The organism is Actinokineospora alba (assembly GCF_004362515.1).
GTDB lineage: Bacteria > Actinomycetota > Actinomycetes > Mycobacteriales > Pseudonocardiaceae > Actinokineospora > Actinokineospora alba.
Map to the genome: position 1 here is coordinate 2,967,028 of NZ_SNXU01000001.1, position 114,277 is coordinate 3,081,304.

109 protein-coding genes and 2 pseudogenes (2 of these 111 running past the window's edge) are annotated in these 114,277 nt (G+C 68.3%); 71 read left to right on the forward strand and 40 right to left on the reverse strand.

Annotation, left to right across the window (positions count from 1 at the left end; all coding sequences use genetic code 11):
• From istA to C8E96_RS13750, 3 genes and pseudogenes are all read left to right on the forward strand, one after another.
• Window positions 1-429: pseudogene (gene istA / locus C8E96_RS13740) on the forward strand (IS21 family transposase) (it extends 812 nt beyond the left edge of the window).
• Complete coding sequence (gene istB / locus C8E96_RS13745) at window positions 429-1,223, forward strand: IS21-like element helper ATPase IstB (protein ID WP_091373137.1); 795 nt, start codon at window positions 429-431, stop codon at window positions 1,221-1,223. The pseudogene istA and the gene istB overlap by 1 nt, the downstream one beginning before the upstream one ends.
• Before the next feature lie 371 nt (window positions 1,224-1,594).
• Window positions 1,595-2,110 carry an NUDIX domain-containing protein gene (locus tag C8E96_RS13750; RefSeq protein ID WP_324187089.1) on the forward strand — a complete coding sequence of 172 codons (516 nt, stop codon included), beginning with the start codon at window positions 1,595-1,597 and terminating at the stop codon, window positions 2,108-2,110.
• 140 nt (window positions 2,111-2,250) lie between these two features.
• Here the strand turns inward: C8E96_RS13750 and C8E96_RS34635 are convergent, their stop codons facing one another.
• The 8 genes from C8E96_RS34635 to C8E96_RS13795 form a co-directional block, all read right to left on the reverse strand.
• Entirely contained in the window at window positions 2,251-2,685 is a 435-nt protein-coding gene (locus tag C8E96_RS34635) for an NUDIX hydrolase (RefSeq protein ID WP_407642622.1), read from the reverse strand.
• Window positions 2,682-3,521: a class I SAM-dependent methyltransferase gene (locus tag C8E96_RS13760; RefSeq protein ID WP_091373140.1), complete on the reverse strand. Its 840-nt coding sequence runs from the start codon at window positions 3,519-3,521 to the stop codon at window positions 2,682-2,684. Before C8E96_RS13760 ends, C8E96_RS34635 begins: the two co-directional genes overlap by 4 nt.
• A 70-nt stretch (window positions 3,522-3,591) precedes the next feature.
• Entirely contained in the window at window positions 3,592-5,238 is a 1,647-nt protein-coding gene (locus tag C8E96_RS34040) for a DUF2797 domain-containing protein (RefSeq protein ID WP_228769796.1), read from the reverse strand.
• Between the two features lie 20 nt (window positions 5,239-5,258).
• Window positions 5,259-6,326, reverse strand: coding sequence for a hypothetical protein (locus C8E96_RS13775; RefSeq protein WP_166657987.1), 1,068 nt, complete (start codon window positions 6,324-6,326; stop codon window positions 5,259-5,261).
• Complete coding sequence (locus tag C8E96_RS13780; protein WP_091374138.1) at window positions 6,326-7,141, reverse strand: hypothetical protein; 816 nt, start codon at window positions 7,139-7,141, stop codon at window positions 6,326-6,328. The genes C8E96_RS13775 and C8E96_RS13780 overlap by 1 nt, the downstream gene beginning before the upstream one ends.
• Window positions 7,141-7,767, reverse strand: coding sequence for a GTP cyclohydrolase I (gene folE / locus C8E96_RS13785; RefSeq protein WP_091373149.1), 627 nt, complete (start codon window positions 7,765-7,767; stop codon window positions 7,141-7,143). Before folE ends, C8E96_RS13780 begins: the two co-directional genes overlap by 1 nt.
• A gap of 231 nt (window positions 7,768-7,998) precedes the next feature.
• Window positions 7,999-8,703 (reverse strand): 7-carboxy-7-deazaguanine synthase QueE, encoded by a 705-nt coding sequence (locus C8E96_RS13790; protein ID WP_228769797.1) that lies wholly within the window; start codon window positions 8,701-8,703, stop codon window positions 7,999-8,001.
• Window positions 8,700-9,389 (reverse strand): 6-pyruvoyl trahydropterin synthase family protein, encoded by a 690-nt coding sequence (locus C8E96_RS13795; RefSeq protein WP_091373152.1) that lies wholly within the window; start codon window positions 9,387-9,389, stop codon window positions 8,700-8,702. Before C8E96_RS13795 ends, C8E96_RS13790 begins: the two co-directional genes overlap by 4 nt.
• A gap of 478 nt (window positions 9,390-9,867) precedes the next feature.
• Between C8E96_RS13795 and C8E96_RS13800 the strand changes: the two genes are divergently transcribed.
• The 20 genes from C8E96_RS13800 (at window position 9,868) to C8E96_RS33260 (ending at window position 28,500) form a co-directional block, all read left to right on the forward strand.
• A complete protein-coding gene (locus C8E96_RS13800) occupies window positions 9,868-11,307 on the forward strand; it encodes a helix-turn-helix domain-containing protein (RefSeq protein ID WP_228769798.1) in 1,440 nt (479 codons plus the stop codon).
• Between the two features lie 14 nt (window positions 11,308-11,321).
• On the forward strand, window positions 11,322-11,681 hold the full coding sequence (locus tag C8E96_RS13805) for a hypothetical protein (RefSeq protein ID WP_091374147.1): 360 nt from the start codon (window positions 11,322-11,324) through the stop codon (window positions 11,679-11,681).
• Between the two features lie 79 nt (window positions 11,682-11,760).
• Entirely contained in the window at window positions 11,761-13,065 is a 1,305-nt protein-coding gene (locus tag C8E96_RS13810; protein ID WP_091373154.1) for a helix-turn-helix domain-containing protein, read from the forward strand.
• Complete coding sequence (locus tag C8E96_RS13815) at window positions 13,058-13,969, forward strand: phosphotransferase enzyme family protein (RefSeq protein WP_228769799.1); 912 nt, start codon at window positions 13,058-13,060, stop codon at window positions 13,967-13,969. The genes C8E96_RS13810 and C8E96_RS13815 overlap by 8 nt, the downstream gene beginning before the upstream one ends.
• Before the next feature lie 252 nt (window positions 13,970-14,221).
• Window positions 14,222-15,325 (forward strand): helix-turn-helix transcriptional regulator, encoded by a 1,104-nt coding sequence (locus tag C8E96_RS13820; RefSeq protein ID WP_228769800.1) that lies wholly within the window; start codon window positions 14,222-14,224, stop codon window positions 15,323-15,325.
• Window positions 15,325-15,567, forward strand: coding sequence for a hypothetical protein (locus tag C8E96_RS34045; protein WP_228769801.1), 243 nt, complete (start codon window positions 15,325-15,327; stop codon window positions 15,565-15,567). Before C8E96_RS13820 ends, C8E96_RS34045 begins: the two co-directional genes overlap by 1 nt.
• A 1,352-nt stretch (window positions 15,568-16,919) precedes the next feature.
• Window positions 16,920-17,138, forward strand: coding sequence for a hypothetical protein (locus C8E96_RS13830; RefSeq protein ID WP_091373162.1), 219 nt, complete (start codon window positions 16,920-16,922; stop codon window positions 17,136-17,138).
• Between the two features lie 226 nt (window positions 17,139-17,364).
• Entirely contained in the window at window positions 17,365-17,850 is a 486-nt protein-coding gene (locus C8E96_RS13835) for a hypothetical protein (protein ID WP_228769802.1), read from the forward strand.
• A gap of 6 nt (window positions 17,851-17,856) precedes the next feature.
• The gene (gene queC / locus C8E96_RS13840; RefSeq protein ID WP_091373168.1) at window positions 17,857-18,705 is read left to right on the forward strand and encodes a 7-cyano-7-deazaguanine synthase QueC; all 849 of its coding nucleotides are present in this window, start codon (window positions 17,857-17,859) and stop codon (window positions 18,703-18,705) included.
• Window positions 18,706-18,713: 8 nt separating this feature from the next.
• Window positions 18,714-19,766 (forward strand): glycosyltransferase family 2 protein, encoded by a 1,053-nt coding sequence (locus C8E96_RS13845; RefSeq protein ID WP_228769803.1) that lies wholly within the window; start codon window positions 18,714-18,716, stop codon window positions 19,764-19,766.
• Window positions 19,763-20,740: a radical SAM protein gene (locus C8E96_RS13850; RefSeq protein ID WP_091373174.1), complete on the forward strand. Its 978-nt coding sequence runs from the start codon at window positions 19,763-19,765 to the stop codon at window positions 20,738-20,740. Before C8E96_RS13845 ends, C8E96_RS13850 begins: the two co-directional genes overlap by 4 nt.
• Window positions 20,737-21,303, forward strand: coding sequence for a phosphoribosyltransferase (locus C8E96_RS13855; protein ID WP_091373178.1), 567 nt, complete (start codon window positions 20,737-20,739; stop codon window positions 21,301-21,303). The genes C8E96_RS13850 and C8E96_RS13855 overlap by 4 nt, the downstream gene beginning before the upstream one ends.
• 16 nt (window positions 21,304-21,319) lie before the next feature.
• On the forward strand, window positions 21,320-22,429 hold the full coding sequence (locus tag C8E96_RS13860; RefSeq protein WP_228769804.1) for a glycosyltransferase family 4 protein: 1,110 nt from the start codon (window positions 21,320-21,322) through the stop codon (window positions 22,427-22,429).
• Between the two features lie 24 nt (window positions 22,430-22,453).
• Window positions 22,454-22,717 (forward strand): hypothetical protein, encoded by a 264-nt coding sequence (locus C8E96_RS13865; RefSeq protein ID WP_133794435.1) that lies wholly within the window; start codon window positions 22,454-22,456, stop codon window positions 22,715-22,717.
• A 20-nt stretch (window positions 22,718-22,737) separates the two neighbouring features.
• Window positions 22,738-22,956 (forward strand): hypothetical protein, encoded by a 219-nt coding sequence (locus tag C8E96_RS13870; RefSeq protein WP_133794437.1) that lies wholly within the window; start codon window positions 22,738-22,740, stop codon window positions 22,954-22,956.
• Window positions 22,949-23,509, forward strand: coding sequence for a helix-turn-helix domain-containing protein (locus tag C8E96_RS13875; protein ID WP_133794439.1), 561 nt, complete (start codon window positions 22,949-22,951; stop codon window positions 23,507-23,509). The genes C8E96_RS13870 and C8E96_RS13875 overlap by 8 nt, the downstream gene beginning before the upstream one ends.
• A gap of 347 nt (window positions 23,510-23,856) precedes the next feature.
• Window positions 23,857-25,110 (forward strand): tyrosine-type recombinase/integrase, encoded by a 1,254-nt coding sequence (locus C8E96_RS13880; RefSeq protein WP_091373195.1) that lies wholly within the window; start codon window positions 23,857-23,859, stop codon window positions 25,108-25,110.
• Window positions 25,107-27,542, forward strand: coding sequence for a tyrosine-type recombinase/integrase (locus C8E96_RS13885; protein ID WP_228769805.1), 2,436 nt, complete (start codon window positions 25,107-25,109; stop codon window positions 27,540-27,542). Before C8E96_RS13880 ends, C8E96_RS13885 begins: the two co-directional genes overlap by 4 nt.
• Before the next feature lie 17 nt (window positions 27,543-27,559).
• Complete coding sequence (locus C8E96_RS13890) at window positions 27,560-28,291, forward strand: DUF5677 domain-containing protein (RefSeq protein WP_091373199.1); 732 nt, start codon at window positions 27,560-27,562, stop codon at window positions 28,289-28,291.
• Window positions 28,292-28,344: 53 nt separating this feature from the next.
• Window positions 28,345-28,500 (forward strand): hypothetical protein, encoded by a 156-nt coding sequence (locus C8E96_RS33260; RefSeq protein ID WP_166657988.1) that lies wholly within the window; start codon window positions 28,345-28,347, stop codon window positions 28,498-28,500.
• A 402-nt stretch (window positions 28,501-28,902) separates the two neighbouring features.
• On the opposite strand, the gene C8E96_RS13895 is transcribed toward C8E96_RS33260, so the two are convergent.
• Window positions 28,903-29,352 carry a winged helix-turn-helix transcriptional regulator gene (locus C8E96_RS13895; protein WP_091373202.1) on the reverse strand — a complete coding sequence of 150 codons (450 nt, stop codon included), beginning with the start codon at window positions 29,350-29,352 and terminating at the stop codon, window positions 28,903-28,905.
• A gap of 220 nt (window positions 29,353-29,572) precedes the next feature.
• Here C8E96_RS13895 and C8E96_RS13900 point away from each other — a divergent pair, with 220 nt between their 5' ends.
• Window positions 29,573-30,538, forward strand: a complete 966-nt coding sequence (locus C8E96_RS13900; protein WP_228769806.1) for a nucleoside hydrolase — start codon at window positions 29,573-29,575, stop codon at window positions 30,536-30,538.
• A 10-nt stretch (window positions 30,539-30,548) separates the two neighbouring features.
• Here C8E96_RS13900 and C8E96_RS13905 read toward each other — a convergent pair whose 3' ends face one another.
• Window positions 30,549-32,849 carry an ATP-binding protein gene (locus C8E96_RS13905; RefSeq protein ID WP_091373211.1) on the reverse strand — a complete coding sequence of 767 codons (2,301 nt, stop codon included), beginning with the start codon at window positions 32,847-32,849 and terminating at the stop codon, window positions 30,549-30,551.
• A 515-nt stretch (window positions 32,850-33,364) separates the two neighbouring features.
• Between C8E96_RS13905 and C8E96_RS13910 the strand changes: the two genes are divergently transcribed.
• The 12 genes from C8E96_RS13910 to C8E96_RS13965 all read left to right on the forward strand — a co-directional run bounded on the left by C8E96_RS13910 (window position 33,365) and on the right by C8E96_RS13965 (window position 42,917).
• Window positions 33,365-33,757, forward strand: a complete 393-nt coding sequence (locus C8E96_RS13910; RefSeq protein WP_133794441.1) for a DUF6355 family natural product biosynthesis protein — start codon at window positions 33,365-33,367, stop codon at window positions 33,755-33,757.
• Between the two features lie 187 nt (window positions 33,758-33,944).
• Entirely contained in the window at window positions 33,945-34,799 is an 855-nt protein-coding gene (locus C8E96_RS13915) for a hypothetical protein (RefSeq protein WP_091373218.1), read from the forward strand.
• Window positions 34,800-35,162: 363 nt separating this feature from the next.
• Window positions 35,163-35,579 carry a hypothetical protein gene (locus C8E96_RS13920; protein WP_228769861.1) on the forward strand — a complete coding sequence of 139 codons (417 nt, stop codon included), beginning with the start codon at window positions 35,163-35,165 and terminating at the stop codon, window positions 35,577-35,579.
• Window positions 35,580-35,686: 107 nt separating this feature from the next.
• The gene (locus C8E96_RS13925) at window positions 35,687-36,616 is read left to right on the forward strand and encodes a hypothetical protein (protein WP_228769807.1); all 930 of its coding nucleotides are present in this window, start codon (window positions 35,687-35,689) and stop codon (window positions 36,614-36,616) included.
• 121 nt (window positions 36,617-36,737) lie between these two features.
• A complete protein-coding gene (locus C8E96_RS13930; RefSeq protein WP_091373223.1) occupies window positions 36,738-37,445 on the forward strand; it encodes an SAF domain-containing protein in 708 nt (235 codons plus the stop codon).
• The gene (locus C8E96_RS13935) at window positions 37,445-38,374 is read left to right on the forward strand and encodes a chromosome partitioning protein (protein WP_091373226.1); all 930 of its coding nucleotides are present in this window, start codon (window positions 37,445-37,447) and stop codon (window positions 38,372-38,374) included. The genes C8E96_RS13930 and C8E96_RS13935 overlap by 1 nt, the downstream gene beginning before the upstream one ends.
• The gene (locus C8E96_RS13940; RefSeq protein ID WP_228769808.1) at window positions 38,371-39,798 is read left to right on the forward strand and encodes a CpaF family protein; all 1,428 of its coding nucleotides are present in this window, start codon (window positions 38,371-38,373) and stop codon (window positions 39,796-39,798) included. The genes C8E96_RS13935 and C8E96_RS13940 overlap by 4 nt, the downstream gene beginning before the upstream one ends.
• Window positions 39,795-40,727 carry a type II secretion system F family protein gene (locus tag C8E96_RS13945; RefSeq protein ID WP_091373229.1) on the forward strand — a complete coding sequence of 311 codons (933 nt, stop codon included), beginning with the start codon at window positions 39,795-39,797 and terminating at the stop codon, window positions 40,725-40,727. The genes C8E96_RS13940 and C8E96_RS13945 overlap by 4 nt, the downstream gene beginning before the upstream one ends.
• Window positions 40,728-40,739: 12 nt before the next feature.
• Entirely contained in the window at window positions 40,740-41,633 is an 894-nt protein-coding gene (locus C8E96_RS13950) for a type II secretion system F family protein (protein ID WP_091374163.1), read from the forward strand.
• Window positions 41,634-41,692: 59 nt separating this feature from the next.
• Window positions 41,693-41,884: a hypothetical protein gene (locus C8E96_RS13955; protein WP_091373232.1), complete on the forward strand. Its 192-nt coding sequence runs from the start codon at window positions 41,693-41,695 to the stop codon at window positions 41,882-41,884.
• Between the two features lie 2 nt (window positions 41,885-41,886).
• The gene (locus tag C8E96_RS13960) at window positions 41,887-42,342 is read left to right on the forward strand and encodes a TadE/TadG family type IV pilus assembly protein (protein WP_228769809.1); all 456 of its coding nucleotides are present in this window, start codon (window positions 41,887-41,889) and stop codon (window positions 42,340-42,342) included.
• Between the two features lie 5 nt (window positions 42,343-42,347).
• Window positions 42,348-42,917: a TadE/TadG family type IV pilus assembly protein gene (locus tag C8E96_RS13965; protein ID WP_228769810.1), complete on the forward strand. Its 570-nt coding sequence runs from the start codon at window positions 42,348-42,350 to the stop codon at window positions 42,915-42,917.
• 5 nt (window positions 42,918-42,922) lie between these two features.
• Here C8E96_RS13965 and C8E96_RS13970 read toward each other — a convergent pair whose 3' ends face one another.
• Window positions 42,923-43,447, reverse strand: coding sequence for an FtsH/Yme1/Tma family ATP-dependent metallopeptidase (locus C8E96_RS13970; protein ID WP_166657989.1), 525 nt, complete (start codon window positions 43,445-43,447; stop codon window positions 42,923-42,925).
• Between the two features lie 116 nt (window positions 43,448-43,563).
• On the opposite strand from C8E96_RS13970, the gene C8E96_RS13975 reads away from it, so the two are divergent.
• The 3 genes from C8E96_RS13975 to C8E96_RS13985 all read left to right on the forward strand — a co-directional run bounded on the left by C8E96_RS13975 (window position 43,564) and on the right by C8E96_RS13985 (window position 47,808).
• Window positions 43,564-44,046, forward strand: a complete 483-nt coding sequence (locus C8E96_RS13975) for a pilus assembly protein TadG-related protein (protein ID WP_228769811.1) — start codon at window positions 43,564-43,566, stop codon at window positions 44,044-44,046.
• 40 nt (window positions 44,047-44,086) lie between these two features.
• Window positions 44,087-44,515 (forward strand): hypothetical protein, encoded by a 429-nt coding sequence (locus tag C8E96_RS13980; RefSeq protein ID WP_091373242.1) that lies wholly within the window; start codon window positions 44,087-44,089, stop codon window positions 44,513-44,515.
• Window positions 44,516-44,613: 98 nt separating this feature from the next.
• Window positions 44,614-47,808, forward strand: coding sequence for a BTAD domain-containing putative transcriptional regulator (locus C8E96_RS13985; protein ID WP_091373246.1), 3,195 nt, complete (start codon window positions 44,614-44,616; stop codon window positions 47,806-47,808).
• A gap of 1 nt (window position 47,809) precedes the next feature.
• On the opposite strand, the gene C8E96_RS13990 is transcribed toward C8E96_RS13985, so the two are convergent.
• Window positions 47,810-48,346, reverse strand: coding sequence for a winged helix-turn-helix transcriptional regulator (locus C8E96_RS13990; RefSeq protein ID WP_091374173.1), 537 nt, complete (start codon window positions 48,344-48,346; stop codon window positions 47,810-47,812).
• Window positions 48,347-49,257: 911 nt separating this feature from the next.
• Between C8E96_RS13990 and C8E96_RS13995 the strand changes: the two genes are divergently transcribed.
• The 8 genes from C8E96_RS13995 (at window position 49,258) to C8E96_RS14030 (ending at window position 55,732) form a co-directional block, all read left to right on the forward strand.
• The gene (locus C8E96_RS13995) at window positions 49,258-50,499 is read left to right on the forward strand and encodes an AAA family ATPase (protein ID WP_091373249.1); all 1,242 of its coding nucleotides are present in this window, start codon (window positions 49,258-49,260) and stop codon (window positions 50,497-50,499) included.
• A gap of 34 nt (window positions 50,500-50,533) precedes the next feature.
• Window positions 50,534-52,351, forward strand: coding sequence for a vWA domain-containing protein (locus C8E96_RS14000; protein ID WP_091373252.1), 1,818 nt, complete (start codon window positions 50,534-50,536; stop codon window positions 52,349-52,351).
• 78 nt (window positions 52,352-52,429) lie between these two features.
• Window positions 52,430-52,786, forward strand: coding sequence for a hypothetical protein (locus C8E96_RS14005; protein WP_228769812.1), 357 nt, complete (start codon window positions 52,430-52,432; stop codon window positions 52,784-52,786).
• 112 nt (window positions 52,787-52,898) lie between these two features.
• Window positions 52,899-53,471, forward strand: a complete 573-nt coding sequence (locus C8E96_RS14010) for a hypothetical protein (protein WP_091373256.1) — start codon at window positions 52,899-52,901, stop codon at window positions 53,469-53,471.
• A gap of 77 nt (window positions 53,472-53,548) precedes the next feature.
• Complete coding sequence (locus C8E96_RS14015) at window positions 53,549-54,403, forward strand: restriction system modified-DNA reader domain-containing protein (RefSeq protein ID WP_091373260.1); 855 nt, start codon at window positions 53,549-53,551, stop codon at window positions 54,401-54,403.
• Between the two features lie 44 nt (window positions 54,404-54,447).
• Window positions 54,448-55,032: a hypothetical protein gene (locus tag C8E96_RS14020; RefSeq protein WP_176926747.1), complete on the forward strand. Its 585-nt coding sequence runs from the start codon at window positions 54,448-54,450 to the stop codon at window positions 55,030-55,032.
• Complete coding sequence (locus C8E96_RS14025; RefSeq protein ID WP_091373266.1) at window positions 55,029-55,394, forward strand: hypothetical protein; 366 nt, start codon at window positions 55,029-55,031, stop codon at window positions 55,392-55,394. The genes C8E96_RS14020 and C8E96_RS14025 overlap by 4 nt, the downstream gene beginning before the upstream one ends.
• Window positions 55,391-55,732 (forward strand): hypothetical protein, encoded by a 342-nt coding sequence (locus tag C8E96_RS14030; RefSeq protein ID WP_091373269.1) that lies wholly within the window; start codon window positions 55,391-55,393, stop codon window positions 55,730-55,732. Before C8E96_RS14025 ends, C8E96_RS14030 begins: the two co-directional genes overlap by 4 nt.
• A 735-nt stretch (window positions 55,733-56,467) precedes the next feature.
• Here C8E96_RS14030 and C8E96_RS33265 read toward each other — a convergent pair.
• Window positions 56,468-56,638, reverse strand: a complete 171-nt coding sequence (locus C8E96_RS33265) for a hypothetical protein (protein WP_166657990.1) — start codon at window positions 56,636-56,638, stop codon at window positions 56,468-56,470.
• A gap of 93 nt (window positions 56,639-56,731) precedes the next feature.
• Window positions 56,732-57,583 (reverse strand): MarR family transcriptional regulator, encoded by an 852-nt coding sequence (locus tag C8E96_RS33270; RefSeq protein ID WP_091373272.1) that lies wholly within the window; start codon window positions 57,581-57,583, stop codon window positions 56,732-56,734.
• Window positions 57,584-57,858: 275 nt separating this feature from the next.
• On the opposite strand from C8E96_RS33270, the gene C8E96_RS14040 reads away from it, so the two are divergent.
• On the forward strand, window positions 57,859-58,359 hold the full coding sequence (locus C8E96_RS14040; RefSeq protein WP_091373275.1) for a hypothetical protein: 501 nt from the start codon (window positions 57,859-57,861) through the stop codon (window positions 58,357-58,359).
• 474 nt (window positions 58,360-58,833) lie between these two features.
• Window positions 58,834-59,592: a restriction system modified-DNA reader domain-containing protein gene (locus C8E96_RS14045; protein WP_091373278.1), complete on the forward strand. Its 759-nt coding sequence runs from the start codon at window positions 58,834-58,836 to the stop codon at window positions 59,590-59,592.
• A gap of 179 nt (window positions 59,593-59,771) precedes the next feature.
• Here C8E96_RS14045 and C8E96_RS14050 read toward each other — a convergent pair whose 3' ends face one another.
• Window positions 59,772-61,082, reverse strand: a complete 1,311-nt coding sequence (locus C8E96_RS14050) for a hypothetical protein (protein ID WP_133794443.1) — start codon at window positions 61,080-61,082, stop codon at window positions 59,772-59,774.
• Between the two features lie 264 nt (window positions 61,083-61,346).
• On the opposite strand from C8E96_RS14050, the pseudogene C8E96_RS14055 reads away from it, so the two are divergent.
• The 3 genes and pseudogenes from C8E96_RS14055 to C8E96_RS14065 form a co-directional block, all read left to right on the forward strand.
• Window positions 61,347-61,445 (forward strand): annotated as a pseudogene (locus C8E96_RS14055) (IS5/IS1182 family transposase); the annotation flags it as partial.
• 187 nt (window positions 61,446-61,632) lie between these two features.
• Window positions 61,633-62,628 carry a G1 family glutamic endopeptidase gene (locus C8E96_RS14060; protein ID WP_091373288.1) on the forward strand — a complete coding sequence of 332 codons (996 nt, stop codon included), beginning with the start codon at window positions 61,633-61,635 and terminating at the stop codon, window positions 62,626-62,628.
• Between the two features lie 829 nt (window positions 62,629-63,457).
• Window positions 63,458-64,792 (forward strand): AlbA family DNA-binding domain-containing protein, encoded by a 1,335-nt coding sequence (locus tag C8E96_RS14065; protein ID WP_091373291.1) that lies wholly within the window; start codon window positions 63,458-63,460, stop codon window positions 64,790-64,792.
• A gap of 398 nt (window positions 64,793-65,190) precedes the next feature.
• On the opposite strand, the gene C8E96_RS14070 is transcribed toward C8E96_RS14065, so the two are convergent.
• The 14 genes from C8E96_RS14070 to C8E96_RS14135 form a co-directional block, all read right to left on the reverse strand.
• Window positions 65,191-65,484 (reverse strand): DUF4760 domain-containing protein, encoded by a 294-nt coding sequence (locus C8E96_RS14070; RefSeq protein ID WP_133794445.1) that lies wholly within the window; start codon window positions 65,482-65,484, stop codon window positions 65,191-65,193.
• A gap of 14 nt (window positions 65,485-65,498) precedes the next feature.
• Window positions 65,499-65,690: a hypothetical protein gene (locus C8E96_RS14075; RefSeq protein ID WP_133794447.1), complete on the reverse strand. Its 192-nt coding sequence runs from the start codon at window positions 65,688-65,690 to the stop codon at window positions 65,499-65,501.
• Window positions 65,691-66,204: 514 nt separating this feature from the next.
• Entirely contained in the window at window positions 66,205-66,990 is a 786-nt protein-coding gene (locus tag C8E96_RS14080; protein WP_133794449.1) for a hypothetical protein, read from the reverse strand.
• A gap of 60 nt (window positions 66,991-67,050) precedes the next feature.
• Window positions 67,051-69,378 (reverse strand): hypothetical protein, encoded by a 2,328-nt coding sequence (locus tag C8E96_RS34050; RefSeq protein WP_176926748.1) that lies wholly within the window; start codon window positions 69,376-69,378, stop codon window positions 67,051-67,053.
• 112 nt (window positions 69,379-69,490) lie between these two features.
• Entirely contained in the window at window positions 69,491-69,808 is a 318-nt protein-coding gene (locus C8E96_RS14090; protein WP_228769813.1) for a helix-turn-helix domain-containing protein, read from the reverse strand.
• A gap of 8 nt (window positions 69,809-69,816) precedes the next feature.
• Window positions 69,817-70,896, reverse strand: a complete 1,080-nt coding sequence (locus tag C8E96_RS14095; RefSeq protein ID WP_228769862.1) for a tyrosine-type recombinase/integrase — start codon at window positions 70,894-70,896, stop codon at window positions 69,817-69,819.
• 174 nt (window positions 70,897-71,070) lie between these two features.
• Window positions 71,071-72,066: a C40 family peptidase gene (locus tag C8E96_RS14100; RefSeq protein WP_091373301.1), complete on the reverse strand. Its 996-nt coding sequence runs from the start codon at window positions 72,064-72,066 to the stop codon at window positions 71,071-71,073.
• Window positions 72,066-73,148 carry a replication-relaxation family protein gene (locus C8E96_RS14105; RefSeq protein WP_091373304.1) on the reverse strand — a complete coding sequence of 361 codons (1,083 nt, stop codon included), beginning with the start codon at window positions 73,146-73,148 and terminating at the stop codon, window positions 72,066-72,068. Before C8E96_RS14105 ends, C8E96_RS14100 begins: the two co-directional genes overlap by 1 nt.
• Window positions 73,149-73,201: 53 nt before the next feature.
• A complete protein-coding gene (locus C8E96_RS14110) occupies window positions 73,202-75,811 on the reverse strand; it encodes a type IV secretory system conjugative DNA transfer family protein (RefSeq protein ID WP_091373307.1) in 2,610 nt (869 codons plus the stop codon).
• Between the two features lie 67 nt (window positions 75,812-75,878).
• Complete coding sequence (locus tag C8E96_RS14115; RefSeq protein WP_091373310.1) at window positions 75,879-77,870, reverse strand: VirB4 family type IV secretion system protein; 1,992 nt, start codon at window positions 77,868-77,870, stop codon at window positions 75,879-75,881.
• On the reverse strand, window positions 77,870-79,117 hold the full coding sequence (locus C8E96_RS14120; RefSeq protein WP_228769814.1) for a PrgI family protein: 1,248 nt from the start codon (window positions 79,115-79,117) through the stop codon (window positions 77,870-77,872). Before C8E96_RS14120 ends, C8E96_RS14115 begins: the two co-directional genes overlap by 1 nt.
• 32 nt (window positions 79,118-79,149) lie before the next feature.
• Complete coding sequence (locus tag C8E96_RS14125; RefSeq protein WP_228769815.1) at window positions 79,150-81,438, reverse strand: hypothetical protein; 2,289 nt, start codon at window positions 81,436-81,438, stop codon at window positions 79,150-79,152.
• Window positions 81,438-81,782 carry a pilin gene (locus C8E96_RS14130; protein WP_091373317.1) on the reverse strand — a complete coding sequence of 115 codons (345 nt, stop codon included), beginning with the start codon at window positions 81,780-81,782 and terminating at the stop codon, window positions 81,438-81,440. Before C8E96_RS14130 ends, C8E96_RS14125 begins: the two co-directional genes overlap by 1 nt.
• A 245-nt stretch (window positions 81,783-82,027) precedes the next feature.
• The gene (locus C8E96_RS14135) at window positions 82,028-83,086 is read right to left on the reverse strand and encodes a hypothetical protein (RefSeq protein ID WP_091373321.1); all 1,059 of its coding nucleotides are present in this window, start codon (window positions 83,084-83,086) and stop codon (window positions 82,028-82,030) included.
• Window positions 83,087-83,646: 560 nt separating this feature from the next.
• Here C8E96_RS14135 and C8E96_RS14140 point away from each other — a divergent pair.
• From C8E96_RS14140 to C8E96_RS14175, 8 genes are all read left to right on the forward strand, one after another.
• Entirely contained in the window at window positions 83,647-84,729 is a 1,083-nt protein-coding gene (locus C8E96_RS14140; RefSeq protein ID WP_091373324.1) for a hypothetical protein, read from the forward strand.
• The gene (locus C8E96_RS14145) at window positions 84,726-85,982 is read left to right on the forward strand and encodes a TRM11 family SAM-dependent methyltransferase (RefSeq protein ID WP_176926749.1); all 1,257 of its coding nucleotides are present in this window, start codon (window positions 84,726-84,728) and stop codon (window positions 85,980-85,982) included. Before C8E96_RS14140 ends, C8E96_RS14145 begins: the two co-directional genes overlap by 4 nt.
• Window positions 85,979-87,484: a DNA cytosine methyltransferase gene (locus C8E96_RS14150; protein WP_091373328.1), complete on the forward strand. Its 1,506-nt coding sequence runs from the start codon at window positions 85,979-85,981 to the stop codon at window positions 87,482-87,484. Before C8E96_RS14145 ends, C8E96_RS14150 begins: the two co-directional genes overlap by 4 nt.
• Complete coding sequence (locus C8E96_RS14155) at window positions 87,481-88,410, forward strand: hypothetical protein (RefSeq protein WP_091373332.1); 930 nt, start codon at window positions 87,481-87,483, stop codon at window positions 88,408-88,410. The genes C8E96_RS14150 and C8E96_RS14155 overlap by 4 nt, the downstream gene beginning before the upstream one ends.
• Before the next feature lie 64 nt (window positions 88,411-88,474).
• Window positions 88,475-89,221, forward strand: coding sequence for a recombinase family protein (locus tag C8E96_RS14160; protein ID WP_091373334.1), 747 nt, complete (start codon window positions 88,475-88,477; stop codon window positions 89,219-89,221).
• A gap of 26 nt (window positions 89,222-89,247) precedes the next feature.
• Window positions 89,248-89,484 carry a hypothetical protein gene (locus C8E96_RS14165; RefSeq protein ID WP_133794451.1) on the forward strand — a complete coding sequence of 79 codons (237 nt, stop codon included), beginning with the start codon at window positions 89,248-89,250 and terminating at the stop codon, window positions 89,482-89,484.
• A 344-nt stretch (window positions 89,485-89,828) separates the two neighbouring features.
• On the forward strand, window positions 89,829-90,017 hold the full coding sequence (locus C8E96_RS14170) for a helix-turn-helix domain-containing protein (RefSeq protein WP_091373341.1): 189 nt from the start codon (window positions 89,829-89,831) through the stop codon (window positions 90,015-90,017).
• Window positions 90,018-90,030: 13 nt separating this feature from the next.
• Window positions 90,031-91,254 (forward strand): tyrosine-type recombinase/integrase, encoded by a 1,224-nt coding sequence (locus C8E96_RS14175; RefSeq protein ID WP_091374190.1) that lies wholly within the window; start codon window positions 90,031-90,033, stop codon window positions 91,252-91,254.
• A gap of 140 nt (window positions 91,255-91,394) precedes the next feature.
• Here C8E96_RS14175 and C8E96_RS14180 read toward each other — a convergent pair whose 3' ends face one another.
• From C8E96_RS14180 to glnA, 3 genes are all read right to left on the reverse strand, one after another.
• Window positions 91,395-92,681, reverse strand: coding sequence for a PD-(D/E)XK nuclease domain-containing protein (locus C8E96_RS14180; protein WP_091373345.1), 1,287 nt, complete (start codon window positions 92,679-92,681; stop codon window positions 91,395-91,397).
• On the reverse strand, window positions 92,678-94,933 hold the full coding sequence (locus C8E96_RS14185; RefSeq protein ID WP_166657992.1) for an argonaute/piwi family protein: 2,256 nt from the start codon (window positions 94,931-94,933) through the stop codon (window positions 92,678-92,680). Before C8E96_RS14185 ends, C8E96_RS14180 begins: the two co-directional genes overlap by 4 nt.
• A 411-nt stretch (window positions 94,934-95,344) precedes the next feature.
• On the reverse strand, window positions 95,345-96,769 hold the full coding sequence (glnA, locus tag C8E96_RS14190) for a type I glutamate--ammonia ligase (protein WP_091373348.1): 1,425 nt from the start codon (window positions 96,767-96,769) through the stop codon (window positions 95,345-95,347).
• Window positions 96,770-97,004: 235 nt separating this feature from the next.
• Between glnA and C8E96_RS14195 the strand changes: the two genes are divergently transcribed.
• Window positions 97,005-97,487 (forward strand): RDD family protein, encoded by a 483-nt coding sequence (locus C8E96_RS14195; protein WP_091373351.1) that lies wholly within the window; start codon window positions 97,005-97,007, stop codon window positions 97,485-97,487.
• A 181-nt stretch (window positions 97,488-97,668) separates the two neighbouring features.
• Here the strand turns inward: C8E96_RS14195 and C8E96_RS14200 are convergent, their stop codons facing one another.
• Window positions 97,669-98,430, reverse strand: a complete 762-nt coding sequence (locus tag C8E96_RS14200) for a GNAT family N-acetyltransferase (protein WP_091373354.1) — start codon at window positions 98,428-98,430, stop codon at window positions 97,669-97,671.
• A 69-nt stretch (window positions 98,431-98,499) separates the two neighbouring features.
• On the reverse strand, window positions 98,500-99,228 hold the full coding sequence (locus C8E96_RS14205; RefSeq protein WP_091373358.1) for a DUF4191 domain-containing protein: 729 nt from the start codon (window positions 99,226-99,228) through the stop codon (window positions 98,500-98,502).
• A gap of 65 nt (window positions 99,229-99,293) precedes the next feature.
• On the opposite strand from C8E96_RS14205, the gene C8E96_RS14210 reads away from it, so the two are divergent.
• From C8E96_RS14210 to C8E96_RS14225, 4 genes are all read left to right on the forward strand, one after another.
• The gene (locus C8E96_RS14210) at window positions 99,294-101,381 is read left to right on the forward strand and encodes an ATP-dependent DNA helicase UvrD2 (RefSeq protein ID WP_091374195.1); all 2,088 of its coding nucleotides are present in this window, start codon (window positions 99,294-99,296) and stop codon (window positions 101,379-101,381) included.
• A 124-nt stretch (window positions 101,382-101,505) separates the two neighbouring features.
• Complete coding sequence (locus tag C8E96_RS14215; RefSeq protein ID WP_133794453.1) at window positions 101,506-101,724, forward strand: hypothetical protein; 219 nt, start codon at window positions 101,506-101,508, stop codon at window positions 101,722-101,724.
• Between the two features lie 123 nt (window positions 101,725-101,847).
• Window positions 101,848-102,237, forward strand: coding sequence for a WhiB family transcriptional regulator (locus tag C8E96_RS14220; RefSeq protein ID WP_091373364.1), 390 nt, complete (start codon window positions 101,848-101,850; stop codon window positions 102,235-102,237).
• The gene (locus C8E96_RS14225; protein WP_133794454.1) at window positions 102,234-102,449 is read left to right on the forward strand and encodes a hypothetical protein; all 216 of its coding nucleotides are present in this window, start codon (window positions 102,234-102,236) and stop codon (window positions 102,447-102,449) included. The genes C8E96_RS14220 and C8E96_RS14225 overlap by 4 nt, the downstream gene beginning before the upstream one ends.
• A 55-nt stretch (window positions 102,450-102,504) precedes the next feature.
• Here C8E96_RS14225 and C8E96_RS14230 read toward each other — a convergent pair whose 3' ends face one another.
• A complete protein-coding gene (locus C8E96_RS14230) occupies window positions 102,505-103,380 on the reverse strand; it encodes a sigma-70 family RNA polymerase sigma factor (protein ID WP_091373367.1) in 876 nt (291 codons plus the stop codon).
• Between the two features lie 130 nt (window positions 103,381-103,510).
• Between C8E96_RS14230 and C8E96_RS14235 the strand changes: the two genes are divergently transcribed.
• From C8E96_RS14235 to C8E96_RS14245, 3 genes are read left to right on the forward strand one after another with little or no spacing between them, the layout of a single operon-like run.
• Entirely contained in the window at window positions 103,511-104,146 is a 636-nt protein-coding gene (locus tag C8E96_RS14235; protein WP_166657993.1) for a DUF742 domain-containing protein, read from the forward strand.
• Between the two features lie 9 nt (window positions 104,147-104,155).
• On the forward strand, window positions 104,156-105,025 hold the full coding sequence (locus C8E96_RS14240) for a class I SAM-dependent methyltransferase (protein ID WP_091373372.1): 870 nt from the start codon (window positions 104,156-104,158) through the stop codon (window positions 105,023-105,025).
• 11 nt (window positions 105,026-105,036) lie between these two features.
• Window positions 105,037-105,219: a hypothetical protein gene (locus tag C8E96_RS14245; protein ID WP_091373375.1), complete on the forward strand. Its 183-nt coding sequence runs from the start codon at window positions 105,037-105,039 to the stop codon at window positions 105,217-105,219.
• On the opposite strand, the gene C8E96_RS14250 is transcribed toward C8E96_RS14245, so the two are convergent.
• Together C8E96_RS14250 and C8E96_RS14255 are read right to left on the reverse strand one after the other, a co-directional pair.
• Window positions 105,220-106,527 (reverse strand): ABC1 kinase family protein, encoded by a 1,308-nt coding sequence (locus C8E96_RS14250; protein ID WP_091374198.1) that lies wholly within the window; start codon window positions 106,525-106,527, stop codon window positions 105,220-105,222. It lies immediately after the preceding gene.
• Between the two features lie 76 nt (window positions 106,528-106,603).
• Entirely contained in the window at window positions 106,604-107,683 is a 1,080-nt protein-coding gene (locus C8E96_RS14255) for a hypothetical protein (protein ID WP_228769817.1), read from the reverse strand.
• A 53-nt stretch (window positions 107,684-107,736) separates the two neighbouring features.
• Here C8E96_RS14255 and C8E96_RS14260 point away from each other — a divergent pair, with 53 nt between their 5' ends.
• The gene (locus C8E96_RS14260) at window positions 107,737-108,267 is read left to right on the forward strand and encodes a M48 metallopeptidase family protein (protein ID WP_407642624.1); all 531 of its coding nucleotides are present in this window, start codon (window positions 107,737-107,739) and stop codon (window positions 108,265-108,267) included.
• A gap of 119 nt (window positions 108,268-108,386) precedes the next feature.
• On the opposite strand, the gene C8E96_RS14265 is transcribed toward C8E96_RS14260, so the two are convergent.
• Window positions 108,387-109,676, reverse strand: a complete 1,290-nt coding sequence (locus C8E96_RS14265) for a zinc-dependent metalloprotease (RefSeq protein WP_091373382.1) — start codon at window positions 109,674-109,676, stop codon at window positions 108,387-108,389.
• Window positions 109,677-109,756: 80 nt separating this feature from the next.
• Here C8E96_RS14265 and C8E96_RS14270 point away from each other — a divergent pair, with 80 nt between their 5' ends.
• Window positions 109,757-110,857: a YlbL family protein gene (locus C8E96_RS14270; RefSeq protein WP_228769818.1), complete on the forward strand. Its 1,101-nt coding sequence runs from the start codon at window positions 109,757-109,759 to the stop codon at window positions 110,855-110,857.
• A 28-nt stretch (window positions 110,858-110,885) separates the two neighbouring features.
• Here C8E96_RS14270 and C8E96_RS14275 read toward each other — a convergent pair whose 3' ends face one another.
• Together C8E96_RS14275 and C8E96_RS14280 are read right to left on the reverse strand one after the other, a co-directional pair.
• On the reverse strand, window positions 110,886-111,530 hold the full coding sequence (locus C8E96_RS14275; RefSeq protein WP_091373385.1) for a class I SAM-dependent DNA methyltransferase: 645 nt from the start codon (window positions 111,528-111,530) through the stop codon (window positions 110,886-110,888).
• Window positions 111,531-111,539: 9 nt separating this feature from the next.
• Window positions 111,540-112,049 carry a PPA1309 family protein gene (locus C8E96_RS14280; protein WP_091374206.1) on the reverse strand — a complete coding sequence of 170 codons (510 nt, stop codon included), beginning with the start codon at window positions 112,047-112,049 and terminating at the stop codon, window positions 111,540-111,542.
• A gap of 193 nt (window positions 112,050-112,242) precedes the next feature.
• On the opposite strand from C8E96_RS14280, the gene C8E96_RS14285 reads away from it, so the two are divergent.
• On the forward strand, window positions 112,243-114,277 hold the 5' portion of the coding sequence (locus tag C8E96_RS14285) for a UPF0182 family protein (protein ID WP_091373388.1). Its footprint extends 944 nt past the window's final position; the window shows 2,035 of its 2,979 coding nt (coding positions 1-2,035); it begins with the start codon at window positions 112,243-112,245; its stop codon lies off the right edge, out of view.

Below are 114,277 nucleotides of genomic sequence, written 5' to 3' on the forward strand. Positions count from 1 at the left end.
CGCAGGCTGGGCTGCCGCCCGGCCGATCGGTGGGACGCCGACCGGGCCGCGATGCTCGAACTGCCGCCGGTCGCCCCAGTCGTGGGTTGGCGGGCGACGACCCGCCTGCCGCGTGATCACTACGTTCGGGTGGACTCCAACGACTACTCGGTGCATCCGGCCGCGGTCGGCCGCCGGGTCGAGATCGTCGCGGGCCTCGATCAGGTCATGGTGACTCTGGAGGGCGCCGAGATCGCCCGCCATCAACGGTGCTGGGCAGATCATCAGAGCATCACCGATCCCGCCCATGCCGCCGCGGCGGCCCAGTTGCGGCAGGCCCGCCGCTTGGTCGCGGTCCCGGCGATCGACACCGATGTCGAGCACCGAGCCCTGACTGATTACGACCGCATGTTCGGCCTGGCCGACAGCGCGAACGAGGAGATCGCCTGATGGCCACCAAGACCAGCACCAATAGCCGCAACGTTTCCAGCGAGATCGCCTATCTCACCCGCGCGTTGAAGGCGCCGTCGCTGGCCGCCGCGGTCGAGCGCTTGGCCGAACGAGCCCGCGCCGAATCATGGTCGCATGAGGAGTTCTTGGCGGCCTGCCTGCAGCGCGAGGTCGCCGCGCGGGAATCACACGGCGGCGAGGGCCGCATCCGCGGCGCACGTTTCCCGTCGCGGAAGTCGTTGGAGGACTTCGACTTCGACCACCAACGCTCCCTCAAACGGGAGTCGATCACCCACCTCGGAACGTTGGACTTCATCGCCGCCAAGGAGAACGTGGTGTTCCTCGGCCCACCCGGCACCGGCAAGACCCACCTGTCCATCGGGCTCGGCATCCGAGCCTGCCAGGCCGGGCACCGGGTCGCGTTCGCCACCGCCGCAGAATGGGTCGCCCGCCTCGCCGAGGCCCACCACGCCGGTCGGCTGCAGGCCGAACTGGTCAAACTCGGCCGGATCCCGCTGATCATCGTCGACGAGGTCGGCTACATCCCGTTCGAGGCCGAGGCCGCGAACCTGTTCTTCCAACTCGTCTCATCCCGCTACGAACGAGCCAGCGTGATCGTCACCTCGAACAAGCCCTTCGGGCGCTGGGGCGAGGTCTTCGGCGACGACGTTGTCGCCGCCGCGATGATCGACCGCCTCGTCCACCACGCCGAGGTCATCTCCATGAAGGGAGACAGCTACCGACTCAAAGACCGCGACCTCGGCCGCGTCCCAGCAGCCAAAACCAACGACTAACTAGATCAACAATCAACCAGGGGGTCAGATTTCAACCGACCACCGGGGGTTCAGATTCGACCGTCGTTGACAGAACTGGACTGTGCTCGCCGGAGCGCGCGTCGAGAAGGCAGCACGGTCCTCTCGGCACAGCCCCGAGGTAGTCAACTGCGAAGGTGCTATGCCAACAAGCACGTCCGGACGATGCCGCTGAGGCATCGCCTGGCCTGACCTGCACGAAAGCGTGCACTCGTCGCTGACGGGTTCCACCATTCGGGGTATGGCAGCCCTCGGATGCTCGCGATGATCATCGTCGAAAGCTGTGACACGAAACCGCGTCGCCCTCTCTGCAATGTCAGGGCTAGCCACGACGTCGGCATAGGCTGGGTCAGGTGATTGACCAGTTGACCGTGGAAGCGGCGGTCGCCGATGCGCACCTTGCTGCGATGGAGTTCGACGACGCCCAGGCGTGGCTGCGCGCCCATCAGACGCTGATGGAGCCGCTCGCGGCCGAGGTCTGGGTCACTGACCCGACGTACAGCTACGTCCTGCTCGTGCGGCACCGCGTTCGTGGATGGGTACCGCCTGGCGGCAAGGTCGAGCCGGGTGAAACGCCGCGGTCCGCCGCGGCCCGTGAACTCGCGGAGGAGGCGGGCGTAGCGGGCGAGCTGCTGCCTGTGCCGGCCGCAGTGGCAGTCCGCTCCTTCCGTGCCGACTGGGCCTCGACGCTGAGCCTGTCTTACGGGGCTGTCGTCGGCCGTGATGTGCCGCTCGGCGGAGAGACTGGGCAGCCGTCGAGGTGGGTTGACCTGGACGAGACGTGGGAGAGCGTGTTCCCCGAGGACCGCGACCGTATCCGCCGGTACGTGCGCCGATTGGCAGCAGGCAACGTAGTGCGAGCGCACTGAGGCCCGTTGCCGGTTCACGGTCAGAGGACCTTGTCGATCAGATTCAGGATGTCGTCGGGCAGCGTCACCAGTTTGGAACTCGTGAAGGAATCGAACCCACACCGGCTCCAAGCCTGGTTTTGCGGTGAACTGCTCCTCGCTCAGCTGCCTTCCGGCATAGGCCGCGGTGCGGTGCGCATATTGCTGGAGCTGATCGTGGTGCAGCCAGCGGGGGCACGCACCTCTTGGGCCGAAGGTCGGATCGGTCCGGACGTCTGGGCCCGATAGATCCACCACTGATGGCCCACGCGGTCGCTGGTCGGCCGACGGCAGTGGTTGGGCCGCCACGCGGTCAGCAGCAGGTGAAGGGAGGTGACGGTCAGGCCGACTTCCTCGGCAACCTCAACGTGGGCGGCTTGCTCGGGCCCTCCGTGTTGGTCGAGGTGACCGGCGACTGGTGCGATCCCCGCCGGGGGCCTCGCCCGTTCAAAGACCAGCAGCCCCTCCGGAGAGGAGATGAGCACACCAACGGCCGCGTGGTCGCAGTACTTTGTCCCGCTGCCGCGGCTACTGGCCGGCGGCGGCGAGGCGGTCAACGTAATTCCATGGGTCGCTGCGCGACCACGACGAGCCAGCTCGTCACGGTGGGGGTGTCGGGCGTGGTCAGCGAGTACGCCTTGTCGAGGATGTCCATTCGCTGAGCGTGCGTGAAGTCCCCGTCGGGGCGAGCGAAGACCGGAATCGACAGCCACGCCTTCTTCTCGGCCATCGTGCTGTGCTGGGCGACGACCTCGGTGTCGAGCACGGTCAGCCCGGCGGCCGACAGGTGCTCGGCGATCGTGTCCAGCGGCAGCTTGGGAACTGCCTCGGCGGCTGGAGGCGGGGCGTAGCCGTAGTCACGGGCGGCGACCTGATGAATCAAGGTGTTCAGCGATGGTCCGGTGCGCTTGCTGGTGTCGTCGGGGTGGCGGACGCCGGCGAAGCCTCCGCCTACGTTGAACACGAACCGGCCGTTGGGTCGTAGGACCTGGCGGACGGCGGCGAACACTTGTGGCACGTCGGTCTTCCAGATCGCGGAGTTGCACACCACGGCATCCGCCGCGCCGGGAACGTGGTCGGCCAGGTCTTCGGCTGGGGCGGTGACCCAGGTCAGGCGCGGGTCGGCCTGGGTGCGTCGGCCAACGCGCTGCATGGCAGCGGCGTTGTCCAGGGAGACGACTTGGGCGTCGATCGGGACGAGTTCGAGGATTGCCTCTGCGGTCGCGCCGGCTCCGCCGCACAGGTCGACCACCAGGCGGCCGTCGGTGAACTCAGCGCGGCGGGCAAGGTCTCGGCTGGTGGCCGCGTACATGGGGAAGTCGCGGGTGAATGCGGCGTACGCCTCGGCGGTGGTGTCCTCGTCCCAGCCGAGAACGGCGTCCAGGGGAGTCATCGTGGGTACCTCGCTTCACTGTTGCCGGGGCCGTCGACGAAACAGACGATCACGCGCCAGGCGGGAACGATCAAAAGAGAGAGCTCTGGACTGCGGCGGTGGGCGATGTGAAGGGGCCGACGGTGATGCGGCGTCCTTTGAGGGCGCCGAGGTCGAGCACGTAGCCCACCTGGTCGTCACCAGGCAGGATGGCCAGCACCTGGGTGCCGACGCACGAGACGATGGTGAAGCCGTGCTCGCCCTCGCGCAGGTCGTGTGGATAGAGCACCCGAACGCCGTCAGTGACGCGCATGCGGTCGCCTTCGGCGGGAGGCGTCCATTTCTCCAGCATCGCCGAGGTGTCCATGACGGCGAGCGCGTCCGCGGCGCGGGTGACGTGGTGGTCGTGGGTCGCACTCGCGGCGGTCAAGTCGGTCAGGTTGGCCAATGCCTTGAGCTTGGTCGTGGCCCGGACGGTCTGGGGCACGTGCAGAGTGCGGGTGAGAGCGTCCTCGAGGTGGCGCACGGCGCGACCGTCCGGGCTCTCGGCCAGGTACGTGGCGAACAGGGCGCCCTGTTCGTCGAGGCGGGACCGCTTGCGCGGCTCAGCCGCGGTGCCGACCTTGGTGGCGCCATCGGCGAAGGTGGCCAGGTACAACAGGTGCGGCTTTTCCATGTACCGGCGCAGGGCCTCGGGGGCGCGGCCGTCCTGGTGGAACTGGTGGGCGAAGCGGAACTCGTCCTGGCGGAAGCACCGGGCGCACTGGCCGCTCTGCCCGGCAGGGGCGCGGTCGAGGCAGGCGACTGCTTCGACGCGCACGGTGTCGACAAACTGGTATCGGCCGGTGCACCACCGGCCGGTACCGATCGCGAACCCGAGCTGCTGGTGCATGATCTCGGTGTAGACCAGCGACCCGTCAGGCAGCGGCGCAAGCAGCAGCCGGGGGTCTCCGGTCGCCCACGTGACGCCGTGGCACACGTACTCGCCGTCGGTCGGTCGGGTCACTGGCATTTGGTGCAGTCCTCGTGGTGAGTCGGGGGGATCAGAGGGTGAGCTGGAGGCGGTCGGCGAGGGCTGCGGCTGCGGTTTGTAGACCGCGTCGCGGTCGATGTGGGTGACGTTCATGGACAGCCATCCGCCGCGCTGCTCATGTTCTTGCAGCTTCGCGAGTACGAGGTCCTGGTAGCGGATGAAGTCCTCGTCGTCGCCGCCGGAGTGACCGGTTTCCAGGGAGCTGAACTCGCCTTTGCGGGCAAGTGCCGCGCGGGCGTCGATGCGGAGGAAGAACACCAGGTCGGGTTCGGTGAGGTGGGCGAAGACCTGCTCGGCGAGGCTGGTGGAGACGTCGGGGTTGATGGCGTAGCGGGCGAGGATCTTGTGGTGGGCGTTGTCGAGGACCACGTGGGTTCCGGCGGCGAGCGCGGGTTGGATCACGATTTTGTCCTGGAGGGTGTACCAGGCGGCCAGTGCCAGCAGCCAGTAGTGGTCGCCGCACGCCTGGGCAACGCGTGCGTCGCGGCGGTAGACCAGTGCGTTGAGCTGATCGACGTAGGCGGACAGCTCCGGGTCCATGGGAACGTCGGTGCTGTGCTTGCCGATCAGGACCGCCTTTTGGCCGGCGTCATTGAGGGCCTGATGCAGGCGAGTGGCGAGGGTGGACTTACCCGCGCCGTCGATGCCGACGACCGTGATTTCACGCCCGCGTGCAGGGTTGAAAAGCGGTGCTGCGTTCGTCATGTGGTTTTCCTTCAAGGGTTTCAGATCGGCCGGGCGGCCAGGCGGTCGGCGATGATGTCGCGGATCTGTCCGATCAGGACTGTGCGCCGTTGGACGACGTCGCGGTGACGCTCGTTGGACAAATCGGCGGGGTAATGGCGGGCGAGATTGTTGGAAATGACGTGCAGGTAGCCGAAACCGATTCCCGCGCGGTGCGCGGCTGCCCCCATGGGGCCGATCTCCGGATCGACGAAGGCGTGGCCGGCGTGCTCGGTCAGCCAGTCCCGGTTCTCCAGCAGGATCGAGGGCGAGGTGACGTGGATGCCGGTGTGCACGCCAGGTTGGGCGGTGGCGAAGTCACCGAAGAAGTCGGGCCACGTGACGAGACGTCCGCCTACGAGGCTGGTGTTTCCGGTGGCGAGTCGCGTGTTGGGTTCGATGTCGGGGTTCAGGGCGCCGACTTTGCCGACGTAGACGACGTCGCGGGCGCCGAGCTCGGCCAGGCGTGTGACGACCCGTCCGGCGACGTCGCCCCAGATGCTGTGCAGGAAACCGAGGTAGACCACCCGGCGTCCGTGGACTTGGGTGCGTTGCCAGGCGTAGCCGTGTCCGTAGGTCCACGTGCCGTCCGGTGGGGCGAGGTGGGCCAGGCCCCAGCCGACGATCACGAGGTCGCCGTCGAGGTCGAGGTCGAGTTGCTTCACTGCCTCACGGGATACCGCGGGGTCAGGCAGGTCGTAGGTGACAGTGTCGGCTGCCTTGCCGGTCATGAATAGGTACGTGGCGATGATCAGCGCGTAGTGGTGGACGTAGTCGGCGCCCGGGAACGCCTTGATGACGAGGTCTCGGCCGTTGACCTGGGCGGTGGGGCGCTCGGAGTTGAACAGCTTGCCGTTCTTCTCGTGGGCGGAGATCACCGCTTGGCGGTCGTAGCCGCCGACGACGTGGACGCTGTCCCAGTCATGGTCCTGGATGAGGTGGTGCACCTTGATCTGGAGGTAGCGCAGAAGGCGGTCCGGGGCCATCGTGTGCCCGTCCACAGAGATGGGCGACGTGCGCGACGCCGTGCCGGGGCCTGTTGTCAGGACCGCGTTGGTAAGGACGTTCATCAGGCGGCCTCCGGGATCCGGACGCTGCTGCCCGCCGCCTCGCGGACGACGGCGATGTTGCGTCGGATCAAGTCGAACCGCTCTTCGGGGATCCGGCCCAGCTCCTCGATTCGAGGGGTCGGAGGCTTCTCGTAGGGGCCATCGGGCAGCATCGCGATGCCCATCGCGCCGAGGATGACCGGCGCGGCGCCGTCGACCGAAGCGATCCATTCGTGCTCGCGCTGTTCGGCGAGTTCCAGGTGCCCGGTGCGGCCGAGGCCGAGCAGCCGATAGACGATGCTGTCCTCGACCATGCCGTGCTCTTCCAGGTACTGGGTGGCCGCCCAGCGGGTGCGGCAGAGCTGGTCTTCGGGCGCGGGACGCCGGGACGCAGGCAGCGCGATCGCTCCGACGTAATCGCTGGAAGCGAAGTAGTCGTAGCAGCGCAACCATTCCTGATCGTCTGCCGCGTGCAGCACCACGCACAGGCGGAACTCGTCGCTCAGTTCGAGGATCTCGCGGGCGGCTTCGTCGCTGGACTTGATGGTGGCGAGCCCGTCGCGCATGACGTCCGGGAGGATGATCTCGCGGGCGTCGACTATGCGGGCTGCCGCGATCAGGTCGGCGGCCGGCAGGGCATGGCCCAGCTCGAAGACTCCGTTGTCGACGATGATCTCCGCGCCCCGCTCGGCCTCGCGGTGGAAGAAGGTGCGGTAGGCGGCGTCGGTCAGCACACGTTGGGCTGCCACGTGGTGGACGCCGGCGGGCTCCTGTGCGACGAAGGCGTCCAGGTAGTCGGGCGGCGCGATCGCGGAGAAGGCGATGCTCTTGGTCATCAGGCGGCCCTCCACCTGTCGGTGGCGAGGGTGAGGAATTGTTGGGAGAGCACAGGATCGCTCTCGAATCGACCACCGGCCAGCACTGTGGTGGTACGAGCTGCCTCCATCCGCACACCTCGCGCACTCATGCACAGGTGCGTGCCGCGGACCGCGACGGCCACGCCGTTGCTGCCGAGCACGACGGCGATCTCGTCCGCTACCTGCCGGGTGAAGCGCTCCTGCACCTGAAGGCGGCCCGCGTACTGCTGTGCGATGCGGCCGAACTTCGACAGGCCCATCACCTCGCCGTCCGGTACGTAGCCGACTGCGACGTCCAGGTTCATGGGCAGCAGGTGATGCTCACACAGTGACCAGACGCTCATGCCACCGATCACGACCAACTGGCCGCTCAGGTGTTGCTCGGTGAAGCAGGTCGGTGTGGCCGATGGCTGTGGGGAGAGGAAACTGCGCCACCATGCGGCGACTCTGGCCGGCGTGTCCGACAGGCCCTCCCGTCCGGGGTCCTCGCCGATCGCGGCCAGAAGTTGGCCGACAAGATCGGCGACGCGCTCGGTGTCGACCAGGCCAGGCGACGCCAGGTCCTGGCTTTCGCTGGGTGCCGGTCTGTCGAGGGTGTCGGTCACGGATTCGCCTCGTTTCCGGGTTTGACAAATGAGTGAAGGACGTCAGTAGCGGCGGCTGGTACAGCCCCGGCGCCCAGGTTCTGGACAACCTGCCAGCGCAGCGACGGCGGCCGCGCGCATCAGGGTGGTCTTGGTCAGGTCCGCGGAACCCGTGCCCCGAAGGGACATCACCGAGGTTGTCGTGCTGGCGCTGGGAAACGCCTGACCCAGTGCTCGGTCTGGGAATTGGTGTCACCGCGCTCCGGTCAGGATGTGCAGGCGGGTGGAGACGTTCCACCCGCGATCAGTGGCCGGGCCGTAGAGCGCGTCCATGCCGGCCAGAACCTTCTCCTGGGTGGTGCCTTCCGGCATCACCCACACCGGAGCCAGCCGGTGCTCCTCGACGAGCTGGGCGATCTCGTCGAGGTCGCGGTCGGGTTCGGTGACCACGAACTTGAACACCGCGCGGTCTGTCGCAACCAACGTCGAGAGGGCATCGGCCTTGATTCGGCTGGAGTAGGTCATGCCGGAGTTCGCGAGTTTCGGACTCACCACCCAGAGGTCGACCAAGGAGGCAAGTTCCGGTGTGGGCGCAATCGTGCCGTTGGTTTCAACCTGCACCCGAACGTTCGTCAGGCCGCTGGCGAGGGCGGTCATGGCGGGCTGCTGCAACATCGGCTCCCCGCCGGTGATCACCATCATGTCCACGCCGCGCTCACGCACCCACGACACCAGCTCGGTGACGGGGACTCTGTCGCTGACCTCGGCCGGGTTGAACCTGTTCCAGTCCCAGCTCTCTGGGGTGTCGCAGTAGCCGCACCGGAGGTTGCACCGGGAGAACCGGACGAACACGCAGCGCTGCCCGGTCCACGGGCCTTCGCCCTGGAACGACTCGAACTTTTCCGTGAGAATCGCGGAACCCTCTACACGTCCGGGAGGCAAAGGCGGGGTGCTCACGAAGCGTCGCCTCGTTCCCACAGGCCGGTGGTGGTACCCGAGTCGACCCGTAAGGACACGAGTCGACCGCGGATCTCCGGCTCGACGTTGTCGATGAACCAGCCAGCCAGGTGAGCGACCAGTGCAGGGCCAGCAGCACGTAACCCCGCGTCGGCGTCAGGCGCCTGAAGGTACGTCCCGAACGGCTTCAGGTCGCCGAAATCGGTGATGAATCCAACCTCGTTGAGTCCGTCCGCCATCAGAACCAGCGTGACGTCGCCGTGGCTGGTCTTGAAGGTCTTCGAGATCGTGACCTCGCTGGTGACGCCGTCACAGCGTGCTGACGTGGCCGCAGTCTCCGACACCAACATCTCGACCAGCGTGATCGGCATTGCCGATTCCATGTTGTCCCGGAACCACTCGGCAAGGTGCGCAGCGAGAAGCTCGCTCGTCGGGTGGAAGGTGACCTGCTCATTGAGCAACCGGTGGTCGAACGTCGCGGCCAGATAGTCCCCGAGAGGCGACAGGTCTCCGGGGGCGTCATCGTGCACGAGCGCCGAGGCGGTCACCGTGTAGTTGTGGCCGTGGTTGCGGTGACACTTGTGACCGGCCGGTAACTGCCTCAGCTCGTGGCTGGCGCTGAAGCCGAACGACTGCGAGATGGTGATCTGGCCGTCCGCCACGCACTTCTCCTCGGTGGCCTTCATGTAGCCCTTCTTCCTCGGTCATGCCGAACGGCACTTGGGCGATGTGCGCTGGCGGCGGAGCTGTCCTTGCCGGGCCGGACGACGCAGCGGCCAGGAAATGGCCGAGCCCTCAATGCGGTGCATCGAGCGTGCTCACCAGCACGTCCGCGTGAAACGGGGACTCCCCATCGACGGGGAGGGTGGTCTGGCCATCGGACATCCACAGCCGCACGTTCTGGTGAAAGCACTACTAGTCACGCGGGCTGCCGTTGGAGATAGAAGCCCGCTCAGACCGCAGCGCCCTCAGTCAACTTCCAATGATCAACGGCTGCCAGAGCGACGACGCGGCGGCAATGAGGCGGCAACGAGGCGTCACTGTCTCTGACCTGCAGAAACGCCTTTTGTGTGGCGGTAGTCCGAACGGGTACTGCTCGACGAGCGGGTGATCAGACTTGACCGGTAGCTGGCTATCGTGGCACTGGGCCGACGGAGCGAGGTGATGTTCATGGGCGACAGGCGAGAGGCGTTCGCAGCGCGGCGTGAGCTGATGGGCTACACCCAAGAAAGCCTCGCCGCAGCCGTCGGTGTGGAGTTTTCCACCGTCGGCCGCTGGGAACGCGGTGATTTGACCCCCCAGCCGTACCGCAGGCCACGTATCGCGAAGGCGCTGGGGATCAGCCTCGAAGAGCTGGGCACGTTGCTCACGTCGGCGCCATCCCGGCAGGCGACTGCTCCGCCCTCGGCCGCCGCACCAGCCCGAGCGGCGAATGCTGGCGCAGGAGGCCCGCTCGACACGCAGCCCACCGCGCACGGTGGTGCTCAAGTCCGTCTCGAAGCCGCAGCGCCACGAACGGGTGGCAGGCTGTTCGGAAGGGAGGCCGTCCCTGTCCAGCCCGACCTCGCGGAGACAGACGACATGAACCGTCGAGACCTACTGCGCCTGTTCACCATGAGTGGTGCCCTGCTGGCGTTGCCTGCGGTCGAACCGGTCCTCGACGACGTGGACAGGCTTGCCGCGGTGGCTCGAACCGGCGCGGTGGATTCTGCGGCGACAGCCGAATTCACCCAGCTCAACAGCCACCTGTGGCGGGTCTACGCACTCGCACCGACCAAGAGCCAGGTACTTCCCCTCGTCCGCGCGCAGCTCGACGTCCTGTCGATGGGCCTGCGTCACCCACAGAACTCGGCCATCCGGCAGCGGCTCTGCGAGTTGTCCGCCGACCTCTTCCAGTTGGCGGGTGAGATCTTCTTCGACGGTGACCGCTACACCGACGCCGCCCACTGCTACACCCTGGCCGCGGCAGCCAGCAAGGAAGCCGATGCCCCGGACCTCTGGTCGTGCGCGCTGACCAGGCACGCTTTCATCGCCGTGTACGAGCGTCAGTTCGATGATGCCGCTCCGCTACTCGCACTGGCCGCCAACCTGGCCCGCCGAGGCGATCCCGCCCTCTCGACCCGGCAATGGATCGCAGCCGTGCAGGCAGAAACCTTCGCCGGTCTTGGCGACTTGGACGCCTGCCAGCGCGCACTCGACATGGCAGCCGAGGTCCAGCACCTTCAGGCGCCGGTCCACAACGGTGGCTGGCTCCGATTCGACGGCTCCCGTCTGGCCGAGGAACGCGGTACCTGCTATGTCAACCTCGGCCGCTACGACCTTGCCGAAGCAGCCCTGACCGACGCGCTGGCTGGCGACCTGACCGCTCGCCGGAAGGCCGGTGTTCTCACCGACCTGGCGATGATCGGAGTGCATCGGCGCGATCCTGACCAAGTCGCGACTTACGCCGACGCCGCCCTGGCCACCGCTCGCCAGACGGGCTCCGGAGTCATCGCGCGCAAACTGCGCGGCCTACAACCACACCTGACCCCTTTGCTCACCGACCAGCAGATCCAGCGACTCGACGCCGAGATCACCGAACTCGTCGGCAACCGCGCCGCGTGATGGAGGACGACAGAATGCAGAACGACCGTGGCCGCGTGTTCCGCGAGGCGTGGATCGCCGGAGTCACCAAGCACTACCCCGGCGAGCCCAAGCCCGGCTACATCACCCCGTGGGACGAGACCCCAGGCTGGGAACGCGATGCGGCGTCCGCCGTGTACGACCAGGTCCTCGCCTTCATCAAGGCCACCGACGGCGCCTCCGCCAAGCTCACCCCGGATCAGAAAGGCCGCTTCGTCGCGCTGTGCTGGATCGGCCAGATCTACAAGCACTTCCCGGACCCGAAGCCGTCCTACGTAGCGGACTGGGAAGCATTGCCGGACTGGCAGAAGGCGACGGATATCGACATTTTCGAGCGCATCGAACAAGACGTCTAAAGGTGCGGGCATAGCAGAACAGCCAGCGAGCTCTAGTTCAGCGGCGCTGGCGCGTGACCAGGCGGAGTGAGGTTACGGCGTGGGCACCAGGCGTGAAGCGTTAGCAACTCGACGTGAGGCGGTGGGCTTCACCCAGGAGGGCCTCGCCGATGCTGTCGGCGTGGAGTTCTCCACCGTCGGACGGTGGGAGCGCGGCGTCTTGACCCCCCAACCCTGGCGCAGGCCCCGAATCGCGAAGGCCCTTGCTGTCTCCCTCGATGAGTTGGACGTGTTGCTCGGGCAGGTCCCGGACGAGGCCCAGCCAAACTTGAGCACCGGACCAGGCGCCCGTGGCCGAGCCATAGAGTCCTCGCTGGCGCTGCGCTCGTCTGCTTCGGTCATGCCCGCATACGACCCGACCGTGCACATCGACATGGGAGCGAATCCCGCCGAGTTTCTCGAGCCGCTGACCTTGCACGTGCAACCTCCACGGCGCATCGGACGGGCCGAGGTCGATCAGATCAAGCTCATGACGGGCACGCTCGCCGCCAGCGAGAACCTCTACGGCGGCGGCATGGCGGGTGAGGCGGGGCTCGCGCACCTGCGATGGGCTGGCCGCCTGCTGAGCGCACAGGCCAGCACAGCCGTTGAAGCGGGCATGTTCGAGGCGGTCGGGAACTTGGCGGGAGTCGTCGCGTTCTCAGCTTTCGATGTCGGTAACCATGACACCGCTGCGCGATGCTTCCGTTTCGGCCTGTGGTGCGCCGAGCAGGGCGCCTCGTGGGAACTGCGTGCGGCGACCCTCGCCGACATGGCACGGCAAGCCATATACCTGGGTAACCTGGATGAGGCTCTGTCGTTGATCGAGTTCGCCCAGGTTCGAGCCGACCGGCTCACCGCCACCGCCAGGGCCATGATCGGTGTTGTCCGTGCTCGGTTGCTGGCGTTGCTGGGCCGCCATGACGAAGCACGAGCCGACATAGACCGAGCCGACATGCACTTCGCCCAGCGGCAAGCGCCGACTGACCCACCCTGGCTGGTCTACTACGATGAGGCCGAACATGCGGGCAGCAGCGCACGAGCCCTTACTCCGCTCGCTGTGGCGAGCAAGCGGCCAGGCGATGCCGCCGAACGCCTCGCAACCGCGATCCGACTGCACAGCGATGACTATCCGCGCTCACGGACATTCTCCAAGACCCGCTTGGCTACTTTGCACATGACGATTGGTGACCCACGAGAAGCCGTCGACATCGGGCTGCAGGCCATCGCTGACGCCGCGACGTTGCACTCTCGGCGGATGGACGAGGAACTCTCGAAGCTGATGCGGGCGTGTGAAGTTCACCGGTCGATCTCAGACGTGGCCGAACTTTCGCACTTCGTAGCATCGGCTATGAGCAATGTCTGAAGTGGACATGGATCCGGTTCTGTGCGGAGATCCGCGTAAGGTGCTCGAGGCCGCTGGCAGGAAAGCAGGTGTGCCGACCGCGGAAGCCACGCTAATCCGTGACGGCGCGAACGTGCTTTACCAGTTGAACGACGAAGTCGTCGCTCGCGTCGGCCCTTCGGGATCAGAACGTGTCGCAGCCCGTCAGGTCCGGGCCTCGCATTGGCTGTTCCAGGCTGGGATCCCCGTCGTGCGTGCTCTCGCCGCCATCGACCAGCCCACGGTGGTCGGGGATCGGCCCGTCACATGGTGGGTACGGCTGCCCGAACATCGCCACGCCACGCCTGCCGAACTAGGCGAAGTTCTGGCACGACTTCACGCCCTGGACGTACCGGAATCGCCCTCTTTCCCCATTGTCGACCCCTTCGGGGGCATACTCGATTCAATTGAGGGTGGAACTGCTCTGGCCGAGAAGGACCGTGTTTGGCTTCGAGATCTCGCCGAACGGCTGAGCAATGAGTACACGGCATTGGCCTCCCTAGGGCTGCCCAAGTGCGTCATTCACGGCGACGCCTGGCAGGGCAACGTTGTAGTGCCGACTGATGGAGGTGCACCCGTGTTGCTGGACCTCGACCACATCGGAGTCGGACCTCGCGAGTGGGACCTAGTCTCCCTGGCTGTTGACTACACCGACTTCGACAGGATCTCCGAGCCGGACTACCAGGCTTTCGTGCGCACATACGGCGGCTATGACATGACCACCTGGCCCGGCTACCGAACATTGGCCACGGCCCGAGAACTGCGTTGGACAGCATTCGTCCTCGGCAAAGCCAACACCGGCCAGAAGGCAGCGGAAGAGGCGCGACATCGAGTTGCCTGCTTGCGAGGCGAGATCAATCGGCCTTGGTCATGGTCGGCATTCTGAACCCGAGCAACAAATCAAGGTCACCATGCCACCGGAACAGGGTCCGGCCAGGCCTAACGGCCTCGGGGACAAGCACCCGGCGATTGTCTTTATCCCGGTCTTCATGGTTGAACCTGTGCGGGTTCAGCCCGTCCGGGTGATGTGATCCGGCTCTGATCTGCATGGATCGTATGCTCACTATGGTGACAATCCGACTTGGGGGTGGCGGAAATGGCAGGCCGGCGAGAGCGGCTGGCGGGGAGGCGTGAAGCGTTGGGCTTCACCCAGGAATCGTTCGCCCGCAAGATCGGCGTCGAACTGTCCACGGTCGGTCGATGGGAACGTGGAACGCAGGATCCTCAGCCGTGGATGCGCCCGAAGATCGCGAAGGCGCTGGAGGTGTCTGCCGATGAGCTCGCCGCACTTCTGTCCGGGGACACGTCGCCGTCCGCAGGTACACGTGAAGCCACGGATGCGTTCGGTCCCGAGATCGCCGAGTATGTACGGCGAAGTCAGGAGGAGTGGCTTCGGGTGCGCCGAGCAGCCGGAGTGCGAGGGCGCGAACTGGCGGAGCTGGCCGCGTGGCTGTACCCGGCCAGCGAACGGGCACCCGGCGGCCATGTGTTGACTGGTCCGGACTGGCTGTTGGACAGGCCCGTGGAGCTGGACTCGGTGCGTCTGAGCTTCTCCGAAGCCAAGCACCCGGTATTGAGGCTTGAGCCGGTGGACCACGTGTTGCCACTAACCGCTCGCGGCGAGCGCTACGCCGGCTACAGCCGGGCCGTGCGCGACCTCGTGCGGCCTCGATTGCTGGAGAACCGACTCAGCTACCGGCTGTTGGAGGTATCCCAGCGCGATGGATTGGCGCTGATGTTCGGGACCACGACGTTCTTCGAAGTTTTCGACATCAAGGAGTGCCTCGCCCACGAGTTCAAGGCAGCCTGGTTGGCGTCAGGTGGGTCAGTGCCGGACTGGGGTGCACTGCCTTTGCGTTCGGCGATCGATGATCCGTTCGATCCCACCCGGCTGTTGATGTCGCCTGGCATCAGCACCTTGACCATCCGCAAGGACCGGCGGGGCGAGCACCGGTTCATGATGCACCAGCGCGATGGCCGCGCGGTGGCCGACGGGGGTGGCATGTGCACCGTCATGCCCTCCGGGGAGTTTCAGCTTTTTCGCTCGCCGCGGTCGACATGCACAATGACTTCTCGTTGTGGCGCAACATCATGCGCGAGTACTCCGAGGAATTTCTCGGTAACCCCGAACACGACGGCGCTGGAGCTGGATCCATCGACTACGCCGAGCAGGAGCCGTTCCGCTCCTTCGAGCGGGCTCGCGCCGACGGCCGGTTTCGGCTTTGGCACTACGGCTTGGTGATGGACGCCCTCACCCTGGGGGCGAGCCAGCGCACCGTCGCCGTGGTCGACGACGAGGTCTTCGACCGGCTGTTCACAGGCTTGGTGGCGACCAACGACGAAGGCCGCGTCGTCGGCGAGGGTGGTCGCACGGACATGCCCTTCACCGGCGAGGCGATTGACCGACTCGAACCCCGCCTATCGGCTAGCTCCTTGACCTTGCTACGACTGGCGTGGCGGGATCGACATCACCTTCTCGGCTGACGAGTTGTGCGACAAAGCCTGCGTTTACCGCCTGGCGAGGGCATCCGCGCGGCGGGGTCGCTTACAGGACGATGGCTGCGGAGACGTCAGACGACGGGCAGTGGTACGAAGTTCTCGGCGTGAACCATGCCGATGCTCGTGCCCGCAACCCTGCGAGCGACTCGGCGATCGACCCAAACTGTTCGGCTCCTAGTTGCGAGGCGCCAAGGCGCCTTGCTCGATGTGTCAAGGTGTCGGCGATGTCGATGACGTGTGCGCAGGCACAGGTCCGTTGAGGGTCAAGCCATTGTAGATATCGTCGGTGTAGACCCGTCACCTGTCACCAGGGTGCGGCCTCAATCCGAGATCAACCGGTGAGGCATGGACCGGCCCACGCAGCGAACGCGGCCATGGCGAGGTGGTCCCGGAATCCAGTGCCCAACCTGCGGCCGTCGAGGACGGCGGACGACCGATCCGGCAACATGCCTGCGGGGGTCGGGGGAACGGGAAGTCGGGCGGCCTACTCTGGCTCGCTCGGAACTGCTGCTCGGTCATGTCCCGTTTTGCGGCCAGCTCCCAGAGTATTGCGTGGTTTCACCCATTTGACACAACGGTCCTCGATCGGGGATTTCGGCAGGTCATCACCCGCGCCGCCCCGTCGACGCCCCATCGCCGCCACCCGCGCGCTCTGGTTTGCGTCGCCTGCCGGACGTTTAGCTGTGTTGGCGGGGTTCGCAGCGGCTTCACCAGCACCGTTGCCGCCGGAACATCCACCCGCCCGGTTCTACCGGCCACAACTAGACGCTCGACGCTATGGGAGTAGCAGAGATTCGGGAAACAGGAAATCGGGACTCGCTGAATATCGGAGTAGATGATGACACTCTCCCAGCGATTCGCGGAACCTCTGGTTTCGCGATGCCCACAATCAAAGCTCGCTGTGCCGTGTTTTCTCGTGCAGCCGGTGTGGGTACGGAGTGGGACCACCGCACGAGGCGGTGACGCACGATGAATGCCCGCGGACCTTGGGCGGTGACGTGCCGCGACGCCGCCGGCCGCCCTCGGTGCCTGACGGTGCTCGTGCGCGGCTCGGAAGTGGTGGTAGTGGCGCCCGCAGGCGAGGCAGCCGCACTCAACGCCGCCGAGGCCGAACAGTTCCGCTCCGTCTTCACCCAGGCCAAGGAGGTGGCCGCCACCCGTGCCCCCGGTGGGTCTGGCACCTCGGAGAAGACCGGCGCAGTGAGCACGGTGAAGCAGTACGGCGACGGCGATCCCCGAGCCGTCGCAGGGCCCCCTGCTTCACCGTCATGTCGCGGCGGAACCACCACCCCCGCAAGTGGTTCCGCCGCGATTCCCGCCCTTCAAGGGGGGCTCGCATGATCTCGCTCGCCCCGGTGATCACCGCGATCGCCGCCGTTGTGTTCGTCAGTTGCCTACTGTGCCGCGCCTTCCGTCAACGGCAACCGTCCAAAGTGGCCTCCGGCGGCAGGCATTGCCGCGAGCCGAAGCAGCGGCCATCGCCGGTGCTGCTGTACGCGCTGACGACCGTCGGAACGCACGGGTTGGGCTTCGTCCGAGAAAACGAACCCGCGTGAAGCCGCTCGCCTGCGCACCGATGCGCGTGCTGCGGGCTCTGTCCTGGCTGCAAGGGTTCGGAGCGGCACCCGACATTCCTCTGACTCGCGAATTATCCCACGCCGGTCTTCGGCAGCGCGCGGTCCGTGCGGCCGTACGTACCGCCTCACGATCCCGGCGGGGCCGGGGTTTGCCTTGAGGCACCTCGGCTCCGCCGCACCACCCTCTGCACGAAGGAGCCTTTCCATGACGACGACAACATCACCCGTTAACCGGCGGCAGCGTGACGACGCCAGTTCGAACGTGCTCTCGCGGGACTACAACCAGCTGCTGCGCTGGCCGACAGCCATCGACCCAGAAACTAGCGAGGTCCGGCTGCGGCTGGGGACCACTATCGACGCGCTGGTTATGCGAGCTGGCTTCGGCGGCGAGGTTAACCACCAGCTCGTCCAAGCAATGCTGCGCGGGCCGATCATTGTCGTGCCGGGCACCAAGGTGGTCGACTGGGTCTTCCTGACACAACCGCGCACGCCGATGCGCCAGTCGACCATCGCCGACCTCGTGGCCGCTCGGGTCGGGTGGTACAACGTGGGCAGCACCATCGCCCTGCCAGCCTTCGGCGCGACCGAAGGCGACCTGTACTGGTTGCAGCGGCCCGAAACCGATGTGGAACTCCCGGCGTGGGGTTCCGTGGTGGGCGCGATTCGGCGAACGTTCAGGTTGACGTGGTAGCCGGTCATGAGGATCGACCGTCCCGAGCACCGCCATCCTGACCACACCGTCGTCATCGCCTCCGGAGGGCTGGACTCCACAGTGCTGGCCTACTGGCTGGCTGCCCGCCAGAGCCGCCTGACGCTGGTGTCGTTCGACTACGGGCAGCGGAACCGCGTCGAACTCGACCACGCCGCCGAGATTGCGCGGTTGCTGGACAGCCCGCATCGGACCATCGACTTGACCAACCTGGGCGCAATGCTGACCGGTTCGGCATTGACCGACGCGTCGGTGGCGGTGCCCGACGGGCACTACACCGTCGAGTCGATGGCCGCCGCGGTAGTGCCCAACCACAACGCGATCATGCTCTACATCGCGGTCGAGGTCGCCATCGCGGTGGGCGCGGACGCGGTCGCCTTCGGTGCGCGTGCCGGGAACTACGCGATCTACCCCGACTGCAGGCCGGAGTTCGGGCAGCGGTTCGCCCGCAGCGTGCAGACGGCCAACGAGGGTTTGCTGGTGCCCGGGTTCCAAGTGCTCGCTCCGTTCCTGACGCTGACCAAGACCGACATCGTGCGCGTCGGCGAAGCGCTGGCGGTGCCGTTCGCCCGAACGTGGTCCTGTCACCTGGGCCATGAGCTGCACTGCGGCACGTGCGAGTGGTGCACCGAACGCCAGGAAGCCTTCCGCGACAACGGGCTCACGGACCCCACGTTGTACCGGGGCCGCGTAGAAGGGGAGTTGACGGTTATGGACAAGAAGCCTGCCGTCTCCGGGCCTGAGCGGGGCGGTCTATCTTCTGGTCACAGCTCACGCGTGTCGAGCGGCGAGCGTGGTGTGGGGACGAGCGTGCTGTCCGGGTGGGTCTGGCTATGACCCCCCGTGTGCCCCTTCCCTCCCCGCTGCCGTTGCGGGAGGAGTTGCTGCGGCACGGCAACAACCACGGCTCTAGCACCCACGCCTGGGAGGCCCTCGCCGATGGAATCGGCTGGCACCAGCCCACCCCGTCGGACTGCTGGCTGGCGTCTTCGCGAGACGTCTCGGTAGTTATTCCCGCCCACCAGGTCGGCTACTGCCTGCCCACCGTGCTCAACGCCTTGGACGCCCAGCACCACCAGTACGTGTTCGAGGTCATCGTCGTTGACGACGCCAGCACCGACGACACCGCCCGAGTGGCCGCCGGGCACCGGGTGGTCGACCGGCTGGTGCGGCTGCCGCAGCGGATGGGCGCCGCCACCGCCCGCAATGTCGGCACCGCACTTGCACAAGGTCAAACGGTGCTCTACCTCGACGGCGACATGGTGATCCCTCCCCACGTGATCACCGACGTCGCCGCCCGCGCCACCGACACCAGTGTGCTGGTCGGGTTCCGCCACAACTTGCGCTACGAGGTGCACGCGCAGGAGCCAGCCATCCTAGGGCGCATCCCGAACCTCGCGGCCGACCACCGGGTCGTGTGGCGACCACCGCCGAACACCACGCTGCCTTACAGCGGGATCACGCTGCCCGAGCCGCTCGACGGCCGACCGCTCGACGACACCCGCGATTTCATCGACCTCGGGTATGGACAGTCCTACTACGACTGGGATCTGCCCCGCATGGTCGTCACCGCCCTGGTCGCCGTACCGCGCGCCGCCGTGCTGGACGTCGGCGGCTTCGACGCCGACTTCGGCCGCCTGGGATGGGGCATGGAGGACACCTACCTCGGAGCGTGCCTGATCGCCGCCGGGCTGCTGGTCATCCCTCTGCGCCAAGCCGTCGGGTTCCACCTTGACCCATCCGATGCCGCGGAGCAGGCGCAGCACAAGCTCGCCGGCTGGCCGCGCACGCTGACCCGCTACCGCGACCTGCTGGAGCTGCCCGCGCCGCGAGGCCGCGCCCACGCCTTCATCGCATCCATGTCCGAGCTGCTCACCAATTGCGAGGGACGCCCATGACCACGACAACCGCAACCACCGGCCGCGCTTCGGCGCGCCGGGTGGTCGGTTGCGGCACGCGCGGCGGGACCGGTGTCGTCTACGACCCGCTCACCGGCCTGACCCACCGAACCGGCCAACCGGTCCTCACTGGGCGCACCGCCCTGGCCCACGAGGGCATCACCGCTCTGCCCGAAGTTCCGCCCGACGAGCTGGGCGACGGGACGCCGGTCAGCGTGTGCTGGTCGCCCATCGTGCGCTGCAACCTGGCCTGCCCGCAGTGCCTGGACGACAAATCCGGCCCGGAACTCGGCCGCGGCGAGCGCGCCGAGGTCGCGGCCAGGATCGCTACTTCCGGTGTACTCGGTGTGGACGTCTCCGGTGGCGAACCGCTGCTCATCCGCGAACTGCCCACCCTGCTCGACGTGCTGGTGGATGGCGGCTGCGCGGTCAGCGTCACCACGAATGGCACCCACCTACCCCGCCGCGCTGAAGCCCTCGGCTCCAGGGTGGACGCGATCCGAGTCAGTCTCGACGGGCCGGACCCGCAACGGCACGACCGCTGGCGCGGCGAGGGGAGCTTCGCCAAGGCCGTCTCCGGCATCCGTGCCGCCCTCGCCTACGGCATCCCCACCCAGATCCAGACCGTGCTCATGCGCTCCACCGCCACCGGACTACCCGCGCTGGTCGAGCTGGCTGACCGGCTCGGCGTCCACGGCGTGACCGTCCTGCAGTACCTACCAATCGGCGCCGGTGCCAAGCTCGACGCCGCCGAACGAGTGCCCGACGACAAGGCCCGCGACCTGATCGCCGCGCTCGTCCCGACCCCGGTCCCGGTGCGGTTGCGCACCCGCGCCGACGCCGCCGGGTTCACCGTCGTGCGGGCCGACGGACAGGTCTGGCCGAACACCGCCACCACCACCGCAATCGCCGCCCTGCATCCCCTGGCCTTCACCGACAGCCTGGCTCCTACCGGACGGGACTACTCGGCATGAACCACCACACCGCACAGCGCGTATTCGAGCACCAACGCATCTGGCGCGTCACCCCCGACGCTCTCAGCGAAGCGTGCCTCCTGTTGTTCGCCGCCATCAACGACGACCACCCGCAGGTCGACCACATCATCGGCGTCGCCAATGGAGGAATCGCCCCCGCTCGCGTGCTGGCCGGTCGCCTCGGCGTGAAAGCCCGCACGCTGCAGGCCCGCCACTACGCCGACGACCGTCTCTACCGGGAAGGCACCGGCAACGTCACCGTCGAATTCGATGCCTTCCGCCGTACCCTTGGTCGTCGCAAGCTCGACGGCACGATCCTGCTCGTCGACGACATCTGCGGCAGCGGCGCCACCTTGCACAAACTCGGCAATGTGCTCGCCCCCGTCCTCGGTCCACACGCCCGGCTGATCACCGCGACGCTGTGCCTCAACACCGGCGCAAAGACTCGACCTGACTACTCGGTGTGGACCGTCTCGGACTGGGTCAGCTTTCCCTGGGAGAAGCGGCCCGACCAACCGATCACCAACTTGCTGATCCCCGAGCAGGTGATCTGCCATGTCTGATCCCAGTCCGCTGACCGTGGCTTTCGTCCTGGCCTCCTACACCCGCGATGCCCCCGAAGGGATGGCACGTGCCACCGCCGCCCTCGCCAACGGACTGCGCCAACTCGGGCACCGGGCCCTGATCATCACCGCTGCGGCCCCATCCAGGGGGACAGCGATCGAGGAGGACCTGATCGTGCTTGGCTCGGTCGGCGTCGACTTCCCCACCGTCGACGACGACCTTCGGGACGCGATCAGCACCCATGGTCAAGACCAGATCATCACCGAGGACCTCCGGCGCCTCTACCACCGCCACCAAGTCGACATCGCCGTGTATGTCGACGCCCTGTGGGGACTCGGCCGGCTCGCCCCCACTTGCGAAGGCGTGCGTTCGGTGCTGGCGATGCACGTGGTCGGCCATGACGAGGATCTGTGCGCTGCGCTGGAGCGTGCGAATGTGGTGATCGCGCCCTCGATCACCGTCCTCGACCAAGCACATGACCGCAGCTTCGACAGCACCTGTTGGAGGTTGGTGCCCAACGCGCTGCTCCACGACCACGCACCGCCGGATTCCCAGCGCCGGGAAAGAATTCGAGAACGCGGTCTCGTGCGCGTGCTGGCCCGCCTCGGGCCAGAGAAGAACATCCATGCTCTGCTGGACGCTGGCCGCGCCGTCGAACATCCCGTCGAGGTCGTTCTCGCTGGCGCCGGGTTCGAGCAGAACCGCGGTGCCCAAGCAGTCGAGTACCGTCGCTGCCTCCATTCCGCCGCACGTCTGCGTATGGGCAGCCTCCAGGGAGATGGCCTGCCGTGGGACCAGGTCCAGCCGTGGCTTGCCGAAGCCGCCGTGGTCATCGTGCCCTCCACGAACGAGACCTTCGGATTCGTCGCGTTGGAGGCGATGAGCGTGGGCACGCCCGTCGTCACCTTCGGCGTGGGCAACCTGCGTGGGCTCGTCGGCACCGACGAGGACGCCGGTGGGGTAGTGGTTCCGGCCTCACTTGGCCCGTTCGGACTCTGGCGTGCCGCCGAACTGCTGCTCGACGATCCGGTGCGCTACGCAGCGCTATCACGGGCTGCGTACTACCGGTCGCGGGACTATCTGCCCACCGCAGTCGCCCGTGACTTCATCAAGGCGGCGCGGTGATGTCCCACGACTTTGGTGGCGATGATGTCCGTACTGCCCCGCCCCTACTTGTCGGCCGCGCCCGACCCGTTTCCGATGTCCGTCGGTTGCCTGCCCACGCGGCATGAGGTGGTGGCCGTGCGCACACCCGACACCCGTCGACACAACCGGCTGGCCCCCGCCACCGTGGGCATCGCCAGTCTCATCGTCGGCGACCAGGACGCCATGGCCTACGCGCGCGGAGGCGGCGGCCACCGAAGTTCGAGAACGAACAACCATCAACCACAGAAAGGTGTCATCACTTGTTGATCTTGTATTGTCTGTACGAGGTGATCGGTCTGGTCTGCGCCGGAATCGTCTTGCGGACCGCACCCGATCTCGACTCGGGCGTGGCCGTCAAACGTATCGTGCTCGCGCTCGCTGTCATTGTGTTGTGGCCCGGTTGGCTCGCGTTGTCGATGGCTCACCGATCCCGGTGGGGTCGGAAGCTGATCGACCGCTGGGTGTTCGGCCGCTGGGCGTTCGGCAAGCGGAGGCGTGATGCTTGATCGTGGCGTCGATCCTTTCGAGCGGGCGACCCGCGGATTGTCTCCGGCCGAGATGGGAGCCGCCCTCGGCATGGAGCTGCGGCTCGCGCGCATTGGGCTGGGATGGAGCCGGCTGGACGTCGTCGATCACCTGACGGACGACGGGATTCACAAGCAGACGTTGGCCTGCTATGAACAGGGCGTCAGGCGTATGACCGTGGAGCGGTGGCTACAACTGTGCCAGGTGCTGACGGTGTCGCCCGTCGCGCTGCTCACTCGGGCCATCCAGCGATCCACCTCCGGGGCGATCGAGGTCGATCTCCACTCGCTGTGCCAGGACGCGCCCCACGTGCCCCACCCGGTACTCAAGTGGGCACGTCGACGCATCAAAGGCAATCCACTCGGCGATGGTCGCGCCCACCTGACTGTGCCGGTGGTGACCGAGCTGGCGATCGCTCTCGGCCTCCGGCAAGCCGACCTGACCGCCCTGCTGCGTCGTTACGTGGCCGAGGCTCATCCCGCCGTCCTTCCGGAATCCCCTGCCGAGAGTATCGAGGATGCAGTATGCAGTTGATCACCGCCCGTGACAGCGGGCATGACGAAGGGGTTCCTAAAATGACCCGCCGCACTTGACAATCCACTCGCGTCGGCCAGCGGGCAGTTCCCGCTCGCACCGCGGAGCTACCCATCAGCACCCGAGGTGCCACCCCGTCAGCCTCAGGCCATGGGGTCGCTCTGACATGGTCGTCGTGCCACCGCCCACCTCCCGCGAAGCTCAGCGTCACCGCGACCATACCGGCCCGGACGAACTGGGGATTGGACTATTGACCGGATTACCGGGCGACACGCCGGGGTGAGTCGCCCGGCCGATAGAGCTTGATCGGTAGACCTCACTCACCTTGATCGAGAGGGTGGTGTGAGTTGTTCGATGAGAAGGGCCGGGATGTCGCCGCCATTCGTCTGCCGCAGTGGGGTCGGGTGACGGCTGCTGAGGGGCCGGTGCCGTGGCTGGTGGTCGACGATTGTGGTGTGCCGGTGGAGCCGATCCGCCGCTACTTGGCGGACTTCGTCGCCGCAGGCAACAGCGCTGGGTCGGTGCGCAGTTACGGCTATGCCCTGTTGCGCTGGTGGCGGTGGCTAATCGCGATCGGCGTGGTGTGGAACAAGGCGACCCCGGCCGAGGCCCGTGACTTGGTGCTGTGGATGAAGCAGGTGACCAAGCCCCGCCGGTCGCCGCGCACGGTGTCGGCGGCCACGGCGGGCACAGTCAACCCCATCACCCGGAAGCGCCATCTCGGTGATCAGTACGAATCGCGCACTATCCGCCACTCGAACGCGGTGGTCCGGGCGTTTTACGCCTTCTGGATCGAGGACGTTTGCGAGGGACCCCTGGTCAATCCGGTCCAGCTTGACCGTCGTCACCGGGCTCAGCGGCCAAACGCGCGACACAACCCGCTGGAGCCGTTTCGACCAGAGGGAAGGATTCGCTACAACCCGAAGCTGCCGAAGCGGCGACCGCGGGAGATACCGGACGAACGCTGGAAAGACGTGTTCGGCGGGATGCGTTCGAACCGGGACCGGGCGCTGCTCTCGATGGGCATTAGCTGCGCCGCCCGCGCCTCCGAGCTTCTCGGCGTCCGTGGGGTGGACCTGGACTGGAGTGACCAACTCGTCAGGGTGATCCGCAAGGGCACCGGTGCTGAGCAGTGGCTACCGGCCAGCCAGGAATCGTTCGTTTGGCTGCGCCTCTACCTCGCTGACCTCGGAGAGCCGCTAGGCCCGAATGAGCCGGTCTGGTGGACGTTGCCCCGCCGCGACCGAGGTGACGGGTTGCGCCGACAACCGATGAACTACGAGGCGCTCCGCGGGGTATTTCGGCGCGTGAACACCCTACTCGGCACCAACTGGACGATGCACGATCTCCGACATACGGCCTCGTTGAGGATGGCTCGTGACGAGAACCTGTCGCTTCGGGACGTGCAGGTCATCCTTGGCCACGCTCACCTGGCCACCACAGCCGATGTCTACATCGTCGAGGACGAAGCCCAGGTCGTTCGTCGAGTCTTGCGGCACCTGGCCGAACGGGAACATCGCGCGAACCAACCACCATCGCCGGTTGCGGTCGGTTACGACGGTGATGATCTGGCGATTCTGTTGGGAGGACGGCCGTCTTGACCACGCACACCAAGCCGCCGCAGGGGCTTGAGGACCGTCGCGGTTCGGGCACCCCGATCTTCAAGCGGAACGACGAGTTGCTGGACATGCCAGTCCCTGGCGGGCCACGCGATCACTGGCCGGTCAACGCCATCCTGGAGATGTTGCCGACGCTGCCTACGTGGCCATCTGGGGCGGAGCACAGCGACTACCGGACGCGCATCGCCAGCGGCGTCCGCGCGATCCTTGAGTGGTTGAAGTCCTGGCCCGGTCAGGGTTGGCAGGAACGTTGGGTCAGCTCGGGCGCAGACATCGGCATGGACTGGATCGACGTTGTCGTCGCCGCCGATTCACGCAGCCTGTCCACGGCCCGCGCCTCCATCGGGTCTGGGCTAACTAGTTTGTTGCTGTGCCAAGTTGTCTTCCCCAGCTACACGTTCCTGGCCGCCTTCCGTCCTACCGGGCTCTACGCCCACGCACGAGCACTGTTCCGGCCCGACTTGTTCGCACAGCTCGAAGCCCGAAGCAAGGAACTCAAGATTCCCCGAGCCGCGCTCTCGCAGGCTTTGTGCTTGATCAGCAAGGTCGTGCTGCACACGGGCCGCGATATCGACGAACTCACCGCCGAGGACATGCTGACCTTCCGAGCCTGGGCACAGCGGCAACGCCGCGGCGCCGGGATTTCCGGCCTGGGCGCGGCCTGGGGATTGCTCCACGGCATCGCGAAACTTGGCGACCACACCTCGATCAGGGATGCGCTGCGCCACGGACAACGGCCGACCGCGGAGCTCGTGTCCGCTTACCGCATCCAGTGCCTACCTGTGAACGATGCGCTCGTCCGCTACCTCGACGAACGTCGCCCGGCGCTCGACTACAGCAGCTTCACCAGTCTGGTCAGGATTCTTGCGGGCACATTCTGGGCCGACATCGAACGTCACCACCCCGGCATCGACACTCTCGACCTTCCCCGGGACGTCGCTGCCGCATGGCGCGACCGGTTGAAGACTATCCAGAGCAAGGACGGCAGCAGCCGACCCCGAAAAGATCACCACCTCATCTTCATCCACGTCCGTGCCTTCTATCGAGACCTACAGGAATGGGCGTTGGAGGACCCCTCTTGGGCGCAGTGGAGCTTTCCCAATCCAGTTCGCAAAGCTGACCTCGCCGGCCAGGCGAAGGCTCAGAAGAGGCGGACCGCAGCTATGCACCAACGAGTCCGCGAGCGCCTCCCACATCTGCCAGTCTTGGTCGAGACGGCTGAGCGGCACAAGGCCGAAATGGCAGCACTCCACGCCGTCGCCGAGCGGGTCGCGCTCGGAGACATGTTTATCCAGAACGGAAGCACATACTGCCGCACGGCACCCAAGTCATATCGGAGTAAGGCCGACTACCGGCACCTTACGCCGCCGCTGCACGTCGAGGACCTGACGACGGGTGACGTTCTTGATCTGGACCGGGCCGAGCATGATGCGTTCTGGGCCTGGGCGGCGATCGAGGTCCTACGGCACACCGGGATCCGCATCGAGGAAATGCTGGAGACCACCCACCTTGGTCTGGTCTCCTACCAACTGCCGGACACCGGTGAGATCGTGCCGATGTTGCAGATCGTCCCGTCGAAGTCGAACGAGGAGCGGCTGCTACTGGTGGGCCCTGAGCTGGCCAGCGTCTTGGCCAGCATCATCTCCCGGCTCCGGCGCGACAACGGTGGCACCGTCCCCCTGACCACGCGCTACGACGGATACGAGCATGTCGTCGGTCCAGCGCTGCCGCACTTGTTCCAACACAAGCTCAAGGGCTGGAAGTGGGAGGTGCCCAGTGTCAGCTTCTTCTACAGACTGCTCGACAAGACTCTTGCTCTGACTGGGGTGACCACCGCCGACGGCGAGCCGTTGCGCTACCGACCACACGACTTTCGGCGGATGTTCGCCACTGAGGCGGTCACGGGCGGGCTCCCGATTCACATCGTCGCCAGGCTGCTTGGGCACGCCAACATCAACACCACACAGGCATACACCGCCGTCTTCGACGACGACCTCGTCCGAACCTACCGGGCCTTCCTCGACAAGCGCCGCGCGCAACGACCCGAAGCGGAGTACCGCGAACCCACTGAAGAAGAATGGAGTGAGTTCCAGCAACATTTCCAACTACGCAAACTGGAGCTGGGCGAATGCGGCCGGCCTTACGGCACGCCCTGCAAACACGAACATGCCTGCATCCGCTGCCCCAGCCTCCGCCTCGAACCCCGCGCCCGGCCGCGACTGATCGAGATCATCGCCAGCCTCCGAGACCGCATCGACGAAGCCAGACTCAACGGCTGGTCCGGCGAGGTCGCCGGACTCACCACAAGCCTCAACGCCGCCTCCAACAAACTCGTCAGCCTGGACCGCATGATTGACCGCGGACCGAGCGGAGGCCCAGTCGGGCTCGGCATCCCAGTGATCGGCCCCAGTTGAGCCGCGACGGAGGAACCATGACCACCGACAACGACCAGTCCAGCGACCCGACGGCCACCATCGGCCCTGATCAGGCCCGTGAGGCGGTCCGTATCCTGATCGAGGCGTTCGACAACCTGACCAACGCGGGCGCGGTCAGAGTTCAAGCAGGCAGCGCGGAGCTGTTCCGATCCGTGTTCGGGTGGTGGGCATGGATCAACAACAGCGCAAAGCTCGTCCTGCTCGCCCACGACAACGGCCGCGGCCATGAAGCAGCCCCGAGCGTTCGATCGATTCTTGAACACGCCGTAGTGATGCAGTGGGTCATCGACGACCCCGACGCCGCGACGGAAGCTGTCGCCGCGAAGGCCGACGAGGACCGTCGGAAGCTGCTCGATGAGATCCAGGCTCTTAAGTGGACCATGCCGGCCGATGTCACCCGACCCGATCGGACCATGCAGACGATGCTTGACTTCGCTTCACTCTGCACTCGCTACGGAGCCAAGGCCTTCTACGCCCCCTATCGGATGCTGTCCGCGCACGTCCATCCCAGCGCCAAGGGCGCCGAGGCCTACCTCGACCCCGACACTCTCCAACTCCGTAACTACGCCGACAGGCCCGCTGGGCCAGACTTGGTGCTCATCACGATCTGCTTGATCCAAAGCGCCCAAGTCATCGACGCCTTCCTCGCCGATCAACCCCTCGCCACCGCCATCGCCGAGACCAACGCACTCTTCGGCCACAGCATCAACCCCATCAAACGCCCATAACCGATCATGGCGAGCGCGGGTTAGTCCAGAAAAGGCTGAAGGCCCGTCAGACGATGCTGGTCGATGCGGTGGTGGTCGGTGTGACGGGCTCGGTCGGAAGTCCGCTGGAACTGGTGCTTGCCCGCTCCGATCAGGGCGGCGAGCTGCGGTGGATCGGGCTGTCCCTGCCGCTGCCTCCAAAGCTGGGGATCTGGCCGGGCAGCTGGTGACATCCGACCGGGGGATCGCCGCGGCGCGTGTCCAGCGGAGGTTTCGGCCTGCCGAGCACCGAGCACCTGCCGGTCAACGCGGACTGGTGGTCAAGGTCCAAACCGAGGCGAGCGTGGAGCAGTTCACCTCCCGGCTCCGCCCGCGCGGCACCGGCTCCACCGACCTGACCGCCGATAATCTCGGCTGAACGGGGCAGGCTCCGAATACAGCCCCAGGCCAAGGTCATCGACCTCGTCATCAAGGTCGTTCTTGGGCTACGCAACTGACAATCTCATCAGTGACCGCTCCCTGATCAGGCCACGGCAAAGGCGAGTAAACGCCCGAGGACTGCCATACCGGCCAGTACGCGAAGCAGGTCCGTCCTGGGTTTGATATCGGAAAGCACGCTTAGCAGAGCTTCCTCAGCATGCCCTCGCCGTGGCCGTCATGTAGCCAGTTGATGTGCCGATGCGGGTCCGGATCTCGGTTGTGCAGTAGACAGCCGGGATGAGCCCTGACAGGAGCATGGTGGCCCAGGTGGTCAACTCGTAGACGGTGGACTTGGGAAACGTCGCGGTCAGTTCGTCCCGGGTGATGAGGCCGTTCTCTTCCATGCGCCGCAGCGTCCGGCCGAGGATGCTGTCATGTAGTCGCCGTTTTGGGTCGGGTTGGCCGGTCCCGGTGCACTGGATCTCGGTGAGGATCTCGGTGAAGTGCCGCGGACCGCGGGCCAACGTGGCAAGGATGGCTGGTATCCATTCCCCGTCAAGGACACGGGTCAGCTCGTGCAGTCCATGCCAGTAACTGGTACTGCCCTCGGCGCTGACCAGGACTTGTTGATCGTTGCGTCGATCGTTCGAGTGTTCGTTCATGGCGTTCCCCCGAGCCGGTCGGGCTGAAGTGCTCAGTAGTCAGCAAGTTAGCCCTCTATTGGCGGCAGTGGCCCCCCGCTTCGTCCGCTACCGTTTGCATGTGTTTCATCATGGGCCCTGAAGACGCGTGATGGGAGGTGCACCTTGTCGACTCTTGAGGGAGACAGTCCGCGGCCGTGCATCTTCCGTTGGTCTTATGCCCGGAATTCCTGGAGGCTGTGTGCGCCTGATTGTTGATACCGACCCAGGCATCGATGACGCTCTGGCGCTGCTGTTCCTTGCCGCGCAACCCGACACGGAAATCGTGGCGGTGGGTAGCGTGCACGGCAATGCGTCGGCTCAGCAGACCGCGGTGAACGCGAGGCAAGTTCTTGACCTCGCTGGGTTGACAGGGGTCCCCGTGGCCGTCGGCGCCTGGCGTCCGCTGGCCCAGCCTCTGCAGACCGCAGAGTTCGTCCATGGAGCTGACGGATTGGCCGGTCGTGGTGGTTTGTTAGGCAAACAGACTTGGGGCGGAGAGTCTGCAGCGGAGCAGTTGGTGCGATTGGCGCGGGCAAACCCCGGGGAACTCACGTTGCTGGCCTTGGGACCGTTGACGAACGTCGCCTTGGCCTTGCTGTTGGAACCTGATCTTCCCCGCCTGCTGCGCAAAGTCGTGGTATTGGTCGGAGCTGTCGGGGTGCCGGGTAACCTGACCCCCTACGCGGACGCGAATGCTTTTCATGATCCGGAGGCCGCGGACCTGGTGCTCGGGGGCGGCTTCACTCTGACAGCGGTGGGGCTCAACGCCACCGAGGCCGCGCGGGCCGACGGCGCGTGGCTGGATGCCTTGAGTGAGTCCTCGGAGCCGCGGGCGCAGTTCGCCGCGGCGGTGCTGGCGCATTATGTGGACTTCTACACGAACATGTTCGGTCTGCGCGTCGCCACGTTGCACGATCCGTTGGCTGCCGCGATCACGGTGGATCCTGGCCTCGCGACCTACGAGCAGATGGTCGTGGGGGTCGAGCTGGGCGGTGTCCATACCCGGGGGCAGACGTTGGCCGATTTGCGGCCACTGTCCAGTGACGCGCATATCGCCAATAGCTTTGCGGCAGGTCGCAGCCCGGTGTCAGTTGTGACCACCGTGAATGCCGACGTGTTTCTCGATCGACTCCTTAACACCCTGATCAATCCCACTCAGGTGTAGGCGCGTCAATCTAGTCGAGCGGTGATCTCAGGCGCGCGTCGGCGACGTGGGCGAGCGCGGACTTCACATCCTGGGCGCGGGGATCGCCGAGCTCGTCGAAAATGTCCGCCGCCTGTTGCCAGGATTGTCTCGCTTCTCCGTGCTGCCCGTTGTCGAACAGCGCGTGCCCCCGCTTGTGCAGCACTTCGGCCTCACCCCAGCGGTCGCCGATGTCGCGGCGGATATCGAGTGCTTCCGCTGAGGCTACGAGGGCGTCCTCGGTCCGGCCTAGCTCGCGGTAGGTGTCGCTGAGTTTGATCAGGGTGTAGCTCTCCCCGTGGCGATCTTGGATCTCCCTCGAGATTTCCAGGGCCCATCGGAGATGGTCGAGTGCGTCGTCGAAGCGGCGCAGTTCGCGGAAGACCACCCCGAGGTTGGCCAACGCGATGCTCTTGAGGTGCAGATTGCCCACACGGGCCGTGAGGTCGTCGCCGTCGGTCTGGGCGATCTCGTCGCGCAGGTCGAGAGTGCCCTGGAACCGTTGAGCCGCCGCGTCGAAGCGGCACAAATCGGTGTCGAGGAACCCCAGGGCGGTCAGAGTCCACGCCTCGCCCACTCGGTCGCCGATGTCCCGGCGCATCGCGAGTGCTTGCTCCAGGTGCACTCGGGCTTCGTCGAAGCGGCGTAGCTCGCGGTAGGCCAAGGCCACGTTGTTCAACAGCCACGCCTCGCCGAGTCGATCACGGCCTTGTCGGGCACCCACCAGCCCGACCTCATGGGACGTAATCCAGGCACTCCACCGTTTACGCAGGAAGAGGAAGTTCCACAACCCCGCGGGCAACTTCCAAGCGGTCTCGTACTCGCCCAGCTCGACGGCCATGCGGGTCGCGGCGACGAGGTTCGGCAGTTCTCGCTCGCACCAATCTAATGCGTCCTCGTAGCGGGGAAACTCCGGCAGCGCCAGAGCGAACCGCGGCTCGGGTAGCGACGGGTTGGGACGCTGCGGTGCGAGAACATGGTTGGCCTCGTATGCGGTACGCAGATACCACTCCAGCACTCGCTGTGCTGCCAATCGGCGTTCGATGCCGGGTTCCTCCGCCGCGGCGCGTTCGGCTGCGTACACACGCAGCAAGTCGTGCATGTAGTACTGATCGCCGGGGGCGCCTTCCAACAGATGCACCGATATCAGCCGATCCAGCACCCGCCGGGCAACGGCAGTGGGAACGTCGGTCAGCGCAGCCGCCGCGCCGGCGCTGATGTGCGGCCCAAGATGGAGGCCCAGGAGGCGGAACAGCCGGGCCGCTTCCCCGCTGAGGTCCCGATAGGACCAGGAAAACACCGTACGAATGGCATATGAGTCTTCCGTGACCAACGCATCTAGACGGTCTTGCTCATCACCGAGCTCTGCGACGAGGTCGCAGACGAGATGGTGTGGGTGGGTCGCCACCCGCTCGGCGGCGATGCGCAGGGCCAAGGGCAAGTGCCCGCACCGTTCCGCAAGCGCCTGGGTCGCAAGGGGTTCTTCGTCCACACGGTCATCGCCGATGACGTTGCGCAGGAGGATGTTCGACTCGTCCTCGGTCATCGGCCCCAGCGTGGTCCGGTGATCCTGGCTCACATCGAGGCCGGTCAACCTGCACCGGCTGGTGAGGATCACACCGCATCCGTCCGAAGCCGGCAGCAGGGATTCGACCTGAGCAGTGTCAAGCGCGTTGTCCAGCACCAACAGCGCGCGCCGCCCGTCCAGCAGCGACCGGTACAGTGCCGCCCTGGCTTCGACCCCGTCTGGCACGCTCCCCGTCCGCACTCCGAGTGCCAGAAGAAACTCCTCCAGCACCGTCGCCGGGCGTGCGGGGTTCCCGTCTGGCGAGTGAGCGTGCAGGTCGACATACAGTTGGCCGTCCGAGAACTTGTCCTTGATCTCGTGTGCCAGTCGCAGTGCCATTGCGGTCTTTCCCGCGCCAGGAGGCCCATCGATCGCGACCAGGCGCGGGGTGCCCGTCATACGAGGACCCGTCAGCGCGTTCTCCAATTTGTCGAGTTGCGCTCGCCGACCGACGAAGGTCGCTGCCGCGGCGGGCAATTGCGCGAACCGTGGTATCCCACCTTCTGGGACCAGTCCGAGGAGGCGACCGCCCGCGTCCAATACGTCGTCACAGCGACGCGCCAGTTCATCGGTCGGCGGCTTGTCCCCGGTCTCGACCTTGCCGATATATCCGCGGGAGTAATGCACCAGGGCTGCGAGACCAGTCAGTGACAACCCTCGTTCTTCACGTCTCCGGCGCAAGGCTCGCCCGAACGGTGAACTCTCTCCCGGCTTCACCCGCCCCATCAGACCCCCTCACTTCGCTCCCTGTCACAGCATCGCAGGCGAGAGCCGTGTCGTTGGTGCCATAGCGGGCACCAATCACCCGAAAGCGTTACGCGTCCGCGTCAGAGGGTCACGTCGGCGCGTAGCCCCGATCGAAACGCGCCAAACACGATCCCCGTCGGCCGTCAACCAGCTCTTTCCCAGCCAACCAGACCTTACGTGCTGCTACGCATCTGCGCGCCCAGATCCCGACAGCGGCAATCCGGCCAGCTGGCGAGATACATGAATCTGCTCCGCTTTCCGTTCCCGCGAACGGGTGAAAACGCGGCTATTCGCCCATACGGACTTTGAGGATCGTCCTTCCCAACATTGCGGTCGGTCGGGGGCTGTCGCGTACACAGAGAAAGTCCTCGAATCGTTGAGCGGTCCCCATAGCCACTCCATCCGGCTTCCACGAACGATTGTCTTCCGGCGTGACGATCCACTGTGTCCGCACGCCTCACCGGATACACAAGGAACCAACTGGGAGGAACGCAATGCACACCAACCGAATCCGACACGCGCTCACAGCTACAGCCACCGCGGCGGGCATTCTTCTGGCGCCCCTGATCAGCGCACCGGTAACCGCGGGCGCGCCGCCTCAGGGTGAGCAAGCAGGCGCCTTGCCTTGTGGTTGGTTCCGAACCAACCACGATCCCGCTGGCACGACCTCGCGCTATCGTCACTGTGCCAACAGTTTCATCATGATCAGAATTCATTGGAGCAACGGCGCGAGCCATCGTCTGTGTGTCGAGCCGTGGGAGAACATCCCCTTCTGGCGCGACGGCAAGCACATCGTCACCAACGCCTACTACATCCCCGACCGGCCCCGGGTAATCATCAGGCCCGACGGCAGCCGTTACTGCGGGGCAAGCCAGCCCACCATCTGATCACTCGATTCGGCCTCTTGGCGCACGTGGTCGCCCGATGTCGACAACACCGGGCGACCACCGATTTCTACAGAGGCCGCCCAAATCCACGACCGCGGCCAGCGGCTGTTGGTCCACCTGTTCTAAAAGAGCGCAACCCTCAAACAAGGTCGAGCGAGATCAACTTGAGGGGATCAAGGGGGTACACATGAACGGGTCACCGGTTACCGAAGGGCAGTTTCGGGCGGGCGCTGCCCTGATGCTCTGGCGACCTGGGCTCGACTACAACATGGTGCGGCGCCGCGCATTGGCGGAATCAGTGTCGTCGTCCTCGTCGATCCATGTCGTGCTCGGAACCGCGGTCGTCGTGATGGGCGTCAGCGTGATCCCGACGGCGATCGGGTGGTTGTGCCTGCTCGGTGGCGCCTTGGCCGTCGGCATCAATGTGCTCAGAATCAGTGTCGACTACCGGTACATGGACACGGACCACCAGCACGCTTCCTGCTTCCTGGAGCAGGTATGCGGGGAGTTCTTCTACCATACCCACGACTTTGTCGGTTTGGAGCCACGGGTCGCGCACTCGGTGCACCGAATCATTGACTCGGTGCACTCGATGCACACCAGCTCCGCCGCAGTATGGCTCAGCGCTCAACAGTTGCATGACATCCATCAGGTCGCGTGGGATGCGGTGGAGACCGTCGCCAAGACCCGCAGGCTGCGCGTCATTGTAGCCGACTCGCCCGCTTGTGCGGCCGGGATTGATCTCACGTTGGCTCGTTCGCAGCTGGCGAAGGTAGACGACACCGTGGGGGAAATTGAAGCCTACATATGCGAAGCGGTGATGCTGATGCAGTCATGGGAATTGAAGCTGATCGAGATCGATCTGCGTGACAGACTTCGCATCGAACTCGAGTCCGGTCCTTACCACACCCTCCACGCTGCCCTTCGTCGCGCGCAATCGTTACCCGAGGCTGTTTTCTCTCACATCACGGCTGCCCGGGATCTCACCGACGCCGGCCGCTTCGACTGGGAGACAAAACATCCATCCCGAACGGAGGACTGACTGCTCGTGACATGCACAGCGAGTGATGGTCGCCCAAAAGGGTGAACTTTCGTCCAACGGATCATTCCTACCTCAAGGTCCGTGCTTGCGAACGTTGAAGTGAGTGAGGGTGCATGGTGTAGACCTGCTGGAGTTAGTGAAGTGTGGCATTCGGCTGATGTTCTCTGTCGTACCAGGGGGTGGCTTGTGACGGAAAAGGTACTAGCCAGCGGGGTTCGCCGGACAACGGTGAACTCCCTGTTGGGCCTCGCGATAGCGGCGGTGGCCGGCTGTGGTCCCGGCGCGGCGAACCCGTCGCCCGGCACAACCCCACCGGCCGGGCAAACACAGACCTCGGCGCCTCCGATCATCATGTTGTCCATTGTGGACAAGGCCAAGCAGGACGCGCTCATCGCCTATCGGGGCATGTGGAAGGACTTCGTCGCGGCCGGGACCACCTCGGACTGGCAGTCGCCGACGCTGGGTCGGTATGCGACGGGGGTCGCGCTGACGAACATGTCACGGTCGTTGTACGCCGATCACGCCAACGGCTTGGTGACCAAGGGCGAACCCACCTACGAGCCTGCAGTGTCCTCTGTCGAGCCTTCCGACAACCCGAACAAGATCGTGATCACGGACTGCTCCGACGATTCGCGCTGGTTGAAGTACAAGGCCGCCACCGGGCAACTCGCCAACGACACTCCGGGCGGCCGACACCTCATCAACGCCATCGTCCTGAAGCAGGCGGACGGATCATGGAAGGTGTCGGAGTACGGCGTCCACGAGGCGGGGACATGCTGAGACTACGAAGCGTCTCGATCGTGACAGGACTGGTGGTAGTCGGCGGCATATGCGGTGTGGCTCCGGCGTTTGCTGACGGCGGCTATGGCAACACCACTTGCAACCAAATGCCAGCCCCAGTCTGTGACCTCGGCGCGGGCAAGGGCGGCGGAGACAGCAAGCCGGGTAATACAGCGGGCAAGGGCAACCAGGTGCCGGACCGTCCGGGCTCGGGCGACTCTGGCAATGGCCAGCGCGGCACCGGGGACGTGATCATCGGCGGCGACTCGAACCTGGCGAGCTGCTCCTACGTCAAGAGCGACTACCAGCCGCCGTCGGACGGGGTGGTCACGATCGCCTTCACCAAGCCGCTGGACACGGGCGGCGGCGTGCAACCGGCTGTCTTCACGCGCCCGGTGGCGGGTGGTGTGGTGGCGGCTCGCGCTGCGGCCCAGCCGGTGCCGGGTCAGCCGGGTGCGTGGTACCTGTGGAAGTGCTCGACAGCGGGTGTCGCTGACGGGTTGTTCCGGCCGCCGGTATGGATCGCCGACGGCCAGCAGCCGGGTGCGGCGCTGTTGCCCTCGCCCGCCGAGTTGGCGGCGATGGCGCGCAAGCAGTTGCGACTGCCGACGCCGACGATCGCGGCGAATCCCGCCGCGGACCAGTTGGTGAATCTGCCGACCTGGATGTGGCTGTCAAGCGGGTGGGGGCTGGTGTCGGCGACCGCTGCGGTGCCGGGCGTGTCGGTCACTGCGGTCGCGAGGCCGACCTCGGTCACGTGGGCGATGGGGGACGGCGGCACGGTCACCTGCAGCGGCGCGGGGACCGCGTTCCGTTCGGGCACGGACCCGAAGTCGCCCTCGCCGGATTGCGGTCACACCTATCGCCACTCGTCGGCCGGCCAGCCCGGCCAGAAGTACCCGGTGGCCGCGAGAGTGCATTGGACGGTTAATTGGTCCGGCGCGGGTCAATCCGGGACCTTCCCGGACCTGACCACGACTGGCAACGCGGCTTTCACGGTCGCGGAGTCCCAAGCCCTGAATAACGGCGGCGGCTGACCCGCTTTCGCGGGCATCACGTTCCCCTTCACAACACAACACGAACACCACCACGATCCACCGCTCGCTGAAACCCTCGGCGACGCGGCGCACTACCCCCATGCCTGGAGGAGGTATCGGCGTGAGCACCACCATCCCGACGGAGACGGACGGGCCCGTGAGGTCGGTGAACGGCTCGTGGGGCACCGATGGCCGCAAGCCCGCCTCGCGGCTGCGCGGAGCGGCACGGCGCCGCAGCCTTCCGCACCTGCTGCTCGGGGCGTTGCTCGTCCTGGCCTGCGCCGCTGCGTTCCTGTTGGTCTCGCTGAACACCGGGGACAAGCGGTCTGTGCTGGCGCTCGCGCGGCCGGTGTCGGTCGGGCAGGTGCTGGGCGTCCAGGACCTCAAGCAGGTCAGCGTCTCCGTCGGCCCCGGTGTGTCCGTTGTGGACGTGGGCCAGGCGGCCACCGTGGTGGGCAAGACATTGTCGACGAGCCTGCCCGCTGGGGCGTTGCTCACGCTGGAGTCGGTGAGCGGGGCCGGTGTCCCGGCGCCGGGGCAGGCGTTGGCGGCGCTGTCGCTGAAGTCCGGTCAGTTCCCGTCGGAGATCTCGCCCGGTGTGCGCGTGTCGGTGGTGTTCGTGCCCGGCCAGCCGGGCACGGGGCTCGCGAGTCCGCCTACCGCGGATGAGGCGACGGTGTGGCCGGCGGTGGTCACCAGCGTGACCAGCCCGCCGAACCAGCAGATCACCGTGGTGTCGGTGCAGGTGAGCGAGGCTGCTGCTCGGCAGGTCGCCGCGGTGCCCGCGGGGCAGCTCTCGATCGTGATGCTCGCGGCAGGGGGTCGATGATGTTGATCGCCGTTGTGAGCGTCAAGGGTTCGCCGGGGGTGACCACCTTCTGCACTGCTCTGGCCGCGCGGTGGCCGGACCCGGTGCGCACCGCGTTGGTGGAGGCCGACCCGTCCGGCGGGGATATCGGGATCCGGTTCTCGATGGAGTCGACGCCCGGTTTGGTGAGTCTGGCGGCTGCTGCCCGCCGCAACGAGGACCCGGATCTGCTGTGGCAGCAAGCGCAAACCCTGCCCGGTGGGCTGGCGGTGGTGTCCGCTCCATCGGATGCTGACCGCGCGCGGGCCGCGTTGTCCGCGCTGGCTGAGGCCGACCCGCCCAGCGGGGCGAGCATCTTGCGCACGGCCGCGAACACGCCGGGCAGCGTGGTGATCGCCGATTGCGGTCGGATCGACGCAGGATCGGCCGCGTTGCCGATCGTGCGCTGCGCCGACGTGTTGATCCTGTTGACCCGAGCCCACGCCGACGACCTCGCCCACCTGGCCCGTCGGCTGCCGGTGATCGGCCGCTGGACCCCGCATCCGGAGATGCTGCTGGTGGGCGAGGGCTACTCACCGACGGACGTGGCCCGCGAACTCGGTGTGCGACCGCTCGGGCGGATACCGGACGACCCGCGCGGCGCGGCCGTGCTGTGCGGACGGACGGCCAGAACCTCGCGGTGGCGCCGCGGCGGACCGACGCACTCCGCGCTCGGCCAGGTCGCGCACAAGGTCGCCGAGGCGATCCTCGCGCGGCAAGCACCTGCACCCGTCGCGCCGGGCCAGGGGCGTGCCGAGGACGAGCCGGTGCCGATCTTGCGGGCCGTGCCCGGCGTGCCCGCCACCGCGGTGGCGGCAGGCGGCCTGCGGCTCGCGCCATCACCGCAGCAACCGCACCCCGATGCGGTTCCTGGCGGCAACGGCAGCTCGAGTGGAGGGCAGGCATCGTGACCGATCAGACCAACGGCTACCCGCCGCCCGTCCCGCTGCTGCCCCACCACCGGCCAGAACCCGCCCCGTCTGGTAGCGGCGAACCCCCGCGGAACTCGGAGGCTGTGGGGCGGTTGCGTCAGCACCTGCGCGACACGCTCGGCGCCGAGCTGCCGCAGCGGGTGGAAGCCCAGGAACGTCGCACGGGGGCGGCGGTCACCAGGGAGGCCCGCCGCGAGTTGGCGCGGGTGATCCTGGACGGGGCGGTCGCCGCGCACAGCGAGGCCGAGCTGATGAACGACCGCCCGTTGGTCGGTCGCGACATCGAGCAGCGGGTGATCACCGAGGTGGTCAACGAGTTGTTCGGCTTGGCGGGCCTGCAGCCGTTGTTGGACGACCTGAGCGTGGAGACGATCAACGCCAATCGCTTCGACCGGGTGTTCGTCCAGTACAACGACGGTCGCCGCGCGCAGGTCGCGCCGATCGCGGCGACGAACGAGGAACTGACCGACCTGGTCCGGCTGCTCGCCGCGCGCGCGTCGAGCCAGGAACGGCGTTTCGACCACGGCAGCCCGGCGGTCAACCTTCAGCTCCCTGGCGGGGAACGGCTGTTCGCGGTGATGGGCCTGACCGCGGGCGGGGTGACGGCGCTGTCGATCCGCCGCCACGGCTACCTCACTGTGACGCTGCCGGAGTTGCGGGCTCGCGGCACGATCGACCCCGGTCTGGAGCAGTTCCTGCGCGCGATGGTCCGCGCGCGGAAGAACATCCTGATCACCGGCGGCACCGGCGCGGGCAAGACCACCCTGCTCCGCGCGCTCGCGTCGGAGATGGACCCGATGGAGCGCATCGTGACCATCGAGGACGCCTTCGAACTCGGCCTGGAACTCGACCCCGAGATCCACGCCGACGTGACCGCCTTCCAAGCACGCGAGGCCAATGTGGAGGGCGAGGGCGCGATCTCCCAGGCCGAGCTGGTCCGCTACGGGCTGCGCATGAGCCCGGACCGGGTGATTGTCGGCGAGGTCCGCGGCCCGGAGCTGGTGCCGATGCTCAACGCGATGAGCCAGGGCAACGACGGCTCGATGGCGACGTTGCACGCCTCGTCGTCACGGATCGCGTTCACGAGGTTGGCCTCCTACGCCGCCCAAGGCCCGGAGAGGCTGACTCTGGAAGCCACGAACCTGATGGTCGCCTCGGCGGTGCACTTCGTCGTGCATCTGGCCCGCGGGCTGGATCGCGCCACCCGCGTGGTGTCCTCGATCCGCGAGGTCGTCGGCGCCGACGGCCCCCAGATCGTCAGCAACGAGGTCTACCGTCCCGGCACCGACCGGCGTGCCCGGCCGGTCGCGGGAGCGCTGCGCACCGACACCCTCGACGATCTCATCGACGTCGGGTTCCACCCCGACGTCCTGGAGGAACCCGACGGCTGGTGGCACCAATGACCGCCGCGGCCACCACGATCGGCGCCACCCCCGCCCTGTCCGCCCTGCTCGGCCTCGGCGTCGGTGTCGGGCTCCTCCTGGTCATCACCGGGTGGCGCGGACGCGACCCGAACCAGCCGGGGTGGCTCAGCCGCACACGAACCCGCCGCACACAGACCGCCCAAGGCGATCAGCGCCGGGCGGTGCGAATCGGGGCGGCGGTCGCGGTCGGCGTGCTGACCGGGGTGACTACGGGCTGGGTCGTCGGCGCGGTGCTGGCCGGGCTCGCGGTCTGGGCGCTGCCCCGCATCCTGGGCCGAGACCCTGAACATGCCCGCCGTATCGCCAGGATCGAGGCGATCGCGACCTGGACCGAAATGCTGCGCGACACCCTGTCCGCGGCGGCCGGACTGGAGCAGGCGATCCTCGCGACCGCACCGCTGGCGCCGACGGCCATCCGCGGCGAGATCACCGACCTCGCCGCCCGGATCGAGCACGGAGACCGCCTTGCGCCCTCGTTGCGCGCGCTGGCCGACCAACTCGCCGACCCCACCGGCGACCTGGTGATCGCCGCCCTCGCGCTCGCCGCCGAACAACAGGCCCGGCAACTGGCCGACCTGCTCGCCTCACTGGCCCAATCCGCCCGCGAACAAGCCTCCATGCGGATGCGCGTCGAAGCCGGACGAACCCGAACCCGCACCAGCGTCCGGGTCATCGTCGGCACCACGCTGTCCTTCGCCCTCGCGGTGGTGGTCCTCAACCGGGCTTACCTCGCCGCCTACGACGGCGTCACCGGACAGCTGGTTCTGCTCGGCATCGGTGTCCTCTTCGGACTCGGGTTCGCCTGGCTCGCGCGCATCGCCACCGTTGCCCAGCCCGACCGTTTCCTGTCCCCGACCAGCAACACCACCACGGCACAGGCCGCGCTGGTCGCCGGAAGGCGGGAGTGAGACGTGACCAGTGTGATCACCGCCCTCATGCTCGGCGCCGGATTCGGCGTCGGCGTGTGGGCGCTGGCGGCGTGGCTGATCCCGCCCCGCCCCGCGCTCGGCGCGGTCCTGGCACGCAGCACCACACCACACCCACCCACGCCGATCCTGGCCGCCGAGGACACCGGCTGGGCCGCCAGGATCGGCCACCCCGCCGTCGCCCCGCTGCGCGCGCTGGGCCTGCCCGGACAACGGCTGACCCGCGACCTGGCCGTCATCGGCCGCCCGGTCGCCACCCACCTCGCCGAGAAAGCGACCCTGGCCATCGGCGGGCTGCTCGCGCCGGTGCTGCTGCAACTGCTGCTCACCCTGGCCGGCCTGCCGCTGGGTGTGGAGTTCCCGATCATCTCCGGGCTCGTCCTCGCGGTCGCCGGGTTCGTGCTGCCCGACCTGCGGGCACGTTCCGAGGCAGCGAAGCTGCGCACCGGGTTCAGGCACGCGTTGTCGGCGTACCTGGACCTGGTGTGGATCACCCTGGCCGGTGGCGCGGGAGTGGACAGCGCGTTGAACGATTCCGCCGCCATCGGCCAAGGATGGGCTGTCGAGCAGATCCGCCGCGCCCTGGACGCCGCCCGCCTCATGCGCACCACGCCGTGGGCCACGCTGCGCCAACTCGGAGAGGAACTCGACGTCACCGAGTTGGCCGAGCTCGCCGCGTCGGTGAGCCTGGCCGGCACGGAAGGCGCGAAGGTCCGGGCCTCGCTCGCCGCGAAAGCCGGCGCGCTGCGGACCCACCAGCTCACCGACGCCGAAGGCGACGCCCAAGCCGCCACGGAGCGCATGTCGCTTCCGGTCATGGTGCTGTTCCTGGGCTTCCTCGTCTTCATCGGCTACCCCGCACTCTCCCAAGTCCTCAATGGACTGTGAGAAGCCCATGGGGTTCACCGATTCCGACGCCACGAGGCGCACACCGAAAGGAGGACACAATGCTCGACCCTCATCTGACGGCATTGTGGGCGGCGCTGAAAGGCCGGTGGGAGAAACTCCACCAGCAGCCCGACGCCGGGTACTCGACCGAGACGGTCCTGGTGACCGCGCTGCTCGTGGTGGCCGCGCTCGCGGTCATCGCGATCATCGTGGCCAAGGTCGTCACAAAAGCCAACGGCATCACCTTCTAGCCGTGACCAGGCCACACGAGGCGCGACCATGCCGACGCGGGCGGGCGCATAGGTGCCGCCGTCTGCGGGAGCTGCTGCGCGGCGAACGCGGCGCGGTCAGCGCCGAGCTGGTCGTCGCCACGCCGCTGTTGTTGTTGATGCTGCTGGCGATCGTGCAGCTCGCCCTGTGGTCGCACGCCACGCATATCGCGCAAGCCGCTGCCTCCCAAGGGCTCGCCGTCGCGCGAGCCCAGAGCGGCACGGCGGCCGCGGGTAGTGCCAGTGCGCAGCAGATGCTCGACCAACTCGCCCGCGGCCCGCTGACCGGCGCCGCCGTGGCCACCGACCGCACCACGACCACCGTGTCGATCCGAATCACCGGGACCGCCACCTCGGTGATCCCGTTCCTGAGCCTGCCCGTCCACGCCGAGGCCGTCGGACCGGTCGAGCGTTGGGTACCGGACCTGGCGGGCGGGTGAGCGCGATGACAACCACCCCATCCGCACCGACCACGACACCGGGCCGCGCCGCCGCGTGCCCGCTGCGTGGCCCGGGACGGCCGCTGCGCGGCGAACGCCGTGCCTGCCGGTGGTGGGTGGCATGGTGGCGGGACGATCGGGGTTCCGTGGCCGCCGAAGTCACCATCGCCGCCCCGTTTCTGATCATGCTGCTGGTGTTCGTCGCCGTGGTCGTCCACCGCGGTGTCGACGCCAGGTTGCGGATCGAGGGCGCCGCGCACCAAGCCGCTCGCGCCGCCAGCATCCAACGCAGCCCCGCCACCGCCACGACGGCGGCCGAGTCCACCGCAAGCAGCTCGTTGTCCTCGGCCGGGGTGAGCTGTGCGTCTCTGACCGTGAACACCGCCGCCGCAGGGATGCGCCCCGGCGGCACGATCAGCGTGACCATCACCTGCACGGTGGACTTCGGCGACGCTCTGATCCTCGGCGTGCCCTCCAAGACCTTGTCCGCCACGGCGATCGAGCCGATCGACACCTGGCGTGCGGCCACCGGCGAGTTCACGAGCTTTGAGAGCCGAGTGGGGAATGGCCGATGAACCGCTCACAGCGTCGGTGCCGCGTCGAGGTAGTGCCGGACCTGCTGCCCGGTCAGTGTCCGGTGCTCCAGCAGTCCCGCCGCGATCTGGGCGACCTGCGGCCAGTATCGGTCGAGCAGGTCCTGCGCCATACCGGCCCACGGATCTGCCTGCCTGGCAGGGAGGCCGTAGGCGCGGCGAGCCTGCGCGATGAGCTGCAGGTCGTCGTGTCCACCGTGCAGGTAGGCGTCGAGCCTGACGTCGTCGGCGGTGATGCCCTCGCGGCGCAGCTCGATGTCACTGGTGGTGTCGAGGACGTGGCGGGCCTGGGCGAGCGGTCCGGCGTGCGCGACCACGGCGACCGTGGACAACTCCACCGCGCGAGGCCGGACCGCGGTGAACCCGGCTCGTCCGGTGCCACGAGGGCGCAGGGTGACGTAGCGCAGCGACCGGCCCTGCAACACGTAGACGACCGCGTGACCAGCCTCGTGCCAGGCCGTCAAAGTGTCCTGGCTTGCCGACGGCGAGGGTCCTGCATCGGGCTTGGTCACGCTGCCCATTCTGGCCACCCCGCCACGGCACCGGTTCCCCAGCCTCACGGCGTATCGGTGTGCGGTCTGACGTGGTGGCGCGCTCAGGATGAGTTCACGGCCCACGGGGGTGGCTCGTGAACCGCGGCAGCCGCTACATGCGGCCGATCCGGTGGGCTCAGCAGTGGCGAGCCCGCCGAGCCGCGTACTGGCGGGCCGACGACGGCCGGGCAACCGTTTTCGTCTTGGTGCTCACCGTCGGGATCCTCGCGCTGGCCGGTCTGACCCTCGACGGTGGGTCGGCCTTGTCGAGCAAGGTCAAGGCCAACGGCCAGGCCGAGGCCGCAGCTCGCGCCGGCGCCCAGGCCATCGACCTGACCTCCTACCGCGAGACCGGCGCCCTGCACCTGGTGCCCACCCAGGCTGTTGCAGCCGCCCACAGCTACCTCGCCACCGTCGGCGCCGATGGGACGGTGACCGTGTCCGGCGACACCGTCACGGTCACCGTCACCGCGACCCACGGCACCCAGTTGCTGGGCCTGGTGGGGATCTCCAGTTTGACGGTGCACGGCACCGGGAGTGCCCACCCGCAACGCGGGGTGCTGACCATCGACCCATGACCACCCGAACCCGAGGCGTGTCAACGACAAGGAGAGCAGGATGGCGACGACCGAGGAGATCGAACGGCGGGTGCAACAGGCCGATGCCGCCCGCAGCGCGAAACGCGCCGCGGCGGCCCGGCAGGTCGGCGAACTCGCCGGGCGCCGGGCCGTGCTCGCCGAGCAGCTCGACGACATCGAGCGTGAACTCGGCGATGTGCTCGCCGCCGTGCACGACGTCATGGACGTCGACGAGCTGGCCGCCTTCACCGACCTGCCAGCTGCCGATCTCACCCGCTGGCGCGATGCCCGCGCCCGCCGCAAGCCCACACGGCCCACCCGCAAGCGGCCCACGAAGGCTGACGACACCGGCGGCGGACGATCAGCGCGCACCACAGCATCGGCGCCGGCGGTGAGCACGGCGGCCGAGTTGCGGACCAGCTCCACCGCCGAGGACAAGGCGGCGCGCGTCCCGGCCGATGTCGCATGACACCACCTACCGCACACAGCGGACGGCCCGGTCCGGCACCGCCCGGTGGGGTGCTGATCGACGCGTAAACCCTGCGCTGCCAAGGAATCGAGCACGCCGTGACCACACCACCGCACTCCCTACGTCGGACACCGGCGCGGCCTCCGAGCACCGACCGCCGCGCACGATCAGCCCTGGTCGGCGTAGCCTGTCTCGGCGGGCGGGTGCTGCGAGGGCTGATCGCCACCGCGGCGCTGCTGGTACTCGTGGCCGGTGTGCCGTGGGCGCTGTCGCACTACATCGGCTGGCCGCTGCCCGACCACGTACCTGACTGGGCCGAAGTCCGGGGTGTGCTGCTCGGCCCGATGAGCACCACGTTCCTGTTGAGCTTCCTGGCCTGCTTGATCTGGATCGTCTGGGCCGCCTTCACCCTCGACGTGTTCCGCTGTGCGATCGACCTGGCTCGTAGCGGTGTCGACACCGTCCGCCTGCCGGACTTCTCGGGCGCTGGTCCCGTGCACGCCTTGGCGGGCTTGCTGGTCGGCGCGGTCCTGCTGTCCGTCCTGGGCAACCGCGCCGCACCCGCGCCGACCAGTCCGTCGTCCTCGGCGCTGGGCAGCGGGGCGCACGTCGTGGCGACCGCCCCGGCCTGGCAGCACCCCGCCGACCCCGGCGAGGTCGTCGTGCGAAACGCCGTCTTCGCCACCAGCGCGGTGAACAACATGGCGGTGAGCTCGCCCGCGCGGCCGGTGTCGGTGGTGGTGCTCGCGCCGCACGACGGGGTCTACGACTCGCTGTGGCGGATCGCGAAACGCACCCTCGGCGACGGCGCACGCTGGCCCGAGATCTTCGAGGCCAACAAAGGCAAGCCCCAGCCCGACGGCCGACCGTTCACCCGGCCCAGCCTCATCTTCCCCGGCCAGGAACTGGCCCTGCCCGCCGACACCACAGCCGCGCCAACCCGGCCTGCACCGCCTCCACACGAACCGCCCGCGCCGACACCGACAACTCCAGCACCAACTCCAGCCCCGACCACGGCACCGCCGACCAACGCGCCGCCGACGGATGCCCCCCTGTCCGCCCCGGCGACCACGCCCGCCGCGCCCAACACCGAGCGGCAGCCGACCGCGACGCGCACGGATGCGCGTCCCGCAGGGGCACGGGAACCAGCCTTCCAATGGGGATCGGAGATATTCGTCGGGTTGGGCCTGGCGGCGGCGGTGAGCACCGCGCTGCTGATCGCCCGCCGCCGCTACCGCGCCCGGTACCGGCCCGGCAGCGGTGACCGCGACGACCTGCCCATGGCGCCGGTGGTCTACCAGCTGCACCTCGCGCACCTCCGCGCCGGCGACGACGAAGTCGACCTCGACTCCTACTGGGACGACGAAGACGGGGACAACGGCGACGGCGACGCCCTCGACGACGCCCCGCGGCCTCGGCGTGTTCCACCGCCTCCCACCGTCGTGATCGGTGCCCCTACGGCTCATTACGAGGCACCGCGTACCGCGGTGGCGCCGGGGCTCGGTGTGCGCGACGGCCGCGAGATCGCCCTGGACCTCGCCGCCTCGCGCGGGCTCGGACTGGTCGGCGCAGGCGCCCCAGCCGCGGTTCGAGCGTTGCTGCTCGCCGCGCTCACCACCGCCGACCGCCCGGCCGGCTCGGGTGCGGCGAGCGTGGTGGTCCCCGCCGAAGACCTGGCTGCCGTACTCGGACGGCCGACGACCGACGTGCCCACCGCCGTGCGCGTAGTCGCCGACCTCGACGCCGCACTGGACGTTCTGGAGGCCGAGACCCTCGTGCGCGCCGCCAGCCGCGACTCGAAGCCCTGGCCGCCGCTGGTGCTGATCGCGCGGCCCCCGCACCAGCACCCGCGGCTGCAAGCCGTCCTCGACAACGGGGCCCCGATCGGCGTCACCGGGCTGCTGCTGGGCCAGTGGCAACCCGGCGTCACCTGCTACGTCCGCGACGACGGCACAATCACGTCCACCAGCCCTGGCCTCGGCGAGGCCCTACGCGGAACCCGGATGTTCCGTCTCGGTGGCGACGACACCGCCGACCTGCTCGCGCTGCTGCGCCACACCGAATCACCAGCCGACGACAGCGACAGCGGTGACGACGAGCCGCTCGTGTCGCCGATGACTCGGCCCTGGAATGGCCGAGTACCCGGCAGATCCACCGATCCGGGTGGGAATGCGGCGGCCGTCGTGTCGATGACCGACACGGAGCTGGAGGTCACCGCGGCGGTCACGACGGCACCCCCAGCCGACACCGAGCTGGAGATCCTCGGCTCGCGCAGCCCGCGCACGCCCCGCGCCAGGCTGCGCCCGCAGGCCGCACCGCGGTTGGCGTCGTCGGAAACGCGCTCACGCGGCGAGGTCGAGGACGCCTCGGCGCCGACCAGCCAGCACGCCTCCCCAGCCGTCAGGGAAGGCACCGAGGATGGGGTGGCCGACGGGCAGCGGGCGCTGATCACGGTCACGGTGCTCGGTGGTCTTCGGGTGCACTGGCACCCCGACGCCGAAACCGACGAGGACGGGCCGGGGCGGGAGATCACCGGGGCGTTGCAGCCCCGCAGCCAGGTGCTGCTGGTGCTGCTGGCGTTGCACCCCGACGGCGCCACCCGCGACACGCTCGTGGACGCGTTGTGGGGCGAGGACCCACCGGCCCGGCCGACCAACTCCTTGCACACCGCGCTGTCGCGGCTTCGGCGCGACCTGTCGCGGGCGACCGACGGCACGGCGGGCGAGGTCGCCGCGGCGGACAACGGCCGCTACCGACTCGACCCCGCTCGTGTGCGGGTGGACTACTGGCGCTTCGCCGCGGCGGTCGCCGCCCGCCGCACCGCCACCACCGACGCCGAACGCGTCGCCGCCTACCGGGAGATCGTCGACAGTTACAGCGGGCGCGTGGCCGACGGTATGTCGAAGATCGACTGGCTCGAACCCATAAGGGAGGCGACCCGCCGCGAAGCGATCGACGCCGTGTCCGCCCTGGCACGCGCCCTCATCGCCGAAGACCCACAGCAAACCCTGGACCTACTGGAGGTCGCGCGAGCATTCGACCCGCACAACGAGCTGCTGTATCGCGACATCATGCGATTGCAGGGCGAACTCGGTCAGCTCGACGCGATCCCACGGACGCTGACCCTGCTCACCACCCGGCTCGCCGAGGTCGGTGACGAGCCCACCGCGAAGTCCCGGCGGCTCGCGGCAAACCTCAGCCGCCAGCACGACACCGACCACACCGAACGCGCTGATCGCTCCGCCGGACCCGTGCCCCCTGCAGTAAGGAGCGGGCATGGCCGAAGCGCGTGAGTCAGCCGAACTCGTCTCGAACCCGCGGATCCTCCGCCGGGCCGGAATCCCCGCCGACCTTGTCGGAGATGTCGAGTGCGGCACGCTCGGCGACATCGATGATCACGCCGATCCCACCGCCATTCCCGTCATCGGCATTCCCGTCGCCATTGCGGCGGGCGTATGCCTGAGCGTGGGCGATGAGTTCTGGATGCGCGTCCACCCACGGGAGCAGCGCCTTCGCGATCTCCAGGTATTCGGAGAGGGCTGGATTCAGGGTGTAGTAAACCAGGTGCGGAAAAGTCATGGTGTCGGACGTGCACGTCACGAGACCCTCTTCGGTCATCGTTTTCAGTGTTCGCGCCAGAATGCTATCGTGCAGGACGTGTTTGTCCGACCATTCCTTGCCAATGGAATACGAGCTGATTGTGGAAAGAATCTCTTTTCGACGCATGGGACCGCCCTGGAGTGTGACCAGGATGACCGGCGCCCATTTGTCGCCGAAAAGGTACTTCAGGTCGCACCAGGCTCGAAGAAGCCTCTCGTCTCCCGCGTTCACCGCGTCTCCCCCCATGCGCCCGTCCGGCTCGCTGACCGCACTCGCCACCCGTTGTCCGCAGTGTGGCCCCTCCGCCGCGCTGGGTGGTCGCACCTGGTCAACGCCAGCGCGGCCACCAGCCTCGAACTCCCCGTGTCGTGACGATGGAGATCCCCCCATTACGTCGACCAGCCAAACCAGCCCACGGCATTTCTCCTCGATACGAACCAGCATCGGACGTCACCCCTGGTAGTCGAATGGGAGATCCTTTACACCAAGAGTGACTGCCGCCGGGGGTGCATACGGGGGATCAGGATGGGGTTCATACGGGGGATCACGTTAGACGACCACCCTGTGCGCTTCGGGAAGCCGCAGCTCATCGGGGGTGCATGGGGATCCACTGGTGTCCCAGACTCGCTTGGCCACAAGCAGGGAGTCACATCGGGCAGGCGGTGTGGCCTGCTCTCGTCACACTCCTTGCTGGTCGGCAGCCATTCGTTCCTCACCTTCATTTCTCCCCACCTTCCCCATTTCTCTATTCTATTTCGTGAAATCATCCGCTCGCTTCGTTATTTCTCCACCCTGCGCGCTCTATTCTATTTGTCTTGCGCTCCCACTCCGCGGTGTCCGACACGACGGCAGGTCGCTGACCTGCGGAAACGAAAGGTGGCGGGAAAGGTGACCTCGCGCGCGCCGCCGAATGGCGAGGTCATATTCACGCGTAAAGAGTCTTGAAAATGGGCGGGGTTTTCGTATTGCGCGCCGCGCGGTGTCGAGTCATAATTGAATTGTCGCCGGGGGGACCGGAAAACTCACCGAATACCACACCCGGCGCGAGCTATGTCCGACGCACGACACCGGCGAAATAGCCGGACACGTTTCCACGGAATGCGCGCCCGCCCGCCGCGCGCCTATCGAAAGGACCACCCGCGATGACCACGCCGACCACGACCGCCCCGGCAGCCATCACTACCCCCGCCGCCGCGCCCACCGCGCCGGCCACGTCGTCGGGTCCGTCGGTGCCCCGGCTGCGCAACGGTGAGTTGCGCGCGATGGTCGCGCGGGTGCTGGCCGATCACACGGGCACGGGACTGACCCCGCGCGCGATCGCGCACACGCTGAACCGGTCGTCGGGGGCGGTGGGCAACGCGTGCAAGGTGTTGGCAGACAAGGGCGACGCGGCGGTCACCTCGACCGCGCCACTGACCTACCAGGCGACCACGAGCACCGCCGCCGTCGCCGCCGCCACGATCACCCCCGCCCCGGCGGGTGCCCCCCGCGCGCGCCGCCCCAAGAAGACCACCCCCGCGCCCGCCACGACCACCGCCACCGCCACCGCGCCCGCCTCGGTGGGGGCGGGGGATTCGGCGGCACCGGTCACCGGTCCGGTGATGCGCCCGAACGGCATGGCCTACCACCCTAGGCAGGTTGCCGGGATGCCGGACGTGACCGCGCTGCGCAAGCTGCGCGAGGCCGGCGTCGCCGCCCTGATGTACGGGCCGCCCGGCACCGGGAAGACCTCGGTGATCGAGGCCGCGTTCCCGGACCTGGTGACCGTGCAGGGCGACGGGGACACCACGGTCGCCGACTTGGTCGGCGAGTACACCCAAACCGGCGACGGTCGCTACGTGTTCGTGCACGGACCTCTGGTCCGGGCGATGCGCGAGGGTCGGACCCTGTTCATCGACGACGCCACCTTGATCCCGCCGACCGTGCTCGCCGTGGTCTACCCCGCGATGGACGGACGCCGCCAGATCATCATCAAGGCCAACGGGGGCGAGACCGTCGACGCCGCCGCCGGCTTCTACGTCGTCGCCGGACACAACCCCGGCGTCCACGGCGCGGTCCTCACCGACGCCCTCTCGTCGCGGTTTTCCGCGCAGGTCCACGTGTCCACCGACTATGACCTCGCCGCACAGCTCAAAGTGGACCGTCGCGCGGTGAAAGCCGCGCGCAACCTGTCCACCCGGCAGGCATCCGGTGAGGTCGGGTGGGCACCGCAACTGCGGGAACTGTTGGCGTTTCAGAAGATCGCTGACGTGTTGGGGGTAGCCGCTGCCGCCGGGAATTTGGTCGGCACCGCCCCGGAAGACGACCGCGAGACCGTGTCCGCCGTGGTGCGTGACGTGTTCGGCAGCGAGGTCGCCCCGCTGTCCCTCGGTCCCCGCATCTGACCCAGCCCGCACCGTCCGGAAGGGACACCGCGCCATGACCACGCACCTCGCCATCGACCCGAGCGCGACCGGTTCGGTCGTGTTTCCCGCCCGCCCCGAATGGCTCACGCTGTCCGCCGCGCTGGCCGAGGAGGTCCCCGTGATCGCCGACCGCGAGGACTTGCTCGTCACGATCGCCCCCGGTGCGGGCGGGGGTGCCCCGGCGTGTTTCTTCCCCGCCCGCGCGCTGATCGAACTCGACGCCGCGCACCTCGGTGTCGACCCCGCCACCGTGGACCCGGCGAACCTGTCCGACCGCCCCCGCTACGCGACCACGTGGGGGCTGCTGACCCACGAATGCGGGCACGCCAAACACACCGCCTGGGACCCACCACCCACCGCGCCGCCCGGTGTTGCCGCCGCCGCCATGCTGCTGGAGGAGCCCCGGATGGAAGCCGCGCAAGTACGCCGCCGACCCGATGACCGGCATTGGTTGCGCGCCAGCGCGTCCGGCATCATCCTCGCCGATCTCAACCCGACCGCCGACCCCGCCGGCGCGCCGCAGATGACCGCCCCGCACGCCGCCCACGCCGCCGCCCTGCTGCTGGCACGGGTCGACGGCGGCATCCTCACCCGCGCCGAGGTCGCCCCCGTCGCCCGTGTCATCGAAGACGTGCTCGGCGCGGACACCCTGGCCAAACTGCGCACCATATGGCGGAAAGCGCTGACTACCGCCGACGACGACGGCGAGACGATGATGGACCTCGGGCGGCAATGGTGCGAGATCATCGGCACCGACCCCAACACCCCCGACCCCACCAGCGGGACACCCGACCCGACCGCCACCCCGTCCCCGAACGGTTCCGGCACCCCGTCCGGTTCGTCATCGGGCGGCACCTCGTCCGGCGCGTCGGGCGGCACCCCGCCACCGTCGCCGTTGGCGGGCGCGATCGCCGCCGCGCTGGACAACCTCGCGGCGAACGTCGCACGGGCAAGGGCACCGGAGGACCCCGCCGCCCGCGCCGCCGACGCACGCGCCGCCGAGTCCGCCGCCGCGAACGACGCCGCCCGCGCCGCGCGGTCGGTGTTCACCGGTTCGGGCGGCACCCGCTACGGGAAGACCGCGGCGGCGGGCACCCGCCCGCCCACCAACGAGGAACGCACCGCCGCGCGGGTGCTGGCGCGCGCGCTGAACACCGCCGGGGTCCGCGACCGGGTACCGGTCAAGACCACCTCGCCCGTGCCACCCGGACGGCTGCGGATGCGCGGCGTGCTCGCCGCCGACGCGCAACGCGCCGCCGGGGCACTCCCAACGGCCGAACCGTTCACCCGCACCACCCGCACCCCGGTACCGACCCCACCGCTACGGCTGGGCATCGCGTGCGACGTGTCCGGGTCGATGAAATGGGCACGCGCCCACGTCGCCTCGGCCGCGTGGATCTTGGCCGACGCCGCCCGCCACACCACAGTTCCCACCCAGACAGCGAGCGTGATCTTCGGGAACAAGGTCCGCCCGATCACCCGCCCCGGCAAAGCCCCCACCGCCGTCACCGAGTTCAACGCCAACGACAACTGGGAGGACGTTCCCACCGCCATCGACGCCCTCGACGGCGCGCTCGGACTGTCCACCCCCGGCGCGGCGCGACTGCTGGTGATCGTGTCCGACGGCGACTTCCGCGCCCTGCCCCGCCGCGACGGGCAACGCAAACTCGACCGGTTGCGCGCCACCGGGTGCGCGGTGTTGTGGCTGACCATCCGCGCCACCGACACCCCCCTCGATGGGACGACCCAGCACCGCCTGACCGACCCCGCCACCGCCGCCCGCGCCATCGGACACGCCGCCACCACCGCCCTACGCGCCGCCACCCGCTGAACCAGCACGTTCCGGGGGCGGGGCACACAACCCGCCCCGGAACACCACCCCGACCGAACACAACGAGAGGTGATCACCATGTCCGACAACAACACCCCGACCACCACCGAGGTCATCGCCCCTGAACGGCGACCCATCATGGCGCACACGATCACGACCGCCGGCGAGTTGGTCGCCGCTGTCAACCGCTACGACCCCGACGCCCCCATCCGGTTCGCCATCGCGCCCGCCTACCCGAACGCACGACACGGCCGCCCGATGCAGGCCAGCCTCGGGCGCGTCGTGTGCGTACCCCAGGACGCGGAAGCCGACGGCACCGAACCGACCGGACCGCCCGTGGTGTGGATCGCTGAAGGCTTCCAAAGCGGCTACCTGCCCGCCCTCGTCGCCGACGCCCTCGGGTGGGGACGAGTCGATCCCGAGGACTACGGCTGAAACGAACCCACCGGACCGGCAACCGTGTGCCTATGGCTGCGCAAGCTCGACCGGTCGCGACCCACCCCACACCGACGACTCGATCAACCGGCACATACCCGAGGAGAACACGATGTCCAGCACGACGACGCTCAACGAGTCTGTTCGCACCACCACGGACGAGCACTACCTCACGCGCACGGTTCACCATGCCGGACAGGTGATCCGCGTCCGCATTCGCCGCGCACGACACGCCTACGACAGCTACGCGATCGGTGAGGTCCTTGCCCGCGACGGTGGCCGATGGACTCGCCTGGTCGAGGAACACGCCCACGACAACCCCGACAACTGGTTCCGCACCGTGGAATCACCCGCCGAATCCGCCGATCCCGCACCGCCGGCACTGCAAGGGCTGTCCGACCAACTCATCCAGCGGGCAGCCGAGATCGTCGCCGCCTGCCCGTCCGCCGCCGAGGGCTGGTCGGACATGAACATCATCCGCGCACTACTCGGACGTGGAGCCGACGAATACCTCGAGCCCGGGGTCATCGCCGAGGCCAACACCGACCCCGACACCGGACCGGTCCACATCATCCGTTGCTCCGACGGAAAAGTCGTGGTCACCACCTCACACCGCAGCGACTGCGCCTACGTCACCAGCTCAGGCCAAGCCCAATGCGACAACGACGCCTGCTACGGCCACTGAGGCCCCCCACCTCACCACCACCTCCGCCGGTGACCCTCACCCGGCGCGACCCGCGTCACGTCCACAGGGAGCCATCCATGACCACGAACACGCCACACGCGACCGAGACCGACCACACCCGCGCCCTGCCACCGGAGGCGGTGATGCTCGCCCCGGCACCGCCGCACACCGTGCCGATGCGCCCGCCCACCGGGGCGTGGGGGCTGGTAGTCGTGGCGGTGCGGACCACCGACGCCGCCGGAGCCCCGGTGCGGTTCGACGGCGACCCGCCCGCGCCCGACCCAGCCGGCACCGACACCGCCGCCCTGTTGGCGGGGGTGTGGCTGCCCGCGCCGCCGCCCGCCGACCCACACGCCGGGGACGTCGTGGTGCGCCTGCACCCACCCGACAACGGGACCGACCCCACCACCGCCGACGTCGAGGTCCTCGCCGCCATGGACGGGCAGTGGCGCACGGTCCGCGCGTGGCGGGCGGTCGGCGCGCGCTGGCCGCACGAGGTCGCCACGACGGTGCTGCTGCACATGCGCTACCTCGCCGACGCCGCCCTCACCGCCGCCCAGTGGGCGACGCTCACCGGTCCGATCGCCGCCGCCCTGCCCGCCGGACTCGTCCCGACCGGGCTCGCGGGCGAGGCCGCGGGCTCACCCTGCCGTCGCGCCGCGCACGACGCGCTCGCCGCGCTGATCACCGCCGGGCTGGTTCAAGTCGGCGAGCAGGTCGTGTTCGGCGCGCACACCGCCACGATCGGAGAGGGCGGTGTCCTGCACGACGACGGACCCCACGAGTACTCCGTCTCGACCGTGACCGCGCTGGCCACCAACCTCGCGGGCTACACCGCCAACGGCTGGCACCTATGGCGACGCGCCCACGACCACCGCCCACTGGCCGACCTACGCGCCGAACTCGCCACCACCACACCGACCGCCAGCTGATGACCACCCCGTCCGACGCACCGAATCGAAGGAGGACAATCGCAATGATCACTAGAGACGAGACCGCCGAGGCCATCGGGAACCGCTACCGCTACACCCGGATCATCGACACAGCCGGACACGTCGTCCGGGTCCGCATCGAACGCCACTTCTACGACTCGTACAGCTTCGCCCACGTCGAGGTCATCAACGACGTGAAGAGCTGGACCCTGCTGCTCGACGAACCCACCCGCGACTGGTGGGACGCCTCCCCGCCCCCGCGCAAGGACATCGACGCCGCCGCCGTGCTCGCCCCGCTGGCCGACCGGCTCCTGCGTCGCGCCGCCGCCATCCTCGCCCCACCCACGACGACCACCGCCGTGTCGCCACGCGTGTTGGACGCCGTAGCGGCACTGCTGAGCACCGTGTACGGCTTCGACGGCGAACGCCGCGTCGACCCCGACGAGATCACTTGGGCGACCGCCCACGGTGGCGGGCTGCGCGTCTTCGAACACGCCGACGGTGCGGTGACGTTCACCAAAGCCCACCGCGACGACTGTCCGTTCGTCACCAGCACGGGCACCCGCGCCTGCGACGACGAGTGCTACTACGTGGTGCCCACACGCCTCGATGGCCCGCTCGGATCATGACCGCCACAGTCGACTTCTACGACGGGCGCGGACGCCACGCCGTGTTGCTCGGATCGCTCCAGGGCGACGCCGAACCCGAGAGGCTGCGCGCCCTCGCGTGTGGACGGCTACTGCTCGACGCCACCGACCCCGTGACCTACGCCGACGCCGTGGCCAACCTGCTCGATGTCTGGACCAACGACCGGCACGGGCACGGCTACCACCCGCGCGACGGCCAGCCGTGGCTGCGGCCGGATAGCCACACCACCTCCTGGGTGTTCGCGTTCGACCACGGCCGGGTGTGGATCACGACCGGCCGCGCGTGGCAACCCGCCGACACAACCGATCGCGGGCTACAAGCGGAACCAGGCTGCACACGATGACCGAGCACACCGAAGGCGGCGGGGACGGTGGCGAGCCCCGGCTCATCGACTTCGAGGAACGCTGCCCGGACTGCGACGTGGCAGTCGGCGAGGCGCACATTCACCATGAGGACGACGGTGGGTGCGACATCGCACGGTGCCTGATGACCGGGTTGCAGCGGCTGATGTGCGACCTCGACCACGACTGCGGCCAAGACCTGTGGACCGGGTGGTGGCCGGGCCAGCTCGACTGCGAACGGCTCGGCTGGATGCTCGGCCCCGGCTTTCCCGACCTGCGCCGCCTCTATGCCGAGGCGACCTGGGACGCGCACCGATGCGCCTGGGTGGCGTCCCCCTGACGCACGCCTCACTCGCAGGATGGGTTCGCTCGACGCGTCGCATAAGTGGGTGATCACGCCGACTTCTACGTCGCAAACGGGCCGCGCGCCCCGCTGGCTGGGCTCCCTGGCCGATGTCGGACATCCCGCCGCGCTGGCCTTGCCCCACCCGACGCGACCGGGGTGCTTGTCCGCCGCCAACCCAAGACGCCTACGAGGCGGACCGTCGGCGCCCTGCTCGACGAGCAACGCACTCGCGACGTCGGGTTCCATCGCGCGGCCCGCCCCGGTGAAACCGGCTTGGCCGTGGATCGCGTCTACCAGCGGCGACCGGCACGCCGACATGTTCTGGTTCGTCCCGGACCCTGACCCTCCCGACGACGACGGCAAGTCGGCGACCGGACCGCACGCCGAACTGCCGGCCGTCCGCGACACCTCGCCCACGACGGCGACCTTCGCCTGGAACGGGTTCGGTATCCCGGGTAATGCCGATCCCGATTTACGACCCCGTTGCCGCCGGTGGTTCGCCGGAACTATTTGGCTCGCCGCGGCGAGGTCGCTCGCCCCGGCGGTGCCGCCGCGGGCGAGCAGCTCCGTGGACCGCCGGTGGCCGCCGGCCGACCTCACCCGCCCGGCGGGTCCGCGAGGCGATGCACACCCTGCTGCGCCCCGGCCCCCGCCGCCGCGGTTCCACGGGTTGCCCAAGGATGCGCCGTTCGCTTGCGAGCGCATCGTGGTGGGCCTTGCGGTTCCTGGTCAAACGCCGACCACTGCGCCGAGGACAACAACCCCATCCACGCCGCCGAGCTGCTCGACGTTCCTGGAGACGTTGCGCGCGGCCAGACCCGCTCCGAAATCGGGCGGTTGATCAACGCAATGGATCGCCGCGCGATGGACCCCGTCGTGCACAATCAAGATCTCGTTCATCGAGGTCGGCGCGGCCAGAACGGTGGATGTCGTTGTGCCCCAACAGTGAGCGAGCACCGTTGGGGCACAACCAGGCTGTGCTGTCCGGGGGGGTCAGGCTGACGCGGCGGCGGTCGCTTCCTTCGGCGCGAGTGCGAACCGCTTCGGCCGTTCTTTGGTCTGTACCGCGATCTTGTCCTTGACCAGTTTGTCCAGCGCGTTGGAGACCGCGCCGCTGGATTTCCCGCCGAGCTTCCTGGCGATATCGACCGGGCTGAACTCCTGATCGGGGTGGTCGCGCAGGTGGTCCTCGACCATCCCGCGCAACGCGCCGGGTGCCAACCGCGCCGCCGTCGCGTCGGATGAGGCACCGTCGACCGTGGGCTCGGCGGTTTCTGCGATGGGTTCGACATCCGTAGGGGCAACCGTTTCAGCAGCGTTGTCGGCCGCAGCGGTGTCCGGCTCGGTGTCGGCCGGTGCGGTGGCGATTGGCGCGCTGTCAGTCGGCTCGGGGTCGGCTCCGCCGGCGGGCGGGGTGTCGGTTGTGTCCGGTGTGGGCTGCGGGGTGCCCTCCGTGGCGGTGTCGTCCACCGTTGCGACGACGCGGTTCTGTTCGGTGTCTGCCGGGGTGGCGGGGGCATCGGGGGTGATCGCCCACCGGTCGGCGGAGCGGCGACCGCCGTCGGGGATTCCGGCGGTGCGGATGACGGTGCCGTCGCCCGCCCATCGGGTGAGGATCTTCTGCGCCGTGGATTTCCCGATCTTCGCCGCCTTCGACAGGTCGGTGGCGGTGCTGTCCGGGTCGGCGTGCAACGCCGCCCACAGCGCGTCTTCGGCGTCCGTGCGGGCCGTCACGGCAGCGGCGTCGGGGTTCCGGTCGGGAACCGGGTGCGGGGTTCGGGCGGTGCCGGTCGCCCCCGTGGTGCGGGTTTTGCTGGTTTTGCGGGTGCGGGTGGTGTCGGACATGACGTTCCCTCGAATCGGTTGGTGATCGGTGGTGGTCATGCCCCGGCCGGAGCGGGTGGCCCCCGGTGCGCTGCCGGTTGTGTTCGGGCCACACGACTATGGACGCTCCGTCGGCCGCTGAAGTCAAGCGTTACCCCGAAATCACATCTGTCTCGTGTGGATGGTCACCCATTTGCGTTGCGGCGCTTGACATCTCGACACGAGCAGAGCGTTCATAGCGATCGCCGGGTCGCCGACCGGCCAACATTTCACCCGACGAATCAGGGGTAGACACAATGACAACGCCACATTTCGCCGCCATCCGTTTCCAACGCTCCGAGGGGCTGACCGTGCACGGCCCATTCACCGACCGCACCGACGCCATCGTGGTCGCCGACCGGTTCGCCGACACCACCGACACCTTCGCGCAGCCGATCGCGCTGGCCCCGCCGGACGCCGATCCGATCACCACCAGCGTCGCCGCCGAATCGACAGGCACCGTGCTCGAACTGAACAACGAGATCGCCGACGCGCTGTTTGCCGACCACCTCGATCCCGTGCCGGATATGGCTACAACCGTGGTGGTGTCAGTGCTGGTCGACCCGCCCGCGCGAAAGATGGTCCTGTGGGTCGGCCCGTTTCCCGGCATGACCGAGGCGCGGTTGTGGCTGGACCAGGCCAGCGGCGATCACCGGGCGACCATGCGCGTGCACCGGCTGCGCGGCCTTGACTTGGTCGAGCCGCCTCCGGGACCGGACCCGACCGCAGACCCGAACGTCGCCGAGGCCGTTGCCTGACCGGAACCTCTGAGATCGTGGCCCGTGAGGACAGTTCGCGGGCCACGGTCTTGGGCCGGACGGAGCGAACGCCTTCCCGCACAACGACCTCGGGAGATCCTCTACGCCCACAGATCATTCCCCCCAACGCAGGGATGACCCGACTCCAATCGTGGGCGTGCGGGGCTTCGACACGATCCGGGTGTCTCTTGTGGACGACCGCAACTGGCCAGACCGCTACGACAAAGCGGGTTCATTCACCGTCCGTTTCCGTACCAGCATTGACACCTCGACGGTTACGAAGCGTCCATACATGTCAAGCAAATCGGTGCACGGACACCGAACCTGAAGGGACACGACGAACCCATGACCGCCGACGCAATTCCGCCGACACCGTCCGAACCCGCACCTGACACCGCCATTGCCGTGCCGAATGGCGGTCCCCGGGCCGATCCACCGGTAGCGGTTCGGGTCGCGGCCCCCGGCGATGACGAGGTGACGATACTGCGGCGCGAGGGACTTCCGCCCGACGGTGTCATCCTCGCGCCCTCGGTCGCCGCCACCCCGATGCGACACCCCGACAATGCCTGGGCGATGCTGGTGCTGGCGGTCGATGTCCTAGACGACACCGACCCCGACCGGCAAGGCGAAGTCGCCCTGTTCGCCGGATGCTGGCTGACCCAACAGCGACCGGCTTCCCTGTCCGAGGGAGATCTCGTCCTCGTCCTGACCGCACCCGAGGGCGAGTCACCGCCCGACGACCTGGCCGATGTGGAAATGCTGCTCGCCCACCGGAGTCGATGGCTCCGGGTCGGCGAGTGGGAAGGTGTGGACCCGCGCTGGCCGTGGGCCGTCGCACCGACCGCTGCGGCGATCATGGGGCTGCACACCGAGGCAACCGACGTCGCCGCAGCGGCGAGGCCACCCGCCGATCGTTCTTTGGGAGGCTGGAGCGGTAATGGCGGTATCTACGATCTGCTCGCCGCCGGACTTGTCCGCGCGGGCGAGAAGTTCACCTGGGACCGTCCCGGTCGCGGTGCGCGGCACACCGCCAAGATCCACCCGGACGGCACCCTCATCCTCGCTGACGGCCGCGCCTACGCCAACCCCTCCGGAGCGCTCACCGCGCTCGGCGGCAAACACCACAACGGTTGGAAAGGATGGAAACGAACCTCGGACGGACGCCCCCTAGGTGATCTCCGCGCCGAACTGCGCACCCTCCGAGGGCTGACAAGCACACCACGACGGGTGTAGCCCTTGCCCCTTGCTGGACCGCCCGCATCCTGTCGTGTGGGAGGTCCGGCTGTGCTGTGTGGAAAGGCCAGTTCGCGCGGGCACGACCGCGGGCTGGACGGATTGAACGGAACGTACTGATGCGGAACCCGTCCGGGCGGCATGTTGGCAACCTTTGTCGATCCCGCGACGTGCGGGCGTCAGAGGCGTTCGACGTCGAGTGGTCGGGAACTTGCGATGATCACCGCTAGGGCGCAGTGCCGGATAAGTTTGACGTCCTCGCTGACGCTCAAGGCAGCAGGTGATCCGGGAACGAGCAGCAGGTTACGCCCGTCCTCGATTTCGCCTTCTGCGTGCACGGTCTGGTTGCGGAGCTTGGACAAGCGTTCAGCCACCCGTTTCACCAACTCGTCGCGCCTGGTCGCCTTGGAGATCACCGGAATACCGGGAAGGATGTCCCTGCGGGCCAGATGGCGCGACAGCGCGACGTCGGAGGCGATGAACTTGGCCAGGTCATGAGGCTCGACACAGATTGCCAAGGTCATAGCCAAGAGTTCTTCCTTCGAGTTCCGCTTCCGACCGTGGTCTTGGACGGCTGCCAGCAATGCCGCCGCGTCATGGTCGTCGCTGAGATCGAGGTGTGGATCCCTTATTTTCCTGCGGAGGAGCCTGATTCCGCTGTCCACCGCGTACCGCTGGAAGTGGTTCTCCAACACCTTGTAGTAGGCGTTGTACGCGTGGATCGGAACACTCTCCAGCTTTCTCGCGTCCCAGTAGTAGCTCACCGCCGTGTCCGCGTACGCGTTGAGTATGAGTGGCAAGGGCTGCCGCGCGACCTCCGGGCGAGGTCGTTGGGGAGAACGCGCGCCACCGCGTTCCCAGAATCCTTTCCAGTCGAACCGGGGTGACAGAACGAAACCTCTGCCGAACCGAGCTTCAAGTCCGATCGAGCACGAGCTGGCCACCGCTTTAAGCACGGCGTGGCCATGGGCCTGGTCGTGGAGCTTGGCGCCCGATATCTTCAGAGTCACAAGGTCCTCGCCGGAGTCGCCGAGCAGGACGAACGGAGGCGAGAGCCGGGACTCCAACGCGGTGAAGAGAGCACTCGGACGCGAGATCTCCACGGTAATCCCCTCCGCGGTCGGGGCGAAGATGATCTGTCCTGGCTCATGTCTGAAGGCGCCGTCTTGCGAGGCGAACACGCGTGAATCGACGCGATAGCTGTACGGACGAAGCGATCCTGCCCCGGAACGGGCGTTGACGTCCTCGATGATCGCCTCGACGTATCCCCTGCCAACCTGGATGATTCCCGCGTGTTCGGGCAGGAGCATGAGATCACTAGAGAGATCGGTAGTCAGCTGGCTCACCACCGAGAGCTCGTCAAGGCGCAGAGGTATCTCAATATCGTCGACACCGTCGCTCAGGTGCAGGGCGCGATCGAGCTTTCGGGCGAGGTTGGACGACGATGAGTTGTGATTTCCCCACGGCGTCAGTTTGAGTCCGAGTTCCACACATCGCGTGTGGAGGGCCGTTCCAAGCACGGAGAACTGAGCAGCCGCTTCCCGTGCCCGCTCCGACTCCCGTGCGCGGCGTGCCTCCGCTTCTATCAGCCTAGCCTTGGTTCTGCTGGTGCTCCGTGGCATCTCGAACTACCCGTGCTCTCGATCAAGTTCCACCTGGTTTACGACTCCACCAGGCTCCCGCACGCGTCAACTCAGATCCTGGTGGTTTACAGGCTGACCGACTCTGGCCGGGAACGGCGTACCTTCCCGGCCGGCTCCAAGCACCACCTGATCACCGACGCCACCGGCATCCCGCCTGCCGTCACGCTGACCGGTGGCAACCGCAACGACGTCACCCAACTGATTCCGCTCACTCTTGTGGCGCTGTTGGTCGTGTTCCCCGTTCCGTACGATTCGTCGCGCGATCACGCGTCTGCGCAAGCGACAGAACCTGGGGGGACCTGTGAAGCGTCGAGCCCGTCTTGCCATGATTCCGATGGTGGCCGCCCTAATTCTCGGATCCACAGCTGCCACCGGTAACGCCGAATCCTCGAAACCGTTGTACGCCCCGACAAAGCTGTGCGCCGAGCTCCTCGCGGTGACCACGGACGCCGACGGGGATCTCCACCATTCCTTCAAAATGCCCAACGGCCTGCTGGTGGACCAGGTTGTGCCGGGCAAGACGTTCGACCCGGCGACCGCGTCTGTCGCTCGGCTCGCGAAGGTCGGTTTGCCGCCCCGGCCTGCGTCCGGCGCCGCAGTGTCGGACGGGCTCAGCCGCGTCGACTGGGAGTCAATAGTACGTGGGCGGACCCGAGCCATCCCGAAGCCGCCCTGCGTCAAACCAGGAGTGCGCGCCGCGATCTACAACAACAACTACAGCGGCTACCGCGCGGCCGCCGCGTCGGGTGAGAAGTACTCGGGTGCGCACAGCTCGATCACCGCGCCCAGCTACTACCTGTCTGCGTGTGCGTACGAAAGCATGACGCAGTGGGTTGGTGTGTCCAACGACAGTGTGCTTGTGCAGGCGGGCGTCTACGTCGACCAGTACACGGGCACGGTCGACTCGGGTGGCTTCATCGAGTTCGTCGGCGGGACCTGGGATACCGGCGGCGTGACCGACGTCGGCGTGCCCTATGTCGCGGGCCACAGGTACTACCTCGATGTGCACTACGCGGACCGCTACAACTGGTCCCTGACCGTGTCGGACCTTGACAACGGCGAGAATTTCTCGGGATTCTGGACCCATCCCAGCGGCGGCGGGACACAGTACCTCCAGCCCTTCGCCTACTTTATCTCCGAACGCCTCACATACAGCGTCAACGGCGGCCCCGGCACCCTGACCCAGTACATGAGCCATTCCGATGTCCGGTTCCGTACGGCTACGGCCAAGATCTACGGCGCGGGCGACGCGCGGCTGTCCATCCAGCGCCCGGAGCAGATGATCATGCTTTCACCGGGAATCGGCAACCAGCGGCTGGGCAACGTGGATCCGCTGGAAGTCAGTGCCAGCAACTTCACCGAGCACTGGGCTCGGTGTGGCGTAGTCGAGTAGCTCTAAACTGACAGAGGTGTTGACAGTCTGGGCTCCTGATCGCGAAGGAGTCGCATGGCTGAGCGTGTATGGAGTGACAAGGGCCTGGTCAGGCGCGCGAACCGGCGCCTGGCCGTCCTTCATCACGCCGAGGATGTCAGTGGCAACGTATCCCGATCATGACCCGGCGGACAGGCCCTAGTTGCGGGAACCGATGGTGGCGGCCTGCTGAGGCAGTCGGCTGATGCGGCTGGCCGCGGAGGCGGACGTCCGCAGGCGGGTGATCTCGTCGTGTTGAGCGGCGAGTTGATATGCAGGTGGCGCTCGGCACGTTCGATTCGATCATGTTGCTTGGCAACAACCTTGGTCTCGTGGGCAGCCCAAACCCACGGAGATCCTCGCCATGCGGCGCGCCGTCGACACCTTCCTGATACGACGGTAGCTGCACAGAAGTACACGTGGCCGAGCGAGACTTGCAGTCGCCCTACCGGCAACGCAATTCTCACCGCCTTGCGCATGCGCAGGACAGGCGCAGAGTCAGCGAGAAGGCGCAATCAAGCGCGAGAACCTGCAGCAACGGAACCAACTGGCGGAGTGCAAGTATTCCAACCATGTCGTATTCCCGGATGATCGACATCTGACCTTGGCTGGGACTGCCCGGCCCGTCGCGACGCGGGTGACGTGATGCGAGACGTCCAGCACTGGGACCTGATCGGCAGCTTCATCGATAGCGCCGTCGTCGTTCAGCTGGTTACCGGACACCGCCGACGTCGTCCGGACGGCTCCACCGTTTTGACACAAACTGAAAATCGGCGGCGCACTATCTGGTGCTCCGGCCATACTTGCTGTCATGTCAGTGTTTCGCTCTGCGCGGCTCGAAGCGCTACTTGGCGCGACCGTTGACCAGGCGACCTACCACCAGGTCATCGGCCTCGTGACGAACCGAGTGAGCGAGGACGTCGACCTCGAGTTCAAGGGCGACTACAAGAACACCGACTCCGGAAGGGCTGAGTTCGCCGCCGACGTCGCCCAGTTCGCCAACGCCACGAGCGGACTTCTGATCATCGGCATGGACGAGGACAAGGCCATGGCCCAGGCGGCCGGCCCGAGCGGGATCAGCGTGGTCGACACCGAGATCACCCGCTACATCAACGTAATCGCCGACCGGATAAGCCCGCCGCTCCCATTCACCATCAGGCCCGTCGAGAACCCGGACCAGCCCGGGACCGGATTCATCCTCATCGCCGTGTCCCGCGGCCCCGTCGGCCCGCACGCCGTGCGAGTCAATGACAGCTTGCGCTACCCGCGGCGGGTCGGACGCCGCAAGGTCCTCCTCCACGAGAACGAGGTCGCGCTGGCCTACCGAGATCGCTTCACCGGCTTGCAGAGCCGCCTGGACGCAGCCGAGGCACACGAGCGCTACCTCGTCGACCAGCTCAGCACGGACCGAATGTACGTCGTGGTCACCCTCGTTCCCGACCTCGACGGGTACCGCGACATCAACACAGACGAGTTCAGCGCCTTTCGACAGGCCGTGCTCGACACGAGCCCGTGGCTGTTAGAGGCAGATAACCCAGACTGGTACACCGCCTCTGTCGGTCCGGATCGTCTGGTCGCGTCCGGCCTGCCCCGCCCGGACGCTGCACACCTGATCACTGAGCCTGGGTGCGTGCTGCACCGTTCGGGTGCCGGATCGTTCGTCGCCTATGTTGGGGAACGACCCGACAGCCAGGCAGCCCACGTCATCGAGTTTTTCGTGGTCGCAGGCGTCCTGGCGGGCCTGCGGTTCCTCGCTGAACAGGCCGTACAGCACGCCAGTGCGTCAGGATCTGCGTCGCTGCGAGCGACCCTCGTGCCAGCTGACGAAACCAAGGCGACTTTCCTTACGCAGCGGCTCCGATGGTCGCCGCACGCTGGCGAGCGACCGGTGCACCGCCCGCCCGTGGCCACTGCCCTGGCCGATCTGCACCGCCTAGCCGTCGACGGACGCGAGCTAACCCGCGCCACCTACGCCCTCGCTTCCCGACTCGTGCAGCACTTCGGTATTCCGGAGACCCGCTACCTGACCGTCGACGGCGCGGTGCGCATCGGCGCCTGGGCCGACGGCTCCACCAAGGAGCGCGCCCGTCGGTGGGCGGACACCAACGAAGTCAAGATCGATGAGTCCCACCCGAGCGCCCTGTAGCGCGAACGCCGCGCAGGCCGTGACCGGCGCACCCGCGCGGAAACAGGGGTCGGCGAACAGGTGGGCTCCATGTCGTAGCGGCCAGCACCTGTTCGGTTCCCGGACATCGATCGGGATGCCCCTTTGTGTCGATGCGCTCGTGTTCGATGCCACTACGCGGCTCTATCGCAACGATCGGGCGCTTACTCCGCCCTGTGTGCTTTGGATCGCGCGCCGAATTTCCTGTTCGGCGCTGTCACATAGCGGGGATTCGATCATGTCAACAATTGTTGATTAGCCGGCGGACGACAGGTATTCCATCCCTACGATATTCCGTCGCGGGCCACCCGTGCGACCGCGAACTATTGAGTTCGTTATCGACGTACATCGCAGAGCCTCACTGGAGTCTCGATGTTCCTTCAGGTGGGCGAATCGACACTCTTTCCCGAGTGCGGTGTCCATGTTTTTACCGATTCAGCGTACAACTGGCTGAAATTGTTCCAGAACGCCGGTCCGCGCTCCTGTCGCAACTCGTCCAGATAAGGCTGACACAATTCATGTAGCCGGATGATTGAATTCCCCCATTCGGTCACAATGATACCGTGTGGCAGCATCTTGTTGTGGCCAGCAATTCCAACGAGATCATAAGTGCGGCAGACCTTCTCGAATTTCTCCTTGAGTGACTGATCCATGCTCTCGTAGGTGCCATTCACCTCGCGGTGGGTTCTCAGATCGCGGAACAAGTCGCGCTTGCCATGACTATTTCATCATTCGACAACAAGTCGGCCGCCCATGTGAAGACGCTGCCGATTGCGTTCCGGCGCGCGATACGTGCCAGAGTGGCAGCAATCACAAGATTCATCATGGCCGCGAGGGCGCTCGCTCCGGCGGCAATAGCGATCACGAGACTTGTCGACATCCCTGACTCCCTCTGCAATGCGAGTGCTTTCCGATGTGGCGATCATGCTGAGTGAGTGATTCGTCGAACAACTCCTCCCGAGGTAGGCGCACGGGAAGTCCGATGACGGCGGTTGTGGAAGGCCCTACGGGCTACATGACTTTCGGTTCCAAAGCTGACTCCAGGTGCAGATGGGCTGGCCTGTCCTCACCTTGTTACCTGCGAGATCTGGTCGGCGGTGATCCGACGTAAAGCGATAAGAGACCGGAGTGTGCTGAAGACGGCCTCTGGTGACCAGTCTGCTGGGTTGTCCCTGATAGCTGTCAGTAGCTTTCGGCACTCTGAGGACGATCTGACTGGCCACGCCTCCAGTTCAAACCCGGTTGTTTCGGACCGGTCTGGCGAGTTCCGCCATCGGTCTTGGACCTCTGTGCGTGATAGTGGGGTTTCGACAAATCCGAAGAACTTGAAGTCCCGCAGGTCGGAAGCCCATGCGAAGCTGTGCAGGCGGACTTTTGCTGTGCGTATGTCGTCGTCAGAGAAGCCCATTTTCCTCATACAGTCCTCTTCGGGCGACAACGTCTGGTGTCGTTTCGTGAAGTTGCCTGTTGGCGGCGGCGAAATCCCGCAGTGCCGCGTTTTCTCCGACAGCGTTGAAGAACTTGCCACCTTCCCAGCCGGCTGGGCCGGTACTTGACGACCGGCGAGGTGTTAGGAGGTGAGTTCCTCCCTCGCAAAACATCGAGAGACCTACGCTGCAGGGAGTTGGAAAGCCCGGTGCGGGTCGGTCTGGATTGGCAGCACCGGCGATCGAATCCAGAACTTTCCTTTCTTCTACCGTGCCGAGGAGTCTGAGCATATGCGTGGCGAGAAAGTCGAAGTAATGATAGCGGTGAACGGTCAGGGTAAGCCTGTGTGCTCGCCCCTTGAATTCATCTGACGGTTCGTCCGAGATTCTTGTTGTGGAGATCGACGCGATCCCGATTTGCTCGCCGTCGGTGTACCCAGCAGCGGTCCATTCGTCTGAATGGGCTGCGCGGTTAGCTATGGTTGCAGCGTTCGTAAGCTCGAAATTGCCTTCGAGCCGCAATACAACTGATCCCTCCGGGAAGCAACTTTCGTGGTCCCAACCAGCTTGGACGAGCACAAGACGCGGATGAAGTTGCTCTACTTGAGACCAAGCCCGGTTGGCTTTGATGTAGAAGGCGCGGTGCCGGCGGGACTGCCACCGACGCTCTGCCACTGGAAACAAGACGTTTTGCATGACGATGCCGACCATCCCGCCTGCGAGCGCACCCACCAGGAGTGAAGGCCAGTCCACGGGATTCTCCTCGTCACGCGCATCGGATCAGGTCAGTTGATGTTGGTCGTCGAGGCCAGGCTATGTGTGATTCGCTGCTGCTTTGTTGCGGGCGGTCAGGTAGGTGGTCCAGTCGTGTTGGGCATAGTTGGCCCAGGCTATGGCTGTGTTGATGTTGATGTCGAGTAGCTGGGCAAGTACAGCGGCTGGTATCTGGGCGGCGAGGCTGGCGAGGGCGGCGCTGCGGGCTCGTCGTAGGTGCAGACCGAGGTGACTGCGGAGCGCGCGGTAGATCGCGTCGCGGGCCGGTCTGCCGGGAAAGCCGCCGGGGAAAAGCCACTGGTGGTCTTGCGGGCGGCTCCGGCCGACGACGGAGACGGTGCTCGCGCCGTCGCGTTGGTTGAGGATCAGCGTTGCTACGGCTGGCGGTAGTTGCAGGCGGTGGCCGCCGTAACGCAGCCAGGTCTGTCCGGTGGGGTCGTGCTGGATGTCGTTGTGCCGCAGGGTGGTGACGCGGCTGACGGGCAGACCGTAGAGAAGGACGAGGGCTCCTGCGGCGCGTACGGCGGTGGGCAGTGTGGTGTCGTGGAGGCAGCGGCGGAGTTGGTGCCATCGTTCGTCTTCGGTGATGGGTGCCAGCGCGGTCTGGTGCTGCTTCTTGGGGATGGCGACGGTGGTCAGTCGGCGGCGCTTGGCCCAGTGAAGGAATTCTCGTGCTGGGTAGGTGGATTCGGGTTTGCCCGTGGTCAGCCAGGTGTCGATGTCGTCTTGGCGTGCGGCGCCGAGGTCGAGGTTGTGCTGGCGCAGCCATTCCAGCAGCCGGAGACTGGCGAAGATGCGGGTGCGCGCCCAGTTCGCGGCGCCGGGGGTGAACGGTTGGCTGGCATTGGTTCGCTGTCGGGCTCGGCGGAGCAGGACCCAGTTGGTGTAGGTGCGGATCAGTTGGGCGTGGTCGGCGGGTTGGTCGGCGAGTTGGCGGTCGAGCCAGGGTTCGATGCGTTCGAGGTAGTCGGCGCGGTCGGTGAGGATGCCGGTGTGGACGAGTGTCTGGCGGAGGCGATGGACGGCCAGGCCGGGCGGGAAGTCGTCGAGCAGGTCATGGGTGACCGGTTCTTGGCTGACGCTAATCGCGGCGAGCAGGTGGGCGGCGGGTTGTCCGGGGCGTAGCCAGTGCAGGATCGCCTCGGGCGAGTCGACCTCGGTCAGGGCGGTCGCGAACGGCCGTAGCCCGTCCGGGATGGCGTTGTTCGGCCCGCGGAGAAGTTCGATGACGCGGTCTGCGACGGCGCAGCGCAGGCAGGTTCCGGCGGTGGGGGCGAATCCGGATTCTCCGCAGCGTGGGCAGGTGTAGTCCAGGTCCGCTCGTCCGGCACAGGGTCCGCAGATCGACTGGCCCGCTGGGCCCTGTCCGATCAGCGGCCGTGAGAGCCCGCAGAGACCGCAGGTGGCGGGGTGCTTGCGCACGTAGGCATAGCAGGAGGCGCAGACGCGCCCAATGGGCCAGGTGGCGAGAATTCTCTTGGCACGTCCGCAGCGTGCGCAGCGTTCTGCCCAGGTGGGGCGGCAGTCGCCGCACAGCACTGGCGCATCCGGGTGCTTGCTTCGTCGGCATCGGCGTAGCTGTCCGCAGCCCGAGCATTCGGCTGGAGCGCGGCTATAGCAGGTCCGGCACAACGCGCCGGTGTCTGACGATCGTCGGGTGATCAGCGGTGCCTGGTTGCCGCAGTGGTCGCAGCGGCCGGTCGCCGGGTTGAAGCAGTCGCGGCACAGTTCTCGTCCGCTGGTCTTCGTTACGATCTTTGAGTTGCGTCCGCATTGTGCGCAGCGCCGGGGCGGATGTCTGCGGCAGTTCGAGCAGACCGGTCCGGCGTCGGTTCGCATCGACACGATCCTGATGTGTCCACAGTGGATACAGGGCTGTGTTGGTGGCTGGTAACAGGACTCGCACAGTGGATCGCCGCAGGGAGTGCGGCGGGCGATCCTGGCCAGCACGCCGCAGGCCGAGCATCGTGTGCCGGTGGTGGGGTCGGTCGAGTAGCAGGACACGCAGACCGCGTCGCCATCGACACGGGCATACACCGTGCGGATGAGACCGCAGCGGCGGCACAGTTGGGCGCGACGACGATTGGCGCATGTGCCGCACATCCGGCCGCCCTCGACGCGGCTGGCCAAGGTCAGGCCGTGCCGCCCACAGCCGACGCATCGCAGTGGCGTGACCCTATAGCCGGTGTCGATGAGGGTGTTCACCAAGCGGAGGAACACGGTCGAGCAGTCGGACTCACCGGAGATGAGCGCGTCGGGGTGAGCTGTCAGGTGCCGGTGCAACATCGACAGACCCTTGCGTCCCCGCGACACCGTCTCGACGACCGTGCGCGTCCGAGTTGCGTCGAGACCAGCGACCGCCTCCATGATCCAGCCAACTAGTTCGACGAGCTTCGTCTCTGCGATCCGAGCTGACCGCGCGGCGTCCGCTCCCGCGCGGTCAGCCGATGACCTGGTAGGGCGCACCATCGCGCGTCCTCTACAGACCTGGAGGCCGGCGCACAGTCGTACGCCGGGCGGCTGGCTTCGATGGCGAGGTAACGTCGCCGCTTCCGGTCTTGCGGACCTGAGTGGGTGCCACCTTGATCTCGATCAAGTCGTTCGGGGACAGGCCGAGGATGTCGCACAACGCCGCCAACGTGTCCATTGACAACCGCTGGGGCGGCTGCGTGACCAGCCGGTACACCTGCTCGCGGGACAAGTGAATACCGCGCTCGGCCAGCAGGGGCATCAAGTCCGAGGTTTGGAACATGCCGTTCTCGGCCATTTTCGCCCGCAGGTGCCACGTGTAGCTCATTCGGCGGTTCACGGCGCTGTCTCCCATAGTTCTGGGTGATCGTGCAGCGACTGTTCCAGCAACCGGTTGCGGAACTCGTCGGACACCGACGTGTACAGGGCGGTGGTCGACTGGTAGGCGTGCCCGACTTGCTGTTGCACCATCAGCGGCGGATACCCGAACTCCAGCAGGTGGGTGACGTAGCTGTGGCGCAGGGAGTGCAGGTCATGCACCCCGTCCAGCCCGGCGTCCTGGCGTGTACGGGTGAACATTTCGTTCAGATAGTTGATCGAGATCCGGCCGCGTCGCTCGGTGACCCACATCGCCGGGTGCGCTGCCGGGGAGAACAGCGGCCGGATCTCCTCCCGCCATTGGTTCAGGACCTCGACGATCCAGTCCATTTCCGGCACGGTGAGCACAGTTCGCCGCTTCGGTGGACCACCCCGGGACGCCTTGCCGTAGCGCACCTGAACCGACCCGAACAGCCCGTAGCCAGCCGCGCGCGAGTTGAGCCGGAAGTCCGCAAGGTCCAGCCGAGCCACCTCGCGCCGCCGCAACCCGTAGGCATAGGTCGTCTTCAAGATCGCCGCGTCACGTAGCGCCGCGAGCGAGCCCTTTCTGCCGCGGGAGCGGATCTGCTCAACCCGAGCGTCGGCGGCATCGAACAGCGCCTGCACTTCCTCGTAGGTCAACGCCCGTCGGCCCGGCTGCCCTTCGACGTCGGACAGATGTGCCACGGTGTTCCACTCGTGGCAGATCTGGGCTGGCACCTGTCCGAATCGCTGTTCACACTCCGTGGGCCATCCGTACCTTGGATCGGTGATGAACTCGCAGAACAACCGGATGGTCAACTGATAACCGCGGATCGTCGAGTGCGCCCGCGGACGAGCCCCGGACACCAGATCAGCGGTGAACGCCTCGACCTCACCCGGCGTCCACCGCCACGGGTACAAGCCCGCGAACTCAGCGAACCGGCGGATCAAACGCACCCGCGGCGCCATCGTCTCCGGTCGAAGGAACCGACTCTGCTGCTGACGCTCCCACCCGGACAACATCGCGTCGAACACCGCAGTCTCAGGATCGAGATGCCGCACGCCCTCGGGCAGCACCAAGTGTGCCGCACCAGCCAGGTCAACCCGCCGAACCACCGCGAACCTCCTGTTGTACTGGATGCAACATCGTGGCATCCAGTACGGTCCGCCCAGGTCATCCTTAGCGAGAAGTCATCCGAAGGGGTGACTCGAACGTGTGCTGACCACCGCGAATCCGGTAACATCAGAACATCACCTATGTTGCATCTGATGCAATAATGGTTCATTAGCCGGGCGGGTAGCGCCCGCGAAATCGTCCGCCCGGTACCGGTAGGGCTCCACTTTCACCACCTGTCCGCGGTCCGGGGCGTCCACCATTAATCCTCCACCGAGGTAGAGGCCGACGTGGTGGATCTTGGTGTTCGGGTTGCCGTAGAAGACGAGGTCGCCGGGCAGCAGTGGTTGCCCGGCCGGGACCCGCGGCCCGGCATGGAACTGGGTGTGCGCGGTGCGGGGCAGGGTGATTCCGGCCGCCCCGTAGGCGGCCTTGGTCAGCCCGGAGCAGTCGAACCCACCGTCCTCTTCTCCATTCCCGCCCCACAGGTACGGGGTTCCTCGTTGTCCGCAGGCGTAGTTGATCGCGGCGACGGTGATGGGGTTGGGGGCTGTGATGGCGTTGCAGTCCCCGGTGCCGACGGTGATGGTCGTGGTGGTGGTGCAGCCCGCGCCGGTGACCGCGCCGACGATCAGGCGCGCGGTGAGTTCGTGTTGGGCGTAGGCGTTCGGGAATCCGGAGCGTTGCACGGCTTGGGCGGCGTCGGTCGCGCTCATCGTCTGCCAGCCGGGCACCGTGAGGAGGTGTCGGTAGAACTGGGTGGCGGCGTAGGTGGGGTTCATGATTTGCCCTGGGGTGCCCCAGCCTTGGCTGGGTCGTTGTTGGAACAGTCCGAGGCTGTCGCGGTCGCCGTGATCGAGGTTGCGTAGCGTGGATTCCTGCATCGCCGTCGCGATCGCGACCACCTGCCCCTGGACGGGGACGTTCATCTGTTTGCCGACAGCGACGATGACGGCCGCGTTGGCGAGTTGGTCAGCCCCGTAGCCGTCCACGCCGGTGCCGCTGACGGGGGCGCAGTCCAGGCTGCTGGTGCTGTCGTCGAGCACCGCCGCGACCGTCCCGGACACCCCGTGGCCGATCAGGATCGGGATGGCCAGAACGACGGCGAGCCCGGCGGCGCCGATTTTGTGCATCACTGCGGGGTCGCCTCCTTGTCCGTACTCGGCCCGCGCGAGGTGGCGGGCGGCTGGGTGGGCGGCATCGGCGACGGTGCGGGGGCCATGAGTAGCGGCGTGTCCAGTTCCCGCACCGACTCGCTGTCGGTTTCGGTGGTGGGGGCCGGCAGGTGCGGCCAGGCGTCGAGCAGCCGGTGCAGCTCGCAGCGGGAGCCGATCCCGGCGGCCCGGTGCAGAGGCAGCCAGACCCCATCGGCCGGGCTGGGGTGGGCGGCGTCGGGGTTGAGCAGGTCGGCCGCGGCGGTGGCGACCGGCACGAGGCTCGGGTCGTCCAGTTCGCGCCACGCCTGGTGCAGCACCCGGCGGGCGGTGGCCTCGCGGCGCGCGGTCGGCAGCCACACCAGTAGCGGCGTGGTGATGCCCGTGGCCTGCGCGAGCGCGGCGTAGCCAGCTAGTTTCCCGGCGAGCTTGCCCAGGACCTCGGTGCCGAAGTCGAACTCGAGGAAGAACTCGACCTCGGCGCCCTGGGTGTTCCAGCGCCCGTAGGCGTCGGGTCGGGTCAGGTCGCCGAAATGGCGGGCGCAGCGGGTCTCCGACCACCACGAGACCAACTTGGTGCGCTCGGACGAGGGGTCGTGGCGGGCGCGGTCGACCAGGGCGGTGAACCACTCGGCGACCCCGACGGTGTGCGCCAGCCGCAGGCTGTGGGCGACGCCGAAGGCGCGGTCGTGCCGGTAGCCGAGTTCTTTGACGTCGAGGCCGTCTTCGGCGGCCAGGACGGCGGCCCCGGCGGGGGCGAGGACGTAGTGCATCGGCGCCGTGCCGATCGTCACGAACGGTTGGAATCGGTCGACGACCCCCCAGAGGTACAGCTCGCGCATCCGCTGCCGTCCGGACCGGAAGGAAGGGAAGGCGAGTGCGGTGATCTGGTGGGCGGTGAGGACGCGGTGTTCGTGCAGCATCCGGATGATCCACCGGTCCCGCGGGGTCAGTCGCCAGGCGAGCGCGGCCTGGTGGTCGGCGGTGTTCGCCGAGCGCGGGGTGGGCCGGGTGGGCTTGTGCCCTCGAAGAGACCGCTGACGAGTGGAATTAGTGATCATGGGCTCGGGACTCCAGACATCGGTTGTGCGGCAAAGGGTTTGCGCCGGGTCGGTCAGGGATGACGGCGCGGGTCGGCGGTGCGGGGGCGCGCGGCGGGCCGGTTCCGGCGCTCCCCGGTGGCGGGTCGGGACGAGCCGGTCTGCTGCGGGGGCGCACCGGAGGACGGCGCCGTCGTGCGGTCGCGCAGGGCGCGGCGGGCGATGCCGCGAATCTCGCGGGCGCGGCCGGGGATCGCGCGCGGGAGCGGCTGGGTGCGCATCGTGAACGGCTGCGCCTCTTCCCCGTTCAGCACCAAACGGGCTGCGGCGTGGTACACGCCGAGGTGCGCGAGGTCGTGGTCGGACAACCTGGGTGCGGTGTGCCGGGACAGCTCCCGGGCGTCCTCTGGGCTCGCGTTGAAGAAGATTTTCGACCTGGCGTTGGTGGACATCCCCTCCCGCAGCTCGCGCGGGAGCTGCCCGAGGTGCTGGTGCGCCAGCGTCATCGAGACCCGGAATCCCCGCGCTTCGGCCAGCATGTCCTCGATCGGGTACGGAAGATTCAGGAAGTTGTGACACTCGTCGATCACCATCGAGGCGTCACGGCGCCGGCGTTGCGGGATGCGCGCGCGGCCCGTGGTGGCCTGCCACGTCCGCGCCACCACCAGCGACCCGACCAGCCGAGTGGTCTCCTCGCCCAGGCTGCCCTTGGGGATACGGACGAGGCAGATCCCGCCGTCCAACACGTCGGGCATGTCCACTGTGGAGTGACCACCGGCGATGGCGTCGCGGACGAACGGCCGCAGCAGGAACGCGCGCAACTTGTTCATCAGCGGGCTGATGACGTGTGAACGTTGCGAGTCGGTGAGTTCCTCGTACCAGGACCAGAAGCCGCGCAGCACCGGGTCGGCCACCCCTGCGGTGACTCGTGCCCGGAAGGCGGGGTCGGCGAGCAGTTTGGGTAGGTCGGCGAGGGTGGCGACGCCTTCCTGGGTGCGCAGGGTGAGGCACGCGGCGCGCATGACGTCGTCGGTGCGCGGCCCCCAGAACGCGGAGTACACGCGCCGGAACACCGAGACGAGGTTGTCGACGGTGAGGTCGGTTTCCCCGCCATCGAGCGGGTTCAGGCACGGGGGCCGGGATTTCGCGTCGGCGTCGAACAGAACGACCCGGTCTCCGGCCGATTTCGGGAGCCGGGACAGGATGTCGGTGACCAGGTCGCCCTTGGGGTCGATGAGCACGATTCCGCGCCTGGCTTCGGCGTCGGCCAGGATCATGTTGCCCAGCAGCGTCGACTTGCCGCTGCCGGTGGCGCCGATGACGTGCAGGTGGTGCCGGGCGTCGGGCACGCGCAGGGCCACGGGGCGTTCGTGGCCGGTGTCGGTCACCCCGATCGGTTTGGCCTGGGGGCCGGGGGTGGCGATGCCCGGTGGTGGGGCGACCGCGCGGGCTCCGGCGCGCTGCACTCCGGGGATCGCCTCATCGACCGGCAGATGCGCGATCGCGGCCAGCTCGTCCACCGACAGGAGGTCTCCGGCGCCGAGGCTCCGGGCGGCGAGGGTGGGGCCGGGGTGGCGTAGCCGGCGGCGGGCGTAGCGGTTGTGCTCGGTGTAGGAGGCGAAGGACGCGGCGAGGGCGTGTGCCCGGCCGCGGGCGACATCGCGCGCCCTGCGCATCTCGCTGTCGGCCGCGTCTGCCGGGAGCAGGGTGGCCACGGCGTAGCGGATCACTGTCTCGAACTGCGACCCGCGCTGCTTGCCCACGATCGCGCGGTTCTGGGCGGCGTACTCCAGCGAGGTCTGCGGATCGCTGTGCAGCGTCCCGGCTTTCGTCCGGCCCTCGGCCGGACTGCTGGTCTTCATGCCGGGGGTGAGCATGTCCAGGACGCGGCCGACCAGGCGGGTCGAGCCGTCGGTGTGCACCCGCCGCGCCGCCCGGCGGGCGCGGGTGACGCGGCGACCGGTGACGGGGCGGGCCAGGACCTGGACGCAGGCGTACTCGTCACGCCCCAGCCCGACAGGGGCGCCGATCAACGCGCGCAGCGGGTCGGCGTCGAAGTCGGTGCGGATCGGCAACGCCTCCGACCGAGCCAGCCGCAGCTCACCTGCGACGACCAGCCGCCGCTGCCCCTCACCTGGTGCCGGAAGCGGCGGCTGCGCCGGGTTGGCGACGCGGGTGTGCGACCCCGGCCAGGCGGCCTCCACCGCTCGCTCGACCAGACCCGGCGGGATGACGCCGGGCACCCAGAGCCGAATCGCGACGCCGTGCTCGCTGAACACGTACTCGCAGGCGAGATGCGGCTGCCCGGTGAACCACCGCCGCCAGGCGGGGCGGAGCAGGCCGACGAGGTTGCCCCACAGCGCCGTACCGCCGGCGGGGTCGACGGTGGGCGGGGCGAGCACGGTGACCTGCCGAGCATCGGCAACGAGCTGGGCGTGGCAGCGCCGCACCCACCACCGGCGGCCGACCACGAATCCCGCCCCGCTGGCGAGGAGCAGCGGGGCGGCGATCGGCCCCCACGCGATCGCCCACTCGCGCAGGCGTTCCAGCAGCGCGAGCGCGGCGCCGCCGGGATCGCGCAGGTAGTCGCCGAGCCACCCGTCGCCCACCCCGCCCGACCGGATCCCAGTGGGCGTGGTCGACGGGGCGGGGTGATGGAGAGCAGCCGATATCCAGGAACGCATAGCAAGTTCCCTTCACGAAAAGCAGCCGAAAGGTGTCCGGAGAACGGAAAGCGACGAGCGTTGGTGTTCAGGCGGCGTCGAGGTCGACTTGGTCGCCGGAGTCGATCGACCCGAACTCGTCTGCCCCGGCGATGTCGTCGTGGTCGTCGCCGAACCCGAGGTCCACATAGGACTGGCTGGTATCGTCGGAGTCGTCGACATAGCCGTCGGCGGCGTAACCGGCCAACTCGGCCGGGTTGCTCGTGACCAGGTAGTGCTCGGTGGGCGAAGCCAGAGTGTGGAACGCCACCCGCTGCGTACCCGCCGACAACAGGCCCTGACCTCGATCTGCGCTCAAGAGGAATTGGCGTTCCCCGGCGGACAGGTCGAACGTCGTCGTGATGTCGTCGATGGCTTGCGACGCCTGCCGCAACAACACCTGGGTGGCGGCGTTGGCAATGACAGCTCGGCCGAGATCCGAGCCGAGCACGTCGGCGGTGTCCTGAGTCGCGACGGTCAGCCCGGCCCAGTGTTTCCGGGCTGCCTTGGCCATGCGGAACAGAAACTCCGCACCCGTCTTCTCCTTCATCAGCAACCACGCTTCGTCCACGACCACGAGGCGGGGGCGGCGGATCGCCGGGTTGGACACCCTGCGCCACACCGCGTCCAGGACGAGGAGGGTGCCGATGCTTTTCAGCTCGTCGGGCAAGTCCCGCAAGGAGAACACGGTCAGGTGGCCTTCGGGGTTGGTGGTGGTCTGGCCGTCAAAGAGTTGCTTGAACGCGCCCTCGACGAACGGGTGCAACCTCGCCGCGAGTTCGGCGGCGGCCCGGTCCCCGGCCTGACCCGCGGCGGCGAGCTGGTCGCGCAACCCCCGCAAGGTCGGCGCCGGGCGGGTCCAGGTGCGGGCGTCGGCGGTGATCCCCACCGCCTGATAGGTGGCGGCGATGCCCCGGTCCAGGGCGGCCCGCTCGGCGGCCTCCAACTCGGTGCCGACGAGCACACCGATCACCGTGTGCAGGAACAGCGAGCGGCGGATCAAGGCATCTTTCGGTGCGGTCCGGCGGCCGTCGGCGCGGGTGTGGATGGGCAGGTCGAACGGGTTGAGCCGCACCCCGGCACCGCCAAGGTGGACGTAGGTGCCGCCGACGGCGGCGGCCAGGCGGGCGTACTCGTCCTCCGGGTCGACCACAGCGATCTCGATCCCCCGATAGAGGCTGCGTAGCAACTCCAGCTTCACCAAGTAGGACTTGCCGGAGCCGGAGCGGCCGAGGATCACCGAGTTGTGGTTGTGCATGGCCGGGGCGAACCGGTCCCAATGCACCAAACTCTGACTACCGACGTTGTAGCCGTAGAGCACCCCGGACGGGGCGCCCACGCTCGTCGGGTCGGCGGCCGGGAGATCCGGGGAGGTGAACGGAAACGCCGCGCTGAGTGCCGAGGTGTCGAAGGTGCGGCGCATCCCGATCAGGTCCAGGCCCATCGGCAGACAGCTCACCCAGCCCTGCAGGCTGCGGTACGTGGTGTGTTTCGCGTCGAGCAGCAGGCTGGCGCACAGCGACCGCAGCGCCGCCACCTCATCGGCCAGCGACCGTTCGGATATCGCGTGGATCGTGAGGTACAAGCCGACCCGGTACAGCTTGCCTTCGCCGCGGGCGACCCGGCTGGACAGGTCGTAGGCGTCCTCGGTGGCGGCTTCGACGTGCGGGTCGTGCAGGCGGCCGTGCTCGGCGGTGTGCCTGCGCCCGGACTCGAGCTTGGCGAGCTGCTTGCGCAACCGGGCGGCGGCGGTGGCCGGGTCGATCGGCTCGACATGCAGGCTGACATCGACACGGCCAGGGTAGGTGAGCAGCGGGGACAACCAGCCGGGGTGCACCTCACGCGGGAACCCGGTGATGCCGAAGCTGGAGACCCACTCGCCGCCGACTTCCAGGTGCCTGGCGCCGACTGACAGCGAGTCCGGGGTGAACGCGGCGGCCCCGTGCACAGGGTTGTGGACACGGTTGTGGATGGATTCGCGGGCGGCGGCTCGGGTCGTGGGGCCGCGGTTGCCGCGTCCGATGCGGGCTCGGGTGGCCATCAGAACCGCCTCCGTCCCAGATCGTCGCCGACATCGTCGTCCTCGTCGCTGTCGTCCTCGTAGTCCCGGTCGTCGTCGGCTTGGCCGTCCCAGGTGTCGTCCTCGTCGCTGTCGTCCGGCACGCCCTCAATGCCGCCGGACGACCCGTCGGAGTAGGGGTCGGACTGCTGCCCGCCAGGGCTGGTGATGACCTCGTCGGCGCCGGCCATGTCGGAGGTGGGCGGCAGGAGGCTGTCGGGGTTGCAGGCGCTGGCGAGGACGGCGGTGGCCTGCCCGGCGTCCAGCGGGGTGACGACGATCCCGGCCGGGCCGAGCAGTTCGATCGCCTCGCCGAGGCGGCGGACCAGCCGCGACTCGGCTGCCCGCCGCGCCGCCGCGCTCGCCGCACTGGTGGCGGCCTCAGCGCGGCGGTGCCTGCCGCGGGCCAGCGAGGACAGCACGGCCACCGGGCCGGGGCCGCCGAGCCCGTCGCCCGCCGCCACGGCACTGTCGAGGGGTTCGCGCAGGACGAGCAGGACCTGGCGGCAGAGCAGGTCGGTCTGCTCGCTGAGCTGGGCGAGGTAGTCCGCGTGCTCCAGCGCCGCCGCCTCCAGGGCGGGGTGCGGCAGCCCACCCGCCCGCGCCCGCAACTCGCTGATCTGACCGGTCAGGTCGAGCCGTTGCGCCCGGACAAGCACCTGCACCGGCGCGGTCAAGCTGTGGAGGTAGCGCCCGAACGAGGCGACCAGGCCCTCTTGTTCCTGCGCAGTGCGCAAAGCGAAGTTCACGGTGCTGGCCACAGCGACGACGGCGAGGCCGTCGGGGCCGAGGTCGACGACGCCGGTGTCGGTGACTGCCCGCGCCGGAAGCCGCAAGGCCGACGGCGAGATCTGCTCCCGCCCCGGCGCTGCGCTGGTGCCGCGGCGCCCGCGGCGGCGGGGCGCCGTGCCCGTGCCGCTGGCCGCCGTGCTCGCGGCGGTTGTGAGCCAGTCGGGGGCGGGCCGCACACCTTCGGGGGCGGCGACGCGGTGCCGTGGGGCGACGCGTTGGCGGATCGCGGCGATCAGCAGCCGGTCCATGCTGACGCCGTCGCGGTGGCCGAGCGCGAGGATCGCGGCGGCGGCCCCGACGGGAACAGCGAGGGCGAGGAACACCGGGACCGGCACCACCGCGCGGGTCGCGGTCCAGGCGGCGTAGAGCACCAGACCGGTGGTCGCGAGTATGGCGAGTTGGCGGGCGGTCAGGGGACCGAGGACACGATCGGCCATGTCCACATCCGCCGGGATACGCACAGGGGAAGTCACGGTGTGCCTCCAGACTTAGGCGGTTTCGGCGAGGTGGAGCGCGTGGGTTTGGGCAGGTCCAGCGGCAGCCGGAGCTGGCCTCCCGTGCGTGGCGTGGACCGGGCCGCCGGAGCCGGTGACGCGGCAGCAGGTGGTGTCGGGGGTGGGGTGCGGCGGACGCCGTCCAGCGGCAGCGGGTACTGCCCGGTCCGGTTGGCGCGGTTGCCCTTGTAGGGGTCGAAGGGCAGTTCCATCTGCGTGCTGCGCGTGCGCGGCGTCGGTGGCGCAGGTGGCGGTGGCGGGCTCGCGGGCCGCGGTGTCCGGTGGACGTTCAGCGGCAGCGGGTATTGCCCGGCCCGGTTGGCGCGGTTGCCCTTGTACGGGTCGAACGGGAACTCCAGTTGCTTCCCGCCACGCGACCGCGCACGTGGAGCGCCCGTCTCGGGCCGGGCGGGCGTGGTGGGTGTGACTCGCTGGATGTCGAGCGGCAGCCGGTACTGGCCGTCGCGCCCGAGGACCGGCTTGTTCTCCGGCCAGTCGTCCCCGAGCGGCAACGCCAACTGCGTCCCCCGCGTCGACGGTGTCGGTGGCGACCACTGCTTCCGTTTCGGGGCGTGCTTCACGTGCGCAGGCGGTTGTGGTTTGCCGCGCTTGAGGCCCTTCAGCGGCAGCATGTACTGCCCGCCGGCGGTCGCCTGCGGCTTGGCGTACGGGTCGACCGGCTGCCCGCCGCCGCTCTTGCCGCCCGCCGGGCGCGACTTACCGCCGCCGCCGCCGCGGAGCAGGCCGAAGGTCTTGTAGGCGACGAACGCACCGACCAGACGCCCCAGCAGCGACCGGCCACCCCCGCCGCGCACCGAGCTCAAGATCCAGAATGGGATCTTGAACAGGATGTACATCAGGGCGAGCGCGACGAGCAGGTTGACCAGCCCGCCGGTAGTCGGGCCGAAGAGGTTGACGCCGCCGGGGGTGAGAAGCACCTTCATCGCGGTGATCAACGTCAGGCTCTGGCATACCTGGATCGCCAGGCACCCGCCGAATGCTTTCCACCACCACTTCGCGATGCCCTCGGTCTGTGGCAGCGCGTGGAACATCAGCGCGATCGGAGCCCCGGCGATCAGCACGATCGTGGCGGCGACGCGCACGATGTAGGTGATCAGCAGGACGACGAGCATCCCGGCCAGAGCGATACCGATCAGGATGATGAACACGCCGCCGGTGGTGATCGAGCCGGTGACGAGTTCTTTGATCGCAGTGCTCGCGGAGTCGGCGTCGACGCCACCGCCCATCACCGCCTGGGACACGGCGTTGGCGATCGTGATCGCTTTGCTCGCCACCCACAAGGACAGGGCTCCGGCGAGGAACCCGACCACGATTCTCGGTGCGATCTCCTTGACACTGTGGCGGGTCTGCAGGGTCTCGTAGCCCATGAGCAGGACCCCGGTGATCAGGACCAGCATTGCGTAGGAGGCGAGCAGGATCTGCCACGAGTTGTTCCACAACTCCCCGATGCGCGGCATCGACTCCGGTGTGGGCGTGGTGAGCAGCGTCCGGGACAACAGGTCCAACAACGGGTTCAACGCCGAGGTGACGATGCCGCGGAAGAAGTCGTTGATGGCGTTGGTGATGCAGCCGCCGATCGCGGTGATCCCGCACTCTTCCCGCCCGTTGCCGCCCTGGCCGGGCTGGTTCGTGCCGGGGTTGGTCGGTGGCGGTGCCGACGTGGGTTGCGGGATGCAGCCCTCCCCGGTGCACGGCGGCGGGGCCGGGACGGTGGGCGCAGGTACGCAACCGACCTGCGGTATCGGTGAGTCGGTCACGCACGGCGGCAGACTCGTCGGGATGGGCAGCGGAAGCCCGGTAGGTGTCGGATGCGGGGGCACCGTCGGCAGGGAACAGATCGGGCTCGGCGAGCCCGGCGGGCACCCAGGAGCCACCGTCGGGACCGGCGGTGGCGGGGGCTGCGCGGCGAGGGGAACGCCGCCGGGCGCGGAAGCCGCGGTGACGTCAGCGTTGACGGGAAGGGCACCACCGAGCAGAACCGCCAAGCTCACCGTCACCAGCGCGAGCGCGCGACCTCGCGTGATGCACGGCAGCCACCTCTCCAGGCGGCGCAGCCACCGGTGCGGGCTTGCACCGGTGCGGCCGGCGCCGTCGGCGCAGGGGGGTGCGAGCAGCACCCGGTCGCCGTGGCCGGGGCCTGCGGATCGGCGTTGGGTGGGCGTCTCGGTACTCGGGCCGCGGACGGTCGGAGCGGCCGATGCCTGGCCTCGGGTGGGCACGGTCGGCACTGGTCGGTGCGACATCACTGCGCCCCCACGATGCCCTTGAGCACGGTCACGACCAGCGGTGCGAGCGCCGCGAGGCAGTAGCCGATCGCGGCGGCCTTGAAGCACTCCTTGGCTTTTTCCTGCTCGCCCGGATCACCCGCGCCGATGACCCGGCGCACCCCGCCGATGGTCAGGAACACCGTGGCGATGCCGGCCAGGATGCTCATGATCCAGTTGCGGATGTTGCGCAGCACCTCGTCGACCGACTCGACCATGGCGAACACGTGCGTGGTCTCCGCGTGCGCCGCCGGCACCGCTGCGGCGGACAGCACCACGGCGAGCGCGGCGACCTCGGCGAGCACCACGGCCGTGCGCCGCACCGTGCCGCGCCGCGCCGCGGAAACCGCGCGGGCCGCGGCAACGGACGGAGCCGACGGGGACTGAGTCGACGAGGCGTGCGCGGTGGAGGTCGGTCGGGACCGGCGGGCGAGAACCCGGCCTGCGGACGCACTCGGCAGGGGCGAGGGCGTGACCGGGCCGCGGCGTGGACGGTGATCGGAAGGAGCGTCAATACCGTCGCGGCGAGTGGCGCGGTGGTCGGGTCGGGGGTGGCGGAGGGAATGGGTCAGGCGGCGCATGGCGGCACCTCCGGAGTCGCGTTCGACGGCTGCCCGGTGGTGTGGGCCTGCTGGTCGAGCGGGGTGGTGTGCGCGGGGGCGGCTGGTGTCCTCCCGCAGCCCAGGACTCCGAAATCGGCCCTCTTTTCCGAAGGCCGATACCGAACCGTTATCGCCAACTTCTCAGCCGAATTGCTCACCCTGCGTGACTTGCCGCGCGGTCGGCGCAGGCCGGATCCGTCGCCATCGGCGGCCGCGGTGATAGTCACGGCGCCGACGGCCGCGATCTCGACGTCGCGCTCGCGGCGATCGCCGGGATCGTCGTGCGGGGCCTGCTCGGTCAGCCATGCGACCAAGCGGGCTTCGGCCTGGCTGCGCATCGCGTGCAGGGCGGAGACCTTGACGCCGGCGTCGACCGCGGCGGCGGTGAGCGGGTAGTCCTCCAGGCGGGTGGAGCCGATCAACTCGGCCTCGTCGCCGGTGATGACGCCCTCGGCGACCGCGCGCGCCAAGACGAAGTCCGGGTGACCCGAGGGCGGGGCGGGCTCGCTGGAGCCGAAGCTGTTCCACGCGGGCGTCGGGCGGTCGAGCGCGTCGCGGATGAACAGGTGTCCGGCGCGCAGCGCGGCGCACCGCAACCGCCACATCACCCACGGCCGGACCAGGTCGATGGTGGCCAGCTCGGACAGGAACCCGGTCAGGACCGCGCTGTGGATGTCGCGATGGTCGTCGGCGAACTTCGCCGACAGCCGGGCGGCGATGGAGACCAGCGCGGGCAGTGCCACACCGACGCACGCCACCGTCCACGCGCCGCCCTCATCGCGGGAGCGGGTGATCAGGTGCATCCACACCAGGTCCACCGCCGCCAGCGGCAGCGAGGTGTCGAGCAGCAGCTCGCGCAACTCGTTCACCGGCACGCGGCGGGCGGGCAGGCCGGGGAAGAACCGGCCGTCGACGGACAGCGGATCCGGGCCGGTGGTCAGCCACTCGAATGCGGCCCGCGCGGACTCCAGCGGCAGGGAATCGGGCTCGAAAGGCGTGTCACCGAATACGCGACTCGGGGCCATGGTCGGCTCCTTTGCAATGGTCGAAACAGCAATGACCATCACAGGAAGCCAAACCGCGTCCCCCAAAACGCAACAGAACGCCACCAAAAGTCCACCACAACGCCACCGATGATCTCCGGTGATCGTTTCCAGCCGCAACAAAGATCATCCCGACTCGCGCGATGGCCACTCTGGTCGACGAGATGGAGATCGTTTGATGATCATCGGTAATAGCCTTCTATCTGCGGAAATGATGGTTTGGTGGCGTTTCGGTGGCGATCCGGTAATAGCCTGCCGGTGAGTCGGACGCCCCGACCGGCGTGCCCGCGACGCACAGTGGGCAGGCGTGCGGAAAATGTCCGAGAAAACTCTCGACAGCACAGAACCTGAAGGGGAACAGGCAGCAACATAGGCGCGCTTGTGTGGCCCTTTGAGCCTTTCGGGTAGCGGCGTGGGCCCCGAAAGCGGGCGATAAAGATTCGGTAACGGGTCCGGGAATCTTGGGTGTTTTTCGGAGTCCTGGGGTGTTACAGGCCGCCACGCCCAACGCGGCACACCCTCGAAGACTCTGCGAGGTTCCTATGCCCCAGTCCGATCAGCCCGCGCGCCGTACGGCGTCGCACGGCCCGAAGCGGCGCGGCGACTCCACCCGCCCGGCAGGGCGGCTTCCCGGAGGTGAGCGGCGGCCTTATCCGACCGCTGCGACCACCACCAGGGTCAGCCCCGCCAAGCCCGGCTCCACCACCCGCGGCCGGTCACGCGGTTCGGCTGCGACGCCGACTCCGGCGACGGTGTGGACTGCGGGCGGATGCGGGATCGACCTCGACGCGGCCTGGCCCACGCCGCTGGTCGAGAAGATCGTCGCCGCGTTCAGCGCGCCCGGCGGGCGGGTCGCGCTGCTGCCGTGGCCGACCTCGAACACCACCTCCGGGCGGCGGCGCGGGTTCGGGGTCGTCGACCCCGACGGGGTCATCCGGCACGCCCCCGACGGCACCTCCGGCGACGCGGCGGACGGCGAGTTGTCGGCCGCGCTGGACGCGGTCGAGCACCTCGGGCGCCACGGCCGCGTGGTGCGCGCCGCCGCGCCCGAGGAGTCCGCCGGGCCGGTGTCGCGGCCGTTCTGGGCCGACCTCATCGGCGACCCCACCCCACCCTCGGCGGTGGTCCCGACGGCGTCCCCGCACGGCTTCGACACCGTCTCGCCGGACGCGGACTTGGTCATCACCAGCCTGCCGCCCGCCGACGCCGGCGACCGCGTCGGCGACGTCGTGGCACTGCTCGCGGCCCGTCTGCTGCGGGTCGGCGGCATCCTCGCCGTGCTCACCCACAGTGACTGGTCGGGGGGTGAGTTGGTCGACCCGACCGGTGCGGTGGTGGCCGCGGCGCAGAACGCGGACCTGCTGTACCTGCAGCACGTCGTCGCTCTCCACGTGCCGGTCCGTGACGGCCGGTTCGCGACCGAACTGCTGCCCGACGCCGACGGCTCGGCCGCCGAGCGGCGGGCGCGCACGGAGCACCGCGCGGTGGTGCGGGGGCTGCCCGCCCCACACACGCGGATCCATTCCGACGTCCTTGTGTTTGCCCAGCCGCATGAGCACGAGCCGCCCCCGGCGAGCCCGGTGGATCCGGCCGCGCAGGCGCCGCAGACGGGGGGCGCGCGATGACCGGCGCACCGACTCCGCACCCCGGCAACCCCGCAGATCACCGGCCCCTCTTCAGCGCACTCGACCGGCAGGAAGGCACTCCCGTGGCCGACGACCGCACCCCCGCCACCCCGTCACCCGACGGCGTCGCGGACGCGCCGACCGTGCGCATCCCGCGCGCGCTCATCAACACCCTCGACACCACGAACTCGAACACGAACACCGCTGCCGGTCGACCCGTGTTCAGCTCGGTGCGCGACATCCTCGACGAGACCACCGCCGACACCGACACCGACACCGACACCGGCGAGGTTCCGGTGTCGGTGTCGGTGTGGACGACCGCGCAGTCCGCCCCGGCGGCGCAGCGCAAGGGCCGCTTCGTGCCCGAGTCGACCGCGCACCCGGCCAAGATGCTGCCCGCCGTCGCCGCGCACGCCATCGCCCACTACACCCGGCCCGGCGAGCTGGTGCTCGACCCGATGGCCGGGATCGGCACCACGTTGGTGGAGGCCGTGCACGCCGGGCGGCGCGCGGTGGGAATCGAGTACGAGCCGCACTGGGTCGATGTCGCCCGCCGCAACCTTGCGCTCGCCCGCGACGCCGGGATCGAGTCCGAGGGGCAGGTGTTCCACGGCGACGCCCGCCAAATCGCCGCGCTGCTCCCGCCGGAGTACCTCGGGCAGGCCGCGCTCGTCGTCACGTCTCCGCCGTATGGGCCCTCCACCCACGGGCAGGTCTCGGTCGCCCCGGGCAAGGGGGTGCAGAAGTACCACCACCGCTACGGCAGCACTTTGGACAGGGGGAATCTGGCCAACATCGGGCACCACCGGCTGCTGACCGGGTTCACTCGGATCCTTGCCGGGCTGGTGCCGTTCCTGAAGCCGGGCGGGCACATCGCCATCACCATCCGCCCCTGGCGCGAGCACGCCGAACTGATCGACCTGCCGTCGCAGATCCTCGCCTGCGGCGTGCACGCCGGCCTGATCCCGGTCGAACGCTGCGTCGCCCTGCTCGCACGCGCCGGCGATGGCGAACTGGTGGCGCGCGGGTCGTTCTTCCAGCGCGACTTCATCCGCAAGCAGAGGGAAAACGGGCTGCCGCTGCACCTCATCTCGCATGAGGACGTGCTGGTGTTCCGCACCCCGCTACACCGCTCGGGTCCGGGAATCTCGACGGACCTTCAGGAATCCCGAAGGTTCGTCAGCGGCCAGACGCGACACGCCGGGAACCCCGGTGGTGCTGGCTCGGGCGTGTCGGGGAGCCGGGCGGCATGAGCAGCCGACCACATCGCGCCACCCGCCGCTCAGGGCACGGCTGTGCCCCCGCCCTCGTCGCCGTCACCACGACAGCGGCGGGGGCGGGGCGGGCGGCCACACCGCCCACCGTCGCGGACATCGCGCCCGACACACTCTCCGTCACATCGAGTGCGGGGCCGGTCGTCGGATCGGTGTGCACCGGCTACGGCGGACTGGACCTCGGAGTGCTGGCCGCGTTCGGCGGCGGCCGGATCGCGTGGTGCGCCGACCCCGACCCGCACATCACCCAGATCCTCACCGCCCGGATGCCGGGTGTGCCCAACCTCGGCGACGTCCGCACCATCGACTGGGCCACCGTGGAACCGGTCGACGTGCTCACCGCCGGGTTCCCGTGCCAGGACATCTCCGCCGCGGGCAAGCGCGCGGGCATCGAGAACGGAGCGCGCAGTGGCCTATGGACCGACATCGTGGCGGGCATTCGCCTACTACGACCCGCGCTCGTCGTGGTGGAGAACGTCGCCGCGCTTCGCTGGCGCAACGGAGGTCTCCACCGTGTACTCGGCGACCTGGCCGAAGCAGGGTATGACGCGCTCTGGCGTAGCGTCCGCGCCGCCGACATCGGCGCCGCCCACCGCCGCGAGCGAGTGTTCCTGCTCGCCTGGCCCCGCGCCCACGCTGCCTCGGATGCTGCCGACACCGCAAGCCCCCGACGGCGACAACCGGGGACCAGCCGACCCGGTGCGACGCCGAGCTGGTGGGCACCAGGTGAACCTGCACGCCGCGGTGGACGCGGTGCTGAAGCTGCTGCCGACACCGACGGCCTCGGATGCGAAGAACTGCACGCACCGGACACAGAGCGGTGGGCCGTCGCTGCCCGACGAAGCCCGGCTGCTACCGACTCCGAGGGCCTCGGACACCGGCACACCGGGACGGCGAGCAGGCTCGGGGTTCCGGCCGCCGCTGTCGCAGCAGGTGCTGCCACTGACCGACCCGCAAGCGTTCCTCCCGACGCCGCGGGCAACCGACGGGACGAAAGGCTGTCCGGCGCAGCGGGGCAGCAAGGGCGACCTGATGCTGCCCTCGGCGGTGATGCGGCTGCTCACCCCGGCCAGCACGACCCCGGACGGCGACGGCACCTCGTAACCGTCCCCACCCCGCAGGACCCGGAGCGGGTGTCGGCGGGTGGCGAGGTGGCGTGGGGCGCCTACGCCCCCGCCATCCGACGGTGGGAACAGGTCCTCGGCCGGTTGGCGCCGTACCCGACACAACCAGGCACGCATGGCCACCCCGTCCTTGCCCCCGCCTTCGTCGAATGGCTCCAAGGCATCGAGGCTGGCTGGGTCACCGGCCTTCCCCTGCCGCGCACCGCGCAACTGCGCGCGCTGGGCAACGGCGTCGTCCCGCAGCAGGCCGTCCACGCCGTCGGGCTGCTGCTGGCCGACCTCGCCGCCCTCCTCAACACCGACACCGGCACCTCCGCGCGGGGCTGCGGCCACAGGCTGGAGGCGAACGCGGCATGAGCAGCCGGACGCTCACTTCGGATTCGGGACCGGCTTTGCGGTGCTTGAGTCTCGGCGCCGGTGTCCAGAGCACCACCGTCTTGTTGTTGGCGTGTGAGGGCGTGATCCCGCGGTTCGACGTCGCTCTGTTCGCCGACACCGGCTGGGAACCCAAGCAGGTGTACGCCAACCTCGCCCGGTTGCGCGACCACGCCGCGAAGTACGGGATTCCGGTGCGCACGGTGTCGGCGGGCAACATCCGCGACGACGCCCTCGACCCGGACCACCGGTTCGTCTCGATGCCGCTTCACACGTTGAATCCGGACGGCAGCCGAGGCTTGGCGCGTAGGCAATGTACTGCGGAGTACAAGATTTCGCCGCTGAAGAAGGCGGCGCGGGAGCTGCTCGGATACCCGCACCCCCGACGGGTTCCGCGCGGCCTCTACATCGAACAAGCGATCGGCATCTCCACCGACGAGTTCGCGCGCGCCAAGGACTCCGGCGTGAAGTATCTGCGCAACGTGTTCCCGCTGATCGAGCTGGGCTGGGACCGGACCCGCTGCGTCGAGTACCTCGCCGAGCGGGGCTTCGCCGGAACGGTGAAGAGCGCGTGTGTCGGGTGTCCTTTTCACGGTCGGGCGGGCTGGAAATGGCTGCGCGACAACGATCCCGACGGCTGGGCCGAGGCGGTGGAGTTCGACAAGGCCATCCGCCACGGCCACCCGCGCGCCACCGCGCAGGGCCAACCGTTGCGCGGGCAGTACTTCCTGCACCGCTCCTGCCAGCCCCTCGACCAGGTCGACCTCGACCCGCCCGCGCCATCGCCCGCGAAACGGCACCTGCGGCTGATCACCGCCTCGACGGTCGAGGAGGACGGCGACCCGGATGGCTGCTCGCCGTGGTCGTGCCGCTCCGGCGAGGCGGTCGACCACCCGCGCGCCGCCTGAGCGCCACGTCACCGACTGCACCCCTCGGGCCGTGTCGCGGCCCGCACGCATTTCGGAGATCACCATGACAACGAACACTTCAGGACACGAGCCGGACGGCGAGATTCCGCGGTGGGCGGCGACCGCCGGCCAGGGGTTCCGGGCTCCGCGCTGGGCTGCCCGGCTGCTGTGCTCGACGCGCCGCCTGCCAACCCCGGACCCGAACGGACTCCACACCGCGTCGGACGTGCCGAACCAGGTACGTCAGCAGGTGTTGCGGGAGTACCACGCCGTCAACCTGGACCACGCGCGCCGCGCGTCAGAGGAGATGGTGCGCGCCGGGTTCAACACCGGCCTGATTCCCTACGGCTACCGCGCCCAGCGGGTCCGAGTCACCCCCGAGGGTAAACGGCCGCGGTGGCGGACCCGGCTGGTCGTCGAGCCGGTCGAGGCCAGCACCGTGTGCATGATCTTCCTCTGGCGGGGCCACGAACGGCTGCACCTCTCCGAGATCGTCCGGCGGCTGTCCGCCGCGCGGTACCCGGCGCCGGTGGACCCCGAGACCGGGCAACCCGGTGTGTGGACGCGGGCGGTGGTGCGGTCGATCCTGCGCAACCCGAAGTACACCGGCCGCCAGGTCTGGGGTCGCCGCCACCACAGCAGGCGCGCACCGCGTGAGCGGTGGGTGTGGTCGCCGGTCTGGGCGCACCCGCCGCTGATCACCGTCGAGGAGTTCGCCACCGCCAACCGCCGTGCGTGGCGGGTCGCCACGCCCCCGGACACGCCCGGCGCGGTAGAGGCGCAGTGGTCGGAGCCGGGGCGGGCCGCGTGATGGCCGCGAACCACTACCCGGACGGCTTGACTCCGCGTGTCATCGCCGCGTTGCAGCGCGAGGTGTACGACGAGCTCAAGCGGGAGGGATACCCCCTCCCGTCCGACAGTGGCGTCGAACGCGGACACCGTCGTACTGCGGTGGAGACCGAGACCGTGGACGACCACACCGAACCGGCCGTCGGCGATGGTGTTGCCCGGCTCACTGAACCCGACTCCGCAGGGAGCGGCGATGCCGCCGAGCTGACCAGCGATGCCGCGTAACGCAGGCGCGCGCCGCCGCCCGGTTGGGGCCATGCACGCGGACCCACCCAATCCGGTCCCCGCCGCACCGGCCCGCCGGGCGCGGATTGCCCGCCGGGAACGCCGCACGGCGCCAGTGGGCCGCCCGCCCCGGCCCGATCCCGGCGACCGGGACATGGCCGGTTAACGGCGAAGTAAAAGGCGTCACTGCGCATTGCGCTTGACGACGGTCGCGTACAGAGCGTGGATACATCGTGGTCGCCAATTTGGAATTGCGTGGCCTCAATTCCTGTCTCGGTGCGCGAAAGGTGCCGTCATGCCAAAGACGTTCAGGATTTCTCGACCAGCGTGTTTTTGGAGGGCTGATGGACAAGCCTGCGAGTATCGACCGACTCTGGACTATCGAGGACGTCGCAGACTATTTGCGTGTCCCGGTCGAAACCGTACGCGCCTGGCGGAAGAACGGTTCCGGACCGCCCGCGCGGAAGCTGGGAAAACATCTTCGGTACGACCCGGCCGCCGTTCGTCGGTGGGCCACAGCCGACGCCGCGTAGTGGGGGAGTGACGATGGCGCACATCCAGGACCGCTGGTACAGCGACAAAATCAACCCCGACACCGGGGACCCGGTGCTTGACGCCAAAGGAAAGCCGGTCAAGCAGCGAACCTCGTTCTATGGCAAAGGAATGCGGTACAAGGTCCGCTACATCGACCCGGACGGGCAGGAACGCTCGAAAACGTTCCCTGACCGCAAACTGGGCGCGGCGCAGGACTTCATGCACCAGATGGAAAACGACAAAACGAAAGGAACCTACCTCGACCCCGACGCGGGCAAGGTTCCGTTTCGGGATTTCGCCGAGACCTGGCTCAACTCCCAGACCTTCGAGGAATCCACCCGAGAGGGAACTGAGATCCGCCTGCGGCTCCACATCTACCCGTACCTGGGCAACCGGCCGCTGCGCGCGATCAAGCCGTCGAATATCCGGGAATGGGACCGCGCGCTCCAGAAGAAGGGCCTCGCCGAGACCTACCGGCGCCTGATCTTCTCGAACGTCAAGGCGATCTTCGCCGCCGCCATCGACGACGAACGACTCAACAAGAACCCCTGCATCGCGAAGTCGGTCACCGCGCCGCGCGGCGAATACCCCAAGATCGTCCCCTGGGTACCCGAGCGCATGCACGCCGTTCACCAGGCCCTGCCGGACCGGTACAAGGTCACGGTGTCCCTCGGAGGTGGCTGCGGGCTCCGCCAAGGGGAGGTCCTCGGCTTCTCACCCGACGACGTGGACGCCGACGCGGAAAAGCTGCGAGTCGAACGCCAGATCAAGCTCGTACGCGGGAAGCTGGTGTTCGGCCTGCCCAAGCACGGCAAGACACGGGAGGTCCCGCTGCCCAGCGAGGTGCGGATCGCGATCAAGGAACACATCGAGCAGTTCCCGCCGCTGAAGATCACGCTGCCGTGGGGCGACCCCGACGGCGAACTGGTCACCGTGCCCCTCCTGCTCCACACCCGCGAGAGCACGCCCATCCACCGGACCTACTTCAACCGGCACGTCTGGCGACCAGCACTACACGAAGCAGGCGTCACCGAGCCGGTACGAGCCGACGGATTCCACGCCCTACGTCACTTCTACGCCTCCGTGCTGCTCGACGCGGGCGAGAACATCCGGGCACTGGCCGAATACCTCGGCCACGCCGACCCCGCCTTCACCCTTCGCGTCTACACCCACCTCATGCCCTCCAGCGCGGCCCGCACCCGTTTGGCAATCGACCGCATCTTCGGCGGCGAGTAACACCCTGACTGACTGGCGAGTGGCGGCCGACTTTCCCGGCCGCCACTCGCTGTGCCGCGTGTCGCCTGGCAACCTGCCAAAGGGACGGTGGGTTTACCTGACATCGCTCCAGACAGCCTGATCTTGGCGGGGAGACCACCTCAGCGTGATTTGTTGCGTCGGCGGGCGGTTCGGTCGGGTGCGGGTACGTGGCTGGGTCGGCTGGCGATGATGACGTCGGTGATGTCGGGCATCTTGAGCAGGGCGTTGCGGGTCGTGCCGTGTTCTTGCACGGAGGCGGATTCGTCGTAGATGAACACGGCCAGCTTGCGATAGGGCTCGTTGTCGGTGAGGTAACCGACGTAGTCCTGGATGATTTCCTTCTCGAAGGTCTTGAAGTCGGCCGCCTTGCGCGCGTACTTGACCTCGACGAGCAGACCAAGCGAGGGGATGCCGAAGTCGGCGCGGTAAGTACTGTGTCCGAGTTTGCGCAGGGTTTCCTCGTCGACCAGGTCGTCGAAGACCGGGCGCAGGATGAGCCAGAGGATGTTCTGGACTTCGCGTTCCTCGGTGATCGGCCAGCGGATGGGGTGGTCAAGAGTGTCGTTGTCGTAGCGCCAGTGGCGCATGGCGTCCTCGAATCGGCCCAGCAGTACGCCTACATGGCTGCGGCTGAGGATGAGGTCGTCGACGCTGGCTGTGACGATGTGCGTGGCTGCCGCGAGCAGAAGCGCGGCCCGCGATGCTGAGGACGGTTCCGTCTGTCCCAGAATGACGCCGCTGAGCAGCCGGGAGCGCAGGCCGTGTAGTTCATGGGGGTCAGTCAGTTCGACGTTCCTGTCGGCAGTCACAAGCCAGTGGAGGCCGGCGAGATCGACCGGGTCGTCGAGTTGGCGTGGGTCGGGTCGGAAGGCTGCGGCGGCCGCGATGATGTGGCGTGCGTGCTGGTGGAACATCCCGAGCAACGCGGTTGGGGGCCGTAGGCGTTGATCGTGGAGTATGTCTGCCAGCCAGGTGCGGGCTTGGGGAACGTCCTCGTGCGCGGCGTTGACGGCCAACGCGATTCCGACGACCTGGCCGGGGTCGTTGACAAAGGTGACGCCATCGACCTGGAAGGGGTCCTTGCGCATCAGCGCCGGAAGTCCTCCGGTGAGGTGGCGTCGGCCGGTGTGGGATGCGGTGGAGGGGAATCCTGCGAGCCCGTAGCCGAGGACGGCCAGGCCTGAGGAATGAGCCAGGCGGTCCTCGTTGTCCTGTAGCCATTCCGGGGTCATGGGGTTGACGTTCCACGCGAAGTTCACTCGGTGGTCGCCGAGGATGTGGTGGGCGAGCAGCCCGTCGAGATTGCCGGGCAGATTCGCGCGCAGCACGAGTTGCTCCAGGCTGGTGATCTGCGCTGCCAGTTGCCCGGTTGGGCTGGCAGCGTCTGGTGTGTCTGACGCGGTCACAGGAACCACCTGCTGGAGCGCAGTTTTGTGGCGAGGGTGTCGGGGTTCCAGTTCCGCACGTGACGGAGGTGACCGAGAAGGTCGGCGATCAGGTCGGAGTACAGGATCGTGACAGGTGTACCCGAGGGATACATCCTGCGCCAGGACATCGAGGTGAAGCGGAACGCCTGCCGGGCGAGATACTCGATGTCGGTGAAGGTGGACTGCTGGTGCAGTTTCAGCAGCAGCGGCCTGGGTGCGCCGTGCAGGGCGCTTTTCAGGTCCATCGGGCCACTGACGGCCAGCAACGTTTCGTGGGTGCCGATCGGGACGGCGTAGCCGCGATTGGGCACGTAGTGGCCCTTGGCGCGTCCGTTGCCCCAGCCTGATATTCCAGCGCTGGCGCGGTCGAACATCATCCATTCGTGGTCCGTGCTCACGTGCACGAAGGCGAACTCGACCTTGGTGTACTGGCTGGTGAGGTGTTCCACCAGTTCCTTGACCGCGGTCGCCTCGGCGTCTTTCAGCGGCTTGAACACGTGGAAGACGAGGCGGATCTCGTCGCCGGGCTGCCAGGCGTTGCGGGCCTTGATGTCGTCGATGCACTCGGTCAGCGATCGCAGAAGTTCGCGGGGGTAGTCCTCGTAGTCCGCCTCGCGGGAGGTGTTGGACAGCAGGTAGTTGCCGTCGGCGCTGAAGACGGTGGTGATACCGACGACCCGCTCGGGGGCAGAGTTGCGGCTGGCTTTGACGTGGGCGCTGCCGATCCCGATGACCAATTCCTGGGTCAAGGCACGCGGCGCGGCGATGACGAAGGGGATGCCGCCGAGCTTGGCGTAGCAGGCGAGGGCGATGCTGTTGAGCGGATAGGCGAGCTTGGCCTGTCGGGCGGTCTCGATGCGGATCTCCTGGACCGGGACACCCTGGCCCATGAACGTCGACTTCGCGACCAAGTAAGGGCTGTCGTCCCCAGTCAGATGCACTTGGGCTTCGCTCGTGATGACGATGGCCAGATCGATCTCGCCCGCTTGCAGTGCCGCCTGGCACGCCTGCCGGTAGGCACCCGCGTCGGTCGGGCTGCCGTCGAAAGGCTGCAGGCGCACATCGCAGCCGCCGAGGTGGTATTTGCGGATGAAACCTTGCCCGTAGACCTTCTCGCCTTGAACACCGTGGAGGAACTTAGTCATGAACTGCTCCACGATGCCTTTGTGAGCGCGTGGGGTGACCACCGCGATGCGCGGCTTCTTCTTCGCGAAGAACTCCACGTCGAACGGCCCATAATCGTCCAGGCCGCGGTCAGCCGAGCGGTGGGTCTTGTCGCCCGCTTGGTCGAACTTGAACGTCGGCGCCTCGCTGAAGCTCCACGTCGCGGCTTTAGCGGTGCTCGACGAGCCGACTGGTGGCTCCAGGGTCACCGATAGACCGTGGGCGATCTCCAGGGGACCGCGGCTGGCCAGGCTGTTGGCGATCTCGATCGTCTTCTCGAACCGACCAAACGCGCCGAGCAGTCCGAACGTGGCCAGCTCCAGCTCCTTGATGATCTGCGCACCGTCTGCGCCCACCACCGTGTTGATCACGGTATGGAAGATGTCGCGGCGGCTCTCCAGCCACGCCTGGCCGACCGCGACGCGCGGATCGCCGGGCGCATCCCGCAGGACCAGGTTGGGGCCGTCAACGTGGTCCACGGCCCCAACGTTGCGGCGGGTCGCAGTGGGGTCCATATGCGCGAACGGTGCGATTGAGCCGTCGTCGGCCACCACGTAGCAATCGCGGACGTTGACCCCGAGCCCGATCAACTCCTCGACGGTCAGGTCGATCTCGTAGCGGGTCTTCACCCCGACGATCACGCCAGGTGCACCGGACGGTCCGACGGCCCTGCTGTCGAGGACGTACTGCGGGAACACGTGCAGATTGCGCACTGCTTCAGCCCTGTGACCTCGGGTGGCCGCCGCGAGCAGATCCTTGCCCTCCCGCCGCGATACGAAGCTTGCCCGTCCGGGCTTGCGCAGCGTGTAACCCCAACCCACCACCGAGCGCAGCAGCGCCTGTTGCACCAGCCGCATCGTCAGCCGTCGATAATTCCTGGTTGCGAACGTCGTCGGCTTCCCGTGCGTTTTGGCGTCGGCTACCAGCGGGACGCAGGCGATGCCTCCGCGTGTCCTGGACACCACGTGGGTGTTCTCGAGTTCCGCACGCAGCGCGTTGAGCTGGTCGGATGACTCGAAGTCGACCAGACCGCCGTCGTACGTCTCTGCCGAGAAGGTGACCGGCACGAAGTTGAAAGCGAGCTGTGGTGAACCCTGCCGCTGCCCACGCATGTCGCTCACGTCTTGCGCCCCTCTTTCCCCGATAGGCCCACGGAACCGCGCTGGTGTGGCCTTCGGTGCCGCCCGCATCCCTCCAGGTGACCATCATGTCACCCGGCCCCGACGGTTTCCGGTGGTCGCAGCGTCGACCCGGCACCGGTGATGGCGAAGGGGTGACTGAGGGTGGGCGCGGTTCTTCCTTGCGCCAAGGGCGTTGTTGCGGGTCGCTGAGCTGCGAGGACCGCCGGTCCTCACCCACCGTAACGAAATCATGGTCCCGCCCAACCGGGCGGGACCATGATTTTTCGCTATGACGGCCTGTAGACGGCCTGGGGCGGTCGAGAACAGGCGTTTTACCAGGTCAAACCCGGTATGCGATCACACGTCGTAGTACATGCCGAACTCGTACGGGTGCGGACGCAGGCGCAGCGGGTCGATCTCGTGCTCGCGCTTGAAGGCGATCCAGGTCTCGATCACGTCGGGGGTGAACACGCCACCCTCGAGCAGGTAGTCGTGGTCGGCCTCGAGCGCGTCGAGCACCTCGCCCAGCGACGCGGGGACCTGCTGGACCTCCTTGGCCTCCTCCGGGGGAAGCTCGTAGAGGTCCTTGTCGATCGGGGCCGGGGGCTCGATCTTGTTCTTCACGCCGTCGAGGCCCGCCATGACCATGGCCGCGAAGGCCAGGTACGGGTTGCCGGACGAGTCCGGGCAGCGGAACTCGACGCGCTTGGCCTTGGCGTTGTTGCCCGTGATCGGGATACGCACGCAGGCCGAGCGGTTGCGCTGGGAGTAGACCAGGCTGACCGGGGCCTCGTAGCCGGGCACCAGGCGGTGGTAAGAGTTCACCGTGGGGTTGGTGAACGCCAGCAGCGACGGCGCGTGGGCCAGGATGCCGCCGATGTAGTGGCGGGCGGTGTCGGACAGGCCCGCGTAGCCGGACTCGTCGTAGAACAGCGGCTCGCCGTCCTTCCACAGCGACTGGTGGGTGTGCATACCCGAGCCGTTGTCGCCGAAGAGGGGCTTCGGCATGAAGGTGGCCGACTTGTTGGCCTCCCACGCCGTGTTCTTGATGAGGTACTTGAACAACTGCAGGTCGTCCGCGGCGTGCAGCAGCGTGTTGAACCGGTAGTTGATCTCAGACTGGCCCGCGGTGCCGACCTCGTGGTGCGCGCGCTCGACGGTGAAGCCACCGTCCTGCATGTTCAGCACCATCTTGTCGCGCAGGTCGGCGAAGTGGTCGACCGGCGGCACGGGGAAGTAGCCGCCCTTGAAGCGGGTCTTGTAGCCCTTGTTGTTGCCGCCCTCTTCGGCGCCGCTGTTCCACCAGCCCTCGACCGAGTCGATCTCGTGGAACGAGCCGTTCTCCGTGTAGTCGAAGCGGATCGAGTCGAAGATGTAGAACTCCGCCTCGGCGCCGAAGAACGCGGTGTCGGCGATGCCGGACTCGGTGATGTACTGCTCCGCCTTGCGCGCGATGTTGCGCGGGTCGCGGGAGTACGCCTCCTTGGTGAACGGGTCGTGCACGAAGAAGTTGATGATCAGCGTCTTCTCGGTGCGGAACGGGTCCAGGCGAGCCGTGTACGGGTCGGGCAGCAGCAGCATGTCCGACTCGTGGATCGACTGGAAACCGCGAACCGACGAACCGTCGAACGCGAGGCCCTCGGTGAAGGCATCCTCGTCGAACGCGGACGCGGGGACGGTGAAGTGCTGCATCACGCCGGGCAGGTCGCAGAACCGCACATCGACGAACTTCACTTCTTCATCTGCGATGAAGCGCAGGACCTCGTCGGGAGAGTTGAACACGCTCGTTGACTCCTTCGTATTCTCCGCCGGTCCAATCCCGGCACATCGCGCGAGCGGGCAACCGTCCCTGCCTGCGATCACGGCCGCAGTGCCGTGCCCGCTCTGCGTGATGACGCTAAGAGGGTGGTGTTGCCCGACCATCACCGAGATGTTTCGCCGATGTTAACGACGGCCGGTTTTGCTCAAGAGGATGCCAGGAGCGGGCACGGATGGCACTTCGTCCTACGCTGGTGGGGTGAGCAGATGGACTGGTTCGTGGTTGTCCGGCCCCAGCGCGGCCATCGCGCCCACCGACGGTGAGATCCGGTGGCGGGGCGACCGGCTCGGCCTGCCCGAACGCGGCTCCGGCTCGGTCGCCTCGCCGGCGATCCGGCTGGGCGCGCTGATGATCGATCTGGTCTTGGCCTCGCTGGTGACGTCCCTTTTCGTGCGCAGGGACTTCGACGACCCGGCGACGATGTGGACCTTCAACCTGTGGGCCATGGGGGTGTGGTTCGTGATCTCCGCGGTGGGGGTGTCACTGGCCGGATTCACCCCGGGGAAGGCCATCCTGGGGATGCGGGTGGTGCGGATGGATGGGACGGCGCTCGTGGGGCCGTTGCGGGGGATCGCTCGGACGGCGTTGGTGGGTGTGATTTTGCCCGCAGCCATCAATGACAAGGATGGTCGGGGGTTGCACGACCGGCTTCTCGGGACGCTGGTTCTGCGTACCCGCTGATCCGCATTTGGGCGGTTTGGTGCCTGTTTGGGTGGTTCGCCTTGATTTGGGGACCCCGCCAAATGGGCCTGTGCGGGTCAAAAGGCGAGGTCAAGGAACTTCACCCGCACCGCGAGTTTAGGCCCATTTGCCCCAAATCAAGGCGAACCACCCAAACAGGCCGTTGGGGTCGGGCCGTCACCTAGTGCTGTTCGCCAAGATGGATGGCGTCCGCCACGTGGGCGAACCCGACTTTCAGGTAGACCTGTTCCGCACCGTCGTCGCCAGGAGTGAGCCACGCCAAGGTGACGCCTGCTCGCTCGGCGGCTGTGCGCACGGCGTACGCGGTCACCAGTGTCGCCAGGCCCTTGCGGCGGTGTTCCGCGGCGGTGGCGATACCGGCGATCTCGGCCACCCCGTCGGCGACCCCGCTCCAGAACGCCACTGCGACTGGCTTGCCGTCCAAGCGGGCGAGCACTGATCCGCCGCTTTCCGCGGGACCTGGCTCGCCACTGACACCCGGCTCACCGGGCGCGCCGAATGCGATGTGCGCGACGGCGTTGGCGGCGGTTGCGTCGCCCGCGGTGGTGACGCGTTGGATGGTCACGCCGTGGGGGATCTCGGGAACGGTCACGTCGGCCGGGTCGACAGTCATCACCGGTATCCGGGCGGTCACCGCCAGACCCGCGGCGATCAGGAGGTCGGCCGCGCCGGGGCTGGCCTGTTCGATCAGTTCGAACCGGAGCAGGCCGGGCGGGAAAGCGGCGCGGAGGACCTCCACGCTGTCGGCGAGGTCGGTCACCCGCTCGCCGGGCTCGGTCGCCACGGCGTAGGACGCCATCGGGTGGCCGCCCTCGGTGAGCATGCCGGTGAACGGCCCTGCCGGGATGACGGTCTTCGACCGGGCCAGCCCGTCGCGTTGGGCGGTGGCGATTCGGGTGGCCAGGAGATCGGTTTCAAGCACGGACGGGACCGTAGTCCGGCCGCCGTCGTCGTCGCCCCCGAATTATCGAGGGCGACGACAACAACTGGTCTAACGGCGGCGGAGGGTCCGCTGCACGCTGCGCATCTTGGCGCCGGGGGGCATGGGGCCCTTCGGCATGGCCGCGCCGCGGTTGGCGATGGCGGCGAGACGCTTCTCCACCGTGTCCATCTCGGCCGGGCGCAGGTTGTTCGGCAGCTTCATCAGGTGCCGCTGCAGGTTGCGCAGCTGGACCTGGCCCTCTTCGTTGCCGACGATCACGTCGTAGATCGGGGTGTCGCCGACGATGCGGGCGATGCGCTTCTTCTCCTGGGCGAGCAGGTTCTTCACCCGGTGCGGCGCGCCCTCGGCGACGAGGATGACGCCGGGCCTGCCGATCACCCGGTGGACCGCGTCGAGCTGCGTGGTGCCCGCGACGGTCGGGGTGACCCGCCAGCGGCCGCGCAGGTTCTCCAGCGCCCAGGCCGCGGCGCCGGGCTGGCCGTCCGCCTTCGAGTAGACGTTCTTCTGCACCCGCCTGCCGAAGATGATCACCGCGGCCAACGCGCCGAGGGCGATGCCCACCGGCAGCAGGAACCACTCGATCCCGAGCAGCAGCCCGATGCCGAAAACGACGCCGGTCACCACCAGGAGGGCGCCCAGCATCCAGGGGATGAGGGCCTTGTCCTCCTTGCGCTGCATGTTGAACGCCTGGAAGAGCTGTCCGCGCTTCGCCTTCGACGCAGCCTTGCGCGCCTTCTTGGCTTCCTTGGCGGCCGCCTTGTCCTGCTTGTCAGCCATAACCACCAGGATACGGTGCGTGGTCCCGCGTCCGTCGGGTGCGCTCTGATGTCAGGATGGTCGACATGGCAGGCGCACCCGATCCGCTCGACGGGCTCGACCCGGACCAGCTCGCCGCGGTGACCGCCCCGCGCGGGCCCGTGTGCGTCCTCGCGGGCGCGGGGACCGGCAAGACCCGGACCATCGTCAGCCGGATCGCCCACCTCATCCACGCCGGGCACGTCAGCGCCGGGCAGGTCCTGGCGGTCACGTTCACCGCGCGGGCCGCGGGGGAGATGCGCACCCGGCTGCGCGCGCTCGACATCCACGCCGCGCAGGCCAGGACCTTCCACGCCGCCGCTCTGCGTCAGCTGCGCTACTTCTGGCCCCGGGTCGTCGGCGGCGAGCAGTGGGAGCTGATCGACGGCAAGCTGCGCCTGGTCTCGCAGGTCGCGAACAAGCTCGGCCTGGGCACGGAGCGGGAGACCCTGCGCGACCTGGCGAGTGAGATCGAGTGGGCCAAGGCGTCGCTGATCGCGCCCGCGGACTACCCGGCCGCCGTCGCGCGCTTCCACCGTGAGACACCGGCGCCCGCGGAGAAGGTCGCCGAGGTCTACACCGGCTACGAGGCGCTGAAGAACCGCGCCAACCAGCTCGACTTCGACGACCTGCTGCTGCACACCGCCGCCGCCCTGGAGGAGCACTCCGCGGTGGCCGAGGAGTTCCGCGACCGCTACCGCTGCTTCGTGGTCGACGAGTACCAGGACGTCACCCCGCTGCAGCAGCGGGTCCTCGACGCCTGGCTGGGCCGCCGCGACGACCTCACCGTGGTCGGCGACGCGAACCAGACGATCTACTCCTTCGCCGGCGCCTCGGCCCGGCCGCTGCTCGACTTCACCCGCCGCTTCCCCGAGGCGACCGTCGTGCGCCTAGAGCGTGACTATCGCTCAACACCGGAAGTGGTGTCCTTGGCGAACCGTGTCATCTCCGCCGCGCGCGACCGGCCCGCCGGGTCGCGGCTGCGGCTGATCGGGCAGCGCAAGCCCGGGCCCGACCCGGTGTTCGTCGAGTACGACGACGAGCCCGCCGAGGCGACCGCCGTCGCCGGGCGGATCAAGGACCTCATCGAGCAGGGCGTCGCGCTCAGCGAGATCGCGGTGCTCTTCCGGATCAACGCGCAGTCGGAGGTCTACGAGCAGGCGCTGACCGAGCTGGGCATCCCGTACCTGGTGCGCGGCGGTGAGCGGTTCTTCAACCGCCAGGAGATCCGGCAGGCGACGGCCGCGCTGCGCACGGCGGCGGTGCAGTCGCCGACCGGTGAGCTGCCGAAACTGGTGCGCGGCCTGCTCGAACCGCTCGGTCTCACCGCCGACCCGCCCGCAGGCGGGGCGGCACGCGAGCGGTGGGAGTCGCTGCTGGCCCTGGTCGAACTCGCCGAGGAGCTCGCCGCGACGGTCGCCGACGCCGACCTCGCCCGCTACGTCCACGAGCTCGAGCTGCGCGCCCAGGCCCAGCACCCGCCGACCGTGGAAGGCGTGACGCTGGCGTCGCTGCACTCGGCCAAGGGCCTGGAATGGGACGCGGTGTTCCTGGTCGGCCTGGTCGACGGCACGCTGCCGATCCAGCACGCCGACGGCAACGAGGCGCAGATCGAGGAGGAGCGCAGGCTGCTCTATGTCGGGGTCACCCGGGCACGTGAGCACCTGTCGCTCACGTGGGCGCTCGCGCGCGCCGAGGGCGGCAAGCGCTACCGCAGGCGCAGCCGCTTCCTCTATGGCCTGATCCCGGAGAACCACCCGACCGCCCGGGTCGCCGCTTCCGCGACCCGCAGGCGTGATCGTGGGATGCCGATGATCCGGCACTGCCGGGTCTGCGGCGACGAGCTGGCGGGCACGATGGCGTTCAAGCTCGGCCGGTGCGAGACGTGCCCGGTCGATCTCGACCACGGTCTGCTCGACCGGCTGAAGCAGTGGCGGCTGGAGCGGTCCAAGGCGCTGCGCGTGCCCGTCTACGTCATTTTCACCGATGCCACACTTCTGGCGATCGCCGAACAGTGTCCGGCGGATCGGGCCGCGCTCGTGTCCATTTCCGGTGTGGGGGCGGTCAAACTGGACAAATTCGGGCAAGAGGTGCTCTCGGTGGTCGCTAACGCCACCCGATCGAGCGGTATGTGACCGGCGTCACAGGAAGTTCTGGAAAATCGGTTGCGGGGCCTCCCGCAACCTGAATAACCTGCAATAGCGGGCCACGAAGTGGCCCGAAGATTCGGACCTAGGACAGACGGAGGAGGTGGCCATCGTGAAGATCTTCATGACGAACGCGAACCCCGGCTACCTGCCGTTCCTGGGGAGTTCTGTGTCGCCGTCCTGGGGGCCGGCGCGCGAAGCGATTCACGTCCAGCGTGAGCGCCTCGCCGTGTGCACCGCTACCGCTGCCATCGCCGGCAGCAAGCACGCCCGCACTCTCGATGTCGACGTTCCGACCAATCCGTCCGCCACCTCGGGTGGGGTGACTTGACCAGGCGTCAAGTAACTCCAGGCTCCCGAGGCCGCGGACTCCGATACCGGAATCCGCGGCCTTTTTCTTTGCCCTACAACGGCTTCACCAAGCCACCAGACTGAAATCAGGAGATTTCAAGCCATGAGTACCGCCACTGTTCCGCTCACCGGCGGAGCATTCACCGACCTTCTCGGACCTCCCGGTTCCGGAGTCAGCGAGCTGCTGGACGCGGCTCCGTCGGCTGGACTGGACCTTCCTTGCCGGTCCGCCGACAACCCCGACCTGTGGTTCGGCGACACCCCCACCGAGCTCGAGCGCGCCAAGCTGCTCTGCGGTGACTGCCCGGTGCGCGCGGCCTGCCTGGCCTCGGCGCTCGCGCGGCACGAGCCGTGGGGCGTCTGGGGTGGGGAGATCTTCGAGCGCGGCGTGGTGATCGCGCGCAAGCGGCCCCGTGGCCGCCCGCGCAAGGAAGACGTCGCACGAGAGGCCGCCGAGCGCGCGGCCCACACCCAGGATGAGGTTGCCGCATGAACGCCCAGCTCAAAGACCCCATGTACACGTTCAAGCCCGAAGGACCCACGCAAATGTTGATCTATGAAAATCTCGCTCGATCTCGAACGCGAGAGGCGGAACAGGTTGCGTACACGCACCGCCTGGCCCGCCGGATGCACACCGCCAAGCGCTGGGAACGAGTCTCGAAGTGGGCGGCCGAGCGCGCCCACCGACTCGGTTCCTCGCTCTAGGCCCTACCTGAACGGATGCCCGCCACCGCGCCCGCGGTGGCGGGCATCCGCCGTTTCAGTCGTCGAGGACCGCGAGTTCGAGCTCGGCAAGCCGGTCCTGCTCGGCGATCACGTCGATCTCGCTGATCTTGCCGTCGGTGATCGTGAACGTGAGCACCAGCGCGAGCCTGCCGCGAGGCGCCATCGCGAGTCCGACCGCGCCGTCGATCAGGACCGTGCCGGTGAACTGGGCCCGGCCGGTCGCGGCCATCGCGCCCTTGGCCACGGTGTCCGCGCCGCGAACCACGATCGGCTCGGGGGTGGGGACGACCGCGCGGTCCGCGCGGAGCACCACGTCCGGGTGGAGAAGGGTGACCAGCGCGTCGAAGTCCCCGCCGCGGGTGGCGGCCAGGAACGCGTCGACGACCCGCCGCCGCAGGCCTGAGTCGGCGTCGGGGGCGGGAGCGCTCCCCTTGACCCGGCGGCGGGCGCGGCTCGCGAGCTGCCGTGCGGCGGCGGGTGAACGCTCGATCATCGGGGCGATGTCGTCGAACGGCACGGCGAACAGGTCGTGCAGGACGAACGCGAGCCGCTCGGCGGGCGTCAGCGTGTCGAGCACGACGAGCAGCGCCAGCCCGACGGAGTCGGCCAGCTCCGACTCCCGCTCGGGGTCGCCACCGGCGTCCCGACCGGCCACCGGGTCGGAGAGCAGCGCCTCGAACGGGTCCTCACGCCGTGTTTCGCGTGACCGCAGCAGGTTCAGGCAGACCCGCGCCACCACCGTGGTCAGCCACCCGGTGAGGTTCTCGACCTCGCTGGTGTCGGCGCGGTCGGCGCGCAGCCAGGTCTCCTGGACGGCGTCCTCGGCCTCGCTGAGGGAACCGAGCATCCGGTAGGCCACCGCCCGCAGGTGGGTCCGGTCTTGCTCGAATCGCTCGGTCAGCTCGTCCATCGGTCACATTCCTCGGTCGCGGGGTTTCAGCCAAGCAGATCACCTGCGGCGAAACACAAGGGAAACTTCGTGGAAATCCAACCAAGGGTCCCGGCGGTTAGCGTTGGGGCCCTTGGATCGCAACCGGCCGGTGAGGCAGACGGTGGCCCAGAGCACCTTCGATGGACGCGGCAAGCGCAGACGCCGGGCTGAGGTCGGCCGCACCGGCGCACGGTTCGGCCCCGTCGGCGCGTGGCGCGACGAGTCGGAACCGGTGGATCCGCTGTTCGTCGAGCCGGACCCGGAGTCGCCGGTCGGCCTGACGGGCGCGCGGTTCGGTGGTGGGCGGGCGAAGCCCAAGCGCACGGAGCCCGAGCCGGAGCCGCCGCGCGAGATCGAGCCGGAACCCGTTGTCGAGCTCGTCGATGCCAAGCCGATCGCCGAGGAGTACCTCGACTGGGTGCACCGGCCCGAGTCGCACTCGCTGGTCCGGCCCTACGCGTGGACCGGCGGCCGTACCCGCGCAGGCACCCAGCTGGCGATCGAGGCGATCGTGCAGACCGCGGGCCCGGCGCCGACCTGGGAATCGCGGGCGATCACCGAGCTGTGTACGACACCGCGATCGGTCGCCGAGGTCGCCGCGCTGCTGTCGGTGCCGCTCGGGGTGGCCCGGGTGCTGATCGGGGACCTCGCCGATCAGGGCGTCCTCGTCGTCGAGCGGGTCGCGGGGAATGTCCCCGACCTGGAGATCCTCGGCCGTGTTTTGGCGGGTCTGCAGAACCTCTAATCTCGCGGCATGGCGCACACGCATGACGGCATCGACTGGACGAGCAGGCTTGTGGCGATGCGGCGGACCGACGAGGTCGAAGCCGAGGTCAACTGCTGGGTCGCCGACCGCTTGGTCGACGAGCTTCCCGATGGCGCGACGGTGATCGACGTCGGGTCGGGTTCGGGCGGGATGAGCGCGGCGTTCGCGGCGGCCCTCGCGGTGCGCGGCGGTGGCCGGGTCGTGCTGGTCGACGCCGTTCCGGAGTTGCAGGCCGCGGCGAGTGAAGCCGTCGCGGCGGTCGCGGGGGACAAGGTCGAACTCGTCGCCGTGCTCGCCGACGCCGCCGATCCGGCCCTCGCCGACCACGTTCCCGCGGGTGACCTGGTGTGGGCCTCGCGGGTGGTGCACCACCTGCCGGACGAGCGCCAAGGAGTCGCGGGGCTGGTTCGGCTGCTGAATCCGGGCGGTCGGCTGGCGCTCGCCGAGGGCGGGCTCACCACCCGGTGCCTGCCCTGGGATATCGGCCTGGGCGAGCCCGGTCTGCAGGATCGGCTGGTCGCCGCGCAGACGGCGTGGTTCGCCGACATGCGGGCGGGGATCGAGGGCGTCGTCCGGATGCCGTTCGGCTGGAACCGGGCGCTGGCCGAGGCGGGCCTCACCGACGTGGGGGCGTTCAGCTACCTGGTCGACCTGCCCGCGCCTGCCTCGCCCGCGGTGCGCGAGTCGGTCGCCGACTGGCTGGCCTGGATGGCCCGGGTCGGCGAGGACCGGCTCTCCGCGTCCGATCTCGACGCCCTCGCCCGCCTGATGGATCGCGACGGGCCCGACTGGGTGGGCGGGCGCGACGACGTGTTCGTACTGAGCGCGAACACCATTCACCGCGGCCGCGCGGCGTAGCGTCGGTAGCCATGACCGAGCAAACAGCCGCGACGTGCTCCCTCTGCGGGAAGTCCCGCGCGGACGCGTCTCCCGTGGAGGCGCTGGCCTGGTCGTCGGAGACCGACGACCGCGGCACGCGATGGCTGTGCCCGGCGTGCGCGCGCACCCACGTGCGCGACATCGAGGGCAAGCTGCCCGCCGAGTACTGGTGATCAGTCCAGGTCGGCGAAGCCGGGCTGCCAGCGGGAGATGATCTCGCGCATGCCGACCTCGGCGTCGAGCTGGCACAGGATGCCGGTGGCGCCCGCGGTGACGCGCTGGATCAGCAGGTACTGCGGCGGCAGGTTGAGCGAGCGGCCGGTCTTGAAGTCCTGGCCGCGCAGGTCGCCGACCCGTTCGGCCTGCCGCTGCATCCAGCGCCGGGTGAAGTGGAACTTCTCGACGGCGGCGGGCTCGGCGAACGGGGCCAGGTAGGAGAGGACGTCCTCGGCCTCGATCTTCATGCCCGGCCGGACGAAGCCCTCGTCGCGCATCAGCCGCAGCAGCCGGTCGGAGTTCCCGTCGAGGGACAGCCGGGTCATCATCCCCAGCGGCCTGGGCAGGCCATCGGGCAGCCGGGCGACGGCGCCGAAGTCGATGACGCAGAGCCTGCCGTCCGGGGTGATCATGAAGTTGCCGGGATGCGGGTCGGAGTGCAGCAGCCCGGCCCGCGCCGGTGAGGAGAAGTGGAACTCGCAGAGCAGCCGCCCGGCGTGGTCGCGCTCGGCTTTGCCGCCGTCGCGGATGATCCTGGCCAGCGGCTTGCCGTCGACCCACTCGGTGACGGTGACCTTGGGCGCGCTCGCCACGACCTTGGGGACCAGCACGTTGTCGTCGCCGTCGAACGCCTTGGCGAACGCGCGCTGGTTGTCGGCCTCGGCGCGGTAGTCGAGTTCCTCGGTCATCCGGTCGGACAGCTCGCGCAGCAGCGGCTTGACCTCCAGGCCCGGCACGAACGGCTGGAACAGCCTGCTGAACCGCTGCAGCTGCCGCAGGTCGGAGAGCAGCGCCTCGTCGGCGCCCGGGTACTGGACCTTGACCGCGACGACCCGGCCGTCGTGCCACGTCGCCTTGTGGACCTGCCCGATACTGGCCGCGGCCGCGGGGACGTCGTCGAAGTCGGCGAACCGGTCGGCCCACCCGCGCCCCAACTGCTGGGCCAGGACCCGGTGCGTCGCCGCCTTCGTCATCGGGGGCGCCGCCGACTGCAGCTTGGTGAGGGCCTCGCGGTACGGCTCCGCCATCTCGTCGGGCACCGCCGCCTCGAACACCGACAGCGCCTGGCCGAACTTCATCGCGCCACCCTTGAGCTGCCCCAAGACGGCGAAGAGCTGCTCGGCCGTGCGCGCCGACAACTCGGCGCTGACCTCGTCGGCACTCTGCCCGGCCAGCCGCTTCCCCCAGCCGCCGACAGCCCGCCCGGCCACCCCCAGGGGAATGCTGGCGAGCCGCGCGGTGCGCGCGGCAGTCTTGCGTGGCATCTCGGTCACGCCCCGATTGTCCCTTGTCGTGGGGCGGCGGCGCAGCTGATTGCGGTACGGGCGACTGCGCGTCGTGTCACCCGGCTTCCAGTGCCGCCGCCGTGCCGCAGGCGCAGTGGGGGTGGGGCGGCCAGGCGCGGTGGGCGATCGTCGCGTCGACCGGGTCGAGTTCCAGGCTGCGTGTCCACACCGCGGGAGGGTGCGGTCCGGGTGCGGCGAGCCACCGCAGCGCGGCGAGGACCTGCGCGGCGGCGAGGCCGGCTGTGGCGTGGATGGCGGCCAGGTCGGCGAGCTGTGGTCTGCCCGCGAGTTGGGCTGCGACGATCGGCCAGCAGTTGTCGCGGTCGGTTCGGTGGAGATCGGCGCAGGTCAGGCAGGCTGTGACGGCGGGAACGACCAGGGGGCCGACGATGCCGACGCCGTCGCGGACGCGGATCGGGAGGTGCGGGACGCCCTGTTCGACCAACCGGGCCACGACCGCCGGGTCAGGGACCAAGGTGTCGGTCAGCAACGCGAGGTCGGGCTGGGCGCGGGTGTCGCGCACTCGCGGGTCGACCCGCTCGATCGCGTCGCGTGCCGCTGTCGCACGGTCACGGCCGACGTCCTCGGGGGTGAATCCCGTGCCGACGTCTTCGGGCTGGACCCGGCCGCGGGCCTCGACCCGGACCGCGCCGATGCCCGCGGCGGCCAGCAGGCACGCGGTCGCCACGGCGAGTCTGCCGTCGCCGTGCACCGACACCGTGGCCTCCGCGCGGGCCCTCGGGTGGCTCACGGCGCGGTGGACTGTCGCCGCGGTCAGGTCGCCGGCGAGTCTGCGGGGGAGCGGGACGCTCGGGCCTGCGGCGTCCTCGACGAGGCCCCGGTCGGCCAGCCCGCTGATCAGGTCGCGCAGCTGGTCTCGGTGTCGCGGGCCGACGCGGTCGAGCAACTCCGCTGTCGTGCGGGCGCCGGTGAGGGTGGCCGCGGCGTCGGCGATGGTTGTGGGCAAGTCCTCGACGATCATGGCGTGGCGTGGGTCGAGGCCGATCTGGATCTCGTCGGCACGTCTGCGCAGGACAGCGAGGCCGGGGCGGAGCCGGGGGCGGTCCGGGTAGCTCAGGTGGATCATGGTGGCCAGCGTGCCCGATTCCGCCGAATGGTGGATCCGTTTATCCACAGGCGAAAGCTCACACTCCCGCGATGTCGGTGCCGCCCTTTACGGTGGTGTCTGTGGCCGAACCCAGTGTCGAGGTGCGTCGCAGCAAGCGCAGAACCCGCACCGTCACCGCATACCGCGAAGGTGACACGCTGATAGTGCAGATCCCCGCCCGGCTCTCCAAGAAAGAGGAGGCCCACTGGGTGGCGGAGATGCAGCGCAGGCTCCTGCGCACCGAAACGCGCAGGCGCTCGCCCGCGCGAACATCCGACGCCGCCCTGCTTGAGCGGTGCGGCGAACTATCCGACCGCTACTTCGACGGCCGGTGTCACCCCTCGGGGGTGCGGTGGGTTCCGCCCATGCGCACCCGCTGGGCGTCGTGCACACCGGTCGACCGCACGATCCGGGTCAGCGAACGGCTACGGGAAGTGCCTGCCTGGGTGTTGGACTATGTGCTGGTGCATGAGCTGGCGCACCTGCTCGAGTCCGATCATGGGCCGGCGTTCTGGGAGCTGGTTCGCGCGTATCCGAAGACCGATCGCGCGATCGGGTTCCTAGAGGGCCTGTCCGCCGCAGCCGGCTGGGGCATCACGTCTGAGGATTGATCGCGAGTCGCCCCTCCAGGCAAACGAGTCGCCCCTCCGTGCGGGTGATTTCGACATCCGAATGTCGAACTCAGTTGCCGGGAGGGGCGACTCACTTGCCTGGGAGGGCGACTCGCGGGTCAGTCGTCCTTCTTGTCCTCGTCCTGGTTTTCTTCGAGCTTGGCGATCATGTCGTCGACGTCGGACTTCGTGCCGAGGCGTTCGGCGAAGTCCATGGGGTCGTCGAGGTCGTCGGCCGTGGGCATGAGGTCGGGGTGGCCCCAGAGGCCGTCGCGGGTTTCGATGCCGTGCTGGTCGGTGACCAGTCGCCACAGGGCGGCCGCCGCGCGGAGTTTGCGGGGGCGCAGTTCGAGGCCGACGAGGGTGGCGAAGGTCTGTTCCGCCGGGCCGCCGGAGGCGCGGCGGCGGCGCAGGGTCTCGCGCAGGGCGTCCGCGCCGGGGAGGCGGTCGGTGACGGCTTCGCCGACGACGATGTCGACCCAGCCCTCCACCAGCGCCAACAGTGTTTCCAGGCGGGCGAGGGCGGCCTTCTGCTCCGGGGTGGCCTGCGGTTCGAGCATGCCGGACTGCATGGCCTTCTCGATCGTCTCCGGGTTCGCCGGGTCGACCTGGCTCGCCAGCTCCTGCAGCGCGTTCGTGTCGACCTTGATGCCGTTGGCGAACTCCTCGACCGTCGCCAGCAGGGTCTGCCGCAGCCACGGGACGTGGGCGAACAGGCGCTGGTGGGCGGCCTCACGCGCGGCCAGGAACACCATGACCTCACTCGAGGGCCGCTCCAGGCCCTTGGTGAACTCCTCGATGTTCGCCGGCACCAGCGCGGCGGTGTTCGGCGGGCCCAGGGGCAGGCCGATGTCGGTGGAGGTCAGCACCTCGGACGCGAGCTGCGCCAGGGCGTTGCCCAGCTGCGAACCGAACGCCATGCCGCCCATCTGGCCGACCATCGCCAGCAGCGGACCGGCCTGCTGCCGCGCCTCGTCCGGCAGGGCGTCGACCCAGGCGCCGGACATGCGGCGCGCCACTGGGTCGCACAGGCGCTGCCACGTCGGCAGGGTGTGCTCCACCCAGTCGCGCGGGGTCCACGCCCTGGTGACGGTCGCGCCCGCGGGCAGCGTGGTCACCGGGTCGAGCCACATCTCCGCGAGGTGCACGGCGTCGTCGACGGCGGTGCTGGAGGTCGAGGGGGCGAAGCCCACCTGCCCGGCCAGCTTCTGCACGGCGATCTGCTTGGCGAGGTCGTAGTTGACCGGCCCGGTCGATGAGCCGGTCTGGCTCAGCATCTGACCGAGCTGGCTGAGCATCTGGCCCAGCTGGTCGAACGGGTTCTCCGGACCGCCCTGGGCGTTCGGGTCCTTCTTCTTATCCGGGTCATTGGGGTCCGGCATTCCGAAGCCGAACGGGAACTCGCTCATGGGGTCCACGGTACGCGGCTGAGCCGTTCTCGCGATGTCAGGTGATCCGCCCTGGGTGAACGCACGTACTCTGTCGATTCGTGAGCACGCCACCGGACGCCCCCGCAGCGCACACGCCGCCGATCGGTCCCACCGAGGGCTGGAACCTGACCCGGCGAGGGTGGACCGTGTTGTCCAGCTCGCTGCTGGTCATGGGCCTGCTGGTGCTCGGGCTGTTCGTGCCCGTGCCCTATGTCTCCCTCGGCCCCGGTCCCACCTACGACACCCTCGGCGACGTCGAGGGCGTGCAGGTGGTGAGCGTCAACGGCACCGAGACGTTCCCGACCAGCGGGCAGCTGCGGATGACCACGGTGTCCGTGCAGGACGACGTCAGCATGTTCGAGGCGGTCGCCCGGTGGGTCAGCGGGCGCTACGCGCTGGCCCCGCGCGAGGAGTACTTCAAGCCCGGGGTGACCGAGGAGGAAGTGCAGGAACAGAACAGCAAGCTGTTCCAGGACTCGCAGAGCAACGCCGAGATCGCCGCGCTGCGGTACCTCAAGTACCCGATGAAGGTCATCGCCCAGTCGATCACCTCCGGCGCGCCCGCCGACAAGGTGCTGGTCCCGGGTGACCGGCTGCTGGTGGTCAACGGCAAGCCGATCGCCGCCGCCGAGGACGTTCGGGCCGCGCTGGCCGGAACGACGCCGGGGCAGGCCGTCGCGGTCACCTTCCAGCGGGAGGGCCAGGAGAAGTCCGGCACGATCACGCTCGGCAAGGCCACCGACTTCGGCGCCTCGGACCGGCCGGAGGGATTCATGGGCCTGGAGTCCGGCGAACGCCCCGACGTCACCTTCAAGACCTCGATCACCCTGGCCGACGTCGGCGGGCCGTCGGCGGGGCTGATGTTCGCGCTGGCCATCGTCGACCGCCTCACCCGCGGTGACCTGGGCGACGGCGCGGTGATCGCGGGCACCGGGGAGATCACCGCCCAGGGCAAGGTCGACGCCATCGGCGGCATCCCGTTCAAGATGATCTCCGCGCACGAGGCGGGCGCCACGACGTTCCTGGTCCCCGCCGACAACTGCGCCGAGGCCAAGGAGAACGCCCCCGACGGCCTGCGCCTGGTGAAGGTCGAGAACCTCGAAGGTGCCGTGCGCGCCCTCGACGACCTCAAGGCCAAGCGGGACGTCCCTTCCTGCTAGTCAGCCACCCCGCCTACGTACGGCCAGGTCAGGCCGGGCGTCGCGCGGCGAGCAGCATCTGCGGGCTCAGCGACGGCGACCGCGCGGGCAGCCGCAGCTCGGCGGTCACCTCGAGACCGGCGTCGGCCAGCATCCCGGCCAGCTGCTCGGGCCGGTAGAGGTGGGTTGTCCAGGACACCGGCAGGCCGCCGTACCCCTCGGTCCGAATGATGTCGCCGTCGCCGACATGTGTGCCGACCAACGCCTGGCCCCCGGGGACGAGCGCCTCGGCGAACGTTCGCAGCACGCCGGGCAGCGCCTCCCGCGGCAGGTTGAATAGCGACCACCAGCCGAGCACGCCGCCGAGCGAGGCGGGCGCGAGGTCGAGTTCGGTCGCCGAGGCGACGGAGAACCGCAGGTCCGGGTACTGCCCGCGGGCGTGCTCGACCATCCGCGGCGAGAGGTCGACGCCCGAGACGTCCAGGCCGAGCTCGGTGAGGTGCGCGGTGACGTTGCCGGGGCCGCAGCCGACGTCCAGGACCGGCCCCAGCCCGCGGATCGACTCGGCGAACGCGGCGAGCACGGCCCTCAGCCACGGCTCTGGCTCCAGCCTGCCCACGGCGAGTTCCACGTAGGCATCGGCGACCCGGTCGTAGGACTCGCGGACCGTCTCGAGGTCGGGGGGTTGCTGCACGGAGGCACCCTAATCGCGCAAGGTGTCCAGGAGGGCGGCGGTCAGGTTCGGGGCCAGGTCCTTGTGCTCGATGACCTCATCGGTCTCCCCATCGGTGCTGCGCAGCCGCAGGACGCACGCGATGGTGCCGTCGCGCAGGGCGGAGGCGACCAGGCGGGCCTCCCGGGCCTGCGGGTGCGACGCCGCGATCTTCTCCAGGGAGTCCGCGTCGTCGGGGAGGTCGGCTTCCGCCTCCGGGGGAAGCATCACGATCTCCTGGGCGAGCGCGCAGCCGAGGACCGCTTCCGGCCACATGATCGCGGCCAGCGCCACACCCAGGTCTTCGTCGGACAACGCCTCCTGCGCGACCGGGGTCAGCGCGGCGTCCGGGTCGATCTGGCCGACCAGGTCGGGCTGTTCGCGCAGCAGGTGGGCGGTCGGCACCAGCGCGAACAGCTGGGGCGCCTGGTCCCAGCCGCCGGCGGCGACGAAGTCCTCGACCTCACGGGTGATGGCGGACAGGTCACCGGCAATAGGCATGCTCACCCGCACATCGTCGCATCTCGCGCCTCCAGCATCCCGTTCACCCGATCCGGCACCCGCCGGCGCGGTCATCCACACAATTCGGACACCTTCACGGGAACCTGAGGCGTCCCTAATAGAGTTGAACAATCAGGACGGGTCTCGACTTCCGCCCACAAAGTTCTCAGCAAGCGACTCTGGAGCGTGCCAAGTGGCCACTCGGCCCCCGATCGGCCTGCCGAAGCTGTCCCGGCGCAGCCGGATATTGCTCGTCATCGGTTCGATTTTCCTGCTCTTCCTGCTGGTCGGATCGCGGCTGCTCAGCACCTATGTGAACTGGCTGTGGTTCGGCGAGGTCGGGTTCCGGTCGGTGTTCACCACCGTGATCTGGACCAGGCTCGCCTTGTTCCTCGCCGTGGGCGCCCTGGTCGGCGGCCTGTTGGCGCTGAGCCTGTGGGTCGCCTACCGGTCGCGGCCGGTGTTCGTGCCCGTGTCGAGCGCCGACGACCCGCTCGCGCGCTACCGCTCGACCATCGTGCAGCGCGTGCGGCTCTTCGGCATCGGTGTCCCGGTGCTCATCGGCCTGATCGCGGGCTCCGCCGCGCAGAACGACTGGCAGGTCGTTCAGCTGATGTTCAACGGCACGGCGTTCGGCATCACCGACCCGCAGTTCGGCAAGGACCTCGGCTTCTACGCCTTCACCCTGCCGTTCGTCACCTGGCTGATCAGCTGGCTGTTCGTGGCCGTCGCGCTCGCCTTCTTCGGCTCGCTCGTCATCCACTACATCTTCGGCGGCATCCGCCTCGCCGGTAAGGGCGGCCAGCTCGCCGCCCCCGCGCGCGTGCAGCTGTCGATCATCGCGGGCGTGTTCGTCCTGATCTACGCCGCGGACTACTTCTTCGAGCGCTACGAGTTGTTGTTCTCCTCCCGCAACGCCTTGTTCAGCGGCGCGACGTACACCGACCTCAACGCGGTGCTGCCCGCCAAGCTGATCCTGATGTTCATCGCGGCCTTCTGCGCCGTGGCGTTCTTCGCGGGCGCGTTCCTGCGCAACCTGCAGCTGCCCGCCATCGCGACCGCGCTGCTCGTGCTTTCGAGCATCCTGGTCGGCGCGGCGTGGCCCGCGGTCGTGCAGCAGTTCTCGGTGCGCCCGAACGAGAACGCCAAGGAGTCGATGTCGATCCAGCGCAACATCGAGGCCACCCGTGCCGCCTACGGACTCACACCGGACAAGGTGACGACGGAGGACTACAAGGGGAGCACGACGGCGTCGTCGGCTGAGATCCGCAAGGAGACCAGCAGCATCAACACCATCTCCAACGTGCGTCTGCTCGACCCGAACATCCTGGCGCCGACCTTCACCCAGCGTGAGGGCCGGGAGAACTTCTACGGCTTCCCGGAGAAGCTCGACGTCGACCGCTACACCGTGAACGGCAAGACGCAGGACTACATCGTTGCCGCCCGCGAGATCAAGACGTCCGGTCTGACCGAGACCCAGGGCGGCTGGATCAACCGGCACATGGTGTTCACCCACGGCAACGGCTTCGTCGCCGCGCCCGCCAACACGGTCAACTCGGCGCTGCAGGACTCCAGCGACCAGGGCGGCTACCCGGTGTTCCAGGTCAGCGACCTGACCACCAAGGGCTCGATCCCGGTCGACCAGCCCCGCATCTACTACGGCGAGCTGGCCACCGACAACTACGCCATCGTCGGCGGCAAGGACGGCGACCGGCCGCTGGAGTACGACACCGCCAACACGACCCGTCTCTACGACGGCAAGGGCGGCGTGTCGATCGACAGCCTGTTCAACAAGCTGATCTTCACGATGCACCACGCCGAGCGGAACATCCTGTTCTCGTCGCAGATCGGCGAGGGCGCGAAGATCATGTACAACCGCAGCCCGCGCGATCGGGTCAGCAAGGTCGCGCCGTGGCTGACGCTCGACGGTGACCCATACCCCGCGGTGGTCAACGGCAAGATCACCTGGATCATCGACGGCTACACCACGCTGGAGAACTACCCGTACGCGCAGCGCACTCAGCTCGGCGAGGCCACCACGGACTCCCTCGGCGGCGTGGTGCGCCAGGACAACCGGACGATCAGCTACATCCGCAACTCCGTCAAGGCCACGGTCGACGCCTACGACGGAACGGTGTCGCTGTACGCGATCGACGAGCAGGACCCGGTCCTCAAGGCGTGGCAGGGTGTCTTCCCCGGCACCGTGAAGCCGTCGTCGGAGATCTCGA

Excerpts from the sequence above, each read along its gene's own strand:
- C8E96_RS14250 (WP_091374198.1), bottom strand. The coding sequence starts at position 106,527 with ATGCCACGCAAGACTGCCGCGCGCACCGCGCGGCTCGCCAGCATTCCC.
- C8E96_RS13805 (WP_091374147.1), top strand. The coding sequence starts at position 11,322 with ATGCAGAACGACCGTGGCCGCGTGTTCCGCGAGGCGTGGATCGCCGGA.
- C8E96_RS14170 (WP_091373341.1), top strand. The coding sequence starts at position 89,829 with ATGGACAAGCCTGCGAGTATCGACCGACTCTGGACTATCGAGGACGTC.
- C8E96_RS14210 (WP_091374195.1), top strand. The coding sequence starts at position 99,294 with ATGGCAGGCGCACCCGATCCGCTCGACGGGCTCGACCCGGACCAGCTC.
- C8E96_RS13855 (WP_091373178.1), top strand. The coding sequence starts at position 20,737 with ATGAACCACCACACCGCACAGCGCGTATTCGAGCACCAACGCATCTGG.
- C8E96_RS14155 (WP_091373332.1), top strand. The coding sequence starts at position 87,481 with ATGAGCAGCCGGACGCTCACTTCGGATTCGGGACCGGCTTTGCGGTGC.
- C8E96_RS14090 (WP_228769813.1), bottom strand. The coding sequence starts at position 69,808 with ATGAGCTACACGTGGCACCTGCGGGCGAAAATGGCCGAGAACGGCATG.
- C8E96_RS14220 (WP_091373364.1), top strand. The coding sequence starts at position 101,848 with ATGAGTACCGCCACTGTTCCGCTCACCGGCGGAGCATTCACCGACCTT.
- C8E96_RS13830 (WP_091373162.1), top strand. The coding sequence starts at position 16,920 with ATGATCTCGCTCGCCCCGGTGATCACCGCGATCGCCGCCGTTGTGTTC.
- C8E96_RS13775 (WP_166657987.1), bottom strand. The coding sequence starts at position 6,326 with ATGAACGTCCTTACCAACGCGGTCCTGACAACAGGCCCCGGCACGGCG.
- C8E96_RS13955 (WP_091373232.1), top strand. The coding sequence starts at position 41,693 with ATGCTCGACCCTCATCTGACGGCATTGTGGGCGGCGCTGAAAGGCCGG.
- C8E96_RS13925 (WP_228769807.1), top strand. The coding sequence starts at position 35,687 with ATGCCAGCCCCAGTCTGTGACCTCGGCGCGGGCAAGGGCGGCGGAGAC.
- C8E96_RS14125 (WP_228769815.1), bottom strand. The coding sequence starts at position 81,438 with ATGTCGCACCGACCAGTGCCGACCGTGCCCACCCGAGGCCAGGCATCG.
- C8E96_RS14135 (WP_091373321.1), bottom strand. The coding sequence starts at position 83,086 with ATGGCCCCGAGTCGCGTATTCGGTGACACGCCTTTCGAGCCCGATTCC.
- C8E96_RS14040 (WP_091373275.1), top strand. The coding sequence starts at position 57,859 with ATGACAACGCCACATTTCGCCGCCATCCGTTTCCAACGCTCCGAGGGG.
- C8E96_RS14245 (WP_091373375.1), top strand. The coding sequence starts at position 105,037 with ATGACCGAGCAAACAGCCGCGACGTGCTCCCTCTGCGGGAAGTCCCGC.
- C8E96_RS14280 (WP_091374206.1), bottom strand. The coding sequence starts at position 112,049 with ATGCCTATTGCCGGTGACCTGTCCGCCATCACCCGTGAGGTCGAGGAC.
- C8E96_RS13850 (WP_091373174.1), top strand. The coding sequence starts at position 19,763 with ATGACCACGACAACCGCAACCACCGGCCGCGCTTCGGCGCGCCGGGTG.
- C8E96_RS14205 (WP_091373358.1), bottom strand. The coding sequence starts at position 99,228 with ATGGCTGACAAGCAGGACAAGGCGGCCGCCAAGGAAGCCAAGAAGGCG.
- C8E96_RS34040 (WP_228769796.1), bottom strand. The coding sequence starts at position 5,238 with ATGACGAACGCAGCACCGCTTTTCAACCCTGCACGCGGGCGTGAAATC.
- C8E96_RS13795 (WP_091373152.1), bottom strand. The coding sequence starts at position 9,389 with ATGAAGGCCACCGAGGAGAAGTGCGTGGCGGACGGCCAGATCACCATC.
- C8E96_RS14150 (WP_091373328.1), top strand. The coding sequence starts at position 85,979 with ATGAGCAGCCGACCACATCGCGCCACCCGCCGCTCAGGGCACGGCTGT.
- istB (WP_091373137.1), top strand. The coding sequence starts at position 429 with ATGGCCACCAAGACCAGCACCAATAGCCGCAACGTTTCCAGCGAGATC.
- C8E96_RS14265 (WP_091373382.1), bottom strand. The coding sequence starts at position 109,676 with ATGAGCGAGTTCCCGTTCGGCTTCGGAATGCCGGACCCCAATGACCCG.
- C8E96_RS33260 (WP_166657988.1), top strand. The coding sequence starts at position 28,345 with ATGCTGGTCGATGCGGTGGTGGTCGGTGTGACGGGCTCGGTCGGAAGT.
- C8E96_RS13905 (WP_091373211.1), bottom strand. The coding sequence starts at position 32,849 with ATGGGGCGGGTGAAGCCGGGAGAGAGTTCACCGTTCGGGCGAGCCTTG.
- C8E96_RS13875 (WP_133794439.1), top strand. The coding sequence starts at position 22,949 with ATGCTTGATCGTGGCGTCGATCCTTTCGAGCGGGCGACCCGCGGATTG.
- C8E96_RS13835 (WP_228769802.1), top strand. The coding sequence starts at position 17,365 with ATGACGACGACAACATCACCCGTTAACCGGCGGCAGCGTGACGACGCC.
- C8E96_RS14005 (WP_228769812.1), top strand. The coding sequence starts at position 52,430 with ATGTCCGACAACAACACCCCGACCACCACCGAGGTCATCGCCCCTGAA.
- C8E96_RS14110 (WP_091373307.1), bottom strand. The coding sequence starts at position 75,811 with ATGCGTTCCTGGATATCGGCTGCTCTCCATCACCCCGCCCCGTCGACC.
- C8E96_RS13780 (WP_091374138.1), bottom strand. The coding sequence starts at position 7,141 with ATGACCAAGAGCATCGCCTTCTCCGCGATCGCGCCGCCCGACTACCTG.
- C8E96_RS14140 (WP_091373324.1), top strand. The coding sequence starts at position 83,647 with ATGCCCCAGTCCGATCAGCCCGCGCGCCGTACGGCGTCGCACGGCCCG.
- C8E96_RS14175 (WP_091374190.1), top strand. The coding sequence starts at position 90,031 with ATGGCGCACATCCAGGACCGCTGGTACAGCGACAAAATCAACCCCGAC.
- C8E96_RS14145 (WP_176926749.1), top strand. The coding sequence starts at position 84,726 with ATGACCGGCGCACCGACTCCGCACCCCGGCAACCCCGCAGATCACCGG.
- C8E96_RS13865 (WP_133794435.1), top strand. The coding sequence starts at position 22,454 with ATGTCCGTACTGCCCCGCCCCTACTTGTCGGCCGCGCCCGACCCGTTT.
- C8E96_RS14115 (WP_091373310.1), bottom strand. The coding sequence starts at position 77,870 with ATGGCCACCCGAGCCCGCATCGGACGCGGCAACCGCGGCCCCACGACC.
- C8E96_RS14015 (WP_091373260.1), top strand. The coding sequence starts at position 53,549 with ATGACCACGAACACGCCACACGCGACCGAGACCGACCACACCCGCGCC.
- C8E96_RS14160 (WP_091373334.1), top strand. The coding sequence starts at position 88,475 with ATGACAACGAACACTTCAGGACACGAGCCGGACGGCGAGATTCCGCGG.
- C8E96_RS13890 (WP_091373199.1), top strand. The coding sequence starts at position 27,560 with ATGACCACCGACAACGACCAGTCCAGCGACCCGACGGCCACCATCGGC.
- C8E96_RS13995 (WP_091373249.1), top strand. The coding sequence starts at position 49,258 with ATGACCACGCCGACCACGACCGCCCCGGCAGCCATCACTACCCCCGCC.
- C8E96_RS13935 (WP_091373226.1), top strand. The coding sequence starts at position 37,445 with ATGTTGATCGCCGTTGTGAGCGTCAAGGGTTCGCCGGGGGTGACCACC.
- C8E96_RS13965 (WP_228769810.1), top strand. The coding sequence starts at position 42,348 with ATGACAACCACCCCATCCGCACCGACCACGACACCGGGCCGCGCCGCC.
- C8E96_RS13895 (WP_091373202.1), bottom strand. The coding sequence starts at position 29,352 with ATGAACGAACACTCGAACGATCGACGCAACGATCAACAAGTCCTGGTC.
- C8E96_RS14065 (WP_091373291.1), top strand. The coding sequence starts at position 63,458 with ATGTCAGTGTTTCGCTCTGCGCGGCTCGAAGCGCTACTTGGCGCGACC.
- C8E96_RS13910 (WP_133794441.1), top strand. The coding sequence starts at position 33,365 with ATGCACACCAACCGAATCCGACACGCGCTCACAGCTACAGCCACCGCG.
- C8E96_RS14230 (WP_091373367.1), bottom strand. The coding sequence starts at position 103,380 with ATGGACGAGCTGACCGAGCGATTCGAGCAAGACCGGACCCACCTGCGG.
- C8E96_RS14100 (WP_091373301.1), bottom strand. The coding sequence starts at position 72,066 with ATGCACAAAATCGGCGCCGCCGGGCTCGCCGTCGTTCTGGCCATCCCG.
- C8E96_RS14075 (WP_133794447.1), bottom strand. The coding sequence starts at position 65,690 with ATGTCGACAAGTCTCGTGATCGCTATTGCCGCCGGAGCGAGCGCCCTC.
- C8E96_RS14000 (WP_091373252.1), top strand. The coding sequence starts at position 50,534 with ATGACCACGCACCTCGCCATCGACCCGAGCGCGACCGGTTCGGTCGTG.
- C8E96_RS13815 (WP_228769799.1), top strand. The coding sequence starts at position 13,058 with ATGTCTGAAGTGGACATGGATCCGGTTCTGTGCGGAGATCCGCGTAAG.
- C8E96_RS33270 (WP_091373272.1), bottom strand. The coding sequence starts at position 57,583 with ATGTCCGACACCACCCGCACCCGCAAAACCAGCAAAACCCGCACCACG.
- C8E96_RS14030 (WP_091373269.1), top strand. The coding sequence starts at position 55,391 with ATGACCGAGCACACCGAAGGCGGCGGGGACGGTGGCGAGCCCCGGCTC.
- C8E96_RS13980 (WP_091373242.1), top strand. The coding sequence starts at position 44,087 with ATGGCGACGACCGAGGAGATCGAACGGCGGGTGCAACAGGCCGATGCC.
- C8E96_RS14010 (WP_091373256.1), top strand. The coding sequence starts at position 52,899 with ATGTCCAGCACGACGACGCTCAACGAGTCTGTTCGCACCACCACGGAC.
- C8E96_RS13800 (WP_228769798.1), top strand. The coding sequence starts at position 9,868 with ATGTTCATGGGCGACAGGCGAGAGGCGTTCGCAGCGCGGCGTGAGCTG.
- C8E96_RS14120 (WP_228769814.1), bottom strand. The coding sequence starts at position 79,117 with ATGGCCGATCGTGTCCTCGGTCCCCTGACCGCCCGCCAACTCGCCATA.
- queC (WP_091373168.1), top strand. The coding sequence starts at position 17,857 with ATGAGGATCGACCGTCCCGAGCACCGCCATCCTGACCACACCGTCGTC.
- C8E96_RS33265 (WP_166657990.1), bottom strand. The coding sequence starts at position 56,638 with ATGAACGAGATCTTGATTGTGCACGACGGGGTCCATCGCGCGGCGATC.
- C8E96_RS13760 (WP_091373140.1), bottom strand. The coding sequence starts at position 3,521 with ATGACTCCCCTGGACGCCGTTCTCGGCTGGGACGAGGACACCACCGCC.
- C8E96_RS13915 (WP_091373218.1), top strand. The coding sequence starts at position 33,945 with ATGAACGGGTCACCGGTTACCGAAGGGCAGTTTCGGGCGGGCGCTGCC.
- C8E96_RS34045 (WP_228769801.1), top strand. The coding sequence starts at position 15,325 with ATGGACGCCCTCACCCTGGGGGCGAGCCAGCGCACCGTCGCCGTGGTC.
- C8E96_RS14105 (WP_091373304.1), bottom strand. The coding sequence starts at position 73,148 with ATGATCACTAATTCCACTCGTCAGCGGTCTCTTCGAGGGCACAAGCCC.
- C8E96_RS14240 (WP_091373372.1), top strand. The coding sequence starts at position 104,156 with ATGGCGCACACGCATGACGGCATCGACTGGACGAGCAGGCTTGTGGCG.
- C8E96_RS14225 (WP_133794454.1), top strand. The coding sequence starts at position 102,234 with ATGAACGCCCAGCTCAAAGACCCCATGTACACGTTCAAGCCCGAAGGA.
- C8E96_RS14020 (WP_176926747.1), top strand. The coding sequence starts at position 54,448 with ATGATCACTAGAGACGAGACCGCCGAGGCCATCGGGAACCGCTACCGC.
- C8E96_RS34050 (WP_176926748.1), bottom strand. The coding sequence starts at position 69,378 with ATGGAGGCGGTCGCTGGTCTCGACGCAACTCGGACGCGCACGGTCGTC.
- C8E96_RS13945 (WP_091373229.1), top strand. The coding sequence starts at position 39,795 with ATGACCGCCGCGGCCACCACGATCGGCGCCACCCCCGCCCTGTCCGCC.
- C8E96_RS14025 (WP_091373266.1), top strand. The coding sequence starts at position 55,029 with ATGACCGCCACAGTCGACTTCTACGACGGGCGCGGACGCCACGCCGTG.